The sequence below is a fragment of the Erwinia sp. QL-Z3 genome (genome assembly GCF_004551645.1).
In the GTDB taxonomy this organism is placed as follows: Bacteria; Pseudomonadota; Gammaproteobacteria; order Enterobacterales; family Enterobacteriaceae; genus Erwinia; species Erwinia billingiae.
This window is the reverse complement of record NZ_CP037950.1, coordinates 1,036,885-1,151,790: the sequence shown is the minus strand read 5'-3', so window position 1 is coordinate 1,151,790 and position 114,906 is coordinate 1,036,885. Positions and strand designations below refer to the sequence as shown.

Below are 114,906 nucleotides of genomic sequence, written 5' to 3'. Positions count from 1 at the left end.
TCTGCCATACCATGGATCATCAGCACCGGCGTATTCACCGCCGGATGATACGGCGTTGGTGAGGCGAGGCGACCGGAGAAAGAGACCAGTCCGGCGACGGGCCAGCGGCCAGAAACAATCGCGTCCAGCCCCATAATCGAGCCCTGCGAAAAGCCCACCAGCACCACTTTATCCAGCTGATTTTCCATCTGATGTTCGGCCAGGATTGCGCTGAGCTGCCGGTCGAAGGCGTCGCGCGCGGCTTCCACGCGCGCCGGACGATTATCCGGCGTGATGCCGTTCAGGCTGAACCACTGATAGCCAGGCCCATGGTCAAAACGGAAAGGGGCATTGGGGCTGGCAAAGCTCACGCCCGGCAGATCGCCAGACCAGTGTGCGCCAAGACCGGCCAAATCCTCTCCGTTGCTGCCAACGCCGTGCAGTAAAATTACCAGTCCTGTTGCCATCTTAGCCTCGTTATTTCTGTTGTCGTCGGATGTTGATGTTGCTTTGACCACAAGGCTACACCGGTTTTAGCGGGATTATTATCCCGGAAAAATCGTAAAAACTCTTTCCAGTTTGGAAACAATCCAGTGAACGCTCATTATCGGTTTAACTGAGTCGGTTGCCGCTCTCCGCATCGAACAGGTGCATTTTTTCACTGTTAATGGCCAGCGCAATGGCCTGTTCTGGCTGGGCATCTACCCGACCCGCGAACTGCACATGTAAGGAAAAGCCCTGCCAGTCAATGTGCAGCAGGCTTGATTCGCCGGTCACTTCGATCAGTTTGACGGTGGCGGTTGGCTGCGCCGACGTGGGATCGAGGATGAAATCCTGCGCGCGCACACCCACCAGCACCGGTTTGTTTCCCTGACGGCGGGCGGCGTCATGCCAGCGCGCAGGCAGGGTAAACCTCAAGCCATTGCACAGCACGCCCGGTTGACCTTGCTGGATGTCCAGCTGGCCCTCAAGCAGGTTCATCGGCGGCGAGCCAATAAAGCGGGCCACAAAGGTGTTCACCGGAAAGTCATATATCTCCAGCGGTTTGCCCTGCTGGACGATAACGCCATCCCGCATCACCACTATCTGGTCAGCCAGCGTCATCGCCTCAACCTGATCGTGCGTGACATACACCATGGTGGTTTTGAATCGCTGATGCAGCGCTTTGATTTCCGCCCGCAGCTCCATGCGCAGCTGGGCATCGAGGTTGGACAGCGGCTCATCAAACAGGAAAACCTGCGGGTTGCGCACCATCGCCCGACCCATTGCCACGCGCTGGCGCTGGCCGCCAGACAGCGCACGGGGAAAGCGGTTTAACAGTTTGCTGATGCCGAGGATCTCCGCCACGCGGGCGATTTTGCTCTCCTGCTCTTCGCGTTTGACCCGCTTGACCTTCATATGGAAGCCGAGGTTTTCCGCCACCGTCAGATGGGGATAGAGCGCGTAGCTTTGAAAAACCATCGCAATATCGCGATCTGCCGGATCCAGATCGTTGATCTGTTTGGCATCCAGCAGGATCGCCCCTTCTGACAGCGTATCCAGCCCGGCTAGCAGCCTGAGCAGCGTGGATTTGCCACAGCCTGACGGGCCGACCAGCACGGTAAAGCTGCCGTCCGGAATGGTTAAATCCAGCGGGCTGAGCACCGTTTGTTTACCGTAGCGCTTGGCCACTTTCACCAGTTCAACACGAGCCATAATTCAGCGTTCTCTCCATAAAAGGGCGACGGCTAGCCTTTACTGCCGCCACTGGCCAACCCGTTAACCAGGCTTTTTTGCAGCCAGATGGCAATAAACAACGGCGGAACCGAGGCCAGAATGCCGACGGCGGCAATCAGCCCGTCATCGGTGGCGCGGCCTGCGGTAAAGCCCGCAATGGTCACGGGCAGCGTCTGGGCACTGATATTGCTGGTAAACAGCAAGGCATAAAAGAATTCATCCCAGGCCAGCAGCCAGCCAAACAGCGCCGACGCGCCCAGCACCGGTTTCGCCAGCGGCAGCGTGATGCGCAGCAGTACCTGCCAGAAGCGCAGCCCATCCAGACGCGCCGCCTGTTCGATGTCCCTTGGCAGGGCATCAAACTGGTTTTTCAGCATCCAGGTGAGGAATGGCAGAATCAGCGAGCAGTAAACCAGCACCAGGCCAAGGTGGGTGTTCAGCAGATTGAGCTGTTGCAGCACGAAATAGAGCGGCAGTACGAAGGCCACCGGCGGCACCATATAAATCGCCAGGCTGCCAAACAACCAGCCGTCACGGCCCGGATAGCGGGAAAAGCTGAATGCCGCCGGGATCGCCAACAGCAGCGAAATCAGCGTGGCGCTGGTGGCCACCAGAATACTGTTGCCCAGCGCGTGCAGGAATAACGCCCCCGGCTGACCGGGCTCAAGTGACACCAACGCCGCGTAGCGACTGAAATCCCATTTGCGCGGTAACCACTCCAGCGGAATGCGCGCCAGATCGTTATTCGAGCTGACGCTCATCAGGAACAGCCACAGCATCGGGCCAAGGATGCTGACCGCAACCAGCAGCGCGGCCAGATAACGCAGAACCAGCCGGAGTTTACGCTTCATTGACTACGCTCCTGCGGCGTTGGCGATAGAGCATCGCCATATAAAGGGCAATCAGGATGCTGCACATCAGCGTCATCAGAATGGCGTAGGCTGCACCGCTGCCGGCACGGAGATAGCTGAACGACTCCTGATAGACGAAGAAGCTGAGGGTTTTGGTGCTGTCGACCGGCCCACCGCGCGTCATCACATAGATGATGTCGAAGATTTTAAAGGCATCGATGGTGCGCAGGATTAGCGCCACGCTGAGCGGCCCGACTATGGCCGGGAAGGTAATGGCGCGGAAGCGGCGAAAGGCCGACGCGCCATCCAGCCGGGCGGCTTCAAACAGATCGTCCGGAATCGACTGCATTGCGGCCAGCGTCATCAGGGTGACCAGCGGGTAGTTTTTCCAGACGTCCGCCAGCATCACCGCATTCAGCGCGGAATCCGGTGAACCCAGCCAGCTGCGGTAGCCGTCAATAATGCCCAGCTGGGTCAGCAGGGCGTTAATGCTGCCGTAGTCAGGATTGAAATTCAGTCGCCACATCATGGCGTTAACGATGGTCGGCAGCGCCCACGGCAAAATCACCAGCACGCGCAGCACGCTTCGGCCATAAAACTTTTGATTGAGCAGCAAGGCGACCAGCACGCCAATAATCCCTTCCAGCGCCACCGACACCACGGTGAAATAGAGCGTACGCAGGATAGAGGCAAGGAAGTCGGGATCGGTGAGGGCATAGAGATAGTTCTCGATACCCACGTAATTGATTTCGCCACCGGTGCCGATCAGCGCGGCGTCGGTAAAGCTGAGCCAGATGGTTCGCAGCAGGGGCCAGGCGGTCAACAGCCCCATAACGATCAGCATGGGTGCCAGAAGCACCCATGCCTGACGCTGCTCACGTTGTGACAAACTGAGCATCGCGACTCCTTAATGCAGACGCTGAGCGCTTTTCGTCACGGCTGCCATACCCGCTTCCGGCGTGACCTGTCCCTGCAATACCTGTTGCAGCTGTTGCTGCAGGGTGTTGGAGAGGCGGGAATAATCGGCGGTAATTGGGCGCATCAGCATCACGTCCAGCGCCGGTTTGGCGGCAGTAATTAACGGCTCCTGGCCTTTCTGCACCGCCGGATCGTCATAAGAGGATTTCCAGATTGGCAGGCTCAGACGGGCATATTTATCCTGCACCGGCTGAGACGTCAGGTAGCGAATGTAATCCCAGGACTGATCCGGGTGGCTGCTGGTCTGGGTCACGCCCAGGCCCATCGAGCCATTCATCGCCGCCACCGCACCCGCTTTTTCAGACGGTGCAGGCACAATCCCAACGTCACCGGCCACTTTGCTCTGCTTCGGATCGTTGGCCATGTTGTACATATAGGTCCAGTTCAGGGCAAACGCCGCATCGCCGTTAGAGAACACCTTACGCACATCCTCTTCCAGATATTCGCGGGAGTTCGGGTTAGTGACCCCTTTATCCAGCGAGGTTTTCATATAATCGACGGCTTTAACCGATCCCGCATCGCTGAAGGTCAGCTTGCCATCTTTATAGAATTGACCACCGAAAGCGGAAACCAGCGTGGTGTAATCACAGACCAGCGCTTCGGCCTGAGACCAGCTCCACACCAGCGGATATTTCACGATGCCTTTCTCTTTCAGGATCTGCGACTGCTCCATCACCTGTGCCCAGGTTTTTGGCGGCTCTTTAATTCCGGCTTTCGCCAGCATCGCTTTATTGTAATAAAGGTATTTGGTATCGAGGATCCACGGCATTCCCCACTGTTTGTTATTCCAGCTGACGGTACTCCAGGCGCCATCAAAGACTTTTGCCTTTTCATCCGGGGTAATTTTACTGGTGATATCTTTCAGCATATTGAATTTGCTGAATTCAGCGGGCCACATATCGTCAAATAACACCACGTCATAACCATTGCTGCCCGCACCGCGTGCGGCGACGATTTTATCGTGCAGCGCTTCATAAGGGACAAATTCAAGATTAACGCTGACGTCGGGATGGGCTTTTTCAAAATCAGTGGTCATGGCACGCACGTCGCTTTCGCTGTAGGCGGCCTGAGACATAAATAAGGCATTAATTTGGGTTTTTGCAGAGGCCATCCCGGAGGCGCTGAGTGCCAGCAGGGTGAGGACATAACCGGTCAAACGGGGGGTGAATCGACGCGTCATACAAACTCTCCAGTTACAGTAAATGAAAAGCGATTGGTCAATCTTTTTTAACAACGGTAAAACGCCTGGCGCCCTTGTAAACTAAAGGGGCCAGGCGATAATTACGAGCACTTTCTTATTTTACTTCTTACAGTTGGCGGGATTCCCCTGGTGCTGGCTGACTCGCCGTTCCTGACGCGCCCGCCGCGCATCGAGAGATGAATAGGTGATTTAATTTAAGGACTGTTAACGAGTGGCCCTGAGCGTTGGCAATATTGCTGCGCCCAACGCCCCGGCCGCATCGCCAAGGGCAGAATGCGTAATATGATTATTTACCGCATATCCGTCTGCGCGGACCAATGCAGAGTCGAGACCTGACTGATAAAGCGGAAGCAGGGCCGCCGCGCTACCGCTTAATACGGTAATATCCGGGCCATACAGCGTCAGCAGCGTATTTAATCCGCGCCCAACGGTATGACCATATTTATACAGAATGTCGGCGACTTTCGGCCTGGCGGCTTTCATTTCGGTTAATACCGCCGGGGTGCTGCCATTCCAGACCAAATCCGGCAGCTCGTTTTCCAGCGCCTGCTGCAAGGCACCGCGCGAAGCGAGCATCTCCCAACAGCCCTGCAAACCGCAATAACACATCACCGGTTCGGAAGAGACCGGAATATGCCCGGCTTCCGGATGCTTGCCGTCAAAACTGCGCAACGGTTCGCCGTTATCCAGCAGCGCGACGCCAATGCCGGTGCCTAATGTCACCATCAGCATGCGTTGGCTGCCACGGCCTGCGCCTAAATGGTATTCGCCCAGCGCGGCCACTACCGCATCGTTATCAATGGCCACCGGTATCGCCAGCATTTCGCGTAATTGCGCCACCAGCGGGTAATAGGAAAAGCAGGCCAGCGTGTCGTTATTCTCAATGATTTCAGTGGCGTTATTGACCGGGCCACTGGCGCCGATGCCTAAACTTGCCAGCGAAGAGCCGTTCGGCAACAGGCGGCAAATCTTGTCGACCAGCGCCTTGGCCCGCAGCGTTTGCGGCAGGGTAGTAAACCAGGCCGTCGCCACCGTTTCTGACACCACTTCCCGTTCACCGTCCAGCAACACAATGCGTGTCCCGGTGCCACCCATATCGATACCTGCGCGGAGAGGAAGTGTGTGAGTTGTCATATTTTGTCCGTTATTTTTTTGCCGTAGAGGAATTCACCTGGCACCATACCATTGCCGCGGGCAAGCGTAACGGTAAGATGCTGAACCCAGAGCATAGCGCAGAGTAAACGGGTTAACGGCGAGTTGCCTGGCGTGTCCCAGCGCGGACTGCGGGCGTAGGCCACCGGCCCAACGGTAACCACTTCGGTGCCATTGCTCAGCAAATCCGTGGCCAGCGTTTGCAGCGTGACATCGCTGCCATCGCCAAACAGCACGGCCAGCATGCCTTCACCCGAGGTTTCCATCGGGCCATGTCGGAACTCGCCGCCGATAAAGCCTTCTGCACTCATTTTTGATGCTTCTTTGATAATCAATGCCCCGGTTAAGGCGGTGGCAGCATCGGCTCCCATACCCACCAGCGCCACGCGCGGTTTAGCATGGCGGAATAAACGGTCGGTCAGCTGCTGTACCGGATCGCGTTGTTCGATGATCCCCGCCACCTGCGGTAGCACGGCGCGGACCTCTGCCAACAGCGGCTTCTCGTCCTGACCGGTCAGGGCGTACAGCGTCCGGTAGCTGGCGACTAAGGTATTCAGATAGCTTTTGGCACTGACGGTGGCTTCATCACCACTTTTCAGTTCCACCAGGATATCCGCCTTTTTTGCCAGCAGGCTGGTGATATCGTTGGTGACGCCAATCAGCGTTTTCGGCGTGGCGACGGCATCCAGCACCGCCACCACTTCGCCACTCATCCCGGATTGTGACGTTATCCACAATAAGGTCCCTGGTGTGACCATTTTTGGCATATCAAGTAAGCGACCTGCATCAATCCGCCACACCGGTAAGCCCTGGGCGATCAGCGCCCGTTCGATCGGGATCAACGCATAATCAGACGATCCCATTCCGGCCAGCACAATGCGATCGTACTGGTTGAGATCCAGTGAATTCAGTGTGCCCGGCAGGGCATAGTCGAGCTGGTCGCCAAGGGCGCTGACCTGCTGCGCTAACTCTTTTTCGTAGTCACTGAAGCACAATGCCGTCATGGGTCTTATTCTCTTAAAGGTAAACATTCCTGATGTGTTTAAACATATATGCACGAATTCGTGCAGTCAAGGCGAAAATTCGTGCAGTATGATTGTTTTTACCGCGAATAAACCCCTCTCAAGGTGACAAATTGCACGTTGTGAGTCAGTATATGCATGATAACGTGCAATTACACACCAAGGGAGTGAGGGATGACAGCGGCACAGCGCAGAGCGCAAATAGTAGAAATGATTGCTGAACGGGGCTATCTGAATGCCGCAGAGCTTTCGGAGATCTTCGGCGTGGACAGTTCAACGATCCGCCGCGATCTCTCCTTGCTGGCGAAAACCGGCAAGGTGATGCGCACCCACGGCGGCCTGTTGCCGGTTGAAGCCGAAAGCAATAATGATACGCCGTTTACTGAGCGACTGACGATGAACGCCGCGGCCAAAACCGCGATTGCGCAGTACGCCGCCAGCCTGGTGAAAGATGGCCAGTCGTTGATTCTGGATAACGGTTCAACGGTGTATGCGCTGGCGCTGGCATTGAAGGATAAAAAGAATCTGACGGTGGTCACCAACGACATTTTTACCGCGATGGCGCTGGGCAATTTTCCGGGCATCACCGTGCACGTGGCCGGCGGGCTGATGCTGGATCAGGTTTATACCCTGGTCGGGCAGGAGACCGTCGACAAGATCAGCAGCATCCACGTTGACTGGGCGTTTCTGGGATCGGAAGGGGTGCATTTCGACAGCGGCATCACCAATATCAACACCGTCGAAATCCCGGTCAAGCAGGCGATGATCAAGTCTGCCGAGCAAACGGTGGTACTGGTCGACAGCTCCAAAATCGGCTATCGCGCGCTGGCACACGTCTGTCCATTGAGCGATATCAGTCAGATAGTCACCGAAAATTCCCCCACGCTGAAACAGCGCGCGAAGTACGGTTCGCGGTTGGTTGTGGTCGAGCCGCAGGCATAAAAACGCACGTAGTGACGCAGAAGGGGATGAAATTGCACTAAAATCAGTTTTTTTAGCCGTAAAAGTGAGCCTTTAATGTTGTATCGCCGCTTTGAGAAACTGATCGACATCTTCCAGGATGCCCCCGGCGCAACGCCACCCAACAGCGTCTGGGCCTTCTACGTTTACTACCTTCGCCAGGTCTGGCAAAGCTTCGCAATGCTGCTGGTGGTCGGCCTGATTGGCTCGCTGATTGAGGTGGCGCTGTTCCGCTATCTCAGCACCATTATCGATATGGTCAACAGCACGCCGCCGGCCACCTTCTTCAGCGATCACGCGTCGGCACTGATCTGGATGCTGGTGGTGGCGCTGGTGCTGAGGCCGATCTTTATTGGCCTGCACGACCTGCTGGTGCACCAGACCATCAACCCCGGCATGACCAGTATGATCCGCTGGCAGAATCATAACTACGTGCTGCGCCAGAGCCTGAATTTCTTCCAGAATGATTTCGCCGGACGTATCGCCCAGCGCATTATGCAGACCGGCAACGCGCTGCGGGACTCCGCGGTGCAGGCGGTTGATGCCTTGTGGCACGTGCTGATTTACGCCATCACCGCACTGGTGCTGTTTGCCGAAGCCGACTGGCGACTGATGGTGCCGTTGCTGCTGTGGATTGTCGGCTATGTTGTCTGCCTCGCCTACTTTGTGCCGCGGGTGAAATCCCGTTCGGTGGCCTCTTCCGACGCGCGTTCCAAATTAATGGGCACCATCGTGGCTGGCTACACCAATATCACCACGCTAAAACTGTTCGCCCACAGCGACCTTGAACGGCAGTATGCCCGCGAGGCGATCGGCGATCAGACCGCTAAAACCCGCGAACAGGGCCGGATGGTGACCAATATGGATGTGGTGGTCACCACGCTGAACGGCCTGTTGATCGTCGGCACCACCGGTCTGGCGCTGTGGCTGTGGACCCAGTCGTTGATTAGCGTCGGGGCGATTGCGCTGGCCACCGGTCTGGTGATCCGCATTGTGAATATGTCCGGCTGGATCATGTGGGTGGTTAACGGCATTTTCGAGAATATCGGCATGGTGCAGGACGGCCTGCAAACCATCGCCCAGCCGCTCAGCGTGATGGATAAACCGAAAGCCCCGACGCTGAAGGTCCATCGCGGCGAAATTCGCTATGACGAGGTGAACTTCAATTACGGCGGGAGTCGTCGGGTGATCGATAACCTGCAGCTGGCCATTCGTCCGGGCGAAAAAATCGGGCTGATTGGGCCTTCCGGCGCCGGCAAATCGACGCTGGTGAACCTGCTGCTGCGCCTGTACGATCTGGACGGTGGCCGCATTGTGATTGATGGTCAGGATATCGCCCAGGTCAGCCAGGAAAGTCTGCGGGCGCAAATCGGCATGATCACTCAGGACACCTCGCTGCTGCACCGATCCATCCGCGACAACCTGCTGTACGGTCGCCCCAATGCCACCGAAGCCGAGCTGGAAAAGGCCATTCACCAGGCGAAAGCGGATGAATTTATCCCAATGCTGTCCGATCCGCAGGGCCGTTACGGGCTGGATGCGCACGTCGGTGAACGCGGCGTGAAGCTCTCTGGCGGCCAGCGACAGCGTATTGCCATCGCCCGCGTGTTGCTGAAAGACGCGCCGATTCTGATCATGGATGAGGCCACCTCCGCGCTGGATTCGGAAGTGGAAGCGGCGATTCAGGAGAGCCTGGAAACGTTGATGGGCGGAAAAACGGTGATTGCCATCGCGCACCGCCTGTCGACCATTGCCAAAATGGACCGGCTGGTGGTGCTGGAGAAAGGGCGAATTGCCGAAATGGGTACGCATCAGGAACTGCTGGCGCACGGCGGACTGTATGCGCGACTCTGGGCCCATCAAACCGGCGGCTTTGTCGGCGAGGATTAAGCGTAAACGGCCCTGTGTTCACAGGGCCGCACACCTCCGGCCTAGCTGGCGGGCTTCAGTTTTTTCAGCTCCAGCGCATAGGCTGTGCCATCCACCATCACCTTTAGATACTTCACATCGGTCCCCACGTCTGCCGTCGCTACATTGGCACTTTTCAGCAGCAAGGCATTGTCATTATTAAAGCCAATCCCCACGGCGGCTTTGCCGTGCCAGTGCTGATGGAAGCAGTTGTCGGTCGCCCCGTTTAAGGTGGCCAGCATCGTGGCATCGGTCACCGCGGTGTAGGACTTTTCGAACATAAAACGGATGCCCTTACTGAACCGGCTAAAATCATTGGTTTCAATGATGGCGGTGGTATAGCCGGTATATTTGCCGAGCTTGACGTAAATTTTAATCTTACCGTTCGAGGAACCGGGCTGGGTCAACACGCGGGTAGCCGGAGAGGAACCCTGACCGACCCAGCTGCTGGTAAAAGAGTTGTCGCCGGTTTTCAGAATAAAGATATCCGCACTGCCTTCCGGCGAGCGTTCAGAATAGCCGGTTTGCGTTTCGCCCTGGCTGCTGTAACCGCAGCTGGCTAACAGGCGAATTCGGGTTTGCACGGTGTTCTGCGACGGGGCCAGTTCACCCAGGTAAAACCAGGTTTCGGCATCCTTGCGGTTATCCATCTTATTGGGCGAGGAGAGATAGTCGTAGCTGAGCGAACCGTTGATCTCAATACCGTGACTTTCGGTATGCACGTTGCCTTTTTCATACGCTGAAATAGACGACCAGGTATCGCCGGTTTCCGAGGTATCCATGCTGGAACCGGCCTGCAGATTGAATTGGGTATTAATAAAGCGGGTGTAATGACATTCAAAAGGATGGGTGCAGGTTTCAAGGTTGAACCCGATGAAAGACCAGTCACCGTTAGAAAGGTTGCCGGGATATTCGCTATGTTCAATCCAGCCATTCCAGATAAAGGATTGCGTGGCACGTTGCAGATCGATGGCCGGTTTTAGCGTACTGCGTTGAATATTAAAGTTGGAGAGTTCGATGGCGGTAATATGGTCCCATTTACCACTCGGATTATTTGACCAGGTGGCATAAATCACCGTGTCGGAACAGTCACGGGCGTACCACTGGTCAATTTTACAATCGAGGGTATCGAGCATACTTAACCCTTTACCGCCCAGATTATAAAACATCATATTGCTGACGCGAATAAACTGACCAGCCTGAATAATGTTTTTATAAAAGCCTTTGGTATTGGGTGTGGCGGCCTTACTTTCACCATCAACGATGATGCTGGTGATTTCCGTGTAGCGGGCATTGACGTTAAACATCACCTCGCCATTCTTTTTATCAGAAATCAGGGTGGTGGCGGGGGAATAGCCAAAGGTGACCAGATCGCCTGCAAGACGAAACCGGGCCACCTCCTTGCTGGCAATATCGAATTTAGATATCAGGTATCGTCCTGCCGGGAACTGAATACCAATGCTGGGACTGTGCTTCTGTGACCAGTTCCACATCCGCGTGACTGCTTCGGCACTGTCAAGGGTTCCACCGGGGACCGCACCAAAAAATACCACGTTGACTTCACGATAGTTGGCCAGATTTCGCTTCCAGCGTGCTCCTTTGGGAGTAACAACATTGATGCCGTAATCTTCTGGCGTGGATTTGTCAGAAATATCATAAATAAACACGCCTCCACCGGTTTTCGTGCCGGCGGTATATTCCATGACTATCGCCATTTCACCCGGCGTAACGGGTTCAAGCGCGCGCAAAGCATCGATGGTGCCGACCGTAGTGATAGAGGTGTTGCTACCACCACTTAAGGTGGCGAGTTCCATCACGACTTTGCCAAACTCGATGGCTTTTCCGTCTTTACCCAGTACCGTTAATGTATTGCCATTCGCCTGGTCATAAATTGACTGCCCTTCACTGGTGTTATTGGAACTTTTAGACGGCATGCGCTGAACCTCTGGTAATTAACATTAATGAGGGGATTCGCTAAGAATTATATGTGAGTGAAGAGGAAAGAGATTATCAGGGCCAGTAATAAATAATTTATAGGCTGTGGCAGGACGTGTTTTTTCAGGATGAATAGAGCAATGAATATTGTTTGAATTGAATTTTTGTTAATTTGAGTTAATGAAATTTACAGAATTTCCTTAGCCTGATTTTATTATAATCAGGCTCTGCAATGTTGAACCTGAGCATCGTGCGGAACCATAAGTTTGGCTAAATTATAAATCGCTATTTATGGAAAATAGCCGCCATTGCTGGCAGTTATTTTATTAATGATATTAATTTAATTTATGCGTTACGCCTCATCACCCTGGCGTCGGTAAGGTAATGCTTCCCGCGCTTCTTCTGCCCACTGCGCCACGCCAGCGCGCTCCTGTTGCAGGAAATCGGCCACGGCGTCGCGCAGACCTTCATGCCGCAGATAGTGCCAGGATTCGGTGATAACCGGTTCAAATCCCCGGATCAGCTTGTGTTCACCCTGAGCGCCGGCATCAAAGCGCTGCAAGCCGTGGGCAATGGCATAATCCATTCCCTGATAGAAGCAGGTTTCGAAATGCAGGCGATTAAACTCTTCCAGGCAGCCCCAGTAACGGCCGTACAGCGTATTGCCATCCATCAGGCTGAAGGCCATGGCGGCGGCAAGGCCGTTTTGCGTCGCCAGCACCACGCGGATCGCCTGCGGCATTTTTTCCGCCAGCAGGCTGAAAAAGGCGCGGGTGAGGTAGGGACGCTGGCCGCGCACCGCATAGGTATTGGCATAGCAGGCGTAAACAAAGTCCCAGTGCGATTCGCTCAGCTGGCTACCGCTCAGCCACTCAAATTCGAATCCCTGGCTGGCAACCAGCTGCCGCTCTTTACGGATTTGCTTACGCTTGCGCGACATCAGCGTATCGAGGAAGTCCTGGAAATCGCGGTAGCCCGGATTATGCCAGTGATACTGCAGGCCGAGGCGTGGCAGCCAGTTGGGTTCCTCCGCCAGCCGATCGTGGGTAAAGGCATTGCCGAAATTGATGTGGGCGCTGTGCATCTGCCGCTGTTGCAGGAAATCCGGAATGCCCTGCAGCAGTTTGCTGGCCGCGTCGGCCCCGCCCAGCAGGCGTGCGCCGGTGACCGGACTGAACGGCACGGCGGCCAGCCACTTGGGATAGTAGGGCAGGCCCGCCCGCTGGCAGGCATCGGCCCAGGCATGGTCAAACACGTACTCACCCCGGGAATGGGTTTTGCGGTAACCCGGCAGCGCCGCCTGCACCACGCCATTTTCAACCCACAGCAGATGCTCCGGCTGCCAGCCGCTGCCTTTGCCCAGACAGCCGCTCTCTTCCAGCGTGCTCAGAAAGGCATGGCTGATAAAAGGCTGGTCGTCGGGCGTTAACGCATCCCACTGACTGGCGGGAAGGTCGGCCAACTGCGTCAGAAGGGTAAGAGACATAGCGGTACTCCGTCATTGCGGCGAGTACGGGAACCCGTACCGGATAGATCGTGAAAGGCTAAGGTGAAGGTTTTTACCGCGAAGATCAACGACTGATACCGTCACCGCACGGGCCGCTAAAGCCGGGGCGGTGACGGAAGCGGGCAGGTTAGCGAACGCCGTGGGTCAGCGTGTAATCGACATCCTCAGGCTCTTCGCCGCCGACGCGCACCACTGGCCCCATGATAAACAGGAAGCAGAACGCCGCCACCAGGCAATGTGCGCCAACAAACACCAGTCCCAGGCTGTAGCTGCCGGTGATGGCCACCAGGTAGCCAAAAATAATCGGGGTGACGATACCGGCAATATTGCCCACGCAGTTAAAGATCGCCCCAGCCAGACCCACCGCTTCTTTAGGCGCGGTATCGCTGATAATCGCCCAGGTACCTGCCCCGGCCGCCACCCCTTTGCCATAGAAGGCGAAGGACATAATGGCGATAACCCAGAAGTTACTGTTGGCAACCGCCGCCGCAATCAGCGTGGCGGCCATCAGCATGCCGACAATATACGGCGTCTTGCGCGCCCAGGAAACTGACCAACCGGTGCGGATCAGGTAATCGGAAATGATGCCGCCAGAAATACCGCCGGCAAAGCCGAACAGCGCCGGTGCGATGGTGGCAAACCCGGCGTGCAGAATATCCATTCCGCGTGCCTGCACCAGATAAATGGGGAACCAGGTGATAAAGAAATAGCTGAGGGCAATGGTGCAGTACTGGCCGATGTAGGCGCACCACAGCATGCGGTTGGTCAGCAGTTTGCGGAAGGTGGCACGCGACAGGCGATTTTTATCTTTCCTGACGGCAGTGGAGTCAATATCGATCAGCCCGCCGCCGTCGATAATATAGTCCAACTCCTGGCGGGAAACGTGCGGATGCTGACGCGGTTCCTTCATATACCACAGCCAGGCAAAGAAGGCGCAAATACCAATCAAGCCCAGCACAAAGAACGGCCACGGCCAGCCAAATTCAGACACCAGCCAGCCGGACAACGGGGAGAAGATCGCCACCGCGAAATACTGTGATGAGGCAAACAGCGAAGAGGCCCGGCCGCGTTCCGATTTTGGAAACCACATAATGGCCACGCGGGCGTTGGCGGGAAAGCTGGGGGCTTCAATTAATCCCAGCGCAAAACGCAGGCTGAACATAATAATGAGCGCGCTGGTAACGCCCTGAGAAAACTCGCCAATAAAGCCCATCGCCAGCGTCGATATTGACCACAGCACCAGGGTAATGCCATAGACTTTTTTGGTGCCAAAGCGGTCGAGAAATAAACCGCCGGGAATTTGCCCAATCACATAGGCCCAACTGAACGCGGACAGCACAAATCCCAGCTGAATCGGCGACAGGCCAAATTCATCCTTAATTGCGCCGCCGGCGATCGACAGAATAGATCGGTCAGCGTAGGCAATTACCGACAGAAATAAGATCAACATTAATATCCAGATGCGGACATGCGAGCCGTTTTTTGCGGTCATAACAGATTACCTTGTGGGCCTTTCTTTCAAATATAGGAGCGCCGTCAGGTAACGGTCATTGGGCTTTTGTTGCAATAACGCGGGAATAAAACGGGGAAATTCAGCAAGAGTCACAAGGGCGCTTGAAGCGCTTCACATTCCCGCCACTGAATGCCGCTCGGCCAAAAAGGCTTTGCAGGAATGTGCTCTCTGTCGAGGAATTGAGCGGCAGAAGCTTCTACGGCCGCGTCAGTGATCCATTAAGCCGGGCGCGATATCTTTCAGGAAATTATAGAACCAGGTCTTGGCGGAGATATCGCCGATTTCGGTATGCGCATAGACAAAGACTTCCTGATCCGCCACCTGGAACGGCAGCTCCAGCAGGCGGCCATTGCCCCTGCGCTGATAAATTTTGGCGGCAGCGGACGGCAGGGTGACCAGCAGTTCGCTGGAGGAAATCAGTTCGCCCAGCGCGGAGAAGCGCGGCACTTCCAGCGCAATGTCGCGCTCCAGCCCAAACTCTTTGAGCCGGTCTTCCACGATATGGTGCCCGCTGCTGGCGGCCACAATCACATGCTGTTCCCGCATATATTCATCAAACGACAGCGTGCTGCCAATGCGGGGATGCTGTTCGTTCAGCAGGCAAACATAGCGTTCATACAGCAGCAGTTCGCGCTGTGCGGAAGAGATGGTTTCATTGCGGTTGCAGATGGCGGCAGCCACCTTGCCGGTCAACAGCCAGTCATTCAGCCTGAGGGATTCTATCGCCACCACTTCCAGCTGAATGTGCGGCGCCTCCACCCGCAATGAGGCCACCAGTCCGGGAAGCAGCAACAGTTCGCCGAGGTCAGACAGGGCGAGGCGGAATTTTTGTCGCGAGGTGGCGGGCACAAAGTTTCGCGTATCCGCGACCGCCTTTTCAATGCCGGTCAGGGACTTTTTGAACACCTTATACAGCTGCAAAGCGATCGGGGTGGGCTCCATGCCGGCCCGGCTGCGTTTAAACAGCTCGTCGTTGGTTTCATTTCTCAGACGCGATAACGCATAACTGGCAGAGGGTTGGGTAATGAACAGCCGGTCTGCCGCACCGCTGACGCTGCGTGTTTCGTAAATGGCGATAAACACACGGACAAGATTGAGATCCATCATAATGCGGCCTTATAGATACTATCTATAAACGAAGATTCAAATTATCTATTTGAACTATTTTAAACTTCTTTATAACATCCACACCATCAATATTTGATATGTTGCATTATTTTTTGCATATCGCCTCAAAGTATAACAAAAACATAAACATATAATAATTCCATCGCGCAAATGGCGGCGGCCTTGTGCAGGCTGTGCGTCCCGGGAGAGAGCAAGTGAAAGGCGAAATCGTAGAAATTATCATCGACTGGATTGAAGAGCATCTGGATGATGGTCTGAATATTGAAGCCGTAGCCGCCCGTTCGGGCTATTCAAAATGGCACCTGCAACGTGCATTTAAAGAGCAACAGGGCATGACTTTAGGCACCTTTATCCGCTGCCGTCGACTGGACGAAGCGGCCAAAAGCCTGATCAGTTCCCATAAGACCATTATGACCATCTCGATGGATCTGGGATTTTCTTCCCAGCAGTGTTTCCAGCGGGTGTTCAAAAAGCATTTTAATATCACGCCAAGAGACTATCGCAACCAGCACCGTGAAATGCACTGAGTCAGCGTAGCCAGGCAACACCTTTAACCCTACACCTCCTGTAAGCTAAACAAGATGAAAAAGACTCTGTTATTGCTTATCGCCCTGGCGATGAGTGGTCCTGCTTTTGCCCTGACCCTGGGCCCGCAAGCGCCGGTCAGTGTTATCACTGTTCACTGCGATCCGGGCAGCTGCTTTAGCGGAAGTGCTGCTACCCAGGATCTCACTCAGGGACTGGTGGGCTATGCCCGTCAGGTGCAACGGGTGCTGCGGCCGGTTGAGACCGTGGGCGCGGTGGGCGACATCAGCTTTTCCAGCCAGCCAAAGTAAAACGCCCTCTGTTCGCGTAAAATCCGTTAAATATCGCTGCGATAAGCCGGCGCTATGCAAAATTTAACATTTCCTCGGGTATACTGACCCCCGTGTTAATTTGCTTACGGGATGCTATGGAACGTTTCGCTGAAAACCTCATTTATGCCTCACGCTGGCTGCTGGCGCCGATTTATATCGGGCTGTCGCTGGGTCTGCTGGCACTTGCGATAAAATTTTTCCAGGAGGTTTTTCACCTGTTGCCGAATGTATTGGCGATGGCAGAAAACGACCTGGTGTTAGTGCTGCTGTCGATGATCGACCTGACGCTGGTCGGCGGTCTGCTGGTGATGGTGATGCTCTCCGGTTACGAAAACTTCGTCTCAAAACTGGATATCGCCGACCACAAAGAGAAGCTCAGCTGGTTGGGTAAAATGGATTCCGGCTCGCTGAAAAACAAAGTGGCCGCGTCGATTGTCGCCATCTCTTCCATTCACCTGCTGCGGGTGTTTATGGATGCCAAAAATATTCCGGACAATAAACTGCTGTGGTATGTGGTGATCCACCTGACCTTCGTCCTCTCGGCGTTTGTGATGGGCTATCTGGACAGCCTGTCGCGGAAAGAGAAGCTCAGTAGCCACTAAGCCTCATCTGCCCGGCGTTCCGGGCAGTTTTCCCGCTTTTTTCACCTTATCGCGCTGTTTTGCTTGCATCCCCAGGGGCAAATCGCATAAAAAGCGGTGAAGAGCCCGGATACCCTGCCGATATAAAAACATCACGGTCGCCGACATTCCCTGATATCGCACTGAAATGCGGTTATTCTGCGAATAACTTCTGGCATTTGCATTGCATGATATCAGGTATCTTCCCATGGCCTGGGATCGCCTGTTGATAACTGAGGACGGAAATGCCAGATGATTAGTCGTCGTCGGTTGATATTAGGAACCGGCGCCACGTTGCTTGCGATGACCACCGGAAAACTGTTTGCCAGAGAAGATATTATTCCTCTGTGGCAGGACGAACCGCCCGGCGGCGGCGGACCCAGCGGAAACCTGCATGTTTCTGCCAACGGCTCGTGGTCGAATATCGTCAGCCCGGCGATCCAACGCTTCCAGCCAGAAAACCCGAACGGATCGGCCGTATTGATTGCCGCGGGTGGCGGCTATCGCTGGATCGGCATGGGTGGTGAAGCCTGGCCCGTGGCACGCTGGCTGAATGCGCGTGGCTATACCGCCTATGTCCTCAGCTATCGCCTGCCGCGTGAGAAGTGGCACGCAGGCAGCCTCGCCCCGTTGCAGGACGCCCAGCGCGCCATTCGTCTGGTGCGCTCGATGGAACGTAAGGTGCATCTGCTCGGCTTCTCGGCCGGTGGCCACCTGTTTGGTATGGCGGCCGCCCGTCCTGATTTCGTCACCTACGAGCCGCAGGATGCGCTGGATAATGTGGTCCCGGTAGTGGACAGCGTCGGGCTGATTTATCCGGTGATCACTCTGGAGCCGCCGTATACCCACACCACCACGCACAAGCAGCTGGTCGGTAACAATGCCTCCGCGAATGAAGAGGCGAACTGGTCGGTGGAGAATTACGTCACCCGCAACTACCCGCCGACCTTCCTGGCGCAGGCGGAAGACGATCCGATCTCTAACCCGCACAACACGGTGATCATGCACAACGTCTGCCGCCGCATGGGCGTGCCGGTTGAGCAGATTAATATCACCCGTGGCGGACACGGTTTTGGCCTCGGTAAAGCCGGTTCCCCGGCGGCGATTTGGGATGAAGCCTACGCCATCTGGCTGGACGCCCGTAAGTAAACTGCACCGTGACGGTGCAATCTTCTGCCGCACTCACGCTTCATCACCCCACGCCGCGTCATCTGCCGGTAAAAAACCCCGCCGTAACCCGCCACCGCTAAAGTTTTCCCGCAATCGGGCGATAACGTTTATGAAGTGAGAGGCAGTAAACACAAGCCGCGTTTTCTCTCACTTCTGAGTTCTTCTCGCGTATGGAACATGCCTTTAGCCCTCCTTTGGTCGTCAGACTTTCTGCTTCACCACCCATAATTAATCAAGCACCTGAAAAATATAGGTAAAACCATGTTTCCATTAATGGCGATTAAACAGCGCCTGTCGTCTTTGCTGTTTCGAAATAAACACCAGCCCGCAAACGGGACCTTTGACTGCCGCAGCCTGCCTGCTTCGCTTTCGCAGGCCGGACTCAGTGAAAAAAGTGCCGGCATTCTCATGACCTTTGTGCCGCCGTATGCCGACTTTCAGCCGGTGAGCCAGAGCTGGCAGCGCTTTAGCTCCGCCGATTTGACGGTGATTACCCTCTCGTCCAATGGCGCACTGAGCAGCAGCGGCAAAGAGACCACCTATTGCGAAGGCGCCGGGCAGCAGGGAAGCTGGCTGTTGCTGCCGGAGAGCCTGATTGCGCGTCATGAAACCCATATCGTTGATTTACATGTCAATGATACCCATACCGCCGCCGACCGTATCAACGCCATCCAGCAGGAGCTGAGCAGGCTGGCGGTGCGGATGCCACTCTCATCCGACCGCACCTTCGCGATGATTTATTGCGATGGCCTGTCCGCCTCGGAAGGCTTCCTGATGCAGGCCTGGTACAACTGCGGACGTTTCCCGTGCCTGGCGATCGGCGGCTCGGCTGGCGGTAAGATTGAGTTTGATGGCACCTGGATCGGCGTAGGTGGCAAAATTCTGCAGGCCAAAGCGGTCATCATTTTCTGCCAGATGGCCGCCGGCAAATCCTTTGCGCCGTTCAAAAGTCAGAACTTTGTCCCAAAAGACAAAAGCTGGCTGATCGCCGAGGCCGATCCGATTGCCCGCACGGTCAGTTCGGTATTCGATCCGCAGGGCCAGCAGGTGAGGTTTACTGACGCGCTGGCCAGCTGGCTGGGCTGCAACGTGCCGCAGCTGACCGAAAAGCTGAAAGGGCTGACCTTTGGGGTGAAGGTCGGCGAGGAGTATTTCATTCGCTCCATCGCCAAAATTGAGGCCGACAGCATTCAGTTTTTCTGCGACCTGGAATTTGGCGATCGCCTGTATCTTCTGGAAGAGAAAGATTTTAAACAGACCACGCGTCAGGACTGGCAAACCTTTATCGCCAACCGCGGCAGGCCGGCGGCCATTCTGATGAATGACTGCATCCTGCGCCGGGTCGGCAATGAAGGGCAGCTGCATAACGCCCATTTCTTTAAGGGGCTGCCGGCCGCAGGCTTCTCCAGCTTTGGCGAAATCCTCGGCGTGCCGATTAACCAGACCCTCTCTGCGCTGGTGTTTTTCAACAAGGACGTGAAGGCGATGAGCCAGTTCCCGGTGCAGTACGCCGGGTATGCCGGGCACTATGCACAACGCGCGCTGCGTCGTTGGGAAGCGTTGAACAGCATTCAGTCGCGGGTGCTGAAGCGGGTGATCGCCTATCAGCAGGAGCTGGCACCGCTGATGGAAGCCTTGCCGATGCTGGAAGCCGCCACGCAAACGCAGAATGAGACGCTGGGGATGGCGGAAAACAGTATCCGCTCGATTGGCGATATCGCGCAGAAAAGCCAGCAGGCTCAGCTGCGTTTGGGCCAGGGGCTGGATGACCTGGAGAAAATCTCTAACGGCATCAATGAGATCACCAGCGGCATCAGCAATATCGCCTTCCAGACCAATTTGCTGTCGCTGAATGCGGCGGTTGAAGCGGCGCGCGCCGGGGAAGCCGGACGGGGATTTGCAGTGGTGGCCGGAGAAGTTCGTCGGCTGGCACACTCGTCGAAAGAGCAGGCCGATTCGACGGCCGGCAATATTGGTCAGGCGGGGGATACCATCTTCCGCATCCGTACCGTTGCCAGCGAAACGGTGGAAACCTCCAGCGAGATGGCGGCCCGCAGCATCGCCGCGGCGGATTCGATTGCCGCCATGAGCCATCAAACCGCGCACCAGCGTGAAAGCATCGCCCAGCACCTCGGTAGCCTGCGCAGCCTGACCGCCGGTATGGATGCGATGCAGGACGCTGTCGCGCAGCTGTCCGTATTGCAGAGCCTCTCCGGGGCGAACGAAAAGGGGTAATTCCGCCGACCCTCCACCCATAAAAAAAGCCAGCATATGCTGGCTTTTTTGATCCTGAAGCAGGACTTAACGCATGGTGACAAACTCTTCCGAACCGGTCGGGTGGATTGCCACGGTGTTGTCGAAGTCTTTCTTGGTGGCGCCCATTTTCAGCGCGACCGCGAAGCCTTGCAGCATCTCATCCATACCGTAGCCGATACCGTGGATGCCGACGATCTTCTCGTCTTTACCCACGCAAACCAGCTTCATGCGGCACGGCTGGCGGTGCTGCGTCACGGCGGTGTACATGGCGGTGAACGCCGACTTATACACTTTCACTTCATCGTCGCCGTACTTCTCACGCGCTTCCGGCTCGCTCAGGCCCACGGTGCCGATTGGCGGGTGGCTGAATACCACGGTTGGCACGTTGCTGTAATCCAGATGCTCTTCAGGCTTGTTGTTAAACAGGCGTTCGGACAGACGACGACCGGCGGCAACCGCCACGGGCGTCAGTTCAACCGCACCGGTGTTATCACCGACCGCATAGATGCCAGAGACGCTGGTGTTCTGGTACTTATCGACGCTGATGTAGCCTTTTTCGTTCAGCTTCACGCCCGTGACGTCCAGGTTCAGGTTGTCGGTCATTGGCTCACGACCGATGGCCCATACCAGACAATCAACGGTCTGCTCCTGGCCATTTTCCAACTGGAGCGTCAGGCTGCCGTCGGCATTTTTGATCACCGCTTTCGGCACGGATTCGGTGTGCAGCGCCGGGCCTTCAGCATTCATCACTTCAACCAGCGTATCGACGATCAACGGATCGAAGCTGCGCAGCGGCGCGTGTTTACGCACAAACAGGTGGGTTTCGGAACCCAGTGCGTTCACCACACCGGCGATTTCGACCGCGATGTAGCCGGCACCGACCACGGCAGTGCGTTTTGGCAGGGCATCCAGCTCAAAGAAGCCGTCAGAGTCGATACCGTATTCCGCACCCGGAATCGACGGATGGGTTGGACGGCCGCCGGTGGCGATCAGGATGTTGTCGGCAGTAATTTTTTCGCCGTTCACTTCCACGGTATGCGCATCGATAAAGCGCGCGTAGCCTTTGATCACGTCGACGTTGTTTTTACCCAGCACGTTGTCGTACGAGGTATGAATACGGTCAATATAGGCGCTGCGGTTTTTGACCAGCGTCGCCCAGTTAAAGCTGTTAACGGTGGTATCGAAGCCGTAATCCGGGCCATACAAATGGATCGCTTCGGCAATCTGCGCCGCGTGCCACATCACTTTCTTCGGGACACACCCGACGTTTACGCAGGTACCGCCGAGTTCTTTCGCTTCGATCAGCGCGCATTTCTGTCCGTACATCGCGGCACGGTTAATAGAGGCGATACCGCCGCTGCCGCCGCCAATAGCAAGGTAGTCATAATGTCTGGTCATCGGTGATTCCATAAGTCAGTGAAATGAATTGGCAGTAGTGTAACGCCACTCGGTTAAATGCCGCAAAGTTTGCGTCTATGATTGTGATAGGGCAGCGGGGCGGAAATCAGCGATAATCGACAATTACTGCGAGATGGCTCACTGTTTTCGCATACTAACAGGCAGAGAGAGGCCAGATGGAACTGCTATTTTTAGGGACCGGCGCGGGCACGCCCAGCCGCCAGCGGAATGTCACCAGTATCGCCTTGAATTTGCAGGGGACGCGCAGCGGTTGCTGGCTGTTTGACTGCGGCGAAGGCACCCAGCATCAGATGATGCGCTCCCAGGTGAAGACCGGGAAAATCGAGAAAATTTTTATCACCCATCTGCACGGCGACCATATCTTTGGTCTGCCGGGGCTGCTGACCAGCCGTTCGATGAATGGCATCAGCGACACCCTGACCCTTTACGGCCCAAAAGGCATCAAGGCCTTTATCGACACCACCCTCAGCCTCAGCGGCTCCTGGCTGACCTTCCCGCTGGAGATTGTCGAGATCGCCGCCGGCGAGCTGTTTAGCGACGAGCATTTCCGCGTCACCGCCTGGCCGCTGACCCATCCGGTTGAGTGTTACGGCTTCCGCATTGAAGAGCATGACAAGCCGGGCGCGCTGGATGCGCAACGGCTGCTGGCAGACGGCATCAAGCCCGGCGTGCTGTTCCAGCAGCTCAAGCTGGGCAAAACCGTGACCATGGACGACGGTCGGGTGGTCAGGGGCAAAGACTATCTTGGCCCGGCAACCAAAGGCCTGACGCTGGCGATTTTCGGCGATACCAGCCCGACGCCCGCTGCCGCCGAACTGGCGGCGAATGCCGATGTGATGGTGCATGAGGCCACGCTGGAAGTGGCGCTGGAAGAAAAAGCCAACAGTCGGGGACACTCTTCAACGGTGCAGGCGGCCACGGCGGCCAAAAACGCGGGCGCGAAAAAGCTGATCGTCACCCACCTCAGTTCGCGTTATCTGCGAGAGGATGCGGAAAGGTTACTGGCGGAGTGTCGGGCGATATTTCCAAATACCGAGATGGCGCATGATTTCTCGCTATTCCGGCTCTGATTTGCCGTTCGAAAGGCAGGGCTGATGCGGTGGGACGCGCGGCGGCGTCCCACTGGTGGTCACTTATTCCGGTACGATCCAGCTGACTTTGGTGTGGCCGGTGCCAGAAGGCACCAGGTGCTTCAGCAGCCACGGCAGCACGTTGTTCATCTGCTGCTCCAGCTTCCACGGTGGGTTGATCACAATCATCCCGGACGCGGTCATGCCAAAGCGGTCGCTGTCCGGGCGCACGCCCAGCTCGATCTGCAGAATGCGGCGAATGCCGGATGCTTCCAGCTCTTTGGTGATACGTTTGATCTGCTGACGCAGCACCACCGGATACCACAGCGCGAACACGCCGGTACCAAAACGCTTATACCCTTCCACCAGACCCTGAACCACCGCCTGATAATCGGTTTTCATTTCGTAAGGCGGATCGATCAGCACCAGACCACGGCGTGACAGAGGCGGAAGCTGGGATTTCAGCTGCTGGAAACCGTCTGCACGTTCGGTGCGGGCACGGTCATCTTTCTGGAATTCGTTGCGCAGCATCGGGTAATCGCTTGGGTGCAGCTCGGTCATGTTCAGCTTGTCGAAAGGACGCAGCAGATGACGGGCGATCAGCGGAGAACCCGGATAAAAGCGCAGCTTGCCGTTCTTGTTCAGTGCCTGCACGCAGGAGATATAGCTCTCCAGCTCTTCCGGCAGATCGTCCTGTTGCCAGATGCGGGCGATGCCTTCCAGATATTCACCCGTGCGCTCGGCGTGCTCGCCGCTCAGCTGATAGCGCCCGGCACCGGCGTGGGTGTCCAGATAGAGGTAGGGTTTATCCTTCTCATTAAGCGCAGTGATAATCAGGCTCTGAACGGTGTGTTTGAGAACGTCGGCGTGATTGCCGGCATGAAAACTGTGGCGATAACTCAGCATGTCGTGGGATCTGTCCGGTGGGGAATGAGGAGCGTGCCGCCGCTGGGCGGCACATATTGGCGTCAGTATAACTGTCCTGCGCTTAAAATGCTCTGTTATCCTGGCAGGCGTTGCCACAGCGGATAGGTAAAGAACAGCAGGTGCAGCAGATTAAAGCTGAAGTGCACCAGCGTGGCGACCCACACTCTGCCGCTCCACAGCCACGCCAGGCCGTAGACTATCCCCGCCAGGCTGGCGAAAATTACCAGCAGCGGGCCGCCGGCGATATGCGCCAGGCCAAACACGGCGGCGGCAATCAGTAATCCCCAGACGTTGCCCAGTTTCTGGCTCAGCCGTTGTTGCAGGTAGCCACGAAACAACGCTTCCTCCGCAAACGAGACAAAGAACAGGTTCGCCAGCATAAAGGCACCCAGCCACTCGGGCAGATGGCGCTCGACGCGCAGGCCGCCGGCCAGAGTGGCAATCAGCAGCAGTAGCGGCAATGACAGCATCAGCACCAGCCACCACAGCGTGTTCTTCGGTCCTGCCGCCGGACGCTTAAGCAGCGTGGGCAGACAGGCGAGCAACAGGAAGGGGATCAACGCCTTATCGAGGTTGTAATAGAAGCTGAAAGGCGCGCTTTCTGGCCCGGCTTTCACCTCGCTGACAATCTGCGGGTTAGAGAATCCGGGGATCAGATGCAGCATCAGCGCCACCGCGCCCAGCACCAGTACCGCTTCAGTCACCACCGTAACGGCGGCAGGTTTTTTGATTTGCCGATGGCCGATCGCCACCGCGCCGAGCACCACTAAGGTGGCGATTGCCGGCCAGTGAAGCGTGCCATCCCCGGCCGCCATTATCAGCGCGAGCGCCAGCAGCCCGTACGAGGCGCGGCGGTAAAAAGGCAGAAAAAGTAACGAGGCCGCAAAGACGTACCACATAACAACACTCCGTGTAGAAATCGTGTTAACCGGAAAACGGCGAAAGTATGCGGCTGGCCGTCGGGGCAGGCAACTGGAATCGTGGTGAAAAGGTCAGGATTTGCGGGTGAAAATGACCAGGATCAACAGCCGGGTTTTCTCAATCAGGCCATTGAATTTCGCTACACTTAGCCTCATGTTAACCTAATCGCGCGCTTAAACGCGCCTCAAACATGTTTGACTATAAGGACTGCGCAATGACCAATCCGTTACTCTCCTCTTTTACGCTTCCTCCTTTCTCCGCCATCAAACCCGAACACGTGGTCCCTGCTGTTACTCAGGCACTGGCCGAGAGCCGTGCGGCGGTGGAGAAAGCGGTTGCCCAGGGCGCGCCTTACACCTGGGATAACCTGGTTCAGCCTCTGGCTGAAGTTGATGACCATTTAAGCCGTCTGTTTTCGCCGGTCAGCCACCTGAATTCGGTGAAGAACAGCCCGGAACTGCGCGAAGCCTATGAGCAAACGCTGCCGCTGCTGTCCGAATACAGCACCTGGGTGGGCCAGCACGAAGGCCTGTATCAGGCTTACCGCAATCTGAAAGAGACCAGTTACGCCGGATTAACCGCCCCGCAGAAAAAAGCCGTGGATAACGCGCTGCGTGATTTTGAGCTGTCCGGTATTGGCCTGTCGAAAGAGAAGCAGAAGCGTTATGGCGAAATCGCCGCGCGCCTGTCCGAGCTGGGCTCGAAATACAGCAACAACGTGCTTGATGCCACCATGGGCTGGAGCAAGCTTGTCACCGATGAAAGCGAGCTTGCCGGTCTGCCGGAAAGCGCAATGGGCGCGGCCAAAGCGCAGGCTGAAGCCAAAGAGCAGGAAGGCTGGCTGTTAACGCTGGATATCCCGAGCTATCTGCCGGTGATGACCTACTGCGACAATCAGGCGCTGCGCGAAGAGATGTACCGCGCCTTCTCCACCCGTGCCTCCGACCAGGGCCCGAATGCCGGCAAATGGGACAACAGTGAGGTGATGGCTGAAGAGCTGGCGCTGCGCCACGAACTGGCCCAGTTGCTGGGCTTTGACTCCTACGCCGACAAATCGCTGGCCACCAAAATGGCCGAAAACCCGGCGCAGGTGACCGACTTCCTGACCGGTCTGGCAAAACGTGCCCGTCCGCAGGCCGAGCGTGAAATCGAACAGCTGCGCGCCTTCGCGCTGAAAGAGCACGGCGTTTCTGACCTGAACCCGTGGGATCTGACCTACTTCGGTGAGAAGCAGAAGCAACACCTGTTTTCTATCAGCGACGAACAGCTGCGTCCTTACTTCCCGGAAGAGCGTGCGGTTAACGGCCTGTTCGAAGTGGTGAAACGCATTTACGGCATCACTGCCAAAGAGCGTAAAGACGTCGATGTTTATCATCCTGACGTGCGCTTCTTCGACCTGTTCGACGAAACCGGCGAGCTGCGCGGCAGCTTCTATCTGGATCTCTATGCGCGTGAACATAAACGCGGCGGGGCGGGGATGGATGACTGCGTCGGCCAGATGCGCCTTGCCGACGGCTCGCTGCAAAAACCGGTCGCCTACCTGACCTGTAACTTCAACCGTCCGCTGAAGGGTAAGCCTGCCCTGTTTACCCATGATGAGGTGACCACGCTGTTCCATGAGTTTGGTCATGGCCTGCACCATATGCTGACCCGTATCGAAACGCCGGGCGTGTCTGGCATCAGCGGTGTGCCATGGGATGCCGTCGAGCTGCCAAGCCAGTTTATGGAAAACTGGTGCTGGGAGCCGGAAGCGCTGGCCTTTATCTCCGGCCATTATGAATCCGGCGAGCCACTGCCGCAGGAACTGCTGGAGAAAATGCTGGCGGCGAAAAACTACCAGGCGGCGCTGTTTATCCTGCGTCAGCTGGAGTTCGGCCTGTTCGACTTCCGTCTGCATGCCGAGTTTGACCCGGCCAAAGGCGCGCAGATCCTGGAGATGCTGAAAGAGATTAAACAGCTGGTGGCGGTGATCCCAAGCCCAGCCTGGGGCCGCTTCCCGCATGCCTTCAGCCATATCTTTGCCGGTGGGTATGCGGCGGGTTACTACAGCTATCTGTGGGCCGACGTGCTGGCAGCCGATGCCTACTCGCGCTTTGAAGAAGAAGGTATTTTCAATCGTGAAACCGGCCAGTCATTCCTCGATAACATTCTGACCCGTGGCGGGTCTGAAGAGCCAATGGAGCTGTTCAAACGCTTCCGTGGGCGTGAGCCGCAGCTGGATGCGATGCTGGCTCATTACGGTATTCAGGAATAGCGTTAACGTGAAGATTTGTTTAGTGGATGAATCGGGCGCCGGAGACGGCGCCTTATCTGTTTTAGCCGATCGCTGGCAGCTGGAGCACGATGCGTCAGCGCCGATGGCGCTGGTAATGACCGCTACGCACCTCGAACTGCGCAAGCTCGACGAGCCTAAGCTTGGCGGGATTTTTGTCGACTTCGTAGAAGGCGCGATGGCGCACCGTCGGCGTTTTGGCGGCGGTCGCGGCGAAGCGGTGGCCAGAGCGGTCGGCATCAAAAGCGGTTATCTGCCTGCGGTGGTCGATGCCACTGCCGGCCTGGGACGCGATGCCTTTGTGCTGGCCTCGATTGGCTGCCGGGTGCAGATGCTGGAGCGCCATCCGGTGGTGGCCGCGCTGTTAGATGACGGTTTACGGCGTGGCTATGAAAGTGCCGAAATCGGCGGCTGGCTGCGCGAACGGCTGACCTTAATCCACGCGTCGAGCCTGCAAGCACTCGCTGAGATCGTTGAACAGCCGGATGTGGTTTATCTCGATCCGATGTTCCCCCACAAGCAGAAAAGCGCGCTGGTCAAAAAAGAGATGCGGGTTTTCCAGACGCTGGTGGGTGCCGATGACGATGCCGATGGCCTGCTGGAACCGGCCCGGCGTCTGGCGAAGAAGCGCGTGGTGGTGAAGCGGCCTGACTACGCACCGCCCCTGGCGGGCGTGGTAACACAGGCGGCGGTGGTGACCAAAAGCCACCGGTTTGATATCTATCCGCCGCTAATCAGCGAATAAACGCCGGTTGGCGAAAACAAAAAGGGCGGAATATCTTCCGCCCTTTCTTTTATCTTATGCCTCAGACTATTCGTCTTCTTCGTCGCGCAGCGGCACGATCAGCATATCGATATGCACGGTGTTGATCAGCTGGCGCGCCGAGGACATCAGCTTGCTCCAGAAGTCCTGATGGTGACCACAGACCACCAAATCCACATCGTATTTTTTGATGGCATCAACCAATACCTGGCCCAGATCGCCGCTGCCGCTCAGGGTTTCGGAAATCGGGTAGCCTGCGCTGTTAGAGAGGTCAGTCAGGGCGGTATGGGTTTCTTCAGAGATACGTTTTTGCATATCGCCAAGATTTACATCGATCAACCCGGTATACAGGTCGGAATAGTTCACATCGACGTGGATCAGTGACACTTTGGCATCGTAAGGACGCGCCATGGACACCGCTTTGGCGACCAGCAGCTTACTTTCAGGGGAAAGGTCGACTGCAATCAGAATGTGTTTGTAAGACATAACGATACTCCTTTCATTCGTTGCGGAGAGTTATCCGCCGACAAAGTTGTCTTTTTGCATCATAACACATTGAAATCCGTTGCTAATGTTTAATGCATGATGGTTTAGTACCGCACCTGAGATGAGCAAACATCCCGGCACCTTTATAGTTTTCGCATTTATTATAGCCCGAATTGTTAACAGACGGGCGTGCAGGCCGCGCCCTTTGCGAGCGGGATCAAAATGAATTTTTCTCTCTTTCTGCTGCTCAGGCAAAACATCGCTGGAATTATTTTAATCAAATCTCCTACACTGATATTAACGACCCGTTATGCGCTAATGACGGTCGCTCAGCGGTTACAACTTCAATTCTGTCTGGTTCAATGAGGTGATTGGCGAATCATTGTGGGGCTTGTCCGGCATTCCCCGCGGATAACGTCCTTTAGATGCCTTGCCGGGAGGGGATCATGATCAGCACCATCGCGCTTTTCTGGGCTCTTTGTGTGGTTTGTGTGGTGAATATGGCGCGCTACTTTTCCTCTTTGCGCGCGCTTTTAGTGGTGCTACGTGGGTGTGACCCTTTACTGTATCAATATGTGGATGGCGCGGGATTTTTTACCTCACACGGGCAGCCGAGCAAGCAGGTTCGACTGGTGCGTTATATCTGGTCACAGCGTTATCGCGACCATCATGATGATGAGTTTATTCGCCGCTGCGAGCGGGTTCGGGGCCAGTTTATCCTGACCAGCGCCTTATGCGGATTGATTGTAATTAGTCTGGTCGGGCTGGCGATTTGGCACTAACGCCGCGCCGACATCAGAAACGAAAAAGGGCGGAGATAATCTCCGCCCTTTTGTTTTTTCTGCTGCTGATTACGCCACGAACCTCAACGCAATCCAGTACAGTCCACCGGACAACACTATCGACACTGGCAGGGTCAACACCCATGCCAACAGGATATTTTTGATGGTGCGGCTCTGTACGCCTCCGCCATCAACCAGCATGGTACCGGCGACGGAAGAAGAGAGCACATGGGTGGTCGACACCGGCATCCCGGTGTAGCTCGCCACGCCGATGGAGACCGCGGCAGTCATCTGCGCGGACATGCCCTGCGCATAGGTCATGCCTTTTTTACCGATCTTCTCACCGATAGTGGTCGCCACACGGCGCCAGCCAACCATGGTACCCAGCGACAGCGCCAGCGCGACCGCCACGATAATCCAGATCGGTGCGTACTCAACGGTGTTCAACAGGTCGCTTTTCAGCTTGCCGAGGAAGCGCTGATCGTCATTGCTGACGCCAGGCAGCTTGGCGGCTTTCTCTGCGGTATCGGAGATACACATCAGCAGACGGCGAAGCTGCGCGCGCTGATCGACTGTGAGGTTGTCGTAGCTCTGCAGGTTATTCAACAGGCTCTGGGCATGGTCGATAGCCGGCAACGCACGGGCCGCATCACAGTGGAACTCATGCGGGCCGCTTGGCACTTCTTCCGGCGTAGGAACGGCCGGTGGCGCCATCTGAATAATATGGGTCAGCGAATCAGCATGCTGCTGATAGTACTGCTCCAGATGGTTCACCGCATCGCGGGTTCGGGTGATGTCATAGCCAGAGGAGTTCATATTGACCACGAACCCGGCCGGGGCGACGCCAATCAACACCAGCATAATCAGGCCAATGCCTTTCTGACCATCGTTCGCACCGTGTGAGTAGCTCACGCCGATAGCGGAAACAATCAGGGCAATCCGGGTCCAGAATGGCGGTTTCTTTTTACCGTCAATCTTTTCACGATCGGCTGGGGTCATATGAATGCGCAGACGCTTTTTGTTCCCGCTCCAGTAACGACGCAGCAGGAAAACCAGGCCGCCGGCCAGCACCAGGCCGACAATCGGTGAGATCACCAGTGAGGCAAAAATGCCGATCATTTTCGGGATGTTCAGCGCGTCCACTACCGAGGTGCCGGTAATCAGAGCGTTGGTCAGGCCAATGCCGATAATGGCCCCGATGAGGGTATGGGAGCTGGAGGCCGGCAGACCAAAGTACCAGGTGCCGAGGTTCCAGATAATTGCCGCCAGCAACATGGAGAAGACCATGGCAAGGCCATGCGCCGATCCAACGTTAAGCAACAGGTCAGTGGGAAGCAAATGAACGATGGCGTAAGCCACACTCAGTCCGCCCAGCATGACGCCAAAGAAGTTGAATACCCCGGCCATCACCACCGCAAGTTGCGATCGCATTGCGCGGGTATAAATAACGGTAGCCACTGCATTGGCCGTATCGTGGAAGCCATTGATCGCTTCGTAGAACAACACAAAAAGCAGCGCAAGCACCAGTAAGATACCGGTGTGATAATCGAGACCAGCAAACAGATGTAACATAAGCGTTAAGCCATTTTGGAGGACATGAACGCGGCGCATTATCAGCGAGAAAGCGCGGCCGGGGAAAGCGAAATATAGACTTTTTTTGACATTAATGTGGCGATTAGATGAATTCAGAACATTGCTCTGCGCAAAAAATAACCTGTTTTGCGATCTTTGCCGGACGCGCGTTTTGTGACTCTGGTATCAGCGGCCCCTTATCACTACAATCAGCGTTTTTTCAGCAGCCCCGGAGCGAGTCGTGGAAAAGTTTGACGTTATCATTATTGGCGCCGGTGCGGCTGGCTTGTTTTGTGCCGCACAGGCGGGACAACGCGGCAAGCGGGTGCTGCTGCTGGATAACGGCAAAAAGGCCGGCCGTAAGATCCTGATGTCCGGCGGCGGTCGCTGCAACTTCACCAACCTGTTTATCGAACCGGCGGCCTACCTGTCGCAAAACCCCCACTTCTGCAAATCGGCGCTGGCGCGGTATACCCAGTGGGATTTTATCGATCTGATCAACCGCCACGGCATTGCCTGGCATGAGAAGACGCTGGGGCAGCTGTTTTGTGATGAGTCAGCGCAACAGGTTGTCGACCTGCTGCTGAAAGAGTGCGAAGCGGGGAAGGTCACGGTACGGCTGAGAAGCGAAGTGCTGAGCGTTTCCCGCGACGAGACGTACACGTTGGAGCTGAATGGCGATACGGTGCAGGCGGATAAGCTGGTGATTGCCACCGGCGGGCTGTCGATGCCGGGATTGGGTGCGTCGCCGTTTGGCTACAAGATTGCCGAGCAGTTCGGCCTGAAAGTGTTTCCGACCCGCGCCGGGCTGGTGCCGTTCACCTTGCATAAGCCGCTGCTGGAACAGCTGCAGACGCTTTCCGGCGTGGCGGTGCCTGCGACCGTCACCGCCGAAGACGGCACGGTGTTTAAAGAGGCGTTGCTGTTCACCCACCGGGGATTATCAGGACCGGCAGTGTTGCAGCTCTCCAGCTACTGGTTGCCGGGTGAGTTTGTCACCATCAACCTGTCACCGGAACGCGAGCTCGGCGCCTTTATTAATGAAGAGCGCGAGGCCCATGCGAATCAAAGCCTGAAAAACACCCTGGCAAAAGTGCTGCCGCGCCGGCTGGTCGACAGCCTGCAGCTGCTCGGCCACGTGCCGGAATGCACCTTAAAGCAGCTTAACAGCCGCCAGCAGGCTGAGCTGGTCGCGCTGCTGCACAACTGGCGCATTCAACCTAACGGCACTGAAGGTTACCGCACCGCCGAAGTGACCCTTGGCGGCGTTGATACCAGCGTGCTGTCGTCGAAAACCATGGAAGCACGGGATGTGCCTGGCCTGTACTTTATCGGTGAGGTGGTGGAGGTGTCGGGCTGGCTGGGCGGCTATAACTTCCAGTGGGCGTGGGCATCGGCCTGGGCGTGTGCGCAGGCGCTGTGATCGTCACTCAGCCGCGCTTCGCAAGCGCTGGCAACAAGGCGACGATAACGGCCGTTAAGGCCGTTGGGAATTCTGCTTCAGCGGGAACAGTCGGGTGTTGATGATGGCAATGTTCACCTCACAGGGCACGCCGTCGTCAAGAAACACGGTTTCATTGATCTGAATAACCGCATCGTTTTCCGTCAGCTTTAATAACGCGATGATGTCCGGATCGGTTAAATTTAACGCCGTCAGGTTTTGATCCCTGAGCTGGACTTTCTTCCCGGTAAGCTCCTCGATATACGAATATTTCGAGATTTCCAGCTTGCTAAATTCCATGCTGCTAAACAGGTTTACCGGCAGGTGAATATGTTCAAGCGCCACCGGAATATCATCGAAGCACATCAAACGTAAAATCTTATACACCTGATCGCTGTTCTTGATGCGCAGCGCCTGCGCCATATCCGCCGACGGCACCTTCATGATGCTGACCGAAATGATTTTTCTGACGCCTTTGTGACCATGCTTTTGCGCCTGATAATCAAACGGTGACAGCGCGTGAAATCGCCCCGACTGGTTACTTATCCCGATAGAACCAACAAAAAGCCCGGATCCTTTCACCCGGTAAATCCGCTGTTGCTCAATCAGAATGCGCGTTGCTTCGCGCACCGTCGCGCGGGTAATGCCAATGTTTTTGGCAATTGAAATTTCGGTATCCAGCTTCTCTCCGGGTAGAAGGCCATCGTCCTTAATTTTTTTGAGGATGTAATCAACAACCTCTCGCTGTTTTTCTGTAATGCCATCAACCATCGATTTTTTCCCGTGAGAGTGAAAGACAGATTTCCCCAGTCCGGCCGCGATTTGCCTGACTTTCCGTGCTGAATATCACTTTGGTTACATGGATATGTGATCAACTTAACGAATTTACACTGAGGGTCAGCCTGTCCAGCTGGTTTTAAACTTTACATGTTGTATCTGTACACGTCCACGTACATTATTGAGATGACTAGACACCTGAAACATGTCTAGACGGGATCGCCTTACAGAGGTCATGGCTTTTGGGTTAATGCACTATCTGCCGTGCTCATGATTTTAACTGTCTGTAATAAATCAATTTTATTGGTTTATTTTGAAATCATTTTTCCCGCTGGTTTTCCCGTTTTTAAGTGAGATTTGTGGGTGGGAAACGGGCAGGGAAAATGAGGCTGAACATTATCTGACTGTACAAGTCAGTCAGATCGCTCATGTAAACAGCAGGATGAAGACTATGCCACACCTGGGAAATTGGTTAGATAATAATAAAATTCAATACGTTGAAAGCGTTGCTGACTGGAAGGACGCGCTGCTGATCGCCGGGCGTCCGCTGCTCAGTGAAGGGATCATTTCGCAAGACTACATTGATGCCATCATTCAACAAAAAGAGCAGATCGGCCCGTATTTCGTTATCGCGCCGCGGATTGCCATGCCCCATGCGCGTCCTGAGCAGGGCGCTTTAAAACTGGGGTTGTCGGTTGTGCTGCTGGGCAATGCGGTGAACTTTGATTCTGAAGAGAACGATCCGGTCAGCGCGATTTTCATGTTTGCCGCGCCGGACAGCAACAGCCATATCGAGATGATTTCCCAGCTGGCGGAAGTCCTGTCCGATGAAGAGATTATGGATCGGCTGTTTGCTGCCTCAAGCCAGGAACAGCTGATGACGATTTTACTGGGCGATGCATCTGCCCGTTAACACTCTCCTTTTGACCAACAGATATTGAGGTTTGATATGAAAATTATGGCGGTGTGTGGTTCAGGTTTGGGCAGTAGCTTCATGATGGAAATGAACATCAAGAAAGTGCTTAAAACCCTCGGAATTGAAGCGGAAGTGGAACACTCCGATCTCGGCTCGGTGACGCCTGATGTGGCAGATGTGTTTGTTATGGCGAAAGACATTGCCTATAGCGCCAATCTTCCGGAACAAAAGGTCATTATCATTAATAACATTATTGACCTGAAGGAAATTGAGCAAAAAGTACGCGAGTATTTCGGCAAATAATAACGCTCATAACCAGATAAACACCTTACCCTCGAGGTTAAAATGTTTACTCAAAACCTTTTGCAGTTCGTCGTCGACGTGCTGAAAGTGCCCTCCATCCTGGTTGGACTGGTGGCATTATTCGGCCTTGTTGCGCAGAAGAAGCCGCTGCCTGATGTGATTAAGGGCACGGTAAAAACCATTCTGGGCTTCCTGGTGCTGGCGGGCGGGGCGACGGTATTGGTCGGCTCGCTGACGCCACTGGGCGACATTTTCAAACAGGCGTTTGATGTACAGGGCATCATTCCCAATAACGAAGCGATGGTCTCCATTGCGCTGGCGAAATATGGTGCCCCTACCACCATGATTATGGCCTTCGGCATGGTGGCGAATATCGTGGTCGCCCGGTTCACCCGTCTGAAATACATCTATCTGTCCGGCCATGTCACCTTCTATATGGCCTGTATGATCGCGATTATTTTATCGGTGGCGGGTTTTGAAGGCATCCAGCTTATTTATACCGGTTCGCTGGCGTTGGGTATTCTGATGGCGACCTTCCCGGCCATTGCTCAGCCTTATATGCGTAAGATCATCGGCGGTGACCACGTCGCGCTGGCGCATACCGGCACCATTGGCTACGTGTTATCGGGTTGGCTTGGCTCGCTGGTCGGTAAAGGTTCCAAATCTACCGAAGAAATGAACATGCCAAAAAACCTCAGTTTTTTGCGTGACAGCACCATTTCTATCTCGCTGACGATGATGGTCATTTACCTAATCCTGTCGGTTTCCGCCGGTAAAGCGTATGTGGAAACGAACTTCAGTAATGGTCAGAACTACCTGGTTTACTCCTTTATTCAGGCGATTACCTTTGCAGCCGGGGTCTTCATCATCCTGCAGGGCGTGCGCCTGATCCTGGCCGAAATCGTTCCTGCCTTTACCGGCTTCTCCGAAAAGCTGGTGCCGAATGCCCGTCCTGCGCTGGATTGCCCGATTGTCTTCCCGTATGCGCCTAACGCGGTGCTGGTCGGCTTTATTTCCAGCTTCATCGGTGGCCTGGTGGGGTTGTTTATCCTCGGTCAGCTGCACTGGGTATTGATTCTGCCGGGTGTGGTGCCTCACTTCTTCTGTGGCGCAACGGCGGGCGTGTTCGGTAATGCCACCGGCGGCAAGCGTGGGGCGATCTGCGGTGCGTTTGCGCACGGCATATTGATCACCTTCCTGCCCGTGGCGTTGCTGCCGGTACTGGGACAGATTGGCCTGACCAACACCACCTTCTCGGATACCGATTTCGGCGTGGTGGGGATCCTGCTGGGCAACATGGCTCACTTTATGGATAAAGGGACCATCACCATGATCATCACCGGCATTTTCGGACTGTTAGTGATTTATAACTTCGCCGCGCCGAAAAAAGTCGTGGTGGAAGAGAACGCAGGCTAAGCCCAACGGCTCACAGCAACCGGTCAGGCGGGCGAAGGTGCCTCCGGTTGCTGTCTCCTTATCGCGGTTGGGGATCGGCAGAAGGGGACGATCTCAACTTGTTAAAAAGTCATCAAAAAAATTAACGCTTGCTTAATGCGTCGTGCTGCGCGTAGTATGCGTCATCGGTTTGGAACACAGACCTTATGTAAGCAGTTTTAGTAAAGCAGTCCTCAGTTTAAGTGTTATCCCTAGATACCCTTCCTCATGAGCCTCCTCCTAAGTGCGCCCATAAGTAATTATCTGAAACTCAGGCCAAGTTCGCCGCGTTGAGTGGCTCAAAAAATTAAAGGAAATATCTATGTCTAACAAAATGACTGGTTTAGTAAAATGGTTCAACTCTGACAAAGGCTTCGGCTTCATTTCTCCAGAAGACGGCAGCAAAGATGTATTCGTACATTTCTCTGCAATCCAGAGCAACGATTTCAAAACTTTAGATGAAGGCCAGAAAGTAGAGTTCACTATCGAGAACGGTGCTAAAGGTCCATCAGCTGGCAACGTAGTTGCTCTGTAATTGCTGATACTTCGCTAACACTTGCGACAGCGATGACGGCATTAGCCCGAGCAGCCAGGTACCAGCGATAAAAAAACCCGCCTTGTGCGGGTTTTTTGTTTTCAGCGTTCAGTAAAAGCCACTCCCTGTAAACGGCCGCCATCAAGGCGCGCGGTTATCCGGCGGAGTGGCTTTTTTTATGGGCGTGATTCGGTATCAGCGCTCAGCGGCAGGGCCCGGTCCTGAAATCAAACACCGCGGTTTGCTGGTACAGGAACAGTTTGTAGACGCAGTCCTGTGACAGATAGGCGGGCGTCGCGGTTTTCATCTCCGGCAGGGTTGGCGTTATCCGCAGGGCGATATTTTCCCGCAGGGCCAGCACCTGATATTCCCAGGGCGCTGACTCCATCAGCATCGGCAGGCGAATAGCCTGGATCAGCGGGAAGTTACGCAGGCTGATGATGATATCGGGTGAATCGGCCGGCTGGCCGATAAACGCAATATTCTTCACATCCTGGGGTGGGATATGCGACAGGTCGATCTTCATTCGCTGCAGCAGATTTGCGGTGTAGCGCTGATCGTTGGCGACGGTGTTAAAGGCCGAGACCATCAACACCAGGCAGTAAAGCAGCGGCAGCAGCGTTAAAGCCTGTACCCAGCGTCGTATCGCTGGAAAGGCCAGAATATTGACGCAGAAGCAAAACAGGCTGAAGCAACTCCAGGCAATCAGCACGCGAGGACTGATTACCGGATCGCTCAGCAGCAATGAAAGCCCCGGAATGGCGGCGATCGCCAGAAACGGCAGCAGAACGATCGCCAGACCGTTAAACATTTTCCGCCTGGCGGAGCCCGCCTCTCTTGCCGTCCTGACCAGTAATATCAGCAACCCCAAAGTGGCTAACAGCAGCGGAATCGCAATCAGCAGCACCTTATTACTTGGAAACGCGCTCAGCACCATCGCGGTGAAGCTGTCGACGTTCTGCAACAAGGTGGCAATGGCAGCGGGTCCGGGCGGAATCATTTTGCTGTGCGCCAGGCTGTAAGGGTCGGTTACCAGCCAGGCGACGATAATCACCTTATACAGCACGGCGGCGATCAGACCGGCCGCCATTTTTTCGCCGATATACGGCCAGATCGCCTCACGGTTAACCCACAGCCTGAAGGTGATAATGGCGCAACAGCCGAGATAGACATTCAATCCGGTCTGGTAGGTGGTCATTACCAACAGCATCAGCCCCGCCGTCAGCAGGATATGAATAGCGCGACTGAATCTGAGCGGCAGACTGGCTATCATCGCCATGGCCAGCGACAGCATCATGGTCAGCGAGTCATAGCTATAGAGCAGTGACTGCGCGAGAAAAGGGTTGAGGATCATAAACTGGGCGGGCAACAGCTGCCAGTAACCGCGCAGCGGTAGCGCCAGTTTTTCTGCGTATATCACGCTGGCGGCGGCGAGGATCGCCAGGCCCATCAGCAGCGGCAGCGGCGAGATATCGTTGACGCTGGTATTAAAGCGCAGCGCAACGTTGATCAGCCAGGTTAACGGGCGGCCGTTGGAGAGCCACAGATTGGCCTGGCCATTAACAATGCGGAAGAAGTCATCCCGGTAATAAACCTTTTCGCTCCACAGCGGCAGCGTCATCAGCAGGCCAGTCAGGAAGGTGTAGAGGATCTGCCGGTGACGGCTGATGACTGAGGTGGCAGACTCACCATTGCGCATGTTATTCCAGATGAAGGCGTGCGTTGAAGAGCCACTAAAAAGCCGTGGAGTGCTTCAGTTTACCCGGGAATGTCGGCGGCGGAAGTCCGTATTAACGAGGGATATGAGAGGGCGTTCGCAATTTTGATTAACAGCGTGCGGCAGAGTCGGGCTCTGCCGCATAAAGCCTTTAAATCACCGCAGAGAGCAGCCAGACCAGCACAAAGCCGGTGACGCCCATCGCGGTGGTCAGCACGGTCCAGGTTTTCAAGCCGTCCGCCACTGACAGGCCGAGGTAACGGGTGACCACCCAGAAACCGGCGTCGTTTACGTGGGACAGGCCCAGTCCGCCAAAGCAGGCTGACAGCGTAACCAGCACCAGCTGCATATCGCTCAGGCCGGTGACGGCCTGGGTCAGCAGTCCGCTGGTGGTGAGGATCGCCACGGTTGCCGACCCCTGCGATGCCCGCAGCGCCAGCGACAGAATAAAGGCGGCGGGGATCAGCGGCAGATGGATGGTTTCCAGCGACAGCGCCAGCGCTTTACCCACGCCGGACTCGACCAGCACTTTACCAAAAGCACCGCCCGCACCGGCGACGAGGATCACTCCCGCCGAGCTTGGGATAGCGCGATCCAGCAGTTCACCCAGCTTCTCTTTGCTGATGCCACGACGCAGCGCCAGCAGCCAGGCCGACAGCGCCAGCGCAATCAGCAGCGCAATCGCCGGCGTACCGATTAACGTCAGCAGCTGGCGGATAACGTTGCCTTCTGGCAGCGCCGTATGCGCCAGCGTGCCCACCACAATCAGCACGATAGGCACCACGATCAATGAAGCAATCAGCGTTGCGCCCGGTGGTTGCGTCCCGGTTTTTCCCGGCGCGCTTTCAGGTTTAGCCAGCTGCAGCTGCTCCAGCACCGCCAGCGACAGATGATACTGACGGCGGTTCATCGCTTTCGCCACAAAGTAACCCACCACGCCAACCGGGATCGACACCGCGATGCCCAGCAGCATCAGCCAGCCCACGTCGGTGCCCAACAGGCCCGCCGCCGCTGCCGCACCGGGGTGCGTCGGTAACGCCACGTGCACGGTCAGCATCACGCCCGCCATCGGCAGGCCATATTTGATTGGTGAGACCTTCGCGACCTTGGTGAAGCCGTAAATCAGCGGGATAACAATAATAAAGCCGACTTCAAAGAACACCGGGATGCCGAGAATAAAGGCGGCCATGGTCAGCGCGGCGACGGTGCGTTTGATGCCCAGCGCATGGGTGAAGCGCTGCGCCAGCGACTCCGCGCCGCCGGAGGATTCAATAATCGCCCCGAGCATCGCGCCCAGCACGATGATGATGGTAATCGACCCCAGCAGGCCGCCCATCCCGGCAACGATCACCTTCATAATGTTGTCCGCCGGGATGCCGGTGGCGATCGCCACTAACAGGCTGACCACTAACAGGGCGACGAATGGATGGATTTTCAGTTTGATCACCATCAGCAGCAAAATCAGCACGCTGGCGACGGCGATAGTCAATAACAGGGCGGTGGACATTATTTCAGCCTCGTAGGATTTTATAATTTTATCATGCTTTTCAACATGGTATGGGTAGGTCATCCCTGGCTCTGGCCTGATTCAGGCAACAGAAAGCCAACGCTGCGCTAAAGGCGCGCAGCGTTTACTCGGTACGTCATTAACTATTTATAGGCGTCGAACCAGCCCAACCCGTCGGTGGTGACGCCGCGCGGGAAGTACTCGCAACCGATCCAGCCCTGATAGCCGCTGCGATCGATTAAATCGAAGATCCACGGGTAGTTGATTTCGCCTGCGTCCGGTTCATGGCGATCCGGTGCGGAAGCAATCTGGATGTGTTGATACTGGCCGCTAAAGGCGGTGATCAGATGGCTCAGGTTGCCGTCGACCAGCTGGGCATGGAACAGATCGAGCTGGGTAAAGACGCCCGGCCGGTCAATGCGTTTGACCATCTCCAGCGTCTGGTACTGGCTGGAATAGAGATAGCCCGGCTTGGTTTTCGGGTTTAACGCTTCCAGCAAAATGCGGATGCCGTGCGGCGCGAAACGGTCGGCGGCGTAACGCAGGTTGCTGATAAAAGTCTGGCAGTAAGCGTCACGATCCGCGCCTTCCGGCACGGTGGACGCCATGATATGCACCTGCGGGCAACCGAGTGCCAGCGCGTATTCCAGCGCCATATCGATATCGCGACGGGCGGCTTCTTCACGGCCGGGAATGGCACAGACGCCCCATTCGCCGGCGGCCACATCGCCAGGCCCGGTGTTAAACAACACCAGCGCCAGATCGTTACGTTCCAGCGCCTGCTTTAACTCGCTGGCGGCATAGTCGTAAGGGAACAGAAACTCCACGCCACGGAATCCGGCTGCCGCTGCCGCGTCAAAACGCGCCATAAACGGCAGCTCGGTAAACATGGTTGAGAGGTTGGCAGCAAACTTAGGCATGTTTAGCTCCGTAATTCAGCCACTTCGTCATCGTTCAGATAACGAATCGGGCGGTCGCCCAGGGTGAAGATCAGGCGGGCGGTCTCTTCCAGCTCTTCGGTGTTGTCCGCCGCTTCACGCAGGGTTTTGCCTACCACCACCGGGCCATGATTGGCCAGCAGGAAGGCTTTGTAATGCGGCGCCAGCTTCGCCAGGTCTTCACCCAGGCGCGCATCGCCCGGCCGGTAATAGGGCACCACCGGCACATCGCCGACGCGCATCACCACATACGGGGTAAACGGGCGGATGCAGTTCTGCGGATCCAGGCCTTCCAGGCAGGAAAGGGCGGTCAGATACAGGCAGTGCAGATGGACGATTGCCCCGCAGGCCGGGTTGTTCAGATAGATGGCGCGGTGGAAGCTGACCTCTTTCGAGGGCTTATCCCCGCCAATCCATTCCCCTTCCAGCGTCACTTTCGACAGCCGGTCGGCGACCAGCTCACCGAGGCAGGAGCCGGTGGGTGTGGCCAGCAGCGTACCGTCTTCGAGCAGCATCGAGAGGTTGCCCGCCGAACCGGTGGCATAACCGCGCTGGAAGAAGGACGCGCCCAGCCGGACCATCTCTTCCCGTGCTTGTTGTTCAGTCATAGCGAGAACTCCTGTTGAGCGCGTGCGAAGAAGTTTTCATCGCCAAAGTTGCCGGATTTCAATGCCAGCGAGATCGGCTGGGAAACGGCTTTGACCCACGGCACGCCGGGCGAGATCACCGGGCCGATATGGAACGCATCGATATTCAGCGTCTGCGCGACCACGCCGGAGGTTTCACCGCCGGCGACGATAAAGCGCTGCCAGCCACGCTGTTGCAGTTCACGCACCACTGCGGCAAACAGCTGCTCGACCGCTTCACTGCTTTTCTCGGCACCATACTGTTGCTGAATACGCTTCAGGGTGTCCGGTTCAGAGGTGGCGAACAGCAGCGGTGCCAGGCTTTCGCCGCTGTGCTCAGCGACCCAGTCACAGAGTTCGATCGCATAGGCGTCACGCTGTGCCAGCGCCCGTTCAACGTCAACCGCCAGAGACGCCGCCTGATCGCGGTAACGCGCCACCTGACGATTGGTCATGGTTGAACAGGATCCGGAGAGCACCACCGCGCGTTCGCCCTGCGGCGTGCCGGCGGCCTGCGCCTGCGCGCTGTTATGGGCGCTGCTTGCCCACTGACGGGCCAGGCCGATCGCCAGGCCGGAGCCGCCGGTCACCAGCGTCATTTCCCGCAGCGCTTCGCCCTGGGTCAGCAGATGCTGTTCGTTCAGCGCATCCAGCACCACATAACGCACGCCCTGTTGTTTCAGTTCAGCCAGCGCATGACGCACGGCGTCGGCACCCCGATCCAGCGTCTGGCTGTTAATCAGTCCGGCTTTGCCTTCACTCTGGGCTTCCATCAGACGCAGCAGGTTGCTGTCGGTCATCGGCGTCACCGGATGGTGGCGCATACCGGAATCGGACAGCAGCTGATCCATCACAAACAGATGTCCCTGATACACCGTGCGGCCATTGACCGGCAGTGACGGGGAGATGATGGTCTGGGTTTCGCCCAGCGCGGCCAGCAGCGCGTCGGTAACCGGACCGATGTTGCCTTTGGCGGTGCTGTCGAAGGTCGAGCAGTATTTAAAGTAGAAGCGCTCGCAGCCCTGTTGCTGTAGCCATGCCAGCGCCTGCAACGAGTCGGCAACCGCCTTCTCAGGAGCGCAGGAGCGGGATTTCAGGCTGACAACAATCGCCTCAGCCTCCAATGCCAGCGGCTCGGTCGGCACGCCATTTACCTGTACCGTCGCCATACCGTTCTGCACCAGGAAGCTGGCGATATCGGTGGCACCGGTGAAGTCATCTGCTATCACGCCCAGGCGCATTATTGCGGCTCCTTTTTCGCTGGCAGGGTAATGCCACTGAAGATTTTGATCACCGCGCTGTCGTCTTCACGGCCATAGCCGGCGTTGCTGGCGGAGGTGAACATATTAAAGGCGGTGGAGGCCAGCGGCAGCGGGAAGTGCAGCGCTTTGGCGGTGTCGGCCACCAGACCCAAATCTTTGACGAAGATATCCACCGCCGATTTTGGCGAGTAATCACCGTCCACCACGTGACGCATACGGTTCTCAAACATCCACGAGTTACCCGCCGCGTTGGTGACCACGTCATACATGGTATCCAGCGGAATACCGGCGCGCGCCGCCAGCGCCATCGCTTCGGCACCGGCCGCAATATGTACGCCTGCCAGCAGTTGGTGGATGATTTTCACCGTCGAGCCGAGACCGATTTCGCTACCAATGCGGTAGACCTTGCCTGCCACGGCATCCAGCACCGGTTGCAGCAGCGCAAAGGCCTTGTCGCTGCCGGAGGCCATCACCGTCATCTCGCCCAGCGCCGCTTTCGCCGCACCGCCAGAGACCGGCGCATCCAGCATGATCAGCTGATGCTCCGCCAGACGCTGTTCAATCAGCAGCGCATCCTGAGAAGAGATGGTGGAGGACACCATCACCGCGGTACCGGGCTTCAGATGGGCCGCCAGGCCGTTGTCACCAAACAGGATCTGGTTCACCTGCTGCGCGTTGACCACTAATAACAGCACCGCATCTAAGTGTTCGGCAAAGCCATCCGCACGGGTTTCGGCCGCTTTGGCTCCGCTGCTCAGCAGCGTGTGCAGCGCGGCAGGATTCAGGTCAACACCGTAGGTGTTCAGGCCGGCTTTGATACAGGATTGCGCCGCACCCATGCCCATAGACCCGAGGCCAACGACACAGACCGACATTGATGATGCGTTAGGCATACGCTCTCCGTGTTAATTTAGGTGATAATTTGTTTTGTTGTGTGAAGTATAGGCGCTTTTATCACCAGAATTGGTGATGCGCATCACATTAATTAACAGTAATTAACCTGCATTTCACAAGGTTTAACATGCGTGTGAATCGCGCTATAAAGCATTAAACCCTTTATTATCAGTGCTATGTGCTTTTACGCTGGTCGATCAAAACCTGAGCCGTTCCCTTGATGCGTGATAAAATGATAAAAATTGGGGTGCAGACCGCGCCTCTGCTCCATTACACTTGTCCCGCAGATAACCCGCTCACAAGGAGAGACCATGATCCCGGTCGAAAGACATCAACAAATTTTAGCGCTGGTGCAGGAAAAGGGCGTGGTGAGCATTGCTGAACTGACCGATCGGCTGGCGGTGTCACATATGACCATCCGGCGGGATCTGCAGAAGCTGGAAGAGCAGGGCGCGGTCATGCTGGTGTCAGGCGGCGTACGCTCTACCGAGCGACTGGCCAGCGAGCCGTCACATCTGGATAAAACCAGCATGTTCAGCCAGGAGAAGCAGGCGATTGGCGAAGCGGCGGCCCGGCATATTCCCCGCAACAGCTGCATCTACCTGGACGCCGGCACCACCACGCTGGCGCTGGCCCGCGAGCTGGGTATGCGGGACGATTTAACCATCGTCACCAATGACTTTGTGATTGCCAACTTCTTTATCGACAACAGCCAGTGCCGGGTGATCCCCACCGGCGGCACGCTCTGTCGCGATAACCGTTCCTGCGTCGGCGATGCGGCGGCGCTGGCGTTGCAGGGACTGTCGATTGATATCGCCTTTATCTCCGCGTCCTGCTGGGGAATGCGTGGGATCTTCACCCCCGATGCGGAGAAGATCACCGTAAAGCGGGCGGTAAGTGAAGTGAGCCGCAAACGGGTGCTGCTGGCTGACAGCTCAAAATACAACAAGATCGCCACCTTCCTCGCGCTGCCGCTGGCCCGCTTTGACGCGATTATTACCGATCCCTATCTGCCGGACTCCGCCCGCCAGGAAATGGCGGCGCTGGAAATCGAGATCACGCTGGCCAGCTAACGGCGTGTCGCACGACGTAGAAAGGACCTTCGGGCCCTTTTTTTATTTACTAAAAGGCGCAGGCTATCAGTGAGATTGATAATGACAATGAAAGTTATTATCATTCGCGCACAAAAACACTAACAACATCGCAATCACTTTATGAAAACGCCACGTTTCTCCGTTTCCACCTTTACGCGCCTCCATGGAAAACCGCATTTCGTTCTGTTTGTCAGCCTGCTGGGCAGCGGCTCCGCGCTGGCGGCAGAGAGCACCCTGACCGTCAATGCCGATCCGGCGACAGCGGTGGGCAGCTACAGCCAGGATACCGCGACCATTGGCGGCACAACTGCCACACCGCGTAACGAAACCCCGCAGTCGGTCAGCGTGGTGACGTCGCAGGTGATCAAAGATTACCAGGTCAAAACCGTTAATGACGCGATGAAGTTTGTCAGCGGCGTCACCCAGGGCAATACGCTCGGGGGAATTGAAGATGGCTTCGTTAAGCGTGGCTTTGGCGCCAACTCGGACGGATCGATTTTCCTCGATGGCATCCGCAGCAATCAGGGCCTGTCGATGGATTCGACCATCGATCGTGTGGAAGTGCTGAAAGGCTCGGCTTCCCTGATGTACGGCATCCTTAATCCTGGCGGCGTGATCAATCTGGTCAGCAAAAAGCCGCAGTATGAGTGGAATACCCATATCAGTGGCGAATCCAGCAGCTTCGGCGGCGGTGCCGGTACGGTGGATATCACCGGTCCGCTCGGCAATGGTTTTGCCTTCCGGTTGATTGCCGAACGCCAGCGCGAAGATTACTGGCGCAACTTCGGCGTGAATCAGCATACGCTGATTGCACCTTCCCTGAGCTGGTTTGGCGAGAAAGCCTCGTTCAATATCAGCTACATGGAAAATAAATACGATATCCCGTATGACCGTGGCACCGCCTTTATCAACAAAAAACCGGTCGATATTCCCTATAATGAACGGCTGGACGACAGCGCCAACCATGCTTACGGCAAAAACAAGCGGCTGAACGTCACTTACGGCTATAACCTGGATGACACCTGGGCGACCCACGTTAACTATGGCTGGATGCAGCGCCGCTATGACAGCAACGAAGTCAGGGCCACCGCTATCGACACCACCACCGGGATTGTCTCGCGCCGGGCGGACGCCAACCGGGGCTTTAACCATCAGACCACCTATCTGTCATGGGATATCGGCGGCAGCCCGGAGATCTGGGGGATGCAGCACGATCTGATGCTGGGTGTGGACTACGAGCAGGACGAAACCTATAAGGCGTATTCCTATCGCGGCAAAGTTTCTAAAACCTTCAATATGTACGACCCGGTATATGGTGAAGAGCCGGTGGTCAGCAGCAGCACCGTCAGCGACACAATCAGCAACCTGCGAACCAACCTCTACAGCCGGTCGGTGTTTGCCAAAGACAGCATTCACCTGACCGACAAGTGGATTGCGGTGCTGGGCGGCCGTTTCCAGCGTTACACCCAGACCGCCAGCAGCGGCTGGACCAATCCCGCTACCACGCTGAACGATCGGGGTGACAGCTTCCTGCCACAGGCGGGGCTGGTGTATAAAATCCTGCCGGATCTGTCGCTTTACGGCAGCTACAGCCAGTCATTTACCCCATCGACGCAAACCGATGACGACGGCAACGTCGCCTCGACCGAAAAAGGCACTACCTATGAAGTCGGTGCCAAATGGCAGGTGGTGCCGGCGGTTTCTGCCACGCTGGCGCTGTACCGCATTGATGAAAAAGACATGTCGGTATTTATCAACGGCGTGACCCGTAACATTCCGAAAGCCCGTTCAACCGGGGCTGAAGTTGAAATCAACGGCGAAGTGGCGAAAGACTGGAACCTGACGGCGACCTACAGCTATGACAAAACCGAGATCGTTGAGGACAACCTCAACCCGGATAACGTCGGCAACCGCCTGGTCAACGCGCCAACCAATATGGGCAGCCTGTATCTGAGCCACACCCTGCGCTTCTCCTGGCTGCCGGGCGAACTGCGTATTGGCGGCGGCGGACGTTACGTCGGCAGCCGTGCTGGCGATCCTGAAAACAGCTTCACCATGCCGGACTACACCGTGGCGGATGCCTTTATCGCCTGGGACAGCCAGCTGGTGGGGAAACATACGCAGCTGAAGCTGAATATGAACAACCTGTTTGATAAGGAATATTACCAGTCCAGTGGCGGTAATCTGCGGGTGAGTGAAGGCGAGCCGCGCGTAATGTATCTGCAAGCGTCTGTCGATTTCTGATAGCCAACAGAGAAGGAAAAGCGATGAACAGGGCATTGATCAGCCTGCTGCTGATGCTGGTCAGCAGCGTGGCACCGGCGAAAACCATCACCGACATTCTGCAACGCAAGGTAGAGGTGCCGGATAACCCGCAGCGGATCGTGGTGGGGGAAAGCCGGATGATTTACACCCTGGCGCTGGTGGAAGAGGGCAATCCGGCGAAACGGGTGGTGGGCTGGCCGGGCGATCTGCAAAAGCTGGATCGTCAGACCTGGGATCGTTACGTTGATGCATTCCCGCAGATCAAAACCATCCCGCTGGTCGGCAAGTCGAATTACACCCAGATCAGCGTGGAGAAGGTGATCGCCCTGCAGCCCGATCTGGTGATCCTGCCGGTGTACGCCAAACAGGAAAGCAATCATGACAGCTTCCAGATGCAGCTTACTGCGGCGGGCATTCCGGTAATCTATATCGATACCCGCGTCGACCTGCTGAAAAACACCGTGCCGAGCCTGAAAATTCTTGGCGAAGCGCTGAATGACCAGGCGAAAGCGCAGCGCTTTATTGATTTCTATCAGCAGCATATGAATCTGATCCGCGATCGGCTGGCAACCGCCAATCCGGCAAAACCGAGCGTGCTGTTGCAGCTGCATATCGGCCGCAGAGAGGAATGTTGCACCACGGTAAGCCACGGCAATCTGGCCGATTTACTGGCGTTTGCCGGGGGCAATAATATTGCGGCGGGTCGGTTTGGCGGCGTGTTTGGCCAGCTCAGCCCGGAAGCGATTATTGCCGCCAACCCGGAGGTTTACCTGGCCACCGGCTCGGGCGGCCCGCAGCAAACGGAGCAGCTTCAGCTTGGGCCACTGGTCAGTGCGGCGGCGGCTCAGCAGAGCTTCAGCAAGACGCTGGCGAATGAGTCGGTCATCTCCCAGCTGCCGGCCATCCGCAATGGTCGGGCGCTGGCGGTGTGGCACAACTTCTATATGAGTCCGTGGCATCTGCTGGATGTGGAGATCTTCGCGAAGGCGCTGCATCCCCAGCTGTTTGCCGATCTCGACCCGCGTAAAACGCTGGATGAGATGAATCAGCAGTTCCTGCCGTTAGCCGAAAAGGGCACCTACTGGACCACGCCAGACAGCACCGCAAACGGGCACTAAAAACGTTAAGCCATAAAAAAGGCCCGCGAATTTCGCGGGCCTTTTGCTGCTATCAGTCCAGACCAACGTTATTCGTTGATATTGGGATGCTGATTAATCAGATGCTTACGTTTCTCTTCCAGCTCGGCAATCTGCTCACTGATATCGTCGATTTTGGTTTCGATATTATCGTGATGCTCCTGCAACAGCTCTTTCGCTTCATGAATATCGGAAGCCGCCGGGGTCGCGCCACGCAGTGGCATATTGGCGGTTTCTTTCATCATGATACCGGTGACCAGGCCCACAACCGCCACCACCATCAGGTAGTAAGCCGGCATGTAGAGGTTCGCGGTATATTCAACCAGCCAGGCGGCCAGCGTTGGCGTCAGACCCGCCACCAGAATCGAGATATTAAAGGCACTGGCTAAGGCGCTGTAACGAATGTGCGTCGGGAACATCGCTGGCAGCGACGAGGCCATCACGCCGGTGAAGCAGTTCAGTATCACCGCCAGGATCAGCAGACCGGCAAAGATCAGCCCGGTGACGTTACTGTTGATCAGCATGAAGCAAGGAATGGCCATAATCATCAGCGCGATACTGCCGATAATCACAAACGGACGACGACCAAACTTATCGCTCATCAGGCCCATAATCGGCTGAATAAACAGCATACCAATCATGATGGCGATGATGATTAACACGCCGTGATCTTCAGAATAGTGAAGATTGTGCGACAGGTAGCTCGGCATATACGTCAACAGCATGTAGTAGGTGACGTTAGTCGAGAGCACCAGACCGATACAGGCCAGCAGGCTTTTCCAGTGCTTGGTGGCAATCTCTTTAAACGACACTTTTGGCCCTTCGGCCAGACCTTCACGATCACCTTTTTCCAGCTTGTCCACGTGCTGCTGGAACGCAGGCGTTTCTTCCAGCGCGTTACGCAGGTAGATGCCGATCAGTCCTAACGGCAGCGCCACGAAGAATGGAATACGCCAGCCCCACTCAAGGAACTTGGCATCACCGACCACGGTGGAGATCAGCACGACCAGGCCCGCACCGGTGACGAAGCCGACAATGGAGCCGAAGTCCAGCCAGCTGCCCATAAAGCCGCGTTTACGGTCCGGGGAGTATTCCGCCACGAAGATCGACGCACCGGTATATTCACCGCCGACCGAGAAGCCTTGCGCCATTTTACACAGCAGCAGCAGGATCGGTGCCCAGATGCCAATGGTGGCGTAAGACGGTATCAGACCGATACAGAAAGTACTGACCGACATGATAACAATGGTGATAGAGAGGATTTTCTGGCGACCGTATTTGTCACCGAGTCTGCCGAAGAAAAGACCACCTAAAGGACGAATAAGGAAAGGAACGGAGAAGGTTGCCAGAGCGGCAATCATCTGCAAGCCCGGATCGGCACCCGGGAAAAACACCTGGCCTAAGGCGAAGGCCACAAAGCCGTAAACCCCAAAGTCAAACCACTCCATAGCGTTACCCAGCGACGCTGCGGTAATGGCTTTGCGTAACCTGGCATCATCAATGATCGTTACGTCTTTTAAGCCAATCGGCTTAACACGCTTCCTACGTAGCTTCATATAAAACACCCTGTAATTGTCTGTTTCCCAATTAGATTCTTGCCCCTTTCTGCTCGTGCGCAAGACCTGGCACCGGGCGAAACGGGTCAAATAGTGCAGGGCCAGAAGCCCCACTGACAGCGATTTGTGGTGGGTAATGGCGCCCATCAACAGATAACTGTCTGCATTCAGTATATCGTTTCTTACGCGGCTAACATAATTTCTGTCTGAAATTAGCTACAGCGATGCAACAGACCGAATCTGATTCAGACAAGGAATTTAACAAAGCCAGGGCCAGCCGCCGACGGGGCTCCTTCGCGGCAAAACGGCCATTGGCAGGTAATCATTCTGATGGGCAGAATAATAGAAGAGAACAGAACCGTTAATTGCTGATAATTCATTGGCTGAATTAAGTGAAATTAGTTAATAACATTCAAAAAAGTTATTTGTTGCGTGCGAACAGACTATGGGTAATACTTCCTGCCGCATTTTTGCGGAGTCAGCAATGTATAATAAAAATAGCACCACCTTTGAAAATTATTATCTTAATATGCAAGAAAGCATTGATAATAATTTACGTCTCTGGCGTCATTATCACGCCGTTAACATTATTGATAATCAGGTTATTTCGCCGCAAAACGCGTGGCTGAACTGTGGTGAAAGTGTCGATAAAATAGTGCAGCAGGTGCATTTACAGAGCAAAAGTGTGGCGCAGCAGGCTGGGGTGCTGAACCGTTACGGACTGTTGTCAAAGCAGATGCAGGGCATGGTGGAACGCTTTCAGGCATTGGGTGTAAAACTGGCCGAGCAAAGTGTCAATTCCCGCCGCGAGGAAATTTATCAGGAGTATCAGCAGCTGGCCGATCATATTATGCCGACGCTGGAACGCATTAATCAGCGGGTAGAAGCCCGCCGTGAAGCGGTAGGGATTAAAGCCGAAACAAAAATAACCCCGCCGGTGGCTGACGAAACGGTCAACGTGGCATTACGCGCCGCGCTTAAACGTCGCAGCTAACTCTTCGCCTTTATTCTTCTCTCACCGGAATTGGCACTGACGTCCAGGGTTGCTGATTTTGTTCTTCCATCCCCGCCATTAACGCACTGCCGTTCATCGGCCGGGCATACAGATAGCCCTGGATAAAGATCACCCCACGCTTTTTCAGATACTCCAGCTGCAGCGGCGTTTCCACCCCTTCCGCCACGATGCTCAGCTTCAGCTTATGGCTCAGCATGATAATCGCATCCAGCACCGGCGCTTCGCCGTCAACCGATTCAATGGCGTTCACGAAGCCACGGTCAATTTTCAGGTAGTCCAGCGGGAAGGTTTGCAGGTAAGAGAGCGAGCAGTGGCCGGTGCCGAAGTCATCGATGGCGATTTTAATCCCTTCGCGGCGAAGCTGCTGCAGTTTGCTGATCACATCGTCGCCGTCGGAAATCAGACTGCGCTCGGTCAGCTCAAGGGTAATATTCGGCTGGTGGTGGGCTATTTTGGCGGCAAATTCACGGATGTCCGCCATAAAATCCGCATGCTGAATATGCTCACCGGCGATATTCAATCCAATATGGAAGTTCGGCGGGATCTGCCAGTAGCGCATATCCTCGGCGATATTCTGCAATAAAGACTGGGTCAGCGGGACAATCATCCCTTCTTCTTCGGCAGCCTGAATAAACAGGTCCGGCCTGGCCCAGCGGCCATTGGGTAATTTCCAGCGCATTAGCGCTTCCACACCGGAGGCTTTGCCGGTCTCCACGTTATACACCGGCTGATAATTTACCGAGAATTCCCGGCGCTGAATCGCCCGCTTTAGCTGGTCGCGGATCGACACCTTTCGCTTCAGCCAGTTGTTGGTCACCATCATCAACAGCAGCGAGAAAATGGCCGCCATCGGGATAAAGGTCACCATGCCGTGGCGCCAGGTTAACGCCAGGTCACGCGCAGGCGAGGTGACGGTGGCGACAATCGGATAGCGTTGCGAGGTTTCAACCAGCGTATGCGCCCTGAGCAGGGAAGCGCGCTCATCCGGGAGCGTGCCGCTGGCGATGCGGTAACCGCCGCCAAACTGCAACACGATGGCGTAATCGTGGCTTTTGCCCACCGCATCCATAAAGTCGAGCAGATACTGGCCATCCACTATCGCATAGCTGCTAAACATGCTCGGGGTGTCGCGCACATAGATTACGGCCGGGCGATCCTTTACCGAAAACGTGCCGGCCAGCGAGGTCATCCCCCAGGCTTTGCGCGTTTCTGGTGGTGGGCCTTGCAGCATGGTCTTCAGGTCGCCGCGTAAACCGGCATACATTGACGAACAGGTGACTTCGTCATCCTGCATCACGCCGATTGAGCGGAAATAGGGGTACTGCGAGGCGTATTCCTGCAGCTGCTCATTAATGTCCGTGCAGGATTTATCGGAGAACTTGCGCAGATAGCCGACCATATTCCACGCCTGATCGCTAATCGACTCGGCCTGCGTGAGCAGCATTGAGGCCGTTACGGATTGCTGACGTTGTACAATTTGTCGGGCGTCGATAAAGGTAAACAGCAGGCAGAGGAGCAGCGGTGCCAGACCGGCAATAGTCAGAAAAAGGCCCTTCTTTTGCGGGCTGGTCTTAAAAATAGAGTCCACGTCGTACCTCTGTAACCCAACAAAACGTTGCGTAAAAAAGTCCCGGCCAGCCGCAAATGACGGTATAGCTGACGAAAAGCCAGACAGTCTGCCAGCATCATAAGCGCAGAGACCGGGCTTTAGTCAATATTCTGCAAATTATTGCCGGATTGATCGTTTCCCCGCCGTTTTTCTCCTGTGTCAGGATGCCTTCGCGGTCTGGCCGCGTAACCCGGACAACAACAGGAGCGAAAATGACTGATGCGGTGGTACTAAAAAGTGCAGCGCCTTTACGGAGCAGGATCACGGACGAGGAGTGGCAGGCGAGGGTCAAACTGGCGCACTGTTATCAGCTGGCGGCGAAGCTACGCTGGACCGACCACATCTATACCCATTTCTCGCTGCGCGTGCCGGGGGAAAAGCCTCACTTCCTGATCAACGCCTATGGACAGACCTTCGATGAGATCACTCCGGAAACGCTGGTCAAGATCGATCTGGATGGTGAGATCATCGACGATCCCACCGGTCTGGGCATTAATCCGGCCGGCTACGTGATCCACAGCGCCATCCACCGCGCGCGCCCGGAAACCCATGCCGTGTTGCATACCCATACCGCCGCCGGGATTGGCGTGGCGGCGCAGAAAAAGGGTCTGCTGATGATTTCCCAACACAGCATGCGTTTCTTCCAACGTCTGGCGTATCACGACTACGAAGGGATAGCGCTGGATCTGGACGAGCAGCAGCGCATCGTCGCCGATCTGGGCGATCTCAACGCGCTGATCCTGCGCAATCACGGCCTGCTGACCTGCGGCAACAATCTTGAAGAAGCCTTCTATAACCTCTATTACCTGGAGCGCGCCTGCGTGGCTCAGCTGGCTGCCCAGACCGGCGGCAGCGAGCTGACCATCGTGCCGGACGACGTGGCGGAGAAAGCCGCGCAGGTGTTTGATAACGGCGTTAAAAATAAAAAATATCTCCTGCACTGGGATGCCTATATCCGCCAGCTGCAACGCAACGCACTTTAATAAGGGATCGCCATGAAATATTTAGCGGCTGTGCTGCTGCTTTGCACCACTTATGCCGCCAGCGCGGCCAGTGACCTTTCAGGCGTGACGCTGGTGCTGGGCGATCAGGCGCGTAATCTGCGTTCGCTGGTGGACGCCTCGGGCGTAATGAAAGACGCGCCTTATCAGTATCGCTGGGCCAATTTCCAGGGCGCGGCGCCGTTGTTCGAAGCGCAACGCGCCGGCGCGGTGGATACGTCCTATGCCGGGGATTTGCCGGTACTGATGGCGGCTTCAGGCGGGGTGGAATTAAAGATTATTGCGACTAACGTCGGCGATCCCGGTTCGAATGGGCTGGTTGTTCCGGCCGATTCACCGATCCACAGCGTCAAAGATCTGGCGGGCAAACCGGTGGTGGTCTCCTCCGCCCGGGGCAGCATTTCCCAGCACTTGCTGTATCAGGCGCTGGAAGAGGCGGGCGTAAAGCGTGATGCGGTGCCGGTCCGTTTTGTGCTGCCAACCGATGCCAGCGCCGCGTTCAACTCCGGGCAGATTGCCGCCTGGGCGACCTTCGATCCCTATCTCGGCATCGCCGAACAACACGGCGCGCGCCTGCTGCGCGACGGCAAAGGACTGACCACCGCGCTGTCATTTGTTACCGCCACAGGGAGTTCGTTAAAGGATCCGCAAAAAAGGCTGGCGATAGCCGACTTTGCCCGCCGCCTGGCGAAAGCGCGGGAATGGGCGCTGCAGCATCCTGATGAATATAATCAGGTTTACTCTTCACTGACCCGACTGTCACCGGAAGACGCCAGGGCGATTACCGTCAGGATTTCTCACGGCATTCGCCCGGTCTCGGCGGACGATATTGCGAAAGTGCAGAAGGTCTCCGATCTGTTCTCCTCGCTGGCGATCCTGCCGGCGAAAGTGGACGTCCAGTCGATCACCGACACCAGCGTGTTCGCGGCGCAGTAGCGTTAGCGCCTCGCGGGAACAGTATGCCTTCAGCGCGAACGATGGCAGGCGAAACAAAGTCACTTGCATAATGCAAGTGACCTGGCTACTGTTACTTGCATAATGCAAGTCACGAGTGGAAGCCCGCCATGAAATCCGATCCCCTTTATCAGATGTCCTGTCCGATTGCCCGCAGCCTGGGCCGAATTGGCGACAGCTGGAGCATGCTGATCCTGCGCGATATGTTTGCCGGCCTGACGCGGTTTGATGAACTGCAAAAAAGCAGCAATATTGCGCCAAATATCCTCACCCGACGGCTGAAAGACCTGGTAGAAGACGGTCTGCTTGAACGGGTCGCCTATTGCGAAAAGCCGCTGCGCTATGAATATCAACTCACGCAAATGGGGCGTGATTTCCGGCCGGTGATCCTGTCGCTGTTGCAATGGGGCAACAACTGGCTTGCGCCGGAAGGCCGCTCGATGCAGCTGGTCGAGCGCAGTTCAGGCCGCGTGGTCGAGCTGGAGTTGACCGATAAACAGACCGGCCGGGCGATCACCGCCACGGAATATGCCTCTGTGCCCGGCCCGGCGGCCGACGAGGCGGTGCGCTATCGCCATGATTATGTGCAGCAAAAGCGGGCAGGCGTTGCCGGTAAATTTGTCCCACCCAGCATTTATCGTGACCCATCATGAGCCTGACCCTGAATGACGGTGCCACGGCATCGCGCCGGTTCACGCTACCCCGTAAGCGCTCACTAACATTTCTGCTGCTGATTGTCCTGCTGTGCGCGCTGGCGGGCTATGGCTGGCACTGGTATCACACCGGGCGATACCTGCAACAAACCGATGATGCCTATGTTGGCGGCGATATCAGCGTGCTGTCAGCCAAAGTACCGGGCTATATTGCGCGGGTTTGGGTGCTGGACAATCAGCAGGTGCAGCAAGGCGATCGGCTGATTACCCTCGAGAGTGCGGATTATCAGGCGGCACTGGCGCAGGCGCAGGCCAACGTCAGCGCGCAGCGTGCGCAGCTGGTGGACATTGCCGCCACGCGTCAGCTGCAACAGGCGACAATTGCCAGCGCGCAGGCCAGCGTACGTTCGGCGCAGGCAGAGTCCCGCCGCACGCGGGATGATAATCAGCGTTATTCCGCGCTGGTGAGCAGCGCCGCCGTCTCCCGACAGAGCCGCGAGCAGGCCGCCGCCGCCTGGCAACAGGCGGTTGCCGCTGAACAGAAAGCCCAGGCCGAAACCACCGCATCGCAGCGTCAGCTGGCGGTACTGGATGCCCGCAGCCAGCAGGCGCAGGCCGCCCTTGAACAGGCGCTGGCCCAGCTGGATATGGCGAAGCTGAACGTCGGCTATACCGACATTCGCGCGCCGTTTGCCGGCACGGTCGGTAACCGCCGCGCGCGGCCCGGCGCCTTTGCTGCCGCCGGCACGCAGCTGCTGTCACTGGTGCCCAGCCAGGGATTATGGATCGATGCCAATTTTAAAGAGAGCCAGCTGGCGGAGATGAAACCCGGCCAGAAAGCCGAAATCCGTGCTGATGTCATGCCCGACCGGGTGTTTCACGGCCATGTCAGCAGCCTTTCTCCGGCAACGGGCGCGCAGTTCAGCGTGTTGCCCGCCGAAAATGCCACCGGCAACTTCACCAAAATCGTGCAGCGGGTGCCGGTGCGTATTCTGTTAGACAGCAACGACAGCCGGCTTGGCGCGTTGCGTCCGGGCCTGTCGGTGACCGTCAACGTTAACCAGCAGGACCGCTAATGAACGCCCAGGCGGGTATTGCGGGCATGAGCATGGCGAGCAAGGTTTTTGCCTTTGCCACCATGTGCGTGGGGATGTTTATCGCGCTGCTGGATATCCAGATTGTCTCGGCCTCTTTACGGGATATCGGCGGCGGGCTGTCCGCAGGCACGGATGAAACGGTGTGGGTGCAGACCAGTTATCTGATTGCCGAAATCATTGTTATTCCGCTTTCCGGCTGGCTGGCCCGCGTGATGTCTACCCGCTGGCTGTTTGCCGCTTCCGCCGCCGGATTTACGGTGATGAGCCTGCTGTGCGGCTGGGCGTGGAGCATTCAAAGTATGATCGCCTTCCGGGCGTTGCAGGGCTTCCTGGGCGGCTCGATGATCCCCATGGTGTTCACCACCGCTTTTGCCTTCTTCAGTGGGCCGCAGCGGGTAATTGCCGCCGCGACCGTGGGCGGGCTGGCTTCGCTGGCACCGACGCTTGGCCCGACCGTCGGCGGCTGGATCACCGACAATTACTCGTGGCACTGGCTGTTCTTTATTAACCTGGTGCCGGGGATGTTTATCACCATTGCGGTGCCCATATTGGTCAATGTCGATGAGCCGGACTGGTCATTGCTGAAAGGCGCGGATTATCCCGGCATGCTGATGATGGCGTTATCGCTGGGCTGTCTGGAATACACGCTGGAAGAAGGGCCGCGCTGGGGTTGGATGGATGACAGCACCATCCTTATCACCGCGTGGATTTCTGGCCTGGCGGGCTTAGGGTTTATCTGGCGCACCTTGCGGCATCCGCGTCCGGTGGTCGATTTGCTGGCCCTGAAGGATCGTAATTTTGCGTTGGGCTGTTTTTTCTCGTTTATGGCTGGCGTCGGTATCTTTTCGACCATCTACCTTACGCCGCTTTTTCTGGGCAATTTACGCGGCTTTAGCGCGCTGGATATTGGCCTGGCGATCTTCTCCACCGGGATCTTCCAGATCCTGTCGATCCCGATCTACTCGTGGTTTGCTAACCGGGTGGATCTGCGCTGGCTGATGATGATCGGTCTGGCGGCGTTTGCCCTGTCGATGTTCTTTTTCACCCCGATTACCCATGACTGGGGAGCGGAACAGCTGCTGCTTCCGCAGGCTTTTCGCGGCGCGGCGCAACAGTTCGCCGTCGCCCCAGCGGTAACCCTGACGCTGGGCGGCCTGCCACCTGAGCGGCTGAAGCTGGCGTCGGGACTGTTTAATCTGATGCGCAACCTGGGCGGCGCCATCGGGATTGCGATGTGTGGGACGGTATTGAATGACCGGACAAACCTGCATTTCAGCCGGCTGGGTGACCATCTGAATATGACCAATCAGGTGATGGACAGCCAGCTGGATACGCTGACGCAGATCTGGCAGCAGAGCGGTATGGACGTCGCTACCGCCCATACCGCCGCGTTAAAGCAGCTGGCTGCAATCACCTTCCGTGAAGCGCAAACGCAGGCTTTTGCCGATGCGTTTGTGCTGATTATGGTCGGATTCATCATCACCACGCTGATGGTGCTGCTGATGCGCAAACCCGCCGCCAGTGCACCGCCGGTGACCGCTGAGGCGCATTAGGCCGGGTTACAGCCGCACCACCTGCCCACTGTTCATCGACGCCAGCGCGGCGTCAGCCAGCCGCAGCGCCTGCAAACCGTCTTCGCCGCCAGGGGAGATGGCTTTGCCACTCTTCAGGTGCTCAATCAGGCTGGCGAACTCCAGACGATAGGCATCGGCATAGCGTTGCAGGAAGAAATACATCGGTTTCTGCGCCACCACGCCGCCAATGTCGGATTTTACCAGGCTGCTTTCCGGCAGGTTATTCACTGCCAGCATCCCCTCGCTGCCGTGCACTTCAATGCGCTGATCGTAACCGTAGGTGGCGCGGCGGCTGTTGGTGATCACCGCCATTTTGCCGCTGGCACAGGTCAGCGTGACGACGGCAGTATCAATATCGCCCAGCGCCTTAATGGCGGGATCGACCAGCGAACAGGCGCTGGCATAGACGCTCACCGGCTCTTCCTGCAGCAGCCAGCGCGCCATATCAAAATCGTGGATGGTCATGTCGCGGAACAGGCCGCCAGAGGTTTTCAGGTATTCCGCCGGTGGCGCACCGGGGTCGCGCGAGATAATGGTGACGATTTCGGTATTGCCAATCTCGCCTGCGGCCAGGCTTTGCTGAAGCTGCGCCATGCTCGGGTCGAAGCGGCGGTTAAAGCCGACCATCAGGGTCACGCCACACTCTTTGACCGTGGCCAGGCAGCGCTCGACGCGCTCTAAACTCAGATCCACCGGCTTTTCACAGAAGATGGCTTTGCCCGCTTTGGCCGAGGCTTCAATCAGGTCGGCATGGGTGATGGTGGCGCTGCAGATGGCGACCAGGTTGATGCTGCTGTCATCCAGCGCCTGCCCGGCGCTCACCACCGTCGCCCCGTATTTATCTGCCAGCGCCTGTGCGGCAGGAGGATACACGTCGATCACATACTGTAAGCGACAATCTGGGTGTGCCGCGATATTGGCCGCGTGGATTTGACCGATACGACCGGCACCGAACAGGGCAACGTTATACATACAGTGATTCCTTAGCTGAGGGAGAGAAAGGGTTGGTGCATGAGTGATCGTTTTTGGCCGAAATAAAGTCAACGCAAAGGCCAAACGGCATCATCAAAAAATGCGTTAAATCACATATTTAAATGAGGTGAAGTCCATCATTTTTCAGCAAACAGACTGGAATCATTGGCTTAGCCCCACTGGCTGAATGCGGGCTTTGCACTATGATGAAAAACACCTCACGCGCAAGGAAAGGGATGCAGGCATGCCTGACAAAAACAGCTGGAAAGGACCGACCATCGCTGAAATCGCCAAAGAGGCCGGGATCAGTATGGCCACCGTCGATCGGGTGCTGAACGGGCGCGCGGGCGTGCGTGACGTCACGCGAAAAAAGGTCAAACTGGCGATACAGCGACTGGGCGGCAACTGGGATGAGAGCGGCGTTGCCGGGCAGCAGCGGCGCATCGCCTTTATCTGCGAGTCCGGCACCAGTTTTATCAGCCTGGTGGAGCAGGAAGCCCGGCGCTATATCGCGGCTCATCCGGAAATCGCCTTCAGTTTTGACAGCGTGGCGAATGTGCAGGTGAACACCGAGCGCTTCAGCCAGCTGATCGCCCGCCGTGCCGCAGAATCGGAAGCGGTGTTACTAGTCTGCCGCGACGACGTTAAAATCAACCGCGCGGTGCGCGAGGCGATTGATAACGGCGTGCATGTGATCTGCCTGACCAGCGATCTGCCCAATTCGCGGCGCACCGCCTATGTCGGCCTGGATCAGATCAGCACCGGCTCCACCGCGGGCTGGCTGATGGGCCGGATGCTGCCGAAACAGCCCGGCAATATTTTGCTGATTTTCAGCTCGACCTACCGCACCCAGGAAGAGCGGGAAGTGGGGTTTCGCCGGGCGCTGCGGATGGAGTTTCCGCATCTGACGGTCGTGGAAAGGGTGAATACCAACGATGAATCGGAAAGCTCGTATCAAAGCGTGAAAAAGTTTCTCGCAGACAACCCGCCGATGGCCGGTATTTATAATATGGCCGGCGGTAATCGCGGCGTCGCTCGTGCCCTGACGGAAAAGGGGCTGGCTAACGAGGTGGTGTTTATCGGCCATGAGCTGAGTGACTATACCCGCAGCCTGCTGGAAACCGGGGAAATGGACATTGTGCTGGGCCATGATATTCAACGGGAAATTGAGCTGGGTATCGAGGTTATCGACCGTTTGCGCACCGGGGAGAGTATTCACAGCATAAACACCCCTTTGCTGATTTATACCAAGTACGCGCATTTTTAAGCCGTTGCGGCGTTAAATACAGCAGGACATACGCGTTGCGCCGTTGCTATGCTGCGACCAGCCTCCAAAATCCAGGACATCCGCACCATGAAGATGAGTGATATTCCGTTTGGCACCACGGCCTGGTCTGCACTGGCCACCACTGAACACCCTGGCGAAACCGGCAAAGCGCTGTGGCGCACCCAGCATTTCGGCGACGTTCGCGTCAGAATGGTCGAATATACCGCCGGATACCTGGCGGATCACTGGTGCTCCAAAGGGCATATTCTGCTGTGTCTTTCCGGCGAGCTGCATACCGAACTCGACGATGGTCGGGTCTTCACCCTGACGGCGGGGATGAGTTATCAGGTCGCCGATGATGCCGAAGCGCATCGCTCCTGGACCCACACCGGCGCGCAGCTGTTTATTGTCGACTAGACGCTAAATAACGGGCCAGACCCGCGTCTGGCCCCGCAACCTCAGTCGTTAAAATAGATCTGCTTCAGTGCCACTTCCACACCGCGCACTTCCGCTAACCCCTTCAGACGACCGATGGCCGAATAGCCCGGATTGGTCTTCTTGTGCAGGTCATCCAGCATCTGGTGACCGTGGTCGGGACGCATCGGGATCCCGCGCGTGTTGCCCTGCTGACGGCGACGCTGCTCTTCCGCCAGAATCACCTTCACCACGCCAACCATCTCCACATCACCGCCAAGATGAGCCGCCTCGTGGAAGCTTTTCGGGTTCTCTTCGCGCAACGTCGAACGTAAATGGGCGAAGTGAATGCGGTCGGAGAAGGTTTCCGCCATCTTCACTAAATCGTTATCTTCCCGCACGCCGTAGGAGCCGGTGCAGAAGGTGAACCCGTTATGCACGCTGTCCACGGTCTCTTTCAGCCACTGCATATCTTCCAGCGTGGACACAATGCGCGGCAGGCCGAGGATTGGGCGCGGAGGATCGTCCGGATGTACCGCCAGCACGATGCCGGACGCTTCCGCCACCGGCACGATGGCCTGCAGAAACGCCGCCATATGTCTACGCAGACCGGCTTTATCGATGCCGTCGTACTGCGAAAGCTGGGCCTGGAACTGCTCCAGCGTGTAGCCTTCTTCCGCGCCCGGCAGGCCGGCAATAATGTTGCGAGTCAGGGTCTCGATGGCGTCCGGCGTCATGGCATTGAAGTAGTCAGCGGCGGCGTTCTGTTCCTGCGCGTCGTAATCCTGGCTGGCGTTCGGCCGCTGTAAAATATGCAGTTCGAAGGCGGCAAAAGCGATATGGTCGAAGCGCAGCGCTTTGGCGCCATCCGGCAGGGTCCAGGCCAGATCGGTACGCGTCCAGTCGAGGACCGGCATAAAGTTGTAGCAGACGGTATCAATGCCGCAGCGGCCAAGATTGCGGATCGACTGCTGATAGTTGGCGATGTAATGCTGATAATCACCACGCTGGGTTTTGATCGACTCATGGATGGGTATGCTTTCCACCACCGACCACACCAGCCCTTTTTCAGCCAGCAGTGCCTGGCGAGCCTGAATCTCTTCTACCGGCCAGACCTCGCCATTCGGAATGTGATGCAGGGCGGTGACGATGCCGGTTGCTCCCGCCTGGCGGGCATCGTCCAGCGAAACGGGATCGTTTGGGCCATACCAGCGCCATGTGTGTTCCATGCAGAGCTCCTTAAATACGCAGGAAAAAACCGGTTCCGGCCCAGTGGTCAGGCCGCTGGACCAAGGATAAAACGCAACGGCGGTGGAGTGCCGTGATCCGGATCGCAGGTTTGGCCGTCGGCCACGGTCAAAAAGCCCGATGGCTTATGCTAAGCTGCCTGCCAGATGGCCCGGCAGGAGCGCGGATAATGGAATTACCTACCTTAAAACCTGAACGACTTTACCGGCAGATTTCCTCGCTGCTGATTGGCTGCATCCGCAAAGGGCAATTTGCGCCGGGTGCGATGCTGCCGCCAGAGCGGGAGCTGGCAAAGCAGCTGGGTGTCAGCCGCTCATCGATCCGCGAAGCGTTAATTGCGCTGGAAATCACCGGCTGGGTGGAAATCCGCACCGGCAACGGCGTGTTTGTCAGCAGCCTGCTGCCAAAAACCGATGCGCCGCTGGTGGAGGATGAATTTAGCCTGAAAGCGCTGATTAACGCCCGGTTGCTGTACGAAGGCATGACCGCAGAGCTGGCGGCGCGCAATGGCACGGATGACCAGCGCGCCGAGCTGAAGGAAGTGACTCAGGACCTGATCCAGCTGCACGTCAATGACGAAAAGTTCCTGCATGAAGACAAGCGCTTTCATCTGCTGATCGCCGCGATGACCGGCAACGAAGTGCTGGCCGAGATGATGGAATACCTGTGGAATAAGCGCAAAAGCAGCCGTTTTCTGCGGCTGGAGAGTCACTACGCTGAAAGCGACTTCCCGCGCGAGATGAATCAGGATCACGCCAATATCAGCCAGGCGATCGTTGAACGCGATCCTGAGCGAGCCAGAGCGTGCATGGAGCGGCATATCCAGCACGTCTACGATCGGCTTTTTAGCGGACAGTAATCAGGTGGGTGGCGGGTTCAGCCGCCACCGTTGAGGCCGGAACGCCGCTTATTCGCTCGCCGACTTTCTTCGGGTCAGCGCCTTTTTCTCTTTCGGTCTGCCATTCCCCAGCAGGATCGCCAGCTTGTTGCCGCCCGGCGTGGTTTCCATCAGGATTTTACACACGCTGGTCAGCGGCACGGAAAGCAGCATACCCACCGGCCCCAGCAGCCAGCCCCAGAAAATCAACGACAGAAACACCACCAGGCTGGAGAGTCCCAGCCCTTTGCCCATCACGCGCGGCTCCAGCATATTGCCAAATACCATATGAATCACGGTGAACAGCACCGCGACCATCGCGGCATCAAACACCGTATTCAGCAGCAGTGCCTGGATTAGCGGCGGAATGCCGGCAATGATTGGGCCGATATTGGGAATAAAGTTCAGCACAAAGGCGACGACGCCCCACAGCAGTGAAAACTTCACCCCCAGCAGAAACAGCGACAGCCAGACGGCGGCCCCGGTAATCAGACTGATCAGCGTTTTCAGCGCCAGATAATGGGTGACGCCTTTCAGCGCCTTATGCAAACCGGCAATGCGGATTTTCGGGTTCACCAGCGCGAAACGAAGCTTGTAGGGCAGGTGATGCACCTCAAACAGCATAAACACCACGGTCATCAGCAGCAGCACCACATTGGTCATCGCCCCAGAGAACTGGCTCAGTACCGTGGTGGCGACGTTCATCAACGAATTCGGATCCAGCCGCTCGGCCATACGTTCGGTGGAGAGGTTGATATGGAAGGTGGCGGCAAAGTGCTGCACGATCCCCAGCTTATGCTCCATCTGCGCGCGGATTTGCGGGTAGATGTCGCTGAATTCATTGACCGATCCGGCCACCATCGCCACCAGCAGGCCAATAACAATCAGCACGCCCAGCATCACCAGGCTGATGGCCAGGCCCCGCCTGACGCCTTTGCGCATCAAATAGGTGACCAGCGGGTTCAACACAATGGCCAGAAACAGCGCCATTAAAAACGGCACCAGAATCTCTGATGCCGCTTTGATACCCGCCAAAATCACAATCAGCGTGGCCATTTTCAACAGCATATTCTGCCCGATCTTTTCCTGCTGCAGTTCGCTCATTCCCTCTCCAGTTCAACCTCAGATGCGTAAGTTTAACGCCTCTGAACAGTGCCAGGATGCTTTTAGGAAAGATCGGAGGCTTTTCCCTGTTTTTGCAGCAGCGCCAGCGCCGCCAGCATCAGCAGCAAACTCACCGTCATCGCAATACTGGCCATCGCCATTCCCTGACCGACCGAGCCCTGTTCAAACTGCCGCCAGATAAACACCGCCACCGTTTGCGTACCGGCGGGTGCCAGCAGCAGCGAGGTCACCAGCTCGCGGGAGGCGATAGCAAATACCATCAGCATCGCCGCCAGCAGGCTGGGAAACACCAGCGGCAGAATAATATGGCGTAGCGCCTGCAGCGAGCTGGCCCCGTGCACGCGGGCGGCGGGTTCCAGATTGCCGCCAATCTGTTTCAGCGCGCTGCCGACATAGCGCACCGGCCACGGCAGCAGAATGCAGCAGTACGACAGCAGTAAGATCGCCCAGCTGTTGTAAGGCGAAACCGGCCAGAACGATCGGTTCCACAGTAGGATTAACCCCACGCCGACCACCACGCCTGGGATGGCAGCAGGCAGCAACGACAGGGCATCGATTATTTTCGCGCCCCGCATTTTGCCTTCCACCACCAGCCAGGCCGCCAGAAAACCCAGCACGCCGGTAATGGCAGCGGCACCCAGCGCCAGCGCCACGCTGGTGGAAAGGGCCGACAACGCTTCGCTTTGCTGCGCGAACAGTGCGACAAAATGGCGATCGGTGAGGTTAGCCAGGTGCAGCCCGCCGGACAGCGTCGACATCAGCGCGGTGACGTAAAGCGAGCAGAGCGGCATCGCCACCACCACCACTGAAACCAGGGTAAACAGCGCCATCACCGGGATTTTCCACACACCCAGCAGAACCGGGCTGCTCTGCGCCGGTTTGCCGGTAATGCTGGTGACTTCTTTATTGCCGGTCAGCTGCTTTTGCAGCGCAAAGGCCGCAAGGGCAATCAGCACCAGCATTACGGAAAGCAACGAGGCACCGGGCAGGTCGATCGGCCAGTCCGCCAGCCGCTGTTCAATGCCGACGGTCAGCATCACCACACCCGCACGCGGGCCAAGTGCCGCCGGTACGCCGAACTCCTCAATCGCCAGGGTGAAGGCCAGCAGCACACCCGCCGCCAGCGCGGGCAGCGCCATCGGCAGTGAAACGTGCCAGAACGCCCGCCAGGCGGAAGCGCCATGTACCCGGGCCACCGTGGCCAGCCGCTGACCGCTCGCCAGCATGCTGCGCGACACGGCAAAGTACACCACCGGGAAAATGTTCAGCGTCATGATCAGCATGATGCCGGTCTGGCTGAACAGCAGGGTGTTGAGGTTCGGCCCGCCCAGCTGCATCAGGTAGCCATTTTGCTGCAGCGCCAGCATCCAGCTGAGCGCGGCGATATAGGGCGGGGTCAGGAACGGGATCAGCATCAGCACATCCCAAACGCGGGCCAGCGGCAGATGAAACAGGCCGCGCAAGGTGCCCAACGGGATCCCCAGCAGCGCGCTGAACAGCGCCACGCCAACGCCGGTTTTCAGCGTGCCCACCAGCAGCGTCGGCAGTTCTGGATCCCTTAGCAGCGCCGGGATAGTCGAAAACGCCCCGGCCAGCGATCCTTCGCTGAGCGCCGGGAACAGCGCCTGCAGCAAAATAAACAGCAGCGGCAGCGCCACCAATACCATCAAAAGAGCCACGGTCAGCAGGGGCATCAGGCGCAGTTTCACAGGCAGATTTCCAGGGCGTCGGGTCGCGTTATGGTGCTGCAAATAATTTACCAAAGCGCTGAAGAACCGCCGCACGGTCACTCTTTGCCTCGCTCTGCGCAGGCAGGATTTTCAGATCGCTGAGCAGCGGGCGTTTCGCGCCAATATCCGATCGCGCCGGCATCAGCCATGCATCAGCCACTAACCCCTGGCCTTCCGGTGACAGCACATAATCGATAAAGGCTTTGGCGTCGGCGGCGTGCTGCGTCGACTTAAGGATCATCATCGGGCGCGGGGCCACCACGGTGCCGCTTTCCGGGAAGATCACTTTGATCGCTTCGCCATCCTGAATGCTGCCGTAAGAGACATAATCCACCGCGCCGAAGACGGCGGCTTTCGCACCCTGTAACACCGGCGTCAGCGCCTGCGCATTCGGGCCGCTGATCACCATGCCGTTGGCTTTCAGCTTATCGAACAGCTGCCAGGCACCGTCACCCATGCCGTTTTGCAGGCCGATTAACAGGTCCAGCGAGGCGCCAGACATCGACGGATCGGGGGTGGTCACCTTGTCCTTAAACGCAGGCGTGGTGAGGTCGGCCCACTCTTTCGGCTCCGGGGTGCCGCTTTTGGTGTTCCAGACGATGCCCAGTGCGGAAATACCCTGTGCCACATAGGCATCGCTCTTCAGCGCATCCGGCACCTTAGCCGCGTTGGCGCTCTGATACGACAGCAGCCAGCCGCGATGCTGCAAATCTTCTGCCGTATCCCAGGAGGCGGAAATCAGCACGTCGGCCAGCGGATTGGCCTGTTCGGCTTCCAGACGGGCCATCACCTTGCCGGTGGTGGCCTGGAAAATATTCACTTTCACGCCGGTTTGCTTCTCGTAACCGGCGGCCAGTTTTTTGGCCAGCGAACCCGGTCCGGCGGTATACACCGTCAGCGCACTGGCGTCATTTATCATCATGGCGGAGGTGAAGATCATCGCGACGATGGCTCCTGTTTTTTTTGTCAAAATGGATTTCATGCTAATTCCCCAGAGAATGGCGTGACGGCCTGGATGGACGTCACCGAACCGTGTGACAGGTGAACAATGCGGCTGGCGAGCAGTTCGGCCTCGTTACGATCGTGGGTGACATACACTGCGGTGGTGCCGAGCTGGCTTAGCAGGCTGCTCATTTCACGGCATAAGGATTCACGCAGATCGCGGTCGAGGTTAGACAGCGGCTCATCAAACAACAGGATGCCGGGCTCGGCAATGATGGCGCGCGCCAGCGCCACGCGTTGTTGCTGGCCGCCTGACAGATCGGCAGGCCGGCGCAGGGCGAAGTTGGCCAGGTCGACGCGCTCAAGGGCAATCATGGTTTTCTTCAGCCGTTCGGCGGTCGCTACCTTGCGCATCAACAACGGGAAGCCGACGTTCTGCGCCACCGTCATATGCGGCCACAGCGCGTAGTCCTGAAACACCATGCCGATATCACGCTGTTCCGGGGGAAGCGCACTTCGCGGGCTGGCAATCAGCCGGTCACCAAAGTGGATTTCGCCCTGCTGCGGTTGCAACAGACCGGCCAGCAGTTTCAGCAGCGTGCTTTTGCCACAGCCGGACGGGCCCAGCAGCGCCACGGTGGTGCCGGCTTCAACCGTCAGGTCGAGCTGTTGCAGGACGCGCTGATCGCCAAAGGCATATTGAATGCCCTTCAGCACAATGCGGATCGGAGTGCGCGTCATAAGGCGGCCTCGGTAATGAACAGGCATAGCCCACAGACCGTCAGCGGTGACCGACGGTTCGCGCTCTCCTGGGGGAAAATCAGGGGAGCTGACATATTTTTTATCCTCTTTGGGACTTCATTAAGGCGGCAGTATAGGAGCGCTATGTGACGGATTTATGGCGGCAATTGTGACAATCCTGTAAACGGGGGATGACAGGCAGGGGGGAAATCAAGGTATAGTGAACCCTCGTGTTGGTGTTAACAGAGTCCCGATCCCCATGCCTGATCAACCCGCGCTGGAGCCTGCTCAAAGCGGTTTACGCTTGAATCTGCGCATCATTTCCGTGGTGATTTTCAATTTTGCCAGCTACCTGACCATTGGCTTGCCGCTGGCGGTCCTGCCGGGCTACGTCCATGACGTGATGGGCTACAGCGCCTTCTGGGCGGGCCTGGTGGTCAGCCTGCAATACTTCGCCACCCTGCTCAGTCGTCCCCATGCCGGCCGCTATGCCGATCTGTGGGGGCCAAAAAAGGTGGTGGTGTTTGGCCTGTGCGGCGCGCTGCTGAGTGGCATCTGCTATGCGCTGGCGGCGGTGGAAAGCGCGCTGCCGGTGTTAAGCCTGGTGATGCTCTGCCTGGGGCGGGTGATCTTAGGCGTCGGGCAAAGCTTCGCCGGCACCGGGTCCACGCTGTGGGGCGTGGGCGTGGTGGGTTCGTTGCATATTGGTCGGGTTATTTCGTGGAACGGGATTTTCACCTACGGTGCCATGGCGATTGGCGCACCGCTCGGCGTGGGCATTTATCAGTGGGGCGGCCTGCTGCTGCTGGCGGGGATCATCATTGCTATCGCACTGATCGCCATTCTGTTTGCGCTTCCCAGACCGAACGTCACCAGCAGCAAAGGTAAGCCGCTGCCGTTCCGCGCCGTGCTGGGCAAAATCTGGGGATATGGCGTGATCCTGGCGATGGGCTCCGCCGGGTTTGGGGTCATCGCCACCTTTATCACCCTGTTTTATCAGGATAAGGGATGGGATGGCGCTGCCTGGGCGCTGACCCTGTTCAGCGGGGCATTTGTCGGTACGCGTCTGCTGTTTCCTAATGCCATTAACCGCCATGGCGGGCTGGCCGTCGCGCTGGTTTGCTTTGCGGTGGAAGCCGTGGGGCTGTTTCTGGTATGGGGATCGGTCGACCCGTGGATGGCAAAGCTGGGCGCGTTCTTCACCGGTGCCGGTTTCTCGCTGGTGTTCCCGGCCGTTGGCGTGGTGGCGGTGAAAGCCGTTCCGCCCCAAAATCAGGGCAGCGCGCTGGCCGCCTATACCACCTTTATGGATCTGTCGTTGGGCATAACCGGGCCGCTGGCCGGGTTTGCCATGAGCTATCTCGGCGTGCCGGTGATCTACCTGATCAGCGCATTGCTGGTTTGCGTGGCCATGCTGCTGACGGTCAGACTAAAGCGGATGCTGAAGGGGCAAAAAGAGGCGCTGGTCGAGATGTCCTGAGCCCGGCTGGACGCCTGCATGCACGCGGGTAACAGCAAAAAAATAGCGGCAGTTCGACAGCTGCCGCCAAAGTGACACAGATAAGGGGGGGGCGTTTACCCCCGGAATTAATCCTGCAAGATTTCGATACTACGACGGATTTCACGCTCAATATCCGCCGCTTTCCAGCTGTCCATCACCGAGGAGAACGGCTCGAAAGCATAAATTCCGCGGTAGCCCAACTGCTCAAGACGCTGCACCTGAGCGGCAGTTTTCAGCACATCCCCTTCGGTCAGCATAATGCGCTCTTCATCGGTCAGTTCGCTGGTCGGGCGGCCATCTTCCACGCCAGACAGATGCACCAGGCCAATCGCGTTGATATCCACCCCGCTGGCAAACTCTTCTTCTGCCTTCTCATAAAGGAAATGGTGGAAGGTATCCAGCACCAGGCGGAACGGCACGTTGGCATCCCGGATCAATGCCTGCGCCTTTTGCGCCGAGCGCAGCGAACTCACCGGGAAGCCCAGCGGCTCAACCAGCCCTTCAATGCCATACTGAGCAAACAGCGGACCGAGTTTTTGCAGCGCCTCAAGCGTCTGCTGCTCGGAAACCGGCGTACCGTCGTTCAGCGGGCACAGCACCAGCGCTTTTGCGCCAACGCCCTGAGCATCTTTCAGTAAGCCTTCCGCTTTCGCCATCAACGCATCGTCAGCCTGGTTAAACGGGTAGACCGCGTTGATGGTGACAATTTCAAGATCGTAACGCTGCGCCAGCGCTTTCACTTCGGCATGGCTCAGATTGTCGGTGACGCTCCCGCCACGCATATCGTTACGCAGTTCGACTTTATGCAGCCCAAGCTTATTCACCAGTTGGAAAAACTGTTCGATGCTGAGGCCGGGGGCAATCTTACGGTTAATACAGAAACGGGTAGGGTCAATCGCCATGGTGCTGCTCCTGCAAGCAAGGTAGAGAGGATCAGAAGAGGCCCTTTTTTGTGCAGAAGGAGGATGGCCTCAGGTTATGGCCTATAAAAGAACATTTATTTCATGTTTGGTGAATTATGAAATTTAAATTTTTGGATCGCTCTCGCAAAATTTCGTTTTTTTCGGCGTAAAGCCGCAACGAATGGGAGGAAATGTGAGCCCTGTCGCAGGCGAAAATGGCAATTAATTGTCTGACGCTGACATGCCCATGAGCCGCGCCATTGTTAAGTTTCCGCTGAATTTCGTCGGCGGCCGGTAGCAATCGGCTCTGGCAACCGCTCAGCGGGTAAAAATGCGATCCAGGCCGCTAAAAATGAATTTTCTAAAGTGAAATATTTGAAAAATTTATTCCAATATAATACTGTCCTTGCACGCATTCGGGATTTGTCCGGTCAGGTTGCCAGCGGCTAAACGCGGCAGCCCGCAGGGAATACTCACATCAAAGAGGCCAGAACATGACTATCGTAGGCAATTTTATTGGCGGAAAAACGTCTCAGAGCGCCAGCAATGAAACCATCCCAATTTACGATCCGGCTACCGGCAAACCGGTGCGCGAACTGACGCAAAGCACCGCCGATGAGGTGACTCACGCCATTGAAGTGGCGCATAACGCCTTTGAAGACTGGTCACGCACCTCGCCTCTCCGTCGTGCGCGCGTGATGTTCAACTTTAAAGCCCTGATGGAACAACACCGCGAAGAGCTGGCTGAACTGATCGTCAGCGAACACGGTAAAGTCTGGTCAGATGCGCTGGGTGAACTGACGCGCGGTCTGGAAGTGGTCGAATTTGCCTGCGGTATCCCGCATCTTATTAAGGGCGAGAACTCCGCCGACGTGGCAACCGGCGTGGACAGCTACTCGCTGATGCAGCCGCTGGGCGTGGTGGCCGGGATTACCCCGTTCAACTTCCCGGCGATGGTGCCACTGTGGATGTTCCCCATCGCGCTGGCCTGCGGCAATACCTTCGTCCTCAAGCCACCGGCGCTGGATCCTTCTGCATCGGTGCGTATGGCAGAACTGCTGACCGAAGCCGGCCTGCCGGATGGCGTCTTTAACGTGGTCCACTGCTCGAATGAAGATGCTGAGCAGCTGTATAAAGATCCGCGCGTGCAGGCGGTGAGCTTCGTCGGTTCTTCCGGCGTGGCAGAACATATCTATAAAACCGCCAGTGCCCATGGCAAGCGTGTGCAGGCGTTTGGTGCGGCTAAAAACCACGCCATCGTGATGCCGGATGCCGACCTGGAAGCAACCGTCAATGCCATCATGGGCGGTGCTTTCGGTTCAGCGGGCGAACGTTGCATGGCGCTGCCGGTTGTGGTGGCGGTAGGTGATGACACCGCAGACAAACTGATTGCTGCGCTGACGCCGCTGGTGAAAGCCCTGCGCGTGGGCCCGGGTATTCAGAAAGGCAGTGAAGAGAATGAGATGGGGCCGGTGGTTTCCGCTGCGCACCAGAAGAAAGTGCTGGGCTACATCGATAAAGGTGAGCAGGAAGGCGCCAAGCTGGTGGTCGACGGCCGTAACTTCCAGGTGGAAGGCTACAACGAAGGTTACTACGTGGGCGGTACGCTGTTCGACAACGTGACTTCCGATATGGTGATCTGGCGTGAAGAGATCTTCGGGCCGGTGCTGAGCATCATGCGCGCGCCGGATTACGCCAGCGCGTTGAAGCTGGTTAACAGCCATGAGTTTGGTAACGGTAGCGCTATCTTCACCAGCAATGGCCACACCGGCCGTGACTTTGTGCGTGAAGTGCAGGCCGGTATGGTCGGCGTTAACGTGCCGGTGCCGGTACCGATGGCCTTCCACAGCTTTGGTGGCTGGAAGCGTTCGGTGTTTGGCGCGCTGAACGTGCATGGGCCAGACGGCGTGCGCTTCTACACCCGAATGAAAACGGCGACCGTGCGCTGGCCGAGCGGTCAGAAAACCGTTTCAGAGTTCAGCATGCCGACGCTGGGATAATTCATACATTCCAAAACCTCTGGCGCGGCTGCAAGGCGCCAGAGGAGAGTGAAGGAGAATTGAATGTCATTGTTGTCCAAAGTACAAAAACCGGATGCGCAAGGGCGCATTCAGCACGTGACGCCGGAGAGCGTGGGCTGGCGTTACGTTGGCTTTGATGCTTATCAGCTGAAAAAGGGGCAGACCCTGCAGCTGGAGAGTGGCGATAAAGAGCTGTGCCTGGTGCTGGTTGCCGGCCTGGCGTCGGTGAAGACGCTGCACGCTGAATTCCCCGGCATCGGTAAGCGGATGTCGCCGTTTGAACGCACGCCGCCTTACTCGGTGTATGTGCCGAACAACGACAAAGTGGAAGTCTATGCGGATTCCGACCTTGAGCTGGCGGTCTGTCATGCGCCGGGCAAGGGCGCGTTACCGGCCAGACTGATTTCGCCGGCGGACGTCGGCGTGGAGCAGCGTGGCAAGGGGCGTAACAAGCGTCTGGTGCACAATATTCTGCCTGATGATAAGCCAGCGGACAGCCTGCTGGTGGTGGAAGTGTATACCAACGAAGGTGACACCAGCTCCTATCCGAGCCACAAGCACGATCAGGAAAACTCAGAAAACGAAACCTATCTGGAAGAGACCTATTACCATCGGTTTAATCCGGAGCAGGGCTTTGCTATGCAGCGCGTCTATACCGACGATCGCTCGCTGGATGAGTGCATGGCGGCCTATAACCGCGATGTGGTCACGGTGCCGCGCGGGTATCACCCGGTCGCCACCATTGCCGGTTACGACAATTACTATCTGAACGTGATGGCCGGGCCGGTTCGACTGTGGAAATTTACCTGGGAGAAGGATCACGCCTGGGTGAACAGCGATGCGTATCCGGTCGAAAAGTAGAACGGGATGCAACAAAAAAACGGGTGGAATTTTCCACCCGTTTTTTTATGCCTTATCGGCGTTGTTGAGCGCCAGCGAAACGGCCAGCGTCTGGGCCAGGCACAGTGAAGCCACCTGCGAACGGAAGCCATCAACCTGCGCCTCACGCACCACAAAACAGACGTCGCTGAAAGCGGCCAGCGGGCTGACCTGGCTGTCGGTGATCGCAATCAGATGCGCCCCACGTTTGGCCCCTAACTCAACCAGTTCCACCGCTTCACGCGCATACGGCGAATAGCTGATGGCAATCACCACATCCTTCGGATTCACCATGCTCAGCTGCTCGGTAAACATCCCGCCCAGGCCGTCAATCAGGAAGGCACGGCGTTCCAGATGGCGCAGCGCATAGGTCAGATAGGACGCCACGCTGAACGAACGGCGCAGGCCAATCACGTAGATGTTCTCTGCCTGATGCAGCATCTCAACTGCTTTATCCAACTGCTCGGGATTGGTCTGCATCGCCAGCTGTTGCAGCGCCTGTGAATTCACCATGGTGAACACATTAAGGATTTCAGCCGGGTTCTCGGGTGGAGCAGCCGTTTCATCGGTCGAGGTCTGGCGGAACAGCCGTGCGCGCTCGGTGTAGTTCACCGTCTCTTCCATCAGGTGCTGACGGAAAACCTGTTTCATTTCGTTGAAGCCGCTAAAGCCAAAGGCATTCGAGAAGCGGATCAGGGTAGAAGGCGGTACGTCGGCCTGTTGGGCAATCGAGGCCACGGTGTCAAAGGCAATGCTGTTGCTGTTGTCCAGAATATAACGAGCCACCTGTTTCAGGCGCTTACTCAGGGTGTCGTAGCGACGGCGGATGTCGTCCTGCAACAGGGAAAGCTGCGTTGGGTTGTTGGTCATTACTTCGGCTCGCTAAATAAAATAAGTCGTTTGTTCTGTCCGATATTCTACCAGATGAACAAAAAATTTCACTTTCTAACGGATTTCAGGGGATCTATTTCATCGGGATATGAATGGAATCACAGATTCTGGCTGAAAAGAGAGCAGAAGGAAGGGGGAATTCGTTCGTGAAGAGAAATAAGCGGAGTGAAAAGGGCGGGATGTGAAGGTTGAAAGGGCAGAACAGGAAGGTAAAAGGGCAGGAACCGGTGACTGTTCAGCGGCCGCTGGCATTGCCAATCGCCGATCCTGTCGCGTTCCTGCCCGGTTTAACGGATTACTTCGCTGGCCGCACTTCGCGCCAGTAATTGATCAACTGATGGTAGTTGCTTTTCACCTGGGCGATCAGCGCGTCATCATCCAGCTCGCCTTGCAGCCACTGGCGTGAAGGCTGGCCGAAGATGGTGCGGCCGACGGCAAACCCTTTCACCCACGGTGCTTTTGCGGCGTCAGCGAAACCGGCTTTCAGCTTCTCTTCCGGCGCATCGAGGCCGAGGATCAGGATGCCGCGACAGTTCGGATCTTCCCGCTCGATCAGGCCACTGATTGCCTGCCAGCTTTCCAGTTTCAGCGGCGGCAGTTTCCACCAGTCCGGCTGAATACCCATCGAGTAGAAGTGGGTCAGGATATCGAGGTAGTAAGACTCTTTCTTGTCCGGATTGCCCTCCGGCAGGATCACTTCCAGCAGCAGTTCGTGGCCGGTTTTGTTACAGCCGTTCCACACGTCCATCACCAGCTCATCCTGCTCTTTACGCAGTTCGGCGCTGTCATGCGGATGGTAGAACACCAGGCATTTCACCACGTGTTCCTGCGGCCAGTCGACCAGCTGGGAACCGATGTTGCCGTGCTCAAGGCGCAGCGGACGGGAGCTGGGTAACTCAATCGGGCGACCACTCCACCAGCCTTTACCGGTAATGGCGTTCAGCGCCGGCTGTCCGAAGGTGGTGTCAGCGAGGATCCCGCTGCGGCCATCCAGCCCGGCTTCACCGGCGGCTTCTTCTGCCGCACGCAGCAGCAACAGCTTCAGTTCAGGCAGGCGTGACGTGTCGACGCCCGCTTCATTAGCCATACCCACCAGCTGTTTACGGTGGTCGAAGGCAAAGACACACAGCTCTGGCCACTGTTGCTTGCGGGTGGTGACGCGGTGCAGGTGATTCAGGCGGCTGTCGAGGTCCGGACGCTTGACGTCCTTATCGCGGCTGAGGAAATCATCCAGTTCAGCTTTGGTTGGCATCGCTGGCGCGCAGCCATGGCGTGACACCACCAGGGCGCCGCAGGCATTGGCATAGCGACAGGCCTGCTCCCAGCTTTCGTCATTCAACCAGCCGCGCAGCAGGCCAGACATAAAGGCATCGCCTGCGCCCAGCACGTTCAATACTTCCACGCGCACGCCGCTTTGTAATTTGGTCTCTTCCCAGCTGTCCGGGATCTCGCCTTCCAGCACCACGCAGCCCATCGGACCACGTTTGCAGACCAGCGTGGCTTTCGTCGCCTGACGAACGTTTTTCAGCGCGGTCAGGGTATCGGTGCTGCCGCCAGCAATATGAAACTCTTCTTCCGTTCCGACCACCAGATCGAAATAGTGCAGCACTTCTTGCAGCTGTTGCGTGACGTGCTCGGATTCCACAAAGCGCGTTTCACCGTCGCCGAGCGAGGTCAGTCCCCACAGCACCGGACGGTAATCAATATCCAGCGCGGTGCGTAAGCCATTCTGACGGGCAATTTCCAGCGCCTTTAAAACCGCCGCGCGGGTCTGAGGATGCGAAAGGTGCGTGCCGGTGACCGCCACCGCACGGGAAGAGGTGATGTACTCTTCACTGATATCTTCCGGGATCAGCCCCATATCGGCGCAGTTATCGCGGTAGAACACCAGCGGGAAGGTGTCCTGATCCTTAATTCCGAGGATCACCAGGCCTGTCAGCCGGGTTTTGTCGGTGATCAGACATTCGGTATCGGCACCCACGCGCTGCAGCTCTTCGCGCAGAAAACGGCCCATATGTTCATCGCCCACGCGGGCCAGCATGCCGGACTTCAGCCCCTGGATCGCCGTGCCGTACGCCACGTTACCCGACGAACCGCCGAGATATTTCGAAAACGTACTCATATCTTCAAGGCGGGCGCCAATTTGCTGGCCATAGAGGTCAACGGCAATGCGCCCGATACAAATCACATCAAGCCGTTTCTGTTGTGTACTCATACCTGTTGTTTCCTTCTCTGATAAGCCGACTCAGCTGCGCTTTTCCAGCGGACTCGCCTGAACGTAACGTCCGGACGCCCGGATTCAATATGGAAATGAGTATGGAGAATAAAAATTTCAACTTCAACACAAAATGAAATTAATACCCCAAAAGTGTGAGGTGGATAAAACTCTGGGGATCGTCGTTGCGGGGGATCAAAAGCGGCGGCGGGTTGTGGCGATCCAGGCGGTGTGAGCCTGCTCGCAAACTGCAAAAGCCGTTCGGGCAAAGCCCTTGAAGTGAAACGAAATTTTCTTTACTGCTCAGACATCCTCTTTATTGTTCCAAATCTGACCGCGCGATCACCCCGCGCAGAGTCGTTTCATCGCATAATTTGATCTCTCTCGCAAAATGAAATGTTTCTTCTGTAATTCTGTTTAGTGAAAAAAATATTTGTTTATAATCGCCTCACGTTTCACTTTTTCAGCCTCACCGTTAAGGAAGAGCACATGGGTAAGAGTAGATTAACCACAGCACAGGCTCTGGTCAGATTCCTGGACAACCAGTATCTGTCGGTAGATGGCGTTGAAACCAAGTTCGTAAAAGGGATTTTTGCCATCTTCGGTCACGGCAACGTGCTGGGCCTCGGTCAGGCACTGGAGCAGGACAGCGGCGACCTGGTGGTTATGCAGGGTCGTAACGAACAGGGTATGGCGCACGCGGCCATCGGCTTCGCCAAACAGAAACTGCGCCGTGAAATCATCGCCTGTACCTCTTCTGTCGGACCGGGTGCGGCCAATATGATCACCGCTGCGGGCACCGCATCGGCTAACCGAATTCCTCTCTTACTGTTGCCCGGCGATGTGTTTGCGACCCGCCAGCCGGACCCGGTTCTGCAGCAGATTGAACAGAGTCATGACCTCAGCATCAGCACCAATGATGCCTTCCGCGCGGTCAGCAAATACTGGGACCGCGTCAGCCGCCCGGAGCAGCTGATGACCGCCTGTATCAATGCCATGCGCGTGCTGACCGACCCGGCTGAAACCGGCGCGGTAACGATTTCTCTGCCGCAGGACGTGCAGGGCGAAGCCTATGACTACCCGGATTATTTCTTCCAGAAGCGCGTGCATCTGCTGGATCGCCGCCTGCCAACCGAAGCCCAGCTGGCAGCCGCACTGAAGATGATCGCCGGTAAGCGTAAGCCAATTATCGTCTGCGGTGGCGGGGTGAAATACTCCGAAGCCGGTGAGGCGCTGCGCCAGTTCGCCGAGCGCCATCAGATCCCCTTTGCGGAAACCCAGGCCGGTAAAGGCACCATTGTTTCTGACCATCCGCTGAACGTCGGCGGCGTGGGCGAAACCGGCTGTCTGGCGGCTAACCTGCTGGCGAAAGAGGCGGATCTGGTGATCGGCGTCGGTACCCGTTACACCGACTTTACTACCGCCTCGAAATGGATTTTCCACAATCCGGACGTCAGCTACATCAACATTAACGTCAGCAATTTTGACGCCTACAAGCTCGATGCCGTGCAGGTAGTGGCCGATGCGCGTGAAGCGCTGACCGCACTGGATGAGCGTCTGGCTGCACAGGGCTTCACCAGCGGCTGGGGCGAGAAAATCGGCCAGGCGCAGAGCAAATTGCTGAAAGAAACGCAGCGCGTTTATCAGTCGGTTTACAGCAACGACGGCTTTGTGCCGGAAATTGATGACCATATGGATCGTGAAGCGGTCTATGCCGAGTTCAACCGCCTGACCGATTCCTTCCTCACCCAAAGCAGCGTGCTGGGGACACTGAATGAGCATCTCCCAAAGGATTCGGTGATCGTCGCCGCTGCGGGTAGCCTGCCGGGCGATCTCCAGCGCGTCTGGCGCACCAAAGATTACAACAGCTACCACGTCGAGTACGGCTACTCGTGCATGGGTTATGAAGTCAGCGCTTCGCTGGGCGTCAAGCTGGCTGAGCCGCACCGTGAGGTCTACACCATGGTCGGCGATGGCTCCTTTATGATGCTGCACTCCGAGCTGGTGACCTCCATTCAGGAAGGGGCCAAAATCAACGTGCTGCTGTTCGACAACATGACCAACGGCTGCATCAACAACCTGCAGATGGAACACGGGATGGACAGCTTCACCACCGAGTTCCGCTTCCGTAATGCGGAAGGCGGCAAGCTGAATGGCGGCTTTGTGCCGGTAGACTTCGCGGCGATTGCCGGTGGCTACGGCTGCAAAACCTATCGCGTCACCACCCTCGACCAGCTGAAGCACGCGCTGGAAGATGCCCGCAAGCAGACCGTTTCCACGCTGATTGATATCAAAGTGCTGCCGAAAACCATGGTGCACAAATACTTCAGCTGGTGGCGCGTTGGCGGGGCGCAGGTTTCCGAATCTGAACGGGTCGATGCGGTCGCCAAAATGCTCAACGAACATATCGACCAGGCACGCGAATACTGATTCATTTTGCTTACTCTGAATTCAGTGCGGACATCTTCACTGGCTGCAAATAACGGTCAGGTTGATGCCCGCGCTCTCCCCTACATATAAAGGATATTTTATGACTCTGAAACTTGGCGTAATCGGCACCGGTGCTATTGGTCAGGAACATATTCGTCGCTGTAGCAAAGTGCTGCAGGGCGCCAAAGTGGTTGCCGTCTCGGATATCAACATCGACGGCGCGAAAGGCATTGTCAGCCGGTTAGGTCTGGACGCGGAAGTGTATGCCAACGGCCACGATGTGATCGCCTCTTCGGAAGTGGATGCGATCATTGTGACGTCCTGGGACCCAACGCATGAAGAGTTCACCCTGGCGGCAGTTGCTGCGGGTAAACCGGTGTTCTGCGAAAAGCCGCTGGCGCTGAGCGCTGAAGGTTGCCGCCGTATCGTGGATGCGGAAATCGCCCACGGCAAACGTCTGGTGCAGGTTGGCTTTATGCGTCCTTACGATGCCGGCTACCGCGCGTTGAAGAAAGTGATCACCGACGGTGACATTGGCGAGCCGCTGATGCTGCACTGTGCGCACCGTAACCCGACCGTACCGGAAAGCTACACCACCGATATGGCGATCACCAACACGCTGATCCACGAGCTGGACGTGCTGCGCTGGCTGACCGAAGACGACTACAAATCTGTGCAGGTGGTCTTCCCGCGCTCGACCAAAAACACCCACGCAAAACTGCGCGATCCGCAGATTGTGCTGTTTGAAACCCATAAAGGCACCCGCATTGACGTGGAGATTTACGTCAACTGCGCATACGGCTACGACATCCAGTGTGAAGTGGTCGGTGAAACCGGCATCGCCAAATTGCCAGAGCCGTCTTCTGTTCAGCTGCGCAAAGACGCCAAGCTGTCCAACACCATTCTGACCGACTGGAAAGACCGCTTTATTGATGCCTACGACGTTGAGCTGCAGGCCTTTATCAACGATGCCACCGCCGGAACCTTGCAGGGCCCGTCAGCATGGGATGGCTATGCCGCATCCGTTGCCGCCGATGCCTGTTTGAAAGCGCAGGAAAGCGGCGCTATCGAGCCGGTTGAGCTGCCAGCGCGTCCAGCCTTCTACAACAAGTAGCTTCAGGGAGATCGCAATGAAAATCGCCTTTGACGTAGACGTCATCAGAGACATGGGCATTACCAAAATGGTTCATCAGGTGGCGGACTGGGGCTACAAGTACATTGAGCAGTCTCCGCACCCACAGATTAACCCGTTCTATAAGCATCCGAAGGCCAGCCGGGAGATCATCACCGAGTATAAAAACGCGCTGCGTGAAACCGGGCTGGAGATCTCGTCCTATATCGTGGTTTACCGCTGGTCCGGCCCGGATGAAGCGCGCCGTCAGGCGGCTGTCCGTAACTGGAAGCGCATGATTGAGATCGCGGTGGAAACCGGCGTGCAGGTGATCAATACCGAGCTTTCCGGGACGCCGAACGAGCCGGAAATCTGCGAAGAGATGTTCTATCGCTCGATGGAAGAAATCTTACCTATCGTCGAACGTGAAGGTATCCGTATCGAAATCCAGTCACATCCGTGGGATTTCTGCGAGGAGAATAACGAAACCGCCGATCTGGTGAAGTCATTCCGCAGTGAGAACGTGAAGTACCTGTACAGCGTGCCGCACACCTTCTTCTACGACAAAGGGAAGGGCGATGTGAAGAGCATGCTGGAGTACGCCGGTGGCGATCTGTCCCACGTGCTGATTGCCGATACCATGAACCACACCAAGCATTGTCGCTACATCGTTAACCCGCCAGGCGTGGATGCCACCATTCACCAGCATGTGGGTGTCGGTGAAGGGGAGGTCGATTTCGACACCCTGTTCCAGACGCTGCGCGAAATGGATTTTTCCAACCGAACCTACAAAGTGGGCGGTGAGTCGATTATTGCCTCTTCGCTGTTCGGTTATCCGGAAAAAATGAACCGTCAGGCCGTGGAAACCCGCGAACTGATCGAGCGTGAGCTGCTGAGCAGATAACTTCTGGCAGCCTGCGCTGCCGTACCCCTTGCGAGAGAGTGCGATGAACAAAGATAACGTTAAGCTGGCAATAGCCCCGATTGGCTGGACCAACGATGATATGCCGGAGCTGGGTGCGGAAAATACCTTCCAGCAAATCGTCAGCGAAATGGCGCTGGCGGGATTTACCGGCAGTGAAGTGGGCAGCAAATACCCGCGCGATCCGGCGGTATTGAAGCCAATGCTGGATATTCGCGGCGTGCAGATCTGCAACGCCTGGTTCAGCACCTTTTTTGCCAACGGCGATAAAGCGAAAACCATCGACGAATTTATCAACCACCGCGATTTCCTGCACGCGATGGGCGCGAAGGTGATCGGCTGTTCCGAGCAGAGTAAGAGCATTCAGGGCACCTCGCTGTCGGTGCTGGATGAGAAGCCTTACTTCACTGATGAAGAGTGGAAGCTGACCGCCGACGGCTATAACGAGCTGGCGAAACTGGCGGCGGAGAAAGGCATGCAGGTTTGTCTGCATCACCATATGGGCACCGCTATCCAGACCACGGAAGAGATTGACCGCTTTATGGCGATCACCAATGACGACGTGTTCCTGTTGTTTGATACTGGCCATGCCTACTATTCGGAAGGCAGTCAGGCGAAGATGCTGGCGATCCTCGAAAAGTACCTGCCGCGCATCAACCATGTGCATCTGAAAGATGTGCGTGATGAGGTAGTCGCCGAGGTGAGAAGCCAGAAGCTCTCCTTCCTTGATGGCGTCAAGAAAGGCACCTTTACCGTGCCTGGCGATGGCGTGATCGACTTTACGCCGGTGTTTAAAATTCTGGACGAGTCGGGCTACAAAGGCTGGATGGTGGTGGAAGCCGAGCAGGATCCGGCGTTAGCCAATCCGTTTGAGTATGCGGTGAAAGCCAGAAAATATATCCGCGAGACTGCCGGCCTGTAACGGAGGCGGCAGTGAAATAAGAAAGCCCCTGACCAGCAAGCTGGCAGGGGCTTTTTGTCATTCAAACAACGGCGATTATTTCAGCGCAATCGTTTTGATGATGTTCTCAGAGTCGGTCTGAGACTGCTGCTGGTTTTCTGCTGGCAACGTAATCTGCATGGTCAGCAGTTTGCCATCCACCTTCGCCAGCACCACGGAAGACCAGGAAGACTGGTTCTTGGCGGAGATCACCGTATCCAGCTGCTGAGCAGGCTGACCGCTGATTTCAATCGCTTTATTGGTCACGACCTGCAGCTGAGGATCGCGGTTGCGCTGCTGCTGCTCAAGGCGGCCAGCCAGCACGTCCAGTCCATCGGTAGTCGCATCACCTTCAATCACGATAATCGCTTTCTGGCCGGTCGCATCAGCATAGACGTGCATATTATTGGCCTGGGTGCCGAGCTTGCCGCTCTGATCGGACATCCCGGCTGGCAGGGTGAAGCCCAGCTTGCCGTCCATCAGGGTGACGGCCTGGCTGCTCTGGCTGCTGCTGACGCCGTTATCATCCGCAGAGGCTTTGTCATCTTTGCCGTCGCAGGCGGTCAGTCCAACCACCAGTAAGCCGATACCGGCATATTTCAGTAAGTTACGCATCATGATCCCTTTTACGTTAGTCGTGTGCTGCTTTACAGCCCCTCATAAAATAGTAATCAGCGGGCAAAAGCAACTGTCGCTCTGTCACAGAATGCAGCTTAGCCGAAGTTAACCTGAGCGCGGTTCGATTTTTCCGCCAGACGCTTCAGCATGGCATTCAGCAACAGGCCGTAAGCCGGCAGGAAGAAAATCATGCAGATAAGCACCTTGAAGCTGTAATCCACCAGGGCGATCTCCACCCAGTTCTGCGCCATAAACGGATCGGGACTTTTGTAGAAGGCGATAAAGAAGAACGCCAGCGTATCGCTGATATTGCCGAGGAACATCGCGGAGGCCGGGGCAATCCACCACTGCGGCAGCTGGCGCAGGCGGTTGAAGACGTGCACATCCAGCACCTGGCCCAACGCGTAGGCCATAAAGCTGGCGCAGGCGATGCGGGCAACGAACAGGTTGACGTTTTCTAATGCGGCAAAGCCCTGCCACTCACCCTGATAGAACAGCGCGGAGACGGCGTAGGAGATAAACAGTGCCGGGACCATCACCGCAAGGATGATGCGACGAGCCAGCGGCGCGCCAAAAATGCGCACGGTGAGATCGGTTGCCAGGAAGATAAACGGGAAGCTGAACGCGCCCCAGGTGGTGTGAAAACCGAAAATGGAGATCGGCAATTGCACCAGATAGTTACTGGAGGTGATCACCAGCACGTGGAAAAGGGACAGCCAAATCAACGCATGCGTGCGCTGACTATTCGAGAACGAAATCATCATATGACCTTTTTGAAGATTGGGGTGAGGGAACCCAATGAAAAATTGTGTCGCAATAGCGATTGCGCGGCATCTTACCGAAACAGAGTGCTATTGCAACGGTTAATTTTAGCGCAAACGTTATCGTCGCGGTACCCACTTGCACATGCAAAAGGTGAGGGTAAAATGAGCGCAGGTATTTCTTCCGTTTTAATGAGACTGCTATGAGCGATCTGTTCGCCAATCCCGATCAAACCCTCGATGCGATGGGCCTGCGCTGCCCGGAACCTGTAATGATGGTGCGTAAAACCGTGCGTCATATGCAGGAGGGCGAAACCCTGCTGATTATCGCCGACGATCCGGCCACCACGCGTGATATCCCCGGCTTCTGCCGTTTTATGGAACACCAGTTGGTGGCGCAGATGACCGAGCAGACACCCTATAAGTATCTGCTGAAGAAAGGGCTCTAAGCATCGGCTTCGGGCCCGGCTTTACGCGGAGCCACTCAGCGTTTGCGCAGCAGCCTTAACGCATTCGCGGTGACCAGCGCGGTCGCGCCGGAGTCTGCCAGTACCGCCAGCCACAGGCCGGTAATTCCCAGCAGCGTGGTCACCAGAAACACCCCTTTTAGCCCCAACGCAATGGTGATGTTTTGCCGGATATTGGCGTGCGTGGCCCTGGAGATACGGATCATCGTGGCCAGTCCGCCAAGCCGGTTGTGCGTCAGCGCGGCATCCGCCGTTTCCAGCGCGACATCGCTGCCGCTGCCCATCGCAATTCCGGTCGTCGCGGCTTTCATTGCCGGCGCATCGTTAATACCATCACCAACCATCGCCACCGGCTGCTGCTGATTCAGTTCGCCAATCGCGGTGACCTTATCGGCAGGCAACAAGCCTGCGCGGTAGTCAATGCCCAGCTCACCGGCGATCGCCGCAGCGGCGCGCGGATTGTCTCCGGTCAGCATCACCGCCTGAATATCCAGCGCTTTTAACTCAGCCAACGCGGCGGCGGCATCGGCACGCAGCGTGTCACGCAAGGCGATCAGCGCCGTTGGCTGATTCTCCTGCAACAGCACCACCACGGTGTTTCCTTCGGCTTCCAGCGCGCTCACCCGTTCCTGCTGTTCAGGGCTGAGCGTGCCTTGATCCAGCCTGGCGGGCGCGCTGATTAACAGTAAGTGACCACTGACGATAGCCTCAACGCCGCTGCCGGCCAGCGCACGTTGCGAGGTTGCTGCTGCCAGCGTTAAGCCACGCTGGCCAGCCAGCGCCACGATGGCTTTGGCTAAGGGATGCGACGAACCGGTTTCCACCGCTGCCGCTTTGGCCAGCAGGGAATCTTCACTCTCCTCTGCCAGTGGGATCAGCGCGGTGACCTGCGGTTTTCCTTCGGTCAGCGTGCCGGTTTTATCGAAGGCAAAGGTGCGGATAGCGTTCAGGCTCTCCAGCGCGGCACCGCCTTTGATTAACACACCCCGGCGGGAGGCCGCGGCCAGCCCGGAGGTGATGGCGGCAGGCGTTGAAATCACTAATGCGCACGGGCAACCAATCAGCAGCAGCGTCAGGCCTTTGTAGATCCACGGCTGCCAGTCGGCGGCGAACAGCAGCGGCGGGATCACCGCGACCAGCAGCGCCATCGCCATAATCACCGGCGTGTAGATGCGGCTGAAGCGGTCAAGGAAGCGCTCAATCGGTGCCCGGTTGGCTTCGGCTTCTTCAATCAGATGCAGAATGCGGTCGATGGCACTTTCACCCGGTTTGGATACCACTTCTAACAGCACCTGGCGGTCCACGCTCAGGCAGCCTGCGGCAACCGCTTCGCCTTGCTGACGCTCGACCGGCACCGATTCGCCGGTTAATGCGCTTTCATCAAAGCTGGCAAACGGTGAGAGTAAACGCGCATCGGCGGGCAATCTCGCGCCGGCGGCCACTTCAATTCTGTCGCCGGGGCGCAGTTCACTCAGGGCAACCGTTTCACGCTTCTCGCCGCTCACCCGGACAGCTTCTTCCGGTTTCAGGGCCATTAAGGCGGTCACGCCACGGCGGGCGCGGCTGGCGGCAAAGGATTCCAGCCGTTCACCCAGCAGGAACAGCAGCAGCACCATCGCGGCTTCTGCGGTGGCGCCAATAAATAATGCGCCGATGGCCGCGACGGTCATCAGGGTTTCAATGGCAAACGGGGTGCCGCTGCGGATCAAACGCAGCGCGCTGCGGGCAATGGGCCAGGCACCGGCGAGGGTGGTCAGGGTGAAAGCGATCTGTCCGGCTTCAGGGCTGACAAGGTCGATCAGCCAACTGGCCAGCATCATCACGGCAAGCAGAATAATGGCGCGATTTTCCGGCCAGAAGCCCGGCGTGGCGGCGTCGGTTTTGACGGCATCGCTACGTTGCAGGGTGAAACCGGCCTGCTTCACCGCCGCTTCAACCTGCTGGCGGACGTCGCGATCGGCGTTCACGACCAGTTTTTCGGTGGCATACAGCACGCGAGCCGTATCGACTTCGCTCAGCTTGCTAACGGCGGTTTCAATTTTTCGTGCGCAGCTGGGGCAATCCATTCCGCTGATTATCCAGCTGAAACGTTCTGCGGAACCTCTCCTGTCGCTTTCCTCATCGGCATCGCTGCCTGAACCGCAGCCGGCATCACTGCAACAGCTGGTTTCAGCGGTGACTGAGGTCATCATCGAGATTTTTTTGATGGTTGGGCGAGGTTTACTGCTGCAACCCTGCTGGCTGTGAGCATGGCGTTGGCCACAAGGGCAAGAAGATGAGTGCTGATGCATGGCGCCTCCTGATGGGCAACGGCGGGAAACGCTCCCGCCGATGACGCATCTTACACTCTGGAGTGGACTCCAGAGTCAAGGCTTTTACGGCGATTACAGATACAGCGAACGCACGATCATAAAGTGACCGGCAAAGTAGCAGGCGGCGACAATCGCCCGGTCAGAGGTAAACCGGCGACGATAGTGGCTGACAAGCCAGACGATATTGGCCAGCAGCAGCAGCGAAGTCCCCACCATCAGCGAGAAGCTGTAATCGGTTGGGCGGAAGAAATACTGCTCGGTGGTCAGCCAGACCATTAACAGGGTCATGCCGATAAAGGTGCAAATCGGCCAGCGCAGATCTTCCAGTCTGGACCAGATGGTGGCAATCAACAGCGCGCCTATTACCAGTACCGTCAGCGGGATCGGCCAGAAGAAGGTCAGCGTCATATGGCTGGCGAAGCACAGGGTATACAGCAGATGCGAAAGGAAAAATGCGCCAATCGCGTACAGCATGCGCCGGTTAGGTAGCAGCGTCAGCGCATCGCCAATCAGCGTGGCCAGCAGGCCAAACAGGATCAGATAGTCGGTGGTGTTGAGGATCGGTGCCTGCCAGGCCAGCGCCAGCAGAAGCAGCAAGGTGACGGGCTTAAATACCCAGCGTTGCCATTGAGGCCCACGGTACGATGCATCAACGTAGAGCCAACCGGAAAAGAAAACTGCCAGAAACGACCAAATCATAATGTGTCCCTTTGTATTCAGATGCAAAACTCCACAATTCTGAATCTAGTCTAGGACAGAGCCCGACGATGTGACAATGGGAGGCGTCTGGTTGTATCCTTTCTGGCCGTGGGAATGATTGGCATTGCCTGATAAGGAGGAAGAAGAAAAATATGAAGGTCATTTTTTTCATCGTACTGGCTATCATCGCCGTGCTGGCGACGCGTCAGTTTATCAAGCAGCGGAGAGAAGTGGCGGTCAATGACGCTTCCCCGGTGCGCTCACTTCCCGCCGAGGTAAAAGCCAAGCGCGAGGTTCCGATGCCGAACCGCCGTTCGCGTCAGCGTGAAGTGATCCCGGTTGAGGATAAGCGTTATGAAGCCTGGTTTCATCCGCTCAACGGTGCCGGGGATTTCAAACTGGTGCTGAAAGAGCAGGATTACCGGCAGATTGATCCGGGGGAAAAGGGACAGCTGAAGGTGCAGGGGACGCGGTTTATCTCGTTTAGCGCGAATTAGTGGGCTTGCCGAAAAAGCATGGGGTTCCGCGCTTTTTCGGCTGGTTTTGCCACTGCGTTACTTCTTCGGCAGGTATTTCTTCTGCCAGGCCAGCAGCTCAAACACGCCAAAAAAGAAAATCTTGGTTTGCATCATGAAGCTGAGCTTCGGGGCATCTTTCGGCTGCGTAGCGCGCATCAGCACCAGCTGCAGTCCGTGCATCACCACCATAAAGAACAGTGCCACATCAATAAAATACTTCAGCGGCTTGGGGAACGGATGCACCAGGTTAAGCAGTAAAAATGCCCAGACACAGACCATCAGCAGCCTGCCAATATTAATCATCATGGTTCGCTTCCTTCTTCGCGATCTGGCGGTGGTACAGGCGATAGGCCACCTGTCCGGCGATCTTTTCCCGATGCAGCTGCCAGCTTACCGGCACCGGCGGCAGGCCATGTTCCACTTCGCTTTCGACATAAATCAACGCGTTATCCGCCAGCCAGCCGTTACTTTCCAGCTGTCCAAGGGTCTGTTCCAGCAATCCCTTACGGAACGGCGGATCGATAAACACCAAATCGTGAGGCTCACCGTTTTGCGCCAGAAATTGCAGCGTGTTGGTGTTGATCACCCGGCCGGTTTTACAGCCGAGCGTGGTCAGGTTCTTTTCTAACTGCTGCGCAACCGGGCGCTCCAGCTCTAACAGTGTGGCAGAAGCGGCGTGACGCGACAGCGCTTCCAGCCCTAATGCACCGCTACCCGCGAAGCAATCCAGGCAACGTGCGCCCTGAATATCGGGTGCCAGCCAGTTAAATAACGTTTCGCGGACGCGATCGGTGGTCGGTCGAAGCCCGGCGCTGTCCGGGACCGGTAATTTTCTGCCGCGCCACAGACCGCCAATAATGCGGATTTGTCCGGCGCCGCCGCTGCGGGGTTTTTTATTCATGCTGCTGAACTCTTCATAATTTGTTGCACAGTTTAACGGGCTTACCGGGCTGAGGAAACGTAAAAAGGGTGCTGTGTTGCGTTAGCAGGAAAGTGTTAGACTAGGGGATTAAGTCAATTTTCAACGACCTGACAGATTTTTCCCCGCGAGGAGTGTGGTTGCACCATGGCAAAAAATAAAAAACGTGGCTTTTTTTCCTGGCTGGGATTAGGGCGTGAAGAGCAGGCGCCGCAGGAAGAGACAAAAGAGACGTTAGAGGAACAGCAGCCCGCTGACGAGACGTCAACGGATGCCGCCACGCCCGCAAAAACCGAGGCAGAGCAGCGCGCCGAAGCGGCGGTCAACGTCACTGAAAATGTGGCCCACGATCAGGCCGCGCACCCGGAAGCTTACCGTGAACCTGCCGCTGAGCCGCAGCCTGAAGCGAAACCTCAGACGGAAGAGCAGGCGGTAATTACGCCCGCGCCGCTGGAAGCGTTTTTGCCGGAAGACGACGCGCGCGTTCAGCCCGAGCCGGAAGAAGAGGTTTTACCGGAGCAGCTGGCGGTGGTTCAGCCAGAGCCGGAAGAAGAACTTCTGCCGGAAGAGATAGCGATTGTTCATCCTGAGCGGGAAGAAGAGCGCCTGCTGGAAGAGGTAGCCGTTGTTCAGCCTGAGCCCGAAGAAGTGGCTATCATCGCGCCCGTTCCGGAAGAGATTGCTGAAATCGCACCGGACGATGAGATCTTGCCTGAAGAGCTGGAAGCGCTGGCGTTAGCGACTGACGCAGAGCCGGAGGTGATTGAGGAAGAAGAGTCCATCGCCGCCGCGTTAGCGAAAGTGGAGCAGTCAGAGCAGGCCGAGCAGCAGCGTCCGACTAAAGAAGGTTTCTTCGCCCGCCTGAAGCGCAGCCTGGTGAAAACCCGTCAGAATCTGGGCTCCGGCTTTATCGGCCTGTTCCGCGGCAAAAAGATTGATGACGATCTGTTTGAAGAGCTGGAAGAACAGCTGCTGATTGCCGACGTTGGCGTGGAAACCACCCGCCGCATTATCAAAAACCTGACGCAGCAGGCGAACCGTAAACAGCTGCGTGATGCCGAAGCGCTTTATGGCCTGTTGAAGCAGGAAATGTCAGAGATCCTGGCTAAAGTGGAAGAGCCACTGGACGTCACCGGCAAAACGCCGTTTGTGATCCTGATGGTGGGCGTCAATGGCGTCGGCAAAACCACCACCATCGGTAAACTGGCGCGCCAGTATCAGGCCGAAGGCAAATCTGTGATGCTGGCGGCGGGCGATACCTTCCGTGCCGCGGCGGTTGAGCAGCTGCAGGTGTGGGGCCAGCGTAACAATATTCCGGTGATCGCCCAGCAGACCGGGTCGGATTCAGCCTCGGTAATTTTCGATGCGATTCAGGCCGCTAAGGCGCGTAACGTTGACGTGCTGATTGCCGATACTGCCGGTCGCCTGCAGAACAAATCGCACCTGATGGAAGAGCTGAAGAAAATCACCCGCGTGATGAAAAAGCTCGACGATCAGGCGCCGCACGAAGTGATGCTGACCATCGATGCCAGCACCGGCCAGAATGCCATCAGCCAGACTAAGCTGTTCCACGAAGCGGTGGGTCTGACCGGGATTACCCTGACCAAGCTGGATGGCACCGCAAAAGGCGGCGTGATCTTCTCCGTAGCCGATCAGTTCTCCATCCCGATCCGCTATATCGGCGTGGGTGAAGGCATTGAAGATTTACGCGCGTTTAAAGCTGACGATTTTATAGAGGCACTTTTTGCCCGAGAGGAATAATTAGGATGATTCGCTTTGAAGAAGTCAGTAAGGCTTATCTCGGCGGTCGGCAAGCGCTTCAGGGGGTAGATTTTCATCTGCGTCCGGGAGAAATGGCGTTTCTGACCGGACATTCCGGGGCAGGGAAAAGTACCTTGCTGAAGCTTATTTGTGGCATCGAGCGGCCAAGCGCCGGTCAGATCTGGTTTGGCGGCCACGATATCAGCCGCCTGAAAAGCAGCGAAGTGCCGTTTTTACGCCGCCAGATTGGCATGATTTTCCAGGATCACCATCTGCTGATGGATCGATCTGTGTATGACAACGTGGCAATCCCGTTGATCATTGCCGGTGCCAGCGGCGAAGATATTCGCCGCCGCGTGTCGGCCGCGCTGGATAAAGTCGGCCTGCTGGATAAAGCCAAAAGCTATCCGATTCAGCTGTCGGGCGGTGAGCAGCAGCGTGTGGGCATTGCCCGTGCGGTGGTGAACAAACCTGCGGTGCTGCTGGCCGATGAACCGACCGGTAACCTCGACGACGCGCTGTCGGAAGACATCCTGCGTCTGTTTGAAGAATTTAACCGGGTTGGCGTCACCGTTCTGATGGCAACCCACGACCGGGCCTTGATCGCCCGCCGCAACTACCGCCTGATGAGCCTGAATCAGGGACGTTTGCACGGAGGCCAGGGTGGTTAATAAACGCAATTCCCGGGCGCCTGCGCCCAAAGCCGCGAAGCAGAAGCAGCCTTCCAAAAGCAAAGCGCTGAAGGGCGGCTGGCAGGAGCAATGGCGTTATGCGCTGCGCGGCACCTTATCTGATATGTGGCGTCAGCCGCTGGCGACGTTACTGACGGTGATGGTTATCGCCATCTCCCTGACTCTGCCAAGCGTCTGCTATATGGTGTGGAAAAACGTCAACCAGGCGGCGGCACAGTGGTATCCGGCACCGCAGCTAACGGTCTATCTCAGCAAAACGCTGGATGACGATGCCGCTGAAGGTGTTGTCAGCCAGCTGAAGAAAGAAGATGGCGTCGACAAGGTGAACTACCTGTCGCGCGAAGAAGCGATGGGCGAGTTCCGTAACTGGTCTGGCTTTGGCGGGGCAATGGATATGCTTGAGCAGAATCCGCTGCCTGCGGTGGCAATTATTACGCCGAAGCTCAACTTCCAGAATGACAACACCATGACCAACCTGCGCGACCGCGTGTCAAAAGTGCAGGGCGTGGATGAAGTGAAGATGGACGACAGTTGGTTTGCCCGTCTGGCGGCGCTGACCGGGCTGGTGGGGCAGGTGGCGGCGATGATCGGCGTGCTGATGATTGTGGCGGTGTTCCTGGTGATCGGCAACAGCGTGCGGCTGAGCATCTTTGCCCGGCGCGATACCATCAACGTGCAGAAGCTGATCGGTGCAACGGATGGCTTTATCCTGCGTCCGTTCCTCTACGGTGGCGCGCTGTTAGGATTCGCCGGTGCGCTGCTGTCGCTGATCCTGTCTGAAGTGCTGGTGTTCCGTCTGGAGTCCGTTGTGACACAGGTGGCGGCGGTGTTTGGCACCACCTTCAACCTGACCGGACTGGCATGGGATGAGAGCCTGCTGTTGCTGCTGGTATCGGCGATGATTGGCTGGATAGCCGCCTGGCTGGCGACCGTACAACATTTACGTCGATTTACGCCGCAGTAACCCCTTTACACGTTTTTTGTTATAATCTTCCTCTGTTGCATGAGTAATGTGCTTCAGAGGAAGTCATCAGTTTGTCACTTCCTCCTGCTATACTCTTCCTGCCCAGACGGTGTGTACTTTATTCACCGACGATAGTGAACTTGTGGATAACTTTGACGTCGAAGTAGCACAGATTGCTTTTAATTCTGGCTGCCGTTCACGTACTCTTGTGGACTGTGCAGGGAATTGCGCGGCATTATTGTTAAATACAGAGAGGGTTTGAATGACCAAAGAAATGCAAACTTTAGCTATTGCTCCTTTAGGCAACCTGGATTCTTACATCCGGGCCGCCAATGTCTGGCCTATGCTGACGGCAGAAGAGGAAAAAGCGTTGGCTGAACGGCTGCATTACCAGGGCGATCTGGAAGCAGCTAAAACGCTGATCCTGTCTCACCTGCGCTTTGTTGTTCATGTCGCTCGTAACTATTCGGGCTACGGTCTGCCGCAGGCTGACCTGATTCAGGAAGGTAATATCGGCCTGATGAAAGCGGTTCGCCGCTTTAACCCGGAAGTCGGCGTGCGTCTGGTCTCCTTTGCGGTGCACTGGATTAAAGCTGAGATCCACGAATACGTCCTGCGTAACTGGCGTATCGTGAAGGTCGCCACCACTAAAGCACAGCGCAAGCTGTTCTTTAACCTGCGTAAAGCCAAGCAGCGTTTAGGCTGGTTTAACCAGGAAGAAGTGGAAATGGTTGCCCGTGAACTGGGTGTCACCAGCAAAGACGTGCTGGAGATGGAGTCGCGTATGGCGGCCCAGGACATGACCTTCGATCCGACACCGGATGATGAAGGTGAAGGCCGCTCAATGGCGCCTATGCTCTACCTGCAGGATAAGTCGTCTGACTTTGCCGATGGCATTGAGGAAGACAACTGGGAATCCCATGCGGCTGATAAACTCAGCGATGCGATGCAGGGTCTTGATGAGCGTAGCCAGAATATCATCCGTGCCCGCTGGCTGGACGATGACAACAAAACCACGCTGCAGGAGCTTGCCGATCAATACGGCGTTTCAGCAGAGCGTGTGCGTCAGCTGGAAAAGAACGCGATGAAAAAACTGCGTGTCGCTATCGAAGCGTAATCCATGCGGTAACAAAAAAAGGGCGACTTCGGTCGCCCTTTTTGTTTTTGTCAGTCAGCCCGTTATTGTGCCAGAAAGCCCCAGCCGCCGACCTGAGCAATAAAGCCGGCCTGGCGCATAAACGCAGCCATCACCTCACGATCCTCAACCTGACGGTCCGCAATCCCCCACTGCACGATCCCCGGATTCTGCGCCAGCAAATCATTCAGTAAGTAACTGCCCACGCCGCGTCGGCGCGTCACCTCACGCACCATGAAATCCTTCAGCTCGCCCTGCGTGCCGGCGATTGACGCGTTGACTGCCGCCAGCAGGCGGTCATTGAATTTGGCGGCCCAAACCTGCTGATGTTCATTCAGCGACGCTTCAAGGGCAACAAGGTCAGCCTCTGGCCAGATTTTCGCCAGATCCAGGCGATCCTGATCGGTGAAATTTTGCAATCTGATGATGGTCAGTTTCATGACGAATACCGAACGAGTACGAAAGGCATATTGTAGCGAATTTAGCCAAAGAAGGGCGCTTAACTTTTCCCCAGCGAAAACGGAGTATTCTGTTTGGTGCGACGCGTTAACCCAGCGTGAAAGCTTATCGCTGAACTATTAATCAGCATAAAAGACTGCCATTTTGCTGAAAAAGCCACCGTTGCCACCAGTGTTTTATCCTGCGGGACCTGGGTATTTCTGAATGTGTCAGTTGATTTACAGCAGAATATTCCTGTTTAATAACCTGAAAATTAAAGCCTTATTTATAAAAATCGCCGCGTATTTCGATAACTCTCTCTTTCTTCAGCGTTTTATCTGGGATCCAGCGGCAATAAAACAGCAATCACAACAGATGGGGTAGTACGGATGAAAATCAGTAAAGGTAGCGCGTTTCTGGCAGGTTGTGTGGCACTGGCGATGAGCCACGCGGCCATGGCAAAAGACATTAAAGTGGCCATTGTTGGCGCGATGTCCGGCCCGGTAGCGCAGTATGGTGATATGGAGTTCACCGGTGCCAAGCAGGCGATCGCTGACATCAATGCCAAAGGCGGCGTGAACGGTGACAAACTGGTTGGCGTGGAATATGACGATGCCTGCGATCCAAAACAGGCGGTGGCCGTTGCCAACAAAGTGATCAATGACGGTATCCGTTATGTTATTGGCCACCTCTGCTCGTCTTCTACTCAGCCTGCTTCCGACATCTATGAAGATGAAGGCGTGCTGATGATCACCCCGGCGGCAACCAACGCCGATCTGACCACCCGTGGTTACAAGATGATCATGCGTACCACCGGTCTGGATTCCGACCAGGGCCCAACTGCCGCGACCTATATCCTGAAAGAGATCAAGCCTCAGCGCATCGCGGTCATCCATGACAAGCAGCAGTACGGTGAAGGCCTGGCGCGTTCCGTGCAGGCCAGCCTGAAAAAATCAGGCGGCAACGTGGTGATGTTTGAAGGTATCACCGCGGGCGACAAAGATTTCTCCACGCTGGTGGCACGCCTGAAGAAAGAGAACGTCGACTTCGTCTACTTTGGCGGTTATTACCCGGAGATGGGACAGATGCTGCGTCAGGCACGTGCTGCCGGCCTGAAGACCCAGTTTATGGGACCAGAAGGCGTGGGCAACTCCTCGCTGTCTAACATCGCAGGTGCTGCGTCTGAAGGCATGCTGGTGACCTTGCCGAAGCGTTACGACCAGGTGCCGGCTAACAAACCGATTGTTGATGCGCTGAAAGCGAAGAAGCTGGATTCAACCGGCCCATTCGTCTGGACCACCTACGCCGCACTGCAGGCGCTGACCACCGGGATGGAGCGCAGCAAAAGTGCTGAGCCAGCCGATATCGCTAAAAATCTGAAGGAAGGCGCAGCGGTGCCAACGGTGATGGGCGACCTGAACTGGGATGAGAAGGGCGATCTGAAAGGCTTTGAGTTCGGCATCTTCAAATGGCACGCGGACGGTTCTTCGACCGCAGTGAAATAAATCAGCCATACTTTCCCGGCGGCAGGGGCTGTCCGGGGAAGGCTGACAGCGGTGAAGACGACCGAACAGGTCGTCGGTAACAGTAAACGTCTGGTGAGGGTTCCCGGGCGTTTTTTTCCATTCTCTCCGCCCGTGCGGAAAGAAGTAAGGTAGCAAGGTATGTCCGAGCAGTTTCTCTATTTCCTGCAGCAAATGTTCAACGGCGTAACGTTGGGCAGCACCTACGCGCTGATAGCCATTGGTTACACCATGGTCTACGGCATTATCGGCATGATCAACTTCGCCCATGGCGAGGTCTATATGATCGGCAGCTACGTCTCCTTTATTGTGATTGCGGCCCTGATGATGATGGGCATCGATGTCAGCTGGATGCTGATCGGTGCCGGCTTTATCGTCGCGATTGTGATTGCCAGCGCCTACGGCTGGAGCATTGAGCGTGTGGCCTATAAGCCGGTGCGATCCTCCAAGCGTCTGATCGCGCTGATCTCGGCCATCGGGATGTCGATCTTCTTACAAAACTACGTCAGCCTGACGCAAGGCTCCCGCGATCTTGCGTTGCCAAGCCTGATCACCGGGCAGTGGACGCTGGGCGAGAGCAACGGTTTCTCCGCCACTATCTCCACCATGCAGGTGGTGATCTGGGTGGTGACCTTCCTGTCGATGCTGGCACTGACGCTGTTTATCCGCTATTCCCGCATGGGACGCGCCTGTCGCGCCTGTGCTGAAGACCTGAAAATGGCCAGCCTGCTGGGCATTAACACCGACCGCGTTATCTCGCTGACCTTTGTTATCGGCGCGGCCATGGCGGCGGTTGCCGGCGTGTTGCTCGGCCAGTTCTACGGCGTGATTAATCCGTACATTGGCTTTATGGCGGGGATGAAGGCGTTTACCGCGGCGGTATTGGGCGGTATCGGCAGTATTCCTGGCGCGATGTTAGGCGGGCTGATCCTCGGCATCGCCGAAGCGCTGACCTCTGCTTATCTCAGTACCGAATACAAAGACGTGGTCTCTTTTGCGCTGCTGATTGTGGTGCTGCTGGTAATGCCTACCGGTATTCTCGGTCGTCCGGAGGTTGAGAAAGTATGAAACATCTCAACCTGGTTAACGCCGTTGCCTCCGCGCTGATGCTGGTGCTGCTGGCGGCCTTCTTTATGGGCATGCGCCTCGACCTCGACGGCACGCATCTGGTGGTGAATAACGCCGGTCGCGTCCGCTGGAACTGGATTGCACTGGGCGCGGCGGTGGTGTTCCTGTTCCAGCTGCTGCGTCCTTTGCTGCAAAAAAGCCTGAAAAAAATCTCCGGCCCGGCGATGGTTCTGCCGGGTATTGACGGCTCCACGCCGAAGCAAAAGCTGGTGCTGCTGGTGATGATCATTGCCGCCGTGGCCTGGCCGTTTATCGTCTCACGCGGCACGGTGGATATCGCCACGCTGACGCTGATCTACGTGATGCTCGGCCTCGGCCTGAACGTGGTGGTCGGCCTTTCCGGTCTGCTGGTGCTGGGCTACGGCGGATTCTATGCCGTTGGCGCCTATACCTTTGCCTTGCTGAATCACTACTACGGCCTGAGCTTCTGGGAGTGTCTGCCGCTGGCCGGTTTGGTGGCGGCGATGTTTGGCCTGCTGCTCGGCTTCCCGGTGTTGCGGCTGCGCGGTGACTATCTGGCGATTGTGACGCTCGGCTTCGGCGAAATCGTGCGTATTCTGCTGCTGAACAACACCGAAATTACCGGTGGCCCGAACGGCATCAGCCAGATCCCAAAACCGTCGCTGTTTGGTCTGGAGTTTAACCGCAGCGTGCGCGACGGCGGATGGGACACCTTCCATAACTTCTTCGGCCTGAAGTACGATCCCAGCGACCGCATTATCTTCCTGTATATGGTGGCGTTGCTGCTGGTGATCATCACGCTGTTTGTGATTAACCGCCTGCTGCGGATGCCGCTGGGACGGGCCTGGGAAGCGCTGCGTGAAGACGAAATTGCCTGCCGCTCGCTGGGCCTGAGCCCAACGCGCATCAAGCTGACCGCCTTCACCATCAGTGCGGCCTTTGCCGGCTTTGCCGGTAGCCTGTTTGCCGCACGCCAGGGCTTTGTCAGCCCGGAATCGTTCACCTTTGCCGAGTCGGCGTTCGTGCTGGCGATTGTGGTACTGGGCGGCATGGGATCGCAGTTTGCGGTGATCCTCGCTGCGGTGCTGCTGGTGGTTTCCCGCGAGCTGATGCGTGATTTGAATGAGTACAGCATGCTGGTGCTCGGCGGTCTGATGGTGCTGATGATGATCTGGCGGCCACAGGGTCTGCTGCCGATGAAGCGTCCGCATCTGAAGTTGAAGACGGTAGAAAAAGGAGAGCAGCCATGACACAGCCTTTGTTGGCCGTAAAAGGCCTGATGATGCGCTTTGGCGGCCTGCTCGCCGTAAATAACGTTGAGCTGGAGCTGCGCCCGCAGGAGATCGTGTCATTAATCGGCCCGAACGGCGCCGGGAAAACCACCGTCTTTAACTGTCTGACCGGTTTCTACCGGCCGACGGGCGGCAGCATCATGCTGCGCGACAAGGATATCGCGGGCCAGCCGGGGCAAAAAATTGCCCGGATGGGCATTGTCCGTACTTTCCAGCACGTGCGTTTGTTCCGCGAAATGACGGTGATAGAGAACCTGTTGGTGGCGCAGCATCAGCATCTGAAAAGCGGCGTGTTTGCCGGTTTGCTGAAAACGCCGGCCTTCCGTAAAGCCGAAAGCGACGCGCTGGATCGTGCCGCCACCTGGCTGGATCGCGTAGGGCTGCTGGACATGGCCAACCGTCAGGCGGGCAACCTGGCCTACGGTCAGCAGCGTCGTCTGGAAATCGCCCGTTGTATGGTCACCCGGCCGGAAATCCTGATGCTGGATGAGCCAGCCGCCGGTCTGAACCCGAAAGAAACCCACGAGCTTGATGAGCTGATTGCCGAACTGCGCAGCCAGCACAACGTCTCGGTACTGTTGATTGAACATGATATGAAACTGGTTATGGGCATTTCTGACCGCATTTATGTAGTGAACCAGGGTACGCCGCTGGCAAACGGCACGCCGGAGCAGATCCGCAACAATCCGGACGTGATCCGCGCCTATCTGGGAGAAGCCTGATATGAACCCCATTCTTTCTCTCGAGAACGTCAGCGCCCATTACGGCAAAATTCAGGCGTTGCATAACGTCAGTCTGCATATCAATCAGGGCGAGATTGTTACCCTGATTGGGGCCAACGGCGCGGGCAAAACCACCATCCTCGGCACCTTGTGTGGTGAGCCGCGCGCGACGCAGGGATCGATTACCTTCGACGGTAAAGCGATCACCGAATGGCAAACCGCGCGCATCATGCGTGAAGCCATTGCCATTGTGCCGGAAGGGCGCCGCGTGTTTTCACGGATGACGGTGGAAGAGAACCTGGCGATGGGCGGCTTTTTCGCCGAGCGTCAGCAGTATCAGACCCGCATCAAGCGCGTATATGAGCTGTTCCCACGCCTGTACGAGCGCCGCGTTCAGCGTGCCGGCACCATGTCCGGCGGTGAGCAACAGATGCTGGCGATTGGCCGGGCGTTGATGAGCCAGCCGCGCCTGCTGCTGCTGGATGAACCCTCGTTAGGCCTGGCGCCGATCATCATCCAGCAGATATTCGACACCATCGAGCAGCTGCGTCAGGAAGGGATGACTATCTTCCTGGTGGAGCAGAACGCTAACCAGGCGTTGAAGCTGGCCGATCGCGGTTATGTTTTGGAAAACGGCCATGTGGTGCTGGAGGATACCGGCGACGCCTTGCTGGCGAACGAAGCGGTGCGCAGCGCCTATCTCGGCGGCTAATGTGTTGTAAACCCGGCGGTTGCAAGGCCGCCAGGCCCGCAGCCTGCGGGCGAAGTCGGGGTGACAGGGCGGGATTTTTCCCGCCCTTTTTTGTGCCCGTCACCGCAAAACTGGCGGTAATTCACTCGCCTCGTGCGTCACCTGCCTGTCACCTTTCCGTCATAAACCCGTTATCTTTCCGTCATTTTCCCGTGTCATGTTACTTCCCGAACAATAAGAATGCGCGATATCGCGCGATTGACTCCGGGCACAGGATACCGATATGACATCGTTCTCATTTCGTAAAACCGCACTTTGCATGGTACTGGGACTGACCTTCAGCGGTCACGCACTGGCTGCCACCGAGATCCCTTTCTGGCACTCGATGGAAGGCGAACTGGGTGTGGAAGTAAATTCTCTGGCACAACGCTTTAATGAGTCTCACCCAGATTACAAAATCGTGCCGACCTACAAAGGCAACTACGAACAGAGCCTGGCGGCCGGGATTGCCGCCGTGCGTTCAGGTAAAGCGCCGGCTATTTTGCAGGTTTACGAAGTGGGTACCGCCACCATGATGGCCTCTAAAGCGATCGTGCCGGTCTACGATGTGTTTAAAAACGCCGGCGTGGCCTTCGATGAGAAGCAGTTCGTACCGACCGTGGCGGGCTACTACAGCGACGCCAGCGGCCACCTGATTTCTCAGCCGTTTAACAGCTCGACGCCGGTGCTGTATTACAACAAAGACGCCTTCAAAAAAGCCGGTCTGAATCCGGATCAGCCGCCGAAAACCTGGCAGGATCTGGAAAAAGACGCCGCTGCGCTGCGTAAAGCGGGCATGACCTGTGGCTACGCCAGTGGCTGGCAGGGATGGATACAGATTGAGAACTTCAGCGCCTGGCATGCACTGCCGGTCGCCACCCAAAACAACGGTTTTGACGGCACCGATACCGTGCTGGAATTCAACAAACCGACGCAGGTTCGTCATATCCAGATGCTCGAAGATATGAACAAGAAAGGCGATTTCACCTACTTCGGCCGTAAAGATGAATCCACCGCCAAGTTCTACAACGGCGATTGTGGCATCACCACCGCGTCTTCAGGCTCGCTGGCGGATATCCGTCATTACGCCAAATTTAACTACGGCGTCGGCATGATGCCGTACGACGCCACCGTCCCTGACGCCCCGCAGAACGCCATCATCGGCGGCGCGAGCCTGTGGGTGATGAAAGGCAAAGACGCCAGCACCTACAAAGGCGTGGCCGAGTTTATGGCCTTCCTGGCACAGCCGGATATCGCCGCTGAATGGCACCAGAAAACCGGCTACCTGCCGATCACCACCGCTGCCTATGAGCTGACCCGCAAACAAGGGTTCTACGATAAAAACCCCGGCGCGGACATCGCCACGCGTCAGATGCTGAACAAGCCACCGTTAGCGTTCACCAAAGGGATGCGTCTGGGCAACATGCCGCAGATCCGTACCGTTGTCGACGAAGAGCTGGAAGGCGTCTGGACCGGTAAGAAAACGCCGCAGGCGGCGCTGGATAACGCGGTGACCCGTGGCAATCTGCTGCTGCGCCGCTTTGAGCAGACGGCTAAGCAATAACGCTTCGCCCACAGGGGCCGCATTCAGTCCAATTCCCGGCTGGATGCGCCCCTGAACCCGTTTTCAGGGCCGCGTTGAGGGTAGTGAACGCGGCCCCTTACTCCTCATATTGGACGACGCTATGTCTTCTTCCCGTCCCGTTTTTCGCTCGCGCTGGCTGCCCTATTTACTGGTGCTGCCTCAGCTGCTGATCACCGTGATCTTCTTCCTCTGGCCCGCCGGTGAAGCCCTGTGGTATTCGGTGCAAAGCGTCGATCCGTTCGGCCTTTCCAGCACCTTTGTCGGCATGGAAAACTTCAGGCGCCTGATCGGCGACGAGTATTACCTCGACTCTTTTCTGACCACGCTGATTTTCAGCGGGCTGGTGACGGTCATCGGACTGGTGGTCTCGCTGTTTTTTGCCGCGCTGGTCGACCATGTCCTGCGCCTGAAGCGCTTCTACCAGACGCTGTTTTTACTGCCTTACGCCGTGGCGCCCGCCGTCGCCGCGGTGTTGTGGATGTTCCTGTTCAGTCCGGGTCTGGGGCTGATTACCCATTTCCTGCGTTACCTCGGCTATGACTGGAACCATGCGCAAAACAGCGGCCAGGCGATGTTCCTGGTGGTGCTGGCCTCGATCTGGCAGCAGATGAGCTACAACTTCCTGTTCTTCTTTGCCGCGCTGCAGTCCATTCCAAAATCGCTGACGGAAGCCGCCGCCATTGATGGCGCGGGTCCGGTCCGGCGCTTTTTCCAGTTATCTCTGCCGCTGATCACCCCGGTCGGCTTCTTTTTAGTGGTGGTGAATGTGGTGTATGCCTTCTTCGACACCTTCCCGGTGATTGACGCCGCCACCGGCGGTGGCCCGGTGCAGTCGACCACCACGCTGATTTATAAAATTTATCGCGAAGGTTTTGCCGGACTCGACCTCTCTTCCTCTTCCGCCCAGTCGGTGGTGCTGATGGTGCTGGTGATTATTCTGACGGTGATCCAGTTCCGCTACGTCGAGAAAAGGGTGCGCTACCAATGATAGAGAACCGACCAGGGCTGACGATGTTCAGCCATATCATGTTGGGACTGGGGATCCTCACCGTGCTGTTCCCGCTGTACGTGGCCTTTGTTGCCGCCACCCTGAGCAACAGCGAAGTGTTCCAGGTGCCGATGACGCTGATCCCCGGCCGCCATTTGCTGGATAACATTGCCAACATCTGGCAGCACGGCGTGGCGCAGAACAGTGCACCCTTTGGCGTGATGCTGATGAACAGCGCGATCATGGCGCTGAGCATTACGCTGGGGAAAATCACCGTGTCGATCCTCTCCGCCTTCGCGCTGGTGTGGTTCCGCTTCCCGCTGCGCGGGCTGTTCTTCTGGATGATTTTTATCACCCTGATGCTGCCGGTTGAGGTGAGGATCTTCCCGACCGTCGAGGTGATTTCCAACCTGAATATGCTCGACAGCTACAGCGGGCTGACGCTGCCGCTGATGGCTTCCGCCACCGCCACCTTCCTGTTCCGCCAGTTCTTTATGACCCTGCCGGACGAGCTGATTGAAGCGGCGCGAATTGATGGTGCCAGCCCGATGCGCTTCTTCTGGGATATCGTGCTGCCGCTGTCGAAAACTAACCTGGCGGCGCTGTTTGTGATCACCTTTATCTACGGCTGGAACCAGTATATGTGGCCGCTGCTGATCATCAGCGAAGCGGACCTTGGCACCGCCGTCGCCGGTATCCGCAGCATGATTGGCAACGGTGACGGCTCGACCCAATGGAATCTGGTGATGACCGCCATGCTGCTGACCATGGTGCCGCCGATTGTGATTGTTTTAGTGATGCAGCGCGCCTTTGTTCGCGGGCTGGTTGAGAGCGAGAAATAAGTTATGGCAGGCGTAAAACTTCAGGCTGTTACCAAATCCTATGACGGCAAAAATCAGATCATTCAGCCGCTCGACGTGGAAATCCGCGACGGTGAATTTATGGTGATGGTGGGACCCTCCGGCTGCGGAAAATCCACGCTGCTGCGCATGGTCGCCGGGCTGGAAGAGGTCACCAGTGGCGATATCTATATCGACACCCAGCGCGTCACCGATCTTGAACCGAAAGATCGGGGCATCGCCATGGTGTTCCAGAACTACGCGCTCTATCCGCATATGAGCGTTGAGCAGAACATGGCGTATGGCCTGAAGATTCGCGGCATGGGCAAAGAGCATGTGCGGCAGAAAGTGCTGGAAGCCGCCAAAAGCCTGGAGCTGGAAGCCTTGCTGCATCGCCGCCCGCGTGAGCTCTCTGGCGGCCAGCGGCAGCGCGTGGCGATGGGCAGAGCGATTGTGCGTGAGCCGGCGGTATTCCTGTTCGATGAACCCTTCTCCAACCTCGATGCCCGCCTGCGCGTGCAGATGCGCCTTGAGCTGCAGCTGTTGCACCGCCGCCTGAACACCACCAGCTTGTATGTTACCCACGATCAGGTGGAAGCGATGACGCTGGCGCAGCGGGTGATGGTGATGAACAAAGGGGTGCTGGAGCAGTTGGGTACGCCGGTGGAGGTGTATGAGCGTCCGGCGACGCGCTTTGTCGCCAGCTTTATTGGTGCGCCGTCGATGAACCTGATGGATGGCCAGCTAAATGATGATGGCAGCCGGCTAACGTTGTCCGATCGCTTTACGATCCCGTTGCCGCAAGCGAAAGCGCGTTGGGCGGGCCGTCCGTTGACGCTGGGTATTCGCCCGGAGCATATTAAACTCGCGTCACCGCAGGACGGCTTACCGCTGGTGGTGGAAACGCTGGAAATGCTGGGCGCGGATAATCTGGCGCACGGCAAGTGGGGCGGGCAGTCGCTGGTGGTACGCCTGCCGCATATTGAGCGTCCGGCGATTGGCAGCACATTGTGGCTGCATCTGCCGACAGACTCGCTACACTTCTTTGAACCCTCTACTGGACAACGGCTCGAATGATGAATAAAGCCTGGCCTTACCCCCCGATTGTGGCCCATCGCGGCGGCGGTAAACTCGCCCCGGAAAACACCCTCGCCGGCATTGATGTGGGCGCGAAACTGGGCCACAAGATGATCGAATTTGACGTGAAGCTGTCGCAGGATGGCGAAATCTTCCTGCTGCACGACGATACGTTGGACAGGACCAGCAATGGCTGGGGAATTGCCGGGCAGCTTCCCTGGGAAAAGCTGGTGCAGCTGGATGTCGGCGGCTGGTACGGCAAGGATTTCGCCGATCAGCGCCTGCCGTTGCTGTCGCAGGTGGCGAAGCGCTGTGCCGAGCACCAGATGATGGCCAATATCGAGATCAAACCCACCACCGGTCTGGAAGCCGAAACCGGACGGGTGGTGGCGCTGGCCGCGCGGGATCTCTGGCATATGCAACCCGCGGCACCGCTGCTCTCATCGTTTTCAACGGTGGCGCTGGCCGCGGCGAAAGAGGCGGCACCGGAGCTGCCACGGGGGTTGCTGCTGCATGAATGGCACGATAACTGGCAGGAAATGACCGATGCGCTGGAGTGCGTGTCGATTCACTTCAATCACAAGGTGTTGAGCGAGAAGCGCGTGGCTCAGCTGAAAAAATCCGGCTTACGTATTCTGGTGTACACGGTGAACGATGCCGACAGGGCTGCACAGTTGTTGAAGTGGGGTGTCGATGCGATCTGTACCGATGCCATCGACACCCTTGGCCCCGACTTTGCCTCTCAACTGCATCGCTGAGGCGCCAACCGCATGAGCTGACCAGATGAACCCCGGCCACTGACTGATGTCAGCGTCGGGGTTCTCAGTACTTGCCGCGCCAGTACTGCGGGTAAGGTGGGGATTAATTGTTGTTTTGCTGCACCGGCGGCATGGTGTTGGTTCCGGGCTGTGACTGGATCACGCGCTGGGAAGCACTGTTCCGCTGCTCCTGAACTTTCCGCTGTGTGTCCTGGCTTTGACGTTGCTGATCCTGCTGCAACTTCAGTTTCTGCTGGGACTGTTGCGTCTGCATCTGGCTCTGCATCCGTTGAGTGCTGGGATTATAGCCCGGCTGGTTTGGCTGATTGTTGTTCAACATGTTGGCCATGCCGCTCAACGGTGCCAGTGCGGCAACAAAAATAACTAACCATTTCATAAACTGCCTCCGTGTTAGATTACTCAAGTGTATGCCAGGGCCACCAAACTGCCTCCAGGAGTCAACTGAATTTCAGTCCCGCCTCGCCTTTTCTCTTATTTCGTACACACTTATCAGCAGTAAACAAACGTAAATAAGACTAACAAGAGGTGAAGATGACAGGACAGGGTAAGTTAACGCGGCTTGCGGGACCGCTAATGATCGGGCTGTTACTGTGGCAGGGTGCCAGTGCTGCGCCCACCGCACCGGCAGTTTCTTACGGGGTGGATGCCGATACCTTCCATCCGGTGAAAGAGCAACATGGGATGGTGTCGTCAGGGGATGCGACAGCAACTCAGGTTGGCGTGGATATCCTTAAGCAGGGTGTCAACGCGGTGGATGCGGCGATTGCCGTCGGTTATGCGCTGGCGGTGACCCATCCGCAGGCCGGCAACCTCGGCGGCGGCGGCTTTATGATGCTGCGCACCGCCTCAGGCCGTACCACCGCCATCGACTTCCGCGAAATGGCCCCAACCCGCGCCAGTCGCGATATGTTCCTCGATGCGCAGGGCAATGCCGACAGCAAAAAATCCCTCACCTCTCACCTGGCGTCCGGCGTACCTGGCACGGTAGCGGGCTTTGCGCTGGCGAATAAAGAGTACGGCACTATGCCGCTCAGCCGTCTGATCCAGCCGGCGATCAAACTGGCCAGCAAAGGCATCGTGGTCAATCAGGCGCTGGCTGACGATCTGAAGGTCTATGGCAAAGAAGTGCTGATTAACCATCCCAACAGCAAAGCGATTTTCTACAAGGCGGATGGTCAGCCTTATGCCCGCGGCGAGACGCTGGTGCAGCGCAATCTGGCCCACAGCCTGACGCTGATTGCCAGCCAGGGACCGGACGCCTTCTACAAGGGCGCTATCGCCACGCAGATTGACGAGGAAATGGCGGCGCACGGCGGCTTAATCAGCAAAGTGGACCTGGCGAAATACCAGGCGATTGAGCGTAAGCCAATCAGCGGTACCTATCGCGGCTATGCAGTCTTCTCTATGCCACCGCCATCTTCCGGCGGGATCCATATCGTGCAGATCCTGAATATCCTGGAAAACTTCGATCTGGCGAAAATGGGCTTCGGCAGCGCCGATGCGATGCAGGTGATGGCGGAAGCGGAAAAATATGCCTATGCCGACCGCTCGGAATATCTCGGCGATCCGGACTTTGTGAAGGTGCCGTGGCAGGCGCTGACCAGCAAAGCCTATGCGAAATCGCTGGCGCAGCAGATTGATGTGAATAAGGCGCGGCCGTCTTCGGAGATCAAACCGGGCAAGCTGGCACCGTATGAAAGTAACCAGACCACCCATTTCTCGGTGGTGGATAAGCAGGGCAATGCGGTGGCGGTGACCTACACGCTGAACACCTATTTTGGCAGCGGTATCGTGGCGGGTAACAGTGGCATCCTGATGAACAATGAAATGGATGACTTCTCTGCCAAGCCGGGCACGCCGAACGTCTATGGCCTGGTGGGCGGCGAAGCCAATGCGGTGGGGCCGTATAAGCGACCGTTGTCATCAATGTCGCCGACTATCGTGGCGAAAGATGGCAAAACCTGGCTGGTGACCGGCAGCCCTGGCGGCAGCCGCATAATCACCACCGTGCTGCAAATGGTGGTCAACAGCATCGATTACGGGATGAATATCGCCGAAGCGACCAATGCACCACGCTTCCATCACCAGTGGTTGCCGGATCAGCTGCGGGTTGAAAAGGGCTTCAGCCCGGACAGCCTGAAACTGCTGGAAGCCAAAGGTCAGCATGTGAAGGTGATGCCGGCGATGGGCAGCACGCAGAGCATTATGATTGGGCCGGACGGCATGCTGTATGGCGCATCCGATCCGCGCACCATTGATGATTTAACGGCGGGTTACTGACCGGCTGAGAACCCCCGGCGGTCGGGGGTTCTGCAGGTTCCTTCCTGAGAGGCGCTTACGCCTCTCTTTTTCGTTCATGTGCGGCGAGCTGCTGATTAAACGCCCCGGCGGAACAGCCCTGTTGCAACGCTTCCAGAATCAACTGCTGCTGAGTCTTCGGCACCAGCCCACCCAACGGCGGATCGGTATCCAGATTGGTGGGGAAGGAATAGCCTTCACCACTCGCGGCCACCACCGCGTGCAGCTGTGCGTCGCTCAAGGTTTTGCTCAGTAAGGCTGGATAGATCGCCTCCAGCACCTTGACGTGATTCACTTTTTCCATCGTTTTGCCAAAGGCCGACGAGACCTGCAGCAAATTGGCGGTGCGAATATGATCCGCAGTGACGTTGTTGCCGGCGGCATGGAACAGCGCCGGATTGAAGAACAGCCCATCGCCTTTTTTCAGCGGCAGCTGAATGGCGTGCTGTTGGAAGAAGGCGATAAAGCGCGGATCGCGCCAGGCCAGATAGCCTTCGGCATACTGTTGTGACCACGGCAGAAGCTGCGTGGGGCCAGATTCCAACGGCATGTCGCTGTGGGCGACCGCACCCTGCAGCGTCAGATATTGTGACAGGATCTGCAACGGCAGCGGGAAGCGGGCGACAACCTCATTAACCTGAAAACCCAGATGGTAATCGCGGTGCGGCTGCTGCGCTTTGCCGCCCGGACGCACCTGATTCACCTGCGCCGTCATTTCATAGCCAGGCCCCACCCAAGCTTCGCAAATCAACGCCAGTAAGGGGTTGCTGTAGTAATCGATAAACGCATCGGCATCGCGCTCTGCCACCTTTTGCAGGGCGTTCCAGATACGGCCATTGCTGCCGGCTTTGGCAAAGTGATCGCCACCACCGCCGCTGGCAGCTTCACTGGCGAGAATTTCCTCAAACAGCGTGCTGCTGCGATCCACGGCGGAAAGGTCTTCATACAAACCCTGCACCACAAATACGCCAGGCCCACTGGATAACGCGCGATGCAACTCGGCCAGCAGCTTCTGGCGGTCGGTTTCTGCGGCTTTCAGCAGATCGTCACGGTGGTAAATCAACACGTTTTTTTCGACGGAGCGGGCCAGCGGGAAGTCGCCCTTCGGCAAGGTCTGCGCACAGAGGGTGGCGAAATCATCCAGCGAAATCTGGCTGTCATTAATATAAATCTGAGTCATTGGGCACCTCACAGCGTCAACGCATGGGATGGCTGGAAGCCACCGTTATCACCACAGCCAACCACCGACTGATCGAAGTCGATCACCGCGCCGGTCATCATTCCTGACTCTTCGGAGAGCAGGAAAGCCACGCCACGGGCAACTTCAGTCGGTTTCAGCAGGCGGCCAAAGGGCTGCTGCTGCTCCGCTTTTTCCAGCCAGCCGTCTTCTGCCTGATGGTATTGCCGCTGGATATCGTCCTCATGTGGCGTATCCATCCAGCCGATGTTGAGGCCATTGACCCGGATGCGGTTACGCATGGCGCTGAAGGCAACGTTTTTGGTCAGCGTCACCAGCGCGCCCTTTGACGCGGCATAGGCGCTAAGAAAGCTCTGGCCGCCGTGTGAAGTCATGGTGATGATATTGACGATGCTGCCCTCAACGCCTTTGGCGATCATCAGCTTGATCGCCGCCTGCATCAGGAAGAAGGGCGCCCGCACGTTGACCGCCATAATGGCGTCGAACAGTTGCGGCGAGGTGTCGAGGATGGTGCCGCGATCGGACATGCCCGCGCAGTTAACCAACCCGTGCAGCGTGCCAAAACAGGACTCAGCCGCGGCGACGACCTTTTCGCAGGCGGCCGGTGAGCTGATGTCGGCTTCGACGAAGATCGCTTCACAGCCGGAGTGGCTCAGGGTTTCGACCTGCTGGCGTCCGGCGTCGGTATTACGCCCGCAGATCACGATGCCGCGCGCGCCACGCTTCGCCAGCAGCTGGGCCACCGCCGCGCCCAGTCCCTGGGTGCCACCGGTGACCACGAACACCTTATTGTTGAAGATAGTGCTTTCAGTCAGGCTCATTATTTGTCCTTTCTTTTTGTCGGGGGAGGTAAGGTCTGTTCACTTGCTGACCCTGACCTTAGCAATTACATTTGATTAACAATACGTCGGCATAACCTCAAAAAGACCTCAATTTATGGCTAACCCGTTTTCACTTAAGCAAATCGCGGCCCAGTCGGGCGTCAGTAAAGCCACGGTCGATCGGGCGCTGCACCAGCGGGGCAGCGTGCATCCGCGCACCGCACGGCGGATTGCGCAGGCCATCCGCGATCTGGAGTTGCAGCAGCGCGCTAGCCTGGCCAGCGGCCGTACCTTGCCGATCGATTTAGTGATGCATGCGCCTGAGCGCTTCAGCTCGCTGACGCTGGCGGCGCTGCTCAGCCAGATAAAAAGCTTTGCGCCGTTCCGGCTGACTCTGCGCTGCCATATTGTTGAGGAAACCACGCCAGAAGAGCTGGTGCGTGAACTGCGCCGCTGTGGCAATGACAGCTATGGCGTGCTGCTAAAGGCCAGCGACCATCCGTTGCTGGAAAGCGCGGTGGCCGAACTGGCCGCGCTGCGCGTTCCGGTGGTGACCCTGGTCACCGACCTGCCGTACAGCGAGCGCATTCGTTATGTCGGCATGGACAATGAAGGGGCAGGGCGAACGGCGGCCTGGCTGATGTCGCGCTGGCTGCCGGCTGAGGCACAAACGGTGGCTGTGGCGCTAAGCAGCGCGGGATTTCGCGGCGAAGAGCAGCGCATGGAAGGCTTTATGGCGACGCTACACCAGCGCGCGCCCTGGCTGAATACCGTCGCGGTCAGCGAAGGCTATGGCATCGATCAGCTGACCTTTACCCAGATGTGCGCAGCGCTGGAACAGGACAGCACCATCCAATCCGTTTACAGCGTTGGCGGCGGCAACAGCGCCATCCTGCGGGCTTTTGCGGCGATGGATCGTGAGGTGAAAGTCTTTATTGGCCACGATCTGGATGAGGAGAACCGCCAGTTACTGACGGCGGAGAAGCTGGACGCGGTAATTGACCACGATCTGCGGGAGGATGCGCGCACGGCGTTCAGTACCATCCTGCGTTTTCATGGTTTCCTGCCGGCGGAAGAAGCGCAGCAAACGGCGTTTTCACGGGTGATCGTGGCCACGCCGTTCAATGTTTAGACCGGCGATGACGCATTTTTAAGACGCGCCATATACAGCGCATCCACCTGCTGACCCTCTCGGACTGCAAAACGGCGGGCAACGCCTTCGGTAACAAAGCCGAAGCGCTGATAGAGGGCAATCGCCGTGGCGTTGTCAGCGAACACCGTCAGCTCAATGCGTTCGATGCTCAGCCAGTTATCGCAAAGGGTGATCATCTCTTTCATCAGCGCCGAAGCCACGCCTTTACCGCGATGATGAACATCGACGCAGAGGCCAAACGATGCGGTGTGACGACGACGTAACCGGGTGTTCACTTCAAGCGTCAGATCGCCCACCACCTGGCCATCAATGCAGGCGACAAACCGCTGCTGACCCTCTTTCGGTGAGTCCAGCCGCTGCTGCCACATTTGCTGCGAGGGATGCGGAAGCTGAAGCGTATCGCGATAGGTTTCGGGCTGGCTGAGGATGCGAAAAAGCGCCTCAGCATCAGTCGGTTCGGCATGACGTATTACGATCTCACTCATTTCCCTGCTCCTTGATTTCCGCTAATCCTCTTTAAGATCATGGCCTTTAGCCGATAAATCAAGCAAAAAAATGCTTTACAAGTGCGAATGATAATGATTATTATTGTCATGCGTTCCCGGCATGGGCTTCACGGACCATCGGGAAAGCACGACATTGCTCACATTGCTTCCAAGTATTATTTAGCCAGCTCGGGTGCTGGCTTTTTTTTTGCCTGCCGTTTACCTCCGCCGCAATCCAGCGACAAATTGTCTGTTTAACTGCTCTCGATTCCATCGAATAATTTGAACAGAGGAGACAATTTTATCCGCTATCATCCCCTCCAGAACAGGTCCAGACTATGTGAAAACGTTGAGGAGGATTGAACATGATTTACCTACGCAAAGCACAAGATCGCGGTCACGCTAACCACGGTTGGCTGGACAGCTACCACACATTTTCTTTCGCCAGCTATCATGACGCCAACTTTATGGGCTTCTCGGCGCTGCGGGTGATTAACGAAGATGTGATCGACGGTGGACAGGGTTTTGGGACCCATCCGCATAAAGACATGGAAATCCTGACTTACGTGCTGTCCGGTACGGTTGAGCACGAAGACAGCATGGGCAACAAAGAGCAGATCCCGGCGGGTGAGTTCCAGATTATGAGCGCCGGTACCGGTGTGCGTCACTCTGAGTACAACGCCAGCAAAGAGGTGCCGCTGCACCTGTATCAGATCTGGATTATCCCGGAAAAAACCGGCATCGAGCCGCGCTATGCTCAGCGCCGCTTCGATGACGTGCAGGGCCGCCAGCTGGTGCTGTCTCCCGATGCTCGTGACGGTTCGCTGAAAGTGTTCCAGGATATGACGCTCTCGCGTTGGGCGTTGAAGCAGGGCGAACAGGGCGCTGTGGAAATTGAAGCCGGACGCCGTATCTGGATCCAGGTGGTGAAAGGGGATGTCACCGTCAACGGTGAAAAAGCCTCCACCAGCGATGCGTTTGCGGTCTGGGACGAAGCGGCTCTGGCGATTGAAGCCGGTAGCGATGCCGAAATCCTGCTGTTCGATCTGCCTGCTGTTTAAGTCCGTCACACTTTGGGTGCGGTTTACCGCACCCTTCACCGTTTCCCTTTCAATTTTGTTACACTCTCTTCATCTCTCCCCTGACCCTTTACAATAATGAAGAAGAAAAGACCGGTATTACAGGATGTTGCCGATCGTGTGGGCATCACCAAAATGACCGTCAGCCGCTATCTGCGTAATCCCGATCAGGTTTCTGTTGCCTTACAGAGCCGGATTGCCGAGGCGCTGGATGAGCTGGGTTACATCCCCAATAAAGCCCCCGATATTTTGTCTAATTCCACCAGTCGCGCCATTGGCGTGCTGCTTCCCTCGCTGACCAACCAGGTGTTCGCCGATGTGCTGCGCGGCATTGAAGCGGTAACCGATGCGGCGGGCTACCAGACCATGCTGGGCCATTTCGGCTACAGTGCGGAAAAAGAAGAGCTGCAAATCCGCTCGTTGCTGGCCTGGAACATTGATGGCCTGATCCTCACCGAACGCACCCACACCGCCGCCAGCCTGCGGATGCTGGAAACCGCCGGTATCCCGGTGCTGGAAATGATGGATTCGGTGTCGCCTTGCCTGGATATGGCGGTCGGCTTCGATAACGTCGAAGCCGCGCGGCAAATGACCCATGCCATTCTGCAGAAAGGCCATCGCCGTACGGTGTACCTTGGCGCCCGCCTGGATGAGCGTACCTTGCTTAAGCAGCAGGGCTACGAGAAGGCGATGCGGGAAGCCGGCCTGGAGCCGCGCAGCATCATGATGGAAGAGGCGTCCTCTTTCTCGATGGGCGCAACCCTGCTGAAGGAAGCCCAGCGCCGCTATCCCGACACCGACAGCCTGTTTTGTACCAACGATGACCTGGCGGTCGGTGCGATGTTTGAATGCCAGCGTCAGGGATTGCGGGTGCCTCAGGAAATGGCGATTGCCGGTTTTCACGGCCATGATATTACTCAGGTGGTAACACCTGAACTGGCAACGGTGGTGACACCGCGTGAAAAAATGGGTCGTGAATCTGCCGCACTGCTGCTGTCCAGCATCCGCGGTGAGTTGCGCGACGCCAAACAGGTGAATGTCGGCTTTACCATTTCGGAAGGTGGCAGTATCTGACGGCCGGGCGGATTTTTCCACTGCGTGTGGGCGACAGGGTTTGCTGCCCGCGCGCTGTGGATGAAAGTTGTCCCTTTGTGCCGCCATCACTCTGAAACTGTCATTTTTTTGAGCTACTTCACATTTACCAGCTTTTTCCTCCCCAGCTGTTGCCTTAGCGGACGGCCGTCCAGACAATGTTACCGATAACAAATTGGGCTGACCCAGAACGGCCATCTCCATAGACTTCTCTGCCGGAGCATAAATAATGAAAACATCCCCTTCGTCCAATCACGTGTTCGTGTTGATGGGCGTATCCGGAAGCGGCAAATCAGCTGTTGCCAACGCCGTTGCACACCAGTTGAAGGCGGCGTTCCTTGACGGGGATTTTCTTCATCCTCGCGCCAACATCGAGAAAATGTCTGAAGGCCATCCGCTCAATGATGATGACCGTAAACCCTGGCTGGAAGCGATTAACGATGCGGCGTTCGCCATGCAGCGCACCAACGACATCTCGCTGATTGTCTGCTCGGCGCTGAAAAAGAGTTATCGCGACATCCTGCGCAAAGGCAACGACAACCTGTCCTTCGTCTATCTGCAGGGCGATTTCGACACCATCGAATCCCGTCTGCGCGCGCGCAAAGGGCACTTCTTCAAGCCGCAAATGCTGGTCACCCAGTTTTCCACGCTGGAAGAGCCGGGCACTGATGAGCGCGATGTGCTGGGCGTGGACATTAATCAGACGCTGGATGAGGTTGTGGCTGCGACCATTACCACTATCGAAGGCGCGATAAAAAAATAAGTTGGATGTAATGGCTACTGCAACACTGGTTTTGACCGCAGCGGGTTCTGTTTTACTGCTGCTGTTCCTGGTGATGAAAGCGCGTATGCACGCCTTTGTCGCTCTGATGTTAGTTTCTGTCGGGGCCGGGATCTTCTCCGGTATGCCGCTCGATAAAATTGCGGACACCATGCAGAAAGGCATGGGTGGCACGCTGGGCTTCCTCGCGATTGTGGTTGCGCTGGGGGCAATGTTCGGCAAAATTCTGCATGAAACGGGCGCGGTCGATCAGATCGCCATCAAGATGCTGAAGACCTTTGGCCAGAGCCGCGCGCACTATGCGATGGGCGTGGCCGGTTTAATCTGCGCGCTGCCGCTGTTCTTTGAAGTGGCGATCGTGCTGCTGATAAGCATTGCCTTTGCCGTGGCGCGTCGGACTAACGACAACCTGGTGAAGCTGGTCATTCCGCTGTTTGCCGGCGTGGCGGCGTCCGCGGCCTTCCTGATCCCCGGCCCAGCGCCGATGCTGCTGGCCTCGCAAATGCACGTCGACTTTGGCTGGATGATCCTGCTGGGCGTGTGCGCGGCGATCCCAAGCATGCTGATTGCCGGTCCGCTGTTCGGTAACTTTATCAGCCGTCACGTGACCTTCACGCTGCCCACCGAAACCACCCATCCGGACTTTGATGAGAGCAAGCTGCCCTCGTTTGGCTTCAGCCTGTCGCTGATCCTGTTCCCGCTGGTGCTGGTGGGACTGAAAACCATTGGTGCCCGCTTTACCGATCCCGGCACGCGTCTGTACGAGTGGCTGGAGTTCATTGGCCATCCGTTTATCGCCATTCTGCTGGCGTGCCTGGTGGCGATTTATGGTTTGGCGTACCGTCAGGGGATGGATAAAGAGCGGGTGATGCAGATTTGCGGCAGCGCGCTGCAACCTGCCGGGATTATCCTGCTGGTGATTGGTGCCGGTGGCGTGTTCAAGCAGGTGCTGGTGGATTCGGGCGTCGGCCCGGCGCTGGGTAACGCGCTGACCGGCGCGGGTCTGCCGGTTGCGCTGGCGTGCTTTATTCTGGCCGGTGCGGTGCGCATCATTCAGGGTTCAGCAACGGTTGCCTGCCTGACCACGGTTGGCCTGATTATGCCGGTGATTGAGCCGCTGCATTATTCAGGCGCGCAGATGGCAGCGCTGTCGATCTGTATCGCCGGGGGTTCGATTATCTTCAGCCACGTCAACGACGCCGGTTTCTGGTTATTCGGCCGCTTTACCGGCGCAACGGAAGCCCAGACGCTGAAAACCTGGACGATGATGGAAACCATTCTGGGGACCGTCGGTGCTATCGTCGGCATGATTGCCTTCGAGCTGCTGTCCTGATGGGCAGCTGAATAGCAGAAGGGCGCTCAGTGAGCGCCCTTTTTGTTTAAATCTTCAGATAGGCCCGGATGCCATCGAGGAACATCTGGGTCGCCAGCATAATCAGAATCAAGCCCATCAGCCTTTCCAGCGCGTTAACGCCTTTCTCCCCCAGCAGCCGTAAAAATACGCCGGACATCAGCAGGATAAATACCGTTGCGCCCCAGGCAATCATCAGTGCGCCGACCAAATGCGTCATCTGATCGGGATACTGATGCGACAGCAGCATCAGGGTGGCCAGCAGCGACGGGCCTGCCACCAGCGGAATGGCCAGCGGCACCAGGAAGGGTTCTTCGCCGGCAGGCAATCCGCTGCTGCTACTTTCATGGGAAGGGAAGATCATTTTAATGGCGATCAGAAAAAGAATGATGCCGCCGGAAATCGACACGGTTTCCGTGCGCAGATTCAGGAAGGCGAGGATTTTCTCGCCGGCAAACAGAAACAGCAGCATGATCACCAGCGCGATCAGCATTTCGCGAATCAACACCACCCGTCGACGTTTAGGCTCCAGATGCTTCAAAACCGACATAAAAATCGGCAAATTGCCCAGCGGATCCATAATAAGCAACAATAATATCGTTGCTGAGATCATTTCAGTCATCGTATCCATCTCTGTTAAGCGCCGTTAGCGGCCAATACCCTGCATTTTCCAGCCGACAGGTCTGGCGCTATCCGCCTGCCCGTTTGCTGAATTATTACGGGTATATTAGCGATATTGCTAAAAATTTGCCGATAATCGATTTAATTCACTTGCCACTTTTGCAGCATTTTGTAAGGTGTTAACCATACTTCTTTCTTATAACTTTAACAGGTCAGGTCTACTCTCCCCCCGCCATTGACTGGCCGGGCAAGCCAGTGGTCTGCAGCAGGTGCATCATGAAATCAGTAGGACTTATCGGTTGGCGTGGCATGGTTGGTTCCGTTCTTATGCAGCGCATGGTAGAAGAACGTGACTTCGACGTGATCCGCCCGGTCTTTTTCTCGACTTCTCAGCACGGCCAGCCGGCCCCTGAGTTTGGCGGGCAGTCTGCCGGAACCTTGCAGGATGCCTTCAATATCGAGGCGCTGAAAGCCCTGGATATTATTATTACCTGTCAGGGTGGCGACTATACCACTGAAATCTATCCAAAACTGCGTGCTGCCGGCTGGCAGGGTTACTGGATTGATGCCGCTTCCACCCTGCGTATGAACGACGATGCGCTGATTATCCTTGATCCGGTCAACCATAACGTTATCCATCAGGGCCTGGACAAAGGCATCAAAACCTTCGCCGGCGGTAACTGTACCGTCAGCCTGATGCTGATGTCGCTGGGTGGCCTGTTTGCTAACAACCTGGTGGAGTGGGCTTCAGTGGCCACCTATCAGGCGGCCTCCGGCGGCGGCGCACGCCATATGCGTGAACTGCTGACGCAGATGGGCATGCTGCATGACCACGTGGCGAAAGAGCTGCAGAACCCGGCCTCCGCAATCCTCGACATCGAGCGTAAAGTGACCGAGATGGGCCGCAGCGGCGTGCTGCCGACCGATAACTTTGGTGTACCCCTGGCTGGCAGCCTGATCCCGTGGATCGACAAGCAGCTGGAAAATGGTCAGAGCCGCGAAGAGTGGAAGGGCCAGGCCGAAACCAACAAAATTCTGCAACCAGCCAGCGTGATCCCGGTCGACGGACTGTGCGTTCGCGTTGGGGCGCTGCGCTGCCACAGCCAGGCCTTCACGCTGAAGCTGAAAAAAGACGTGCCGCTGCAAGAAGTGGAGCAGCTGCTGGCTTCCCATAACGACTGGGTCCACGTGGTGCCAAACGACCGCGAGCTGACCATGCGTGAGCTGACGCCTGCTGCGGTGACCGGCACGCTGAAAACGCCGGTAGGGCGTCTGCGTAAGCTGAATATGGGGCCGGAATATCTGTCTGCCTTCACCGTCGGCGATCAGCTACTGTGGGGTGCCGCTGAGCCGCTGCGTCGCATGCTGCGTCTGCTGGTTGGCTAAGCCTTAAACGCCGCGTTACCTACACCCCGTTCGCCTCTGGCAGCGGGGTGTTTTATTTGCAATCCGCCTCCTGCTGCGCTTTCCCTCCCGCGTTTTCCGACTTGTCCGTCACCAATCTCCGAAAGTTTGATCTGAAAGGCATATTTTTATGTTTTCGGTGCTGGCTTTAGCCGCGCCCTGGCTATGCTTAAAAATATCATTGAAACATAACGGGCCGGGACTGCTTGCGGGACACGGCCCGAAACGCTTTACCTTATCTGATGAAGTTGTCGCACGCTGCGGCGGTTTTCGCACTGGATGGCTACCTTTCCGGTCAGCGTGCTTTTGGTTCAATAA

The 114,906-nt window shown here is 56.7% G+C and carries 104 protein-coding genes (1 of these 104 only partly in view); 58 read left to right on the top strand and 46 right to left on the bottom strand.

The genetic code is table 11. From position 1 onward, the window contains the following. From E2F51_RS05970 to E2F51_RS05940, 7 genes are all read right to left on the bottom strand, one after another. Positions 1-446, bottom strand: partial view of an alpha/beta hydrolase gene (locus E2F51_RS05970; protein WP_134822974.1) — the 5' portion only. It extends 157 nt beyond the left edge of the window; the window shows 446 of its 603 coding nt (coding positions 1-446); it begins with the start codon at positions 444-446; the stop codon falls past the left edge of the window. 145 nt (positions 447-591) lie between these two features. Next, entirely contained in the window at positions 592-1,674 is a 1,083-nt protein-coding gene (locus E2F51_RS05965; protein ID WP_134822973.1) for an ABC transporter ATP-binding protein, read from the bottom strand. Positions 1,675-1,706: 32 nt separating this feature from the next. Next, a complete protein-coding gene (locus E2F51_RS05960) occupies positions 1,707-2,546 on the bottom strand; it encodes a carbohydrate ABC transporter permease (protein WP_013204335.1) in 840 nt (279 codons plus the stop codon). Continuing rightward, on the bottom strand, positions 2,536-3,444 hold the full coding sequence (locus tag E2F51_RS05955; RefSeq protein WP_134822972.1) for a carbohydrate ABC transporter permease: 909 nt from the start codon (positions 3,442-3,444) through the stop codon (positions 2,536-2,538). The genes E2F51_RS05960 and E2F51_RS05955 overlap by 11 nt, the downstream gene beginning before the upstream one ends. Positions 3,445-3,453: 9 nt before the next feature. Further along, positions 3,454-4,704, bottom strand: coding sequence for an extracellular solute-binding protein (locus E2F51_RS05950; RefSeq protein ID WP_134822971.1), 1,251 nt, complete (start codon positions 4,702-4,704; stop codon positions 3,454-3,456). 225 nt (positions 4,705-4,929) lie between these two features. Next, on the bottom strand, positions 4,930-5,859 hold the full coding sequence (locus tag E2F51_RS05945; protein WP_134822970.1) for an ROK family protein: 930 nt from the start codon (positions 5,857-5,859) through the stop codon (positions 4,930-4,932). Beyond that, on the bottom strand, positions 5,856-6,881 hold the full coding sequence (locus E2F51_RS05940; RefSeq protein WP_245174178.1) for an SIS domain-containing protein: 1,026 nt from the start codon (positions 6,879-6,881) through the stop codon (positions 5,856-5,858). The genes E2F51_RS05945 and E2F51_RS05940 overlap by 4 nt, the downstream gene beginning before the upstream one ends. Positions 6,882-7,073: 192 nt before the next feature. Here E2F51_RS05940 and E2F51_RS05935 point away from each other — a divergent pair, with 192 nt between their 5' ends. Both E2F51_RS05935 and E2F51_RS05930 read left to right on the top strand, forming a co-directional pair. Beyond that, the gene (locus E2F51_RS05935; RefSeq protein WP_134822968.1) at positions 7,074-7,841 is read left to right on the top strand and encodes a DeoR/GlpR family DNA-binding transcription regulator; all 768 of its coding nucleotides are present in this window, start codon (positions 7,074-7,076) and stop codon (positions 7,839-7,841) included. 75 nt (positions 7,842-7,916) lie between these two features. Next, on the top strand, positions 7,917-9,749 hold the full coding sequence (locus E2F51_RS05930) for an ABC transporter ATP-binding protein (RefSeq protein WP_134822967.1): 1,833 nt from the start codon (positions 7,917-7,919) through the stop codon (positions 9,747-9,749). Positions 9,750-9,790: 41 nt separating this feature from the next. Here the strand turns inward: E2F51_RS05930 and E2F51_RS05925 are convergent, their stop codons facing one another. The 4 genes from E2F51_RS05925 to E2F51_RS05910 all read right to left on the bottom strand — a co-directional run bounded on the left by E2F51_RS05925 (position 9,791) and on the right by E2F51_RS05910 (position 15,829). Next, positions 9,791-11,701 carry a hypothetical protein gene (locus E2F51_RS05925; protein WP_134822966.1) on the bottom strand — a complete coding sequence of 637 codons (1,911 nt, stop codon included), beginning with the start codon at positions 11,699-11,701 and terminating at the stop codon, positions 9,791-9,793. A gap of 353 nt (positions 11,702-12,054) precedes the next feature. Continuing rightward, positions 12,055-13,188, bottom strand: coding sequence for a GNAT family N-acetyltransferase (locus E2F51_RS05920; RefSeq protein WP_134822965.1), 1,134 nt, complete (start codon positions 13,186-13,188; stop codon positions 12,055-12,057). Between the two features lie 148 nt (positions 13,189-13,336). Next, the gene (locus E2F51_RS05915) at positions 13,337-14,701 is read right to left on the bottom strand and encodes an MFS transporter (RefSeq protein ID WP_013204326.1); all 1,365 of its coding nucleotides are present in this window, start codon (positions 14,699-14,701) and stop codon (positions 13,337-13,339) included. Positions 14,702-14,929: 228 nt separating this feature from the next. Continuing rightward, entirely contained in the window at positions 14,930-15,829 is a 900-nt protein-coding gene (locus E2F51_RS05910) for a LysR family transcriptional regulator (RefSeq protein ID WP_134822964.1), read from the bottom strand. 215 nt (positions 15,830-16,044) lie between these two features. Between E2F51_RS05910 and E2F51_RS05905 the strand changes: the two genes are divergently transcribed. From E2F51_RS05905 to E2F51_RS05885, 5 genes are all read left to right on the top strand, one after another. Beyond that, entirely contained in the window at positions 16,045-16,377 is a 333-nt protein-coding gene (locus E2F51_RS05905) for a helix-turn-helix domain-containing protein (RefSeq protein WP_013204324.1), read from the top strand. A gap of 54 nt (positions 16,378-16,431) precedes the next feature. After that, complete coding sequence (locus E2F51_RS05900) at positions 16,432-16,686, top strand: hypothetical protein (RefSeq protein ID WP_053141398.1); 255 nt, start codon at positions 16,432-16,434, stop codon at positions 16,684-16,686. Positions 16,687-16,802: 116 nt separating this feature from the next. After that, the gene (locus E2F51_RS05895; RefSeq protein ID WP_041692152.1) at positions 16,803-17,309 is read left to right on the top strand and encodes a TIGR00645 family protein; all 507 of its coding nucleotides are present in this window, start codon (positions 16,803-16,805) and stop codon (positions 17,307-17,309) included. Positions 17,310-17,579: 270 nt separating this feature from the next. After that, positions 17,580-18,476 (top strand): alpha/beta hydrolase, encoded by an 897-nt coding sequence (locus E2F51_RS05890; protein WP_013204320.1) that lies wholly within the window; start codon positions 17,580-17,582, stop codon positions 18,474-18,476. Positions 18,477-18,770: 294 nt separating this feature from the next. Then, on the top strand, positions 18,771-20,732 hold the full coding sequence (locus tag E2F51_RS05885) for a methyl-accepting chemotaxis protein (protein ID WP_371732166.1): 1,962 nt from the start codon (positions 18,771-18,773) through the stop codon (positions 20,730-20,732). 66 nt (positions 20,733-20,798) lie between these two features. Here the strand turns inward: E2F51_RS05885 and gorA are convergent, their stop codons facing one another. Next, positions 20,799-22,151: a glutathione-disulfide reductase gene (gorA, locus tag E2F51_RS05880; RefSeq protein WP_013204317.1), complete on the bottom strand. Its 1,353-nt coding sequence runs from the start codon at positions 22,149-22,151 to the stop codon at positions 20,799-20,801. 176 nt (positions 22,152-22,327) lie between these two features. On the opposite strand from gorA, the gene rnz reads away from it, so the two are divergent. After that, positions 22,328-23,242 carry a ribonuclease Z gene (gene rnz, locus E2F51_RS05875; protein ID WP_013204316.1) on the top strand — a complete coding sequence of 305 codons (915 nt, stop codon included), beginning with the start codon at positions 22,328-22,330 and terminating at the stop codon, positions 23,240-23,242. A gap of 63 nt (positions 23,243-23,305) precedes the next feature. Here the strand turns inward: rnz and E2F51_RS05870 are convergent, their stop codons facing one another. Together E2F51_RS05870 and E2F51_RS05865 are read right to left on the bottom strand one after the other, a co-directional pair. Beyond that, a complete protein-coding gene (locus tag E2F51_RS05870; RefSeq protein ID WP_134822962.1) occupies positions 23,306-24,148 on the bottom strand; it encodes a 23S rRNA (adenine(2030)-N(6))-methyltransferase RlmJ in 843 nt (280 codons plus the stop codon). Between the two features lie 95 nt (positions 24,149-24,243). Then, positions 24,244-25,068: a CPBP family intramembrane glutamic endopeptidase gene (locus tag E2F51_RS05865; RefSeq protein WP_134822961.1), complete on the bottom strand. Its 825-nt coding sequence runs from the start codon at positions 25,066-25,068 to the stop codon at positions 24,244-24,246. 236 nt (positions 25,069-25,304) lie between these two features. Here E2F51_RS05865 and prlC point away from each other — a divergent pair, with 236 nt between their 5' ends. Together prlC and rsmJ are read left to right on the top strand one after the other, a co-directional pair. After that, positions 25,305-27,344: an oligopeptidase A gene (gene prlC / locus E2F51_RS05860; protein WP_134822960.1), complete on the top strand. Its 2,040-nt coding sequence runs from the start codon at positions 25,305-25,307 to the stop codon at positions 27,342-27,344. 7 nt (positions 27,345-27,351) lie between these two features. Next, positions 27,352-28,107, top strand: a complete 756-nt coding sequence (gene rsmJ / locus E2F51_RS05855) for a 16S rRNA (guanine(1516)-N(2))-methyltransferase RsmJ (RefSeq protein ID WP_013204312.1) — start codon at positions 27,352-27,354, stop codon at positions 28,105-28,107. A gap of 66 nt (positions 28,108-28,173) precedes the next feature. On the opposite strand, the gene uspA is transcribed toward rsmJ, so the two are convergent. Continuing rightward, positions 28,174-28,611, bottom strand: coding sequence for a universal stress protein UspA (gene uspA / locus E2F51_RS05850; RefSeq protein WP_013204311.1), 438 nt, complete (start codon positions 28,609-28,611; stop codon positions 28,174-28,176). A 446-nt stretch (positions 28,612-29,057) separates the two neighbouring features. Between uspA and uspB the strand changes: the two genes are divergently transcribed. Continuing rightward, positions 29,058-29,393 carry a universal stress protein UspB gene (uspB, locus tag E2F51_RS05845; RefSeq protein WP_013204310.1) on the top strand — a complete coding sequence of 112 codons (336 nt, stop codon included), beginning with the start codon at positions 29,058-29,060 and terminating at the stop codon, positions 29,391-29,393. Positions 29,394-29,462: 69 nt separating this feature from the next. On the opposite strand, the gene pitA is transcribed toward uspB, so the two are convergent. Next, entirely contained in the window at positions 29,463-30,965 is a 1,503-nt protein-coding gene (pitA, locus tag E2F51_RS05840; protein ID WP_013204309.1) for an inorganic phosphate transporter PitA, read from the bottom strand. Positions 30,966-31,206: 241 nt separating this feature from the next. Here pitA and E2F51_RS05835 point away from each other — a divergent pair, with 241 nt between their 5' ends. After that, on the top strand, positions 31,207-32,388 hold the full coding sequence (locus E2F51_RS05835; RefSeq protein WP_134822959.1) for an NAD(P)/FAD-dependent oxidoreductase: 1,182 nt from the start codon (positions 31,207-31,209) through the stop codon (positions 32,386-32,388). A 54-nt stretch (positions 32,389-32,442) separates the two neighbouring features. Here the strand turns inward: E2F51_RS05835 and E2F51_RS05830 are convergent, their stop codons facing one another. Continuing rightward, a complete protein-coding gene (locus E2F51_RS05830; RefSeq protein ID WP_013204307.1) occupies positions 32,443-33,177 on the bottom strand; it encodes a GntR family transcriptional regulator in 735 nt (244 codons plus the stop codon). Between the two features lie 457 nt (positions 33,178-33,634). Between E2F51_RS05830 and E2F51_RS05825 the strand changes: the two genes are divergently transcribed. From E2F51_RS05825 to cspA, 4 genes are all read left to right on the top strand, one after another. Continuing rightward, positions 33,635-34,096, top strand: coding sequence for a PTS sugar transporter subunit IIA (locus E2F51_RS05825; protein ID WP_134822958.1), 462 nt, complete (start codon positions 33,635-33,637; stop codon positions 34,094-34,096). A gap of 36 nt (positions 34,097-34,132) precedes the next feature. Continuing rightward, positions 34,133-34,402, top strand: a complete 270-nt coding sequence (locus E2F51_RS05820) for a PTS sugar transporter subunit IIB (protein ID WP_013204304.1) — start codon at positions 34,133-34,135, stop codon at positions 34,400-34,402. Positions 34,403-34,444: 42 nt separating this feature from the next. After that, positions 34,445-35,818, top strand: coding sequence for a PTS ascorbate transporter subunit IIC (locus tag E2F51_RS05815; RefSeq protein ID WP_134822957.1), 1,374 nt, complete (start codon positions 34,445-34,447; stop codon positions 35,816-35,818). A 340-nt stretch (positions 35,819-36,158) separates the two neighbouring features. Next, positions 36,159-36,371, top strand: a complete 213-nt coding sequence (cspA, locus tag E2F51_RS05810) for an RNA chaperone/antiterminator CspA (protein WP_013204302.1) — start codon at positions 36,159-36,161, stop codon at positions 36,369-36,371. Positions 36,372-36,573: 202 nt separating this feature from the next. On the opposite strand, the gene E2F51_RS05805 is transcribed toward cspA, so the two are convergent. The 6 genes from E2F51_RS05805 to ltnD form a co-directional block, all read right to left on the bottom strand. Beyond that, positions 36,574-38,070, bottom strand: coding sequence for a glucosyltransferase domain-containing protein (locus E2F51_RS05805; RefSeq protein ID WP_134822956.1), 1,497 nt, complete (start codon positions 38,068-38,070; stop codon positions 36,574-36,576). 169 nt (positions 38,071-38,239) lie between these two features. Then, a complete protein-coding gene (locus E2F51_RS05800; protein ID WP_013204300.1) occupies positions 38,240-39,595 on the bottom strand; it encodes a GntP family transporter in 1,356 nt (451 codons plus the stop codon). 143 nt (positions 39,596-39,738) lie between these two features. Continuing rightward, the gene (locus E2F51_RS05795) at positions 39,739-40,515 is read right to left on the bottom strand and encodes an HPr family phosphocarrier protein (RefSeq protein ID WP_134822955.1); all 777 of its coding nucleotides are present in this window, start codon (positions 40,513-40,515) and stop codon (positions 39,739-39,741) included. A 2-nt stretch (positions 40,516-40,517) separates the two neighbouring features. Beyond that, complete coding sequence (locus tag E2F51_RS05790; protein WP_013204298.1) at positions 40,518-41,141, bottom strand: aldolase; 624 nt, start codon at positions 41,139-41,141, stop codon at positions 40,518-40,520. Next, positions 41,138-42,400 carry a 3-oxo-tetronate kinase gene (otnK, locus tag E2F51_RS05785; RefSeq protein ID WP_134822954.1) on the bottom strand — a complete coding sequence of 421 codons (1,263 nt, stop codon included), beginning with the start codon at positions 42,398-42,400 and terminating at the stop codon, positions 41,138-41,140. The genes E2F51_RS05790 and otnK overlap by 4 nt, the downstream gene beginning before the upstream one ends. Then, the gene (gene ltnD / locus E2F51_RS05780) at positions 42,400-43,314 is read right to left on the bottom strand and encodes an L-threonate dehydrogenase (protein ID WP_134822953.1); all 915 of its coding nucleotides are present in this window, start codon (positions 43,312-43,314) and stop codon (positions 42,400-42,402) included. The genes otnK and ltnD overlap by 1 nt, the downstream gene beginning before the upstream one ends. 312 nt (positions 43,315-43,626) lie before the next feature. Here ltnD and ygbI point away from each other — a divergent pair, with 312 nt between their 5' ends. The 3 genes from ygbI to E2F51_RS05765 all read left to right on the top strand — a co-directional run bounded on the left by ygbI (position 43,627) and on the right by E2F51_RS05765 (position 47,792). Further along, complete coding sequence (gene ygbI, locus E2F51_RS05775; RefSeq protein ID WP_134822952.1) at positions 43,627-44,388, top strand: DNA-binding transcriptional repressor YgbI; 762 nt, start codon at positions 43,627-43,629, stop codon at positions 44,386-44,388. A 141-nt stretch (positions 44,389-44,529) separates the two neighbouring features. Then, positions 44,530-46,653, top strand: coding sequence for a TonB-dependent siderophore receptor (locus tag E2F51_RS05770; protein ID WP_209215483.1), 2,124 nt, complete (start codon positions 44,530-44,532; stop codon positions 46,651-46,653). A 23-nt stretch (positions 46,654-46,676) separates the two neighbouring features. After that, a complete protein-coding gene (locus tag E2F51_RS05765; protein ID WP_134822951.1) occupies positions 46,677-47,792 on the top strand; it encodes an ABC transporter substrate-binding protein in 1,116 nt (371 codons plus the stop codon). A gap of 68 nt (positions 47,793-47,860) precedes the next feature. Here the strand turns inward: E2F51_RS05765 and proP are convergent, their stop codons facing one another. After that, positions 47,861-49,366 (bottom strand): glycine betaine/L-proline transporter ProP, encoded by a 1,506-nt coding sequence (gene proP / locus E2F51_RS05760; protein ID WP_053141435.1) that lies wholly within the window; start codon positions 49,364-49,366, stop codon positions 47,861-47,863. A gap of 484 nt (positions 49,367-49,850) precedes the next feature. On the opposite strand from proP, the gene E2F51_RS05755 reads away from it, so the two are divergent. Next, the gene (locus tag E2F51_RS05755) at positions 49,851-50,360 is read left to right on the top strand and encodes a hypothetical protein (protein ID WP_053141437.1); all 510 of its coding nucleotides are present in this window, start codon (positions 49,851-49,853) and stop codon (positions 50,358-50,360) included. Positions 50,361-50,370: 10 nt separating this feature from the next. Here the strand turns inward: E2F51_RS05755 and E2F51_RS05750 are convergent, their stop codons facing one another. Beyond that, on the bottom strand, positions 50,371-51,969 hold the full coding sequence (locus tag E2F51_RS05750) for an EAL domain-containing protein (protein WP_134822950.1): 1,599 nt from the start codon (positions 51,967-51,969) through the stop codon (positions 50,371-50,373). A gap of 233 nt (positions 51,970-52,202) precedes the next feature. Here E2F51_RS05750 and E2F51_RS05745 point away from each other — a divergent pair, with 233 nt between their 5' ends. From E2F51_RS05745 to E2F51_RS05725, 5 genes are all read left to right on the top strand, one after another. Then, a complete protein-coding gene (locus E2F51_RS05745; protein WP_134822949.1) occupies positions 52,203-52,973 on the top strand; it encodes a class II aldolase/adducin family protein in 771 nt (256 codons plus the stop codon). Positions 52,974-52,985: 12 nt separating this feature from the next. Next, positions 52,986-53,927 carry an ABC transporter substrate-binding protein gene (locus E2F51_RS05740; protein ID WP_134822948.1) on the top strand — a complete coding sequence of 314 codons (942 nt, stop codon included), beginning with the start codon at positions 52,986-52,988 and terminating at the stop codon, positions 53,925-53,927. A gap of 128 nt (positions 53,928-54,055) precedes the next feature. Continuing rightward, on the top strand, positions 54,056-54,598 hold the full coding sequence (locus tag E2F51_RS05735; protein WP_134822947.1) for a helix-turn-helix domain-containing protein: 543 nt from the start codon (positions 54,056-54,058) through the stop codon (positions 54,596-54,598). Next, complete coding sequence (locus E2F51_RS05730; RefSeq protein ID WP_134822946.1) at positions 54,595-55,674, top strand: HlyD family secretion protein; 1,080 nt, start codon at positions 54,595-54,597, stop codon at positions 55,672-55,674. Before E2F51_RS05735 ends, E2F51_RS05730 begins: the two co-directional genes overlap by 4 nt. Next, entirely contained in the window at positions 55,674-57,248 is a 1,575-nt protein-coding gene (locus E2F51_RS05725; protein ID WP_167738383.1) for a DHA2 family efflux MFS transporter permease subunit, read from the top strand. The genes E2F51_RS05730 and E2F51_RS05725 overlap by 1 nt, the downstream gene beginning before the upstream one ends. A gap of 6 nt (positions 57,249-57,254) precedes the next feature. Here E2F51_RS05725 and iolG read toward each other — a convergent pair whose 3' ends face one another. Then, on the bottom strand, positions 57,255-58,241 hold the full coding sequence (gene iolG / locus E2F51_RS05720) for an inositol 2-dehydrogenase (protein ID WP_134822945.1): 987 nt from the start codon (positions 58,239-58,241) through the stop codon (positions 57,255-57,257). Positions 58,242-58,485: 244 nt separating this feature from the next. Between iolG and E2F51_RS05715 the strand changes: the two genes are divergently transcribed. Beyond that, positions 58,486-59,508 carry a LacI family DNA-binding transcriptional regulator gene (locus E2F51_RS05715; RefSeq protein ID WP_134822944.1) on the top strand — a complete coding sequence of 341 codons (1,023 nt, stop codon included), beginning with the start codon at positions 58,486-58,488 and terminating at the stop codon, positions 59,506-59,508. A gap of 87 nt (positions 59,509-59,595) precedes the next feature. Further along, the gene (locus E2F51_RS05710) at positions 59,596-59,925 is read left to right on the top strand and encodes a DHCW motif cupin fold protein (RefSeq protein WP_134822943.1); all 330 of its coding nucleotides are present in this window, start codon (positions 59,596-59,598) and stop codon (positions 59,923-59,925) included. Between the two features lie 41 nt (positions 59,926-59,966). Here E2F51_RS05710 and uxuA read toward each other — a convergent pair whose 3' ends face one another. Next, the gene (gene uxuA, locus E2F51_RS05705) at positions 59,967-61,151 is read right to left on the bottom strand and encodes a mannonate dehydratase (RefSeq protein WP_134822942.1); all 1,185 of its coding nucleotides are present in this window, start codon (positions 61,149-61,151) and stop codon (positions 59,967-59,969) included. Positions 61,152-61,339: 188 nt separating this feature from the next. Between uxuA and E2F51_RS05700 the strand changes: the two genes are divergently transcribed. Then, positions 61,340-62,029: a FadR/GntR family transcriptional regulator gene (locus E2F51_RS05700; protein WP_134822941.1), complete on the top strand. Its 690-nt coding sequence runs from the start codon at positions 61,340-61,342 to the stop codon at positions 62,027-62,029. 48 nt (positions 62,030-62,077) lie between these two features. Here E2F51_RS05700 and E2F51_RS05695 read toward each other — a convergent pair whose 3' ends face one another. The 4 genes from E2F51_RS05695 to E2F51_RS05680 all read right to left on the bottom strand — a co-directional run bounded on the left by E2F51_RS05695 (position 62,078) and on the right by E2F51_RS05680 (position 66,585). Continuing rightward, the gene (locus E2F51_RS05695; RefSeq protein ID WP_013204278.1) at positions 62,078-63,151 is read right to left on the bottom strand and encodes an AI-2E family transporter; all 1,074 of its coding nucleotides are present in this window, start codon (positions 63,149-63,151) and stop codon (positions 62,078-62,080) included. Between the two features lie 62 nt (positions 63,152-63,213). Next, positions 63,214-64,866, bottom strand: coding sequence for an ABC transporter permease (locus E2F51_RS05690; RefSeq protein ID WP_371732178.1), 1,653 nt, complete (start codon positions 64,864-64,866; stop codon positions 63,214-63,216). Positions 64,867-64,909: 43 nt separating this feature from the next. After that, entirely contained in the window at positions 64,910-65,884 is a 975-nt protein-coding gene (locus E2F51_RS05685; RefSeq protein WP_134822940.1) for an ABC transporter substrate-binding protein, read from the bottom strand. Beyond that, on the bottom strand, positions 65,881-66,585 hold the full coding sequence (locus tag E2F51_RS05680; protein WP_013204275.1) for an ABC transporter ATP-binding protein: 705 nt from the start codon (positions 66,583-66,585) through the stop codon (positions 65,881-65,883). Before E2F51_RS05680 ends, E2F51_RS05685 begins: the two co-directional genes overlap by 4 nt. A 259-nt stretch (positions 66,586-66,844) precedes the next feature. On the opposite strand from E2F51_RS05680, the gene E2F51_RS05675 reads away from it, so the two are divergent. Beyond that, positions 66,845-68,065, top strand: a complete 1,221-nt coding sequence (locus E2F51_RS05675) for an MFS transporter (protein WP_013204274.1) — start codon at positions 66,845-66,847, stop codon at positions 68,063-68,065. A gap of 107 nt (positions 68,066-68,172) precedes the next feature. Here E2F51_RS05675 and E2F51_RS05670 read toward each other — a convergent pair whose 3' ends face one another. After that, complete coding sequence (locus tag E2F51_RS05670; protein WP_105760382.1) at positions 68,173-68,988, bottom strand: TIM barrel protein; 816 nt, start codon at positions 68,986-68,988, stop codon at positions 68,173-68,175. Positions 68,989-69,482: 494 nt separating this feature from the next. On the opposite strand from E2F51_RS05670, the gene E2F51_RS05665 reads away from it, so the two are divergent. Then, positions 69,483-70,988 (top strand): CoA-acylating methylmalonate-semialdehyde dehydrogenase, encoded by a 1,506-nt coding sequence (locus E2F51_RS05665; protein ID WP_013204271.1) that lies wholly within the window; start codon positions 69,483-69,485, stop codon positions 70,986-70,988. Positions 70,989-71,051: 63 nt separating this feature from the next. Beyond that, positions 71,052-71,870 (top strand): 5-deoxy-glucuronate isomerase, encoded by an 819-nt coding sequence (gene iolB / locus E2F51_RS05660; protein WP_134822939.1) that lies wholly within the window; start codon positions 71,052-71,054, stop codon positions 71,868-71,870. A gap of 45 nt (positions 71,871-71,915) precedes the next feature. Here the strand turns inward: iolB and E2F51_RS05655 are convergent, their stop codons facing one another. After that, positions 71,916-72,758, bottom strand: a complete 843-nt coding sequence (locus E2F51_RS05655) for a MurR/RpiR family transcriptional regulator (protein ID WP_013204269.1) — start codon at positions 72,756-72,758, stop codon at positions 71,916-71,918. 316 nt (positions 72,759-73,074) lie between these two features. Further along, positions 73,075-74,994: a 5-dehydro-2-deoxygluconokinase gene (gene iolC, locus E2F51_RS05650; protein ID WP_134822938.1), complete on the bottom strand. Its 1,920-nt coding sequence runs from the start codon at positions 74,992-74,994 to the stop codon at positions 73,075-73,077. A 489-nt stretch (positions 74,995-75,483) separates the two neighbouring features. On the opposite strand from iolC, the gene iolD reads away from it, so the two are divergent. The 4 genes from iolD (at position 75,484) to iolE (ending at position 80,379) form a co-directional block, all read left to right on the top strand. Continuing rightward, positions 75,484-77,424, top strand: coding sequence for a 3D-(3,5/4)-trihydroxycyclohexane-1,2-dione acylhydrolase (decyclizing) (iolD, locus tag E2F51_RS05645; protein WP_134822937.1), 1,941 nt, complete (start codon positions 75,484-75,486; stop codon positions 77,422-77,424). A 100-nt stretch (positions 77,425-77,524) separates the two neighbouring features. Next, positions 77,525-78,538: a Gfo/Idh/MocA family protein gene (locus E2F51_RS05640; RefSeq protein ID WP_013204266.1), complete on the top strand. Its 1,014-nt coding sequence runs from the start codon at positions 77,525-77,527 to the stop codon at positions 78,536-78,538. 16 nt (positions 78,539-78,554) lie between these two features. Next, positions 78,555-79,439, top strand: coding sequence for a sugar phosphate isomerase/epimerase family protein (locus E2F51_RS05635; protein ID WP_134822936.1), 885 nt, complete (start codon positions 78,555-78,557; stop codon positions 79,437-79,439). Positions 79,440-79,482: 43 nt separating this feature from the next. Then, complete coding sequence (gene iolE, locus E2F51_RS05630; protein WP_134822935.1) at positions 79,483-80,379, top strand: myo-inosose-2 dehydratase; 897 nt, start codon at positions 79,483-79,485, stop codon at positions 80,377-80,379. Positions 80,380-80,454: 75 nt separating this feature from the next. On the opposite strand, the gene E2F51_RS05625 is transcribed toward iolE, so the two are convergent. Further along, a complete protein-coding gene (locus tag E2F51_RS05625; RefSeq protein WP_013204263.1) occupies positions 80,455-81,012 on the bottom strand; it encodes a DcrB family lipoprotein in 558 nt (185 codons plus the stop codon). 98 nt (positions 81,013-81,110) lie between these two features. Next, positions 81,111-81,776 (bottom strand): 7-cyano-7-deazaguanine/7-aminomethyl-7-deazaguanine transporter, encoded by a 666-nt coding sequence (locus tag E2F51_RS05620; protein WP_013204262.1) that lies wholly within the window; start codon positions 81,774-81,776, stop codon positions 81,111-81,113. 203 nt (positions 81,777-81,979) lie between these two features. Here E2F51_RS05620 and tusA point away from each other — a divergent pair, with 203 nt between their 5' ends. Beyond that, complete coding sequence (gene tusA / locus E2F51_RS05615; protein ID WP_013204261.1) at positions 81,980-82,225, top strand: sulfurtransferase TusA; 246 nt, start codon at positions 81,980-81,982, stop codon at positions 82,223-82,225. 35 nt (positions 82,226-82,260) lie between these two features. Here tusA and E2F51_RS05610 read toward each other — a convergent pair whose 3' ends face one another. Together E2F51_RS05610 and E2F51_RS05605 are read right to left on the bottom strand one after the other, a co-directional pair. Further along, positions 82,261-84,534 (bottom strand): zinc/cadmium/mercury/lead-transporting ATPase, encoded by a 2,274-nt coding sequence (locus E2F51_RS05610; RefSeq protein ID WP_134822934.1) that lies wholly within the window; start codon positions 84,532-84,534, stop codon positions 82,261-82,263. Between the two features lie 93 nt (positions 84,535-84,627). After that, positions 84,628-85,254: a lysoplasmalogenase gene (locus E2F51_RS05605; protein WP_013204258.1), complete on the bottom strand. Its 627-nt coding sequence runs from the start codon at positions 85,252-85,254 to the stop codon at positions 84,628-84,630. Positions 85,255-85,406: 152 nt separating this feature from the next. Here E2F51_RS05605 and E2F51_RS05600 point away from each other — a divergent pair, with 152 nt between their 5' ends. Further along, complete coding sequence (locus E2F51_RS05600) at positions 85,407-85,751, top strand: DUF2500 domain-containing protein (RefSeq protein WP_134822933.1); 345 nt, start codon at positions 85,407-85,409, stop codon at positions 85,749-85,751. Positions 85,752-85,808: 57 nt separating this feature from the next. Here the strand turns inward: E2F51_RS05600 and E2F51_RS05595 are convergent, their stop codons facing one another. Then, on the bottom strand, positions 85,809-86,078 hold the full coding sequence (locus tag E2F51_RS05595) for a DUF1145 family protein (protein ID WP_134822932.1): 270 nt from the start codon (positions 86,076-86,078) through the stop codon (positions 85,809-85,811). Continuing rightward, positions 86,068-86,673, bottom strand: coding sequence for a 16S rRNA (guanine(966)-N(2))-methyltransferase (gene rsmD, locus E2F51_RS05590; RefSeq protein ID WP_134822931.1), 606 nt, complete (start codon positions 86,671-86,673; stop codon positions 86,068-86,070). The genes E2F51_RS05595 and rsmD overlap by 11 nt, the downstream gene beginning before the upstream one ends. 165 nt (positions 86,674-86,838) lie before the next feature. Here rsmD and ftsY point away from each other — a divergent pair, with 165 nt between their 5' ends. The 4 genes from ftsY to rpoH all read left to right on the top strand — a co-directional run bounded on the left by ftsY (position 86,839) and on the right by rpoH (position 91,225). After that, positions 86,839-88,452: a signal recognition particle-docking protein FtsY gene (gene ftsY / locus E2F51_RS05585; protein WP_134822930.1), complete on the top strand. Its 1,614-nt coding sequence runs from the start codon at positions 86,839-86,841 to the stop codon at positions 88,450-88,452. A 5-nt stretch (positions 88,453-88,457) separates the two neighbouring features. Continuing rightward, complete coding sequence (gene ftsE / locus E2F51_RS05580; protein WP_013204253.1) at positions 88,458-89,123, top strand: cell division ATP-binding protein FtsE; 666 nt, start codon at positions 88,458-88,460, stop codon at positions 89,121-89,123. Continuing rightward, positions 89,116-90,108 carry a permease-like cell division protein FtsX gene (gene ftsX, locus E2F51_RS05575; protein WP_013204252.1) on the top strand — a complete coding sequence of 331 codons (993 nt, stop codon included), beginning with the start codon at positions 89,116-89,118 and terminating at the stop codon, positions 90,106-90,108. The genes ftsE and ftsX overlap by 8 nt, the downstream gene beginning before the upstream one ends. A 262-nt stretch (positions 90,109-90,370) precedes the next feature. Beyond that, a complete protein-coding gene (gene rpoH, locus E2F51_RS05570; protein ID WP_013204251.1) occupies positions 90,371-91,225 on the top strand; it encodes an RNA polymerase sigma factor RpoH in 855 nt (284 codons plus the stop codon). A gap of 62 nt (positions 91,226-91,287) precedes the next feature. Here rpoH and panM read toward each other — a convergent pair whose 3' ends face one another. Beyond that, positions 91,288-91,683, bottom strand: a complete 396-nt coding sequence (gene panM / locus E2F51_RS05565; RefSeq protein ID WP_134822929.1) for an aspartate 1-decarboxylase autocleavage activator PanM — start codon at positions 91,681-91,683, stop codon at positions 91,288-91,290. A 387-nt stretch (positions 91,684-92,070) separates the two neighbouring features. Here panM and E2F51_RS05560 point away from each other — a divergent pair, with 387 nt between their 5' ends. The 10 genes from E2F51_RS05560 (at position 92,071) to ugpQ (ending at position 102,284) form a co-directional block, all read left to right on the top strand. Continuing rightward, positions 92,071-93,186 carry a branched-chain amino acid ABC transporter substrate-binding protein gene (locus E2F51_RS05560; protein WP_105760373.1) on the top strand — a complete coding sequence of 372 codons (1,116 nt, stop codon included), beginning with the start codon at positions 92,071-92,073 and terminating at the stop codon, positions 93,184-93,186. A 159-nt stretch (positions 93,187-93,345) separates the two neighbouring features. Next, on the top strand, positions 93,346-94,272 hold the full coding sequence (livH, locus tag E2F51_RS05555) for a high-affinity branched-chain amino acid ABC transporter permease LivH (RefSeq protein ID WP_013204246.1): 927 nt from the start codon (positions 93,346-93,348) through the stop codon (positions 94,270-94,272). Continuing rightward, positions 94,269-95,543, top strand: coding sequence for a high-affinity branched-chain amino acid ABC transporter permease LivM (locus E2F51_RS05550; protein WP_013204245.1), 1,275 nt, complete (start codon positions 94,269-94,271; stop codon positions 95,541-95,543). The genes livH and E2F51_RS05550 overlap by 4 nt, the downstream gene beginning before the upstream one ends. Next, positions 95,540-96,307 carry a high-affinity branched-chain amino acid ABC transporter ATP-binding protein LivG gene (gene livG, locus E2F51_RS05545; RefSeq protein ID WP_105760371.1) on the top strand — a complete coding sequence of 256 codons (768 nt, stop codon included), beginning with the start codon at positions 95,540-95,542 and terminating at the stop codon, positions 96,305-96,307. Before E2F51_RS05550 ends, livG begins: the two co-directional genes overlap by 4 nt. Position 96,308: 1 nt before the next feature. Next, on the top strand, positions 96,309-97,019 hold the full coding sequence (gene livF / locus E2F51_RS05540; RefSeq protein ID WP_134822928.1) for a high-affinity branched-chain amino acid ABC transporter ATP-binding protein LivF: 711 nt from the start codon (positions 96,309-96,311) through the stop codon (positions 97,017-97,019). A 262-nt stretch (positions 97,020-97,281) separates the two neighbouring features. Next, entirely contained in the window at positions 97,282-98,601 is a 1,320-nt protein-coding gene (ugpB, locus tag E2F51_RS05535; protein ID WP_013204242.1) for a sn-glycerol-3-phosphate ABC transporter substrate-binding protein UgpB, read from the top strand. Positions 98,602-98,722: 121 nt separating this feature from the next. Then, positions 98,723-99,610, top strand: a complete 888-nt coding sequence (gene ugpA / locus E2F51_RS05530; protein ID WP_013204241.1) for a sn-glycerol-3-phosphate ABC transporter permease UgpA — start codon at positions 98,723-98,725, stop codon at positions 99,608-99,610. Then, entirely contained in the window at positions 99,607-100,452 is an 846-nt protein-coding gene (gene ugpE / locus E2F51_RS05525; protein WP_013204240.1) for a sn-glycerol-3-phosphate ABC transporter permease UgpE, read from the top strand. The genes ugpA and ugpE overlap by 4 nt, the downstream gene beginning before the upstream one ends. A 3-nt stretch (positions 100,453-100,455) precedes the next feature. Beyond that, positions 100,456-101,526 (top strand): sn-glycerol-3-phosphate import ATP-binding protein UgpC, encoded by a 1,071-nt coding sequence (locus tag E2F51_RS05520; protein ID WP_134822927.1) that lies wholly within the window; start codon positions 100,456-100,458, stop codon positions 101,524-101,526. Further along, the gene (gene ugpQ / locus E2F51_RS05515) at positions 101,526-102,284 is read left to right on the top strand and encodes a glycerophosphodiester phosphodiesterase (RefSeq protein WP_134824817.1); all 759 of its coding nucleotides are present in this window, start codon (positions 101,526-101,528) and stop codon (positions 102,282-102,284) included. The genes E2F51_RS05520 and ugpQ overlap by 1 nt, the downstream gene beginning before the upstream one ends. Before the next feature lie 103 nt (positions 102,285-102,387). Here the strand turns inward: ugpQ and E2F51_RS05510 are convergent, their stop codons facing one another. Next, positions 102,388-102,681 carry a DUF2756 domain-containing protein gene (locus E2F51_RS05510; RefSeq protein ID WP_013204237.1) on the bottom strand — a complete coding sequence of 98 codons (294 nt, stop codon included), beginning with the start codon at positions 102,679-102,681 and terminating at the stop codon, positions 102,388-102,390. Between the two features lie 155 nt (positions 102,682-102,836). Between E2F51_RS05510 and ggt the strand changes: the two genes are divergently transcribed. After that, a complete protein-coding gene (gene ggt, locus E2F51_RS05505; protein WP_134822926.1) occupies positions 102,837-104,585 on the top strand; it encodes a gamma-glutamyltransferase in 1,749 nt (582 codons plus the stop codon). A gap of 55 nt (positions 104,586-104,640) precedes the next feature. Here ggt and E2F51_RS05500 read toward each other — a convergent pair whose 3' ends face one another. Both E2F51_RS05500 and E2F51_RS05495 read right to left on the bottom strand, forming a co-directional pair. Beyond that, entirely contained in the window at positions 104,641-105,783 is a 1,143-nt protein-coding gene (locus E2F51_RS05500; protein WP_134822925.1) for a phytanoyl-CoA dioxygenase family protein, read from the bottom strand. 8 nt (positions 105,784-105,791) lie between these two features. Beyond that, positions 105,792-106,622 (bottom strand): SDR family oxidoreductase, encoded by an 831-nt coding sequence (locus tag E2F51_RS05495; protein ID WP_013204234.1) that lies wholly within the window; start codon positions 106,620-106,622, stop codon positions 105,792-105,794. A gap of 115 nt (positions 106,623-106,737) precedes the next feature. Between E2F51_RS05495 and E2F51_RS05490 the strand changes: the two genes are divergently transcribed. After that, the gene (locus tag E2F51_RS05490; RefSeq protein ID WP_134822924.1) at positions 106,738-107,754 is read left to right on the top strand and encodes a LacI family DNA-binding transcriptional regulator; all 1,017 of its coding nucleotides are present in this window, start codon (positions 106,738-106,740) and stop codon (positions 107,752-107,754) included. On the opposite strand, the gene E2F51_RS05485 is transcribed toward E2F51_RS05490, so the two are convergent. After that, positions 107,751-108,260, bottom strand: a complete 510-nt coding sequence (locus E2F51_RS05485) for a GNAT family N-acetyltransferase (RefSeq protein WP_134822923.1) — start codon at positions 108,258-108,260, stop codon at positions 107,751-107,753. The genes E2F51_RS05490 and E2F51_RS05485 overlap by 4 nt on opposite strands. A 365-nt stretch (positions 108,261-108,625) precedes the next feature. On the opposite strand from E2F51_RS05485, the gene E2F51_RS05480 reads away from it, so the two are divergent. The 4 genes from E2F51_RS05480 to gntU all read left to right on the top strand — a co-directional run bounded on the left by E2F51_RS05480 (position 108,626) and on the right by gntU (position 112,545). Then, positions 108,626-109,321, top strand: coding sequence for a pirin family protein (locus E2F51_RS05480; RefSeq protein ID WP_013204231.1), 696 nt, complete (start codon positions 108,626-108,628; stop codon positions 109,319-109,321). A 96-nt stretch (positions 109,322-109,417) separates the two neighbouring features. After that, positions 109,418-110,413: a gluconate operon transcriptional repressor GntR gene (gntR, locus tag E2F51_RS05475; RefSeq protein ID WP_013204230.1), complete on the top strand. Its 996-nt coding sequence runs from the start codon at positions 109,418-109,420 to the stop codon at positions 110,411-110,413. 247 nt (positions 110,414-110,660) lie between these two features. Beyond that, positions 110,661-111,194, top strand: a complete 534-nt coding sequence (gene gntK / locus E2F51_RS05470) for a gluconokinase (RefSeq protein WP_134822922.1) — start codon at positions 110,661-110,663, stop codon at positions 111,192-111,194. A 10-nt stretch (positions 111,195-111,204) separates the two neighbouring features. Then, complete coding sequence (gene gntU / locus E2F51_RS05465) at positions 111,205-112,545, top strand: gluconate transporter (protein ID WP_013204228.1); 1,341 nt, start codon at positions 111,205-111,207, stop codon at positions 112,543-112,545. A gap of 46 nt (positions 112,546-112,591) precedes the next feature. Here gntU and E2F51_RS05460 read toward each other — a convergent pair whose 3' ends face one another. After that, complete coding sequence (locus tag E2F51_RS05460; RefSeq protein WP_013204227.1) at positions 112,592-113,185, bottom strand: YhgN family NAAT transporter; 594 nt, start codon at positions 113,183-113,185, stop codon at positions 112,592-112,594. Between the two features lie 275 nt (positions 113,186-113,460). Between E2F51_RS05460 and asd the strand changes: the two genes are divergently transcribed. After that, positions 113,461-114,570 carry an aspartate-semialdehyde dehydrogenase gene (gene asd / locus E2F51_RS05455; protein ID WP_053141499.1) on the top strand — a complete coding sequence of 370 codons (1,110 nt, stop codon included), beginning with the start codon at positions 113,461-113,463 and terminating at the stop codon, positions 114,568-114,570. Positions 114,571-114,906 lie beyond the last annotated feature (336 nt).

Coding starts and splice junctions, on each gene's coding strand:
- E2F51_RS05965 (WP_134822973.1), bottom strand. CDS start 1,674: ATGGCTCGTGTTGAACTGGTGAAAGTGGCCAAGCGCTACGGTAAACAA.
- E2F51_RS05960 (WP_013204335.1), bottom strand. CDS start 2,546: ATGAAGCGTAAACTCCGGCTGGTTCTGCGTTATCTGGCCGCGCTGCTG.
- E2F51_RS05955 (WP_134822972.1), bottom strand. CDS start 3,444: ATGCTCAGTTTGTCACAACGTGAGCAGCGTCAGGCATGGGTGCTTCTG.
- E2F51_RS05950 (WP_134822971.1), bottom strand. CDS start 4,704: ATGACGCGTCGATTCACCCCCCGTTTGACCGGTTATGTCCTCACCCTG.
- E2F51_RS05945 (WP_134822970.1), bottom strand. CDS start 5,859: ATGACAACTCACACACTTCCTCTCCGCGCAGGTATCGATATGGGTGGC.
- E2F51_RS05940 (WP_245174178.1), bottom strand. CDS start 6,881: ATGACGGCATTGTGCTTCAGTGACTACGAAAAAGAGTTAGCGCAGCAG.
- E2F51_RS05935 (WP_134822968.1), top strand. CDS start 7,074: ATGACAGCGGCACAGCGCAGAGCGCAAATAGTAGAAATGATTGCTGAA.
- E2F51_RS05930 (WP_134822967.1), top strand. CDS start 7,917: ATGTTGTATCGCCGCTTTGAGAAACTGATCGACATCTTCCAGGATGCC.
- E2F51_RS05925 (WP_134822966.1), bottom strand. CDS start 11,701: ATGCCGTCTAAAAGTTCCAATAACACCAGTGAAGGGCAGTCAATTTAT.
- E2F51_RS05920 (WP_134822965.1), bottom strand. CDS start 13,188: ATGTCTCTTACCCTTCTGACGCAGTTGGCCGACCTTCCCGCCAGTCAG.
- E2F51_RS05915 (WP_013204326.1), bottom strand. CDS start 14,701: ATGACCGCAAAAAACGGCTCGCATGTCCGCATCTGGATATTAATGTTG.
- E2F51_RS05910 (WP_134822964.1), bottom strand. CDS start 15,829: ATGATGGATCTCAATCTTGTCCGTGTGTTTATCGCCATTTACGAAACA.
- E2F51_RS05900 (WP_053141398.1), top strand. CDS start 16,432: ATGAAAAAGACTCTGTTATTGCTTATCGCCCTGGCGATGAGTGGTCCT.
- E2F51_RS05895 (WP_041692152.1), top strand. CDS start 16,803: ATGGAACGTTTCGCTGAAAACCTCATTTATGCCTCACGCTGGCTGCTG.
- E2F51_RS05890 (WP_013204320.1), top strand. CDS start 17,580: ATGATTAGTCGTCGTCGGTTGATATTAGGAACCGGCGCCACGTTGCTT.
- E2F51_RS05885 (WP_371732166.1), top strand. CDS start 18,771: ATGGCGATTAAACAGCGCCTGTCGTCTTTGCTGTTTCGAAATAAACAC.
- gorA (WP_013204317.1), bottom strand. CDS start 22,151: ATGACCAGACATTATGACTACCTTGCTATTGGCGGCGGCAGCGGCGGT.
- rnz (WP_013204316.1), top strand. CDS start 22,328: ATGGAACTGCTATTTTTAGGGACCGGCGCGGGCACGCCCAGCCGCCAG.
- E2F51_RS05870 (WP_134822962.1), bottom strand. CDS start 24,148: ATGCTGAGTTATCGCCACAGTTTTCATGCCGGCAATCACGCCGACGTT.
- E2F51_RS05865 (WP_134822961.1), bottom strand. CDS start 25,068: ATGTGGTACGTCTTTGCGGCCTCGTTACTTTTTCTGCCTTTTTACCGC.
- prlC (WP_134822960.1), top strand. CDS start 25,305: ATGACCAATCCGTTACTCTCCTCTTTTACGCTTCCTCCTTTCTCCGCC.
- uspA (WP_013204311.1), bottom strand. CDS start 28,611: ATGTCTTACAAACACATTCTGATTGCAGTCGACCTTTCCCCTGAAAGT.
- uspB (WP_013204310.1), top strand. CDS start 29,058: ATGATCAGCACCATCGCGCTTTTCTGGGCTCTTTGTGTGGTTTGTGTG.
- pitA (WP_013204309.1), bottom strand. CDS start 30,965: ATGTTACATCTGTTTGCTGGTCTCGATTATCACACCGGTATCTTACTG.
- E2F51_RS05830 (WP_013204307.1), bottom strand. CDS start 33,177: ATGGTTGATGGCATTACAGAAAAACAGCGAGAGGTTGTTGATTACATC.
- E2F51_RS05825 (WP_134822958.1), top strand. CDS start 33,635: ATGCCACACCTGGGAAATTGGTTAGATAATAATAAAATTCAATACGTT.
- E2F51_RS05820 (WP_013204304.1), top strand. CDS start 34,133: ATGAAAATTATGGCGGTGTGTGGTTCAGGTTTGGGCAGTAGCTTCATG.
- E2F51_RS05815 (WP_134822957.1), top strand. CDS start 34,445: ATGTTTACTCAAAACCTTTTGCAGTTCGTCGTCGACGTGCTGAAAGTG.
- cspA (WP_013204302.1), top strand. CDS start 36,159: ATGTCTAACAAAATGACTGGTTTAGTAAAATGGTTCAACTCTGACAAA.
- E2F51_RS05805 (WP_134822956.1), bottom strand. CDS start 38,070: ATGCGCAATGGTGAGTCTGCCACCTCAGTCATCAGCCGTCACCGGCAG.
- E2F51_RS05800 (WP_013204300.1), bottom strand. CDS start 39,595: ATGTCCACCGCCCTGTTATTGACTATCGCCGTCGCCAGCGTGCTGATT.
- E2F51_RS05795 (WP_134822955.1), bottom strand. CDS start 40,515: ATGCCTAAGTTTGCTGCCAACCTCTCAACCATGTTTACCGAGCTGCCG.
- E2F51_RS05790 (WP_013204298.1), bottom strand. CDS start 41,141: ATGACTGAACAACAAGCACGGGAAGAGATGGTCCGGCTGGGCGCGTCC.
- otnK (WP_134822954.1), bottom strand. CDS start 42,400: ATGCGCCTGGGCGTGATAGCAGATGACTTCACCGGTGCCACCGATATC.
- ltnD (WP_134822953.1), bottom strand. CDS start 43,314: ATGCCTAACGCATCATCAATGTCGGTCTGTGTCGTTGGCCTCGGGTCT.
- ygbI (WP_134822952.1), top strand. CDS start 43,627: ATGATCCCGGTCGAAAGACATCAACAAATTTTAGCGCTGGTGCAGGAA.
- E2F51_RS05770 (WP_209215483.1), top strand. CDS start 44,530: ATGAAAACGCCACGTTTCTCCGTTTCCACCTTTACGCGCCTCCATGGA.
- E2F51_RS05765 (WP_134822951.1), top strand. CDS start 46,677: ATGAACAGGGCATTGATCAGCCTGCTGCTGATGCTGGTCAGCAGCGTG.
- proP (WP_053141435.1), bottom strand. CDS start 49,366: ATGAAGCTACGTAGGAAGCGTGTTAAGCCGATTGGCTTAAAAGACGTA.
- E2F51_RS05755 (WP_053141437.1), top strand. CDS start 49,851: ATGTATAATAAAAATAGCACCACCTTTGAAAATTATTATCTTAATATG.
- E2F51_RS05745 (WP_134822949.1), top strand. CDS start 52,203: ATGACTGATGCGGTGGTACTAAAAAGTGCAGCGCCTTTACGGAGCAGG.
- E2F51_RS05740 (WP_134822948.1), top strand. CDS start 52,986: ATGAAATATTTAGCGGCTGTGCTGCTGCTTTGCACCACTTATGCCGCC.
- E2F51_RS05735 (WP_134822947.1), top strand. CDS start 54,056: ATGAAATCCGATCCCCTTTATCAGATGTCCTGTCCGATTGCCCGCAGC.
- E2F51_RS05730 (WP_134822946.1), top strand. CDS start 54,595: ATGAGCCTGACCCTGAATGACGGTGCCACGGCATCGCGCCGGTTCACG.
- E2F51_RS05725 (WP_167738383.1), top strand. CDS start 55,674: ATGAACGCCCAGGCGGGTATTGCGGGCATGAGCATGGCGAGCAAGGTT.
- iolG (WP_134822945.1), bottom strand. CDS start 58,241: ATGTATAACGTTGCCCTGTTCGGTGCCGGTCGTATCGGTCAAATCCAC.
- E2F51_RS05715 (WP_134822944.1), top strand. CDS start 58,486: ATGCCTGACAAAAACAGCTGGAAAGGACCGACCATCGCTGAAATCGCC.
- E2F51_RS05710 (WP_134822943.1), top strand. CDS start 59,596: ATGAAGATGAGTGATATTCCGTTTGGCACCACGGCCTGGTCTGCACTG.
- uxuA (WP_134822942.1), bottom strand. CDS start 61,151: ATGGAACACACATGGCGCTGGTATGGCCCAAACGATCCCGTTTCGCTG.
- E2F51_RS05700 (WP_134822941.1), top strand. CDS start 61,340: ATGGAATTACCTACCTTAAAACCTGAACGACTTTACCGGCAGATTTCC.
- E2F51_RS05695 (WP_013204278.1), bottom strand. CDS start 63,151: ATGAGCGAACTGCAGCAGGAAAAGATCGGGCAGAATATGCTGTTGAAA.
- E2F51_RS05690 (WP_371732178.1), bottom strand. CDS start 64,866: ATGCCCCTGCTGACCGTGGCTCTTTTGATGGTATTGGTGGCGCTGCCG.
- E2F51_RS05685 (WP_134822940.1), bottom strand. CDS start 65,884: ATGAAATCCATTTTGACAAAAAAAACAGGAGCCATCGTCGCGATGATC.
- E2F51_RS05680 (WP_013204275.1), bottom strand. CDS start 66,585: ATGACGCGCACTCCGATCCGCATTGTGCTGAAGGGCATTCAATATGCC.
- E2F51_RS05675 (WP_013204274.1), top strand. CDS start 66,845: ATGCCTGATCAACCCGCGCTGGAGCCTGCTCAAAGCGGTTTACGCTTG.
- E2F51_RS05670 (WP_105760382.1), bottom strand. CDS start 68,988: ATGGCGATTGACCCTACCCGTTTCTGTATTAACCGTAAGATTGCCCCC.
- E2F51_RS05665 (WP_013204271.1), top strand. CDS start 69,483: ATGACTATCGTAGGCAATTTTATTGGCGGAAAAACGTCTCAGAGCGCC.
- iolB (WP_134822939.1), top strand. CDS start 71,052: ATGTCATTGTTGTCCAAAGTACAAAAACCGGATGCGCAAGGGCGCATT.
- E2F51_RS05655 (WP_013204269.1), bottom strand. CDS start 72,758: ATGACCAACAACCCAACGCAGCTTTCCCTGTTGCAGGACGACATCCGC.
- iolC (WP_134822938.1), bottom strand. CDS start 74,994: ATGAGTACACAACAGAAACGGCTTGATGTGATTTGTATCGGGCGCATT.
- iolD (WP_134822937.1), top strand. CDS start 75,484: ATGGGTAAGAGTAGATTAACCACAGCACAGGCTCTGGTCAGATTCCTG.
- E2F51_RS05640 (WP_013204266.1), top strand. CDS start 77,525: ATGACTCTGAAACTTGGCGTAATCGGCACCGGTGCTATTGGTCAGGAA.
- E2F51_RS05635 (WP_134822936.1), top strand. CDS start 78,555: ATGAAAATCGCCTTTGACGTAGACGTCATCAGAGACATGGGCATTACC.
- iolE (WP_134822935.1), top strand. CDS start 79,483: ATGAACAAAGATAACGTTAAGCTGGCAATAGCCCCGATTGGCTGGACC.
- E2F51_RS05625 (WP_013204263.1), bottom strand. CDS start 81,012: ATGCGTAACTTACTGAAATATGCCGGTATCGGCTTACTGGTGGTTGGA.
- E2F51_RS05620 (WP_013204262.1), bottom strand. CDS start 81,776: ATGATTTCGTTCTCGAATAGTCAGCGCACGCATGCGTTGATTTGGCTG.
- tusA (WP_013204261.1), top strand. CDS start 81,980: ATGAGCGATCTGTTCGCCAATCCCGATCAAACCCTCGATGCGATGGGC.
- E2F51_RS05610 (WP_134822934.1), bottom strand. CDS start 84,534: ATGCATCAGCACTCATCTTCTTGCCCTTGTGGCCAACGCCATGCTCAC.
- E2F51_RS05605 (WP_013204258.1), bottom strand. CDS start 85,254: ATGATTTGGTCGTTTCTGGCAGTTTTCTTTTCCGGTTGGCTCTACGTT.
- E2F51_RS05600 (WP_134822933.1), top strand. CDS start 85,407: ATGAAGGTCATTTTTTTCATCGTACTGGCTATCATCGCCGTGCTGGCG.
- E2F51_RS05595 (WP_134822932.1), bottom strand. CDS start 86,078: ATGATGATTAATATTGGCAGGCTGCTGATGGTCTGTGTCTGGGCATTT.
- rsmD (WP_134822931.1), bottom strand. CDS start 86,673: ATGAATAAAAAACCCCGCAGCGGCGGCGCCGGACAAATCCGCATTATT.
- ftsY (WP_134822930.1), top strand. CDS start 86,839: ATGGCAAAAAATAAAAAACGTGGCTTTTTTTCCTGGCTGGGATTAGGG.
- ftsE (WP_013204253.1), top strand. CDS start 88,458: ATGATTCGCTTTGAAGAAGTCAGTAAGGCTTATCTCGGCGGTCGGCAA.
- rpoH (WP_013204251.1), top strand. CDS start 90,371: ATGACCAAAGAAATGCAAACTTTAGCTATTGCTCCTTTAGGCAACCTG.
- panM (WP_134822929.1), bottom strand. CDS start 91,683: ATGAAACTGACCATCATCAGATTGCAAAATTTCACCGATCAGGATCGC.
- E2F51_RS05560 (WP_105760373.1), top strand. CDS start 92,071: ATGAAAATCAGTAAAGGTAGCGCGTTTCTGGCAGGTTGTGTGGCACTG.
- livH (WP_013204246.1), top strand. CDS start 93,346: ATGTCCGAGCAGTTTCTCTATTTCCTGCAGCAAATGTTCAACGGCGTA.
- E2F51_RS05550 (WP_013204245.1), top strand. CDS start 94,269: ATGAAACATCTCAACCTGGTTAACGCCGTTGCCTCCGCGCTGATGCTG.
- livG (WP_105760371.1), top strand. CDS start 95,540: ATGACACAGCCTTTGTTGGCCGTAAAAGGCCTGATGATGCGCTTTGGC.
- livF (WP_134822928.1), top strand. CDS start 96,309: ATGAACCCCATTCTTTCTCTCGAGAACGTCAGCGCCCATTACGGCAAA.
- ugpB (WP_013204242.1), top strand. CDS start 97,282: ATGACATCGTTCTCATTTCGTAAAACCGCACTTTGCATGGTACTGGGA.
- ugpA (WP_013204241.1), top strand. CDS start 98,723: ATGTCTTCTTCCCGTCCCGTTTTTCGCTCGCGCTGGCTGCCCTATTTA.
- ugpE (WP_013204240.1), top strand. CDS start 99,607: ATGATAGAGAACCGACCAGGGCTGACGATGTTCAGCCATATCATGTTG.
- E2F51_RS05520 (WP_134822927.1), top strand. CDS start 100,456: ATGGCAGGCGTAAAACTTCAGGCTGTTACCAAATCCTATGACGGCAAA.
- ugpQ (WP_134824817.1), top strand. CDS start 101,526: ATGAATAAAGCCTGGCCTTACCCCCCGATTGTGGCCCATCGCGGCGGC.
- E2F51_RS05510 (WP_013204237.1), bottom strand. CDS start 102,681: ATGAAATGGTTAGTTATTTTTGTTGCCGCACTGGCACCGTTGAGCGGC.
- ggt (WP_134822926.1), top strand. CDS start 102,837: ATGACAGGACAGGGTAAGTTAACGCGGCTTGCGGGACCGCTAATGATC.
- E2F51_RS05500 (WP_134822925.1), bottom strand. CDS start 105,783: ATGACTCAGATTTATATTAATGACAGCCAGATTTCGCTGGATGATTTC.
- E2F51_RS05495 (WP_013204234.1), bottom strand. CDS start 106,622: ATGAGCCTGACTGAAAGCACTATCTTCAACAATAAGGTGTTCGTGGTC.
- E2F51_RS05490 (WP_134822924.1), top strand. CDS start 106,738: ATGGCTAACCCGTTTTCACTTAAGCAAATCGCGGCCCAGTCGGGCGTC.
- E2F51_RS05485 (WP_134822923.1), bottom strand. CDS start 108,260: ATGAGTGAGATCGTAATACGTCATGCCGAACCGACTGATGCTGAGGCG.
- E2F51_RS05480 (WP_013204231.1), top strand. CDS start 108,626: ATGATTTACCTACGCAAAGCACAAGATCGCGGTCACGCTAACCACGGT.
- gntR (WP_013204230.1), top strand. CDS start 109,418: ATGAAGAAGAAAAGACCGGTATTACAGGATGTTGCCGATCGTGTGGGC.
- gntK (WP_134822922.1), top strand. CDS start 110,661: ATGAAAACATCCCCTTCGTCCAATCACGTGTTCGTGTTGATGGGCGTA.
- gntU (WP_013204228.1), top strand. CDS start 111,205: ATGGCTACTGCAACACTGGTTTTGACCGCAGCGGGTTCTGTTTTACTG.
- E2F51_RS05460 (WP_013204227.1), bottom strand. CDS start 113,185: ATGACTGAAATGATCTCAGCAACGATATTATTGTTGCTTATTATGGAT.
- asd (WP_053141499.1), top strand. CDS start 113,461: ATGAAATCAGTAGGACTTATCGGTTGGCGTGGCATGGTTGGTTCCGTT.